102 protein-coding genes, 1 tRNA gene and 2 pseudogenes (1 of these 105 cut by a window edge) are annotated in these 113,167 nt (G+C 62.3%); 36 read left to right on the forward strand and 69 right to left on the reverse strand.

Annotated features, from left to right (window positions below):
- Window positions 1-190: 190 nt before the first annotated feature.
- From ACQ4WR_RS24280 to ACQ4WR_RS24310, 7 genes are all read right to left on the reverse strand, one after another.
- Window positions 191-1,678, reverse strand: coding sequence for an aldehyde dehydrogenase (locus ACQ4WR_RS24280; RefSeq protein ID WP_436490424.1), 1,488 nt, complete (start codon window positions 1,676-1,678; stop codon window positions 191-193).
- 35 nt (window positions 1,679-1,713) lie between these two features.
- Complete coding sequence (locus ACQ4WR_RS24285; RefSeq protein ID WP_436490426.1) at window positions 1,714-2,559, reverse strand: ABC transporter permease; 846 nt, start codon at window positions 2,557-2,559, stop codon at window positions 1,714-1,716.
- Window positions 2,556-3,497 (reverse strand): ABC transporter permease subunit, encoded by a 942-nt coding sequence (locus ACQ4WR_RS24290; protein ID WP_436490428.1) that lies wholly within the window; start codon window positions 3,495-3,497, stop codon window positions 2,556-2,558. The genes ACQ4WR_RS24285 and ACQ4WR_RS24290 overlap by 4 nt, the downstream gene beginning before the upstream one ends.
- Window positions 3,498-3,504: 7 nt before the next feature.
- Window positions 3,505-4,653 (reverse strand): ABC transporter ATP-binding protein, encoded by a 1,149-nt coding sequence (locus ACQ4WR_RS24295; protein WP_436490430.1) that lies wholly within the window; start codon window positions 4,651-4,653, stop codon window positions 3,505-3,507.
- A gap of 195 nt (window positions 4,654-4,848) precedes the next feature.
- Window positions 4,849-6,309 carry an aspartate aminotransferase family protein gene (locus tag ACQ4WR_RS24300; protein ID WP_436490431.1) on the reverse strand — a complete coding sequence of 487 codons (1,461 nt, stop codon included), beginning with the start codon at window positions 6,307-6,309 and terminating at the stop codon, window positions 4,849-4,851.
- A 12-nt stretch (window positions 6,310-6,321) separates the two neighbouring features.
- The gene (locus tag ACQ4WR_RS24305; RefSeq protein ID WP_035822563.1) at window positions 6,322-7,692 is read right to left on the reverse strand and encodes a glutamine synthetase family protein; all 1,371 of its coding nucleotides are present in this window, start codon (window positions 7,690-7,692) and stop codon (window positions 6,322-6,324) included.
- 67 nt (window positions 7,693-7,759) lie between these two features.
- Window positions 7,760-8,527, reverse strand: coding sequence for a gamma-glutamyl-gamma-aminobutyrate hydrolase family protein (locus tag ACQ4WR_RS24310; protein WP_436490433.1), 768 nt, complete (start codon window positions 8,525-8,527; stop codon window positions 7,760-7,762).
- Between the two features lie 284 nt (window positions 8,528-8,811).
- On the opposite strand from ACQ4WR_RS24310, the gene ACQ4WR_RS24315 reads away from it, so the two are divergent.
- The gene (locus ACQ4WR_RS24315) at window positions 8,812-9,957 is read left to right on the forward strand and encodes an MFS transporter (RefSeq protein ID WP_436490434.1); all 1,146 of its coding nucleotides are present in this window, start codon (window positions 8,812-8,814) and stop codon (window positions 9,955-9,957) included.
- A 156-nt stretch (window positions 9,958-10,113) separates the two neighbouring features.
- Here ACQ4WR_RS24315 and ACQ4WR_RS24320 read toward each other — a convergent pair whose 3' ends face one another.
- The 5 genes from ACQ4WR_RS24320 to ACQ4WR_RS24340 form a co-directional block, all read right to left on the reverse strand.
- Window positions 10,114-11,007: a hypothetical protein gene (locus tag ACQ4WR_RS24320; protein WP_436490436.1), complete on the reverse strand. Its 894-nt coding sequence runs from the start codon at window positions 11,005-11,007 to the stop codon at window positions 10,114-10,116.
- Window positions 11,004-11,570, reverse strand: coding sequence for a sigma-70 family RNA polymerase sigma factor (locus tag ACQ4WR_RS24325; protein ID WP_436490438.1), 567 nt, complete (start codon window positions 11,568-11,570; stop codon window positions 11,004-11,006). Before ACQ4WR_RS24325 ends, ACQ4WR_RS24320 begins: the two co-directional genes overlap by 4 nt.
- 61 nt (window positions 11,571-11,631) lie before the next feature.
- On the reverse strand, window positions 11,632-13,545 hold the full coding sequence (locus ACQ4WR_RS24330; RefSeq protein WP_436490440.1) for a beta-propeller domain-containing protein: 1,914 nt from the start codon (window positions 13,543-13,545) through the stop codon (window positions 11,632-11,634).
- A gap of 95 nt (window positions 13,546-13,640) precedes the next feature.
- On the reverse strand, window positions 13,641-14,264 hold the full coding sequence (locus ACQ4WR_RS24335) for a trimeric intracellular cation channel family protein (RefSeq protein ID WP_099376350.1): 624 nt from the start codon (window positions 14,262-14,264) through the stop codon (window positions 13,641-13,643).
- Window positions 14,265-14,268: 4 nt separating this feature from the next.
- Complete coding sequence (locus ACQ4WR_RS24340) at window positions 14,269-16,722, reverse strand: penicillin-binding protein 1A (protein ID WP_436490442.1); 2,454 nt, start codon at window positions 16,720-16,722, stop codon at window positions 14,269-14,271.
- A 144-nt stretch (window positions 16,723-16,866) separates the two neighbouring features.
- Between ACQ4WR_RS24340 and ACQ4WR_RS24345 the strand changes: the two genes are divergently transcribed.
- The gene (locus ACQ4WR_RS24345; protein WP_436490444.1) at window positions 16,867-17,754 is read left to right on the forward strand and encodes an HTH-type transcriptional regulator ArgP; all 888 of its coding nucleotides are present in this window, start codon (window positions 16,867-16,869) and stop codon (window positions 17,752-17,754) included.
- A gap of 12 nt (window positions 17,755-17,766) precedes the next feature.
- Here the strand turns inward: ACQ4WR_RS24345 and ACQ4WR_RS24350 are convergent, their stop codons facing one another.
- Genes ACQ4WR_RS24350 through ACQ4WR_RS24365 form a run of 4 tightly spaced genes read right to left on the reverse strand, consistent with a single transcriptional unit; the run spans window position 17,767 to window position 21,429 of the window.
- Window positions 17,767-18,639: an ABC transporter permease gene (locus tag ACQ4WR_RS24350; RefSeq protein WP_436490446.1), complete on the reverse strand. Its 873-nt coding sequence runs from the start codon at window positions 18,637-18,639 to the stop codon at window positions 17,767-17,769.
- Window positions 18,636-19,481 (reverse strand): ABC transporter ATP-binding protein, encoded by an 846-nt coding sequence (locus tag ACQ4WR_RS24355; protein WP_436490447.1) that lies wholly within the window; start codon window positions 19,479-19,481, stop codon window positions 18,636-18,638. Before ACQ4WR_RS24355 ends, ACQ4WR_RS24350 begins: the two co-directional genes overlap by 4 nt.
- 1 nt (window position 19,482) lies before the next feature.
- A complete protein-coding gene (locus tag ACQ4WR_RS24360) occupies window positions 19,483-20,511 on the reverse strand; it encodes an ABC transporter substrate-binding protein (RefSeq protein WP_436490449.1) in 1,029 nt (342 codons plus the stop codon).
- Window positions 20,512-20,544: 33 nt separating this feature from the next.
- Complete coding sequence (locus tag ACQ4WR_RS24365) at window positions 20,545-21,429, reverse strand: TauD/TfdA dioxygenase family protein (protein ID WP_102292383.1); 885 nt, start codon at window positions 21,427-21,429, stop codon at window positions 20,545-20,547.
- A 211-nt stretch (window positions 21,430-21,640) separates the two neighbouring features.
- Here ACQ4WR_RS24365 and ACQ4WR_RS24370 point away from each other — a divergent pair, with 211 nt between their 5' ends.
- Window positions 21,641-22,126 (forward strand): tetratricopeptide repeat protein, encoded by a 486-nt coding sequence (locus tag ACQ4WR_RS24370; RefSeq protein ID WP_436490451.1) that lies wholly within the window; start codon window positions 21,641-21,643, stop codon window positions 22,124-22,126.
- Window positions 22,127-22,144: 18 nt separating this feature from the next.
- On the opposite strand, the gene can is transcribed toward ACQ4WR_RS24370, so the two are convergent.
- The 7 genes from can to ACQ4WR_RS24405 form a co-directional block, all read right to left on the reverse strand.
- On the reverse strand, window positions 22,145-22,816 hold the full coding sequence (gene can / locus ACQ4WR_RS24375) for a carbonate dehydratase (RefSeq protein WP_102292385.1): 672 nt from the start codon (window positions 22,814-22,816) through the stop codon (window positions 22,145-22,147).
- Window positions 22,817-22,949: 133 nt separating this feature from the next.
- Complete coding sequence (dnaJ, locus tag ACQ4WR_RS24380; RefSeq protein ID WP_102292386.1) at window positions 22,950-24,083, reverse strand: molecular chaperone DnaJ; 1,134 nt, start codon at window positions 24,081-24,083, stop codon at window positions 22,950-22,952.
- Between the two features lie 160 nt (window positions 24,084-24,243).
- Window positions 24,244-26,187, reverse strand: a complete 1,944-nt coding sequence (gene dnaK, locus ACQ4WR_RS24385; RefSeq protein ID WP_102292387.1) for a molecular chaperone DnaK — start codon at window positions 26,185-26,187, stop codon at window positions 24,244-24,246.
- Window positions 26,188-26,278: 91 nt separating this feature from the next.
- Entirely contained in the window at window positions 26,279-26,815 is a 537-nt protein-coding gene (gene grpE / locus ACQ4WR_RS24390; RefSeq protein WP_102292388.1) for a nucleotide exchange factor GrpE, read from the reverse strand.
- Between the two features lie 355 nt (window positions 26,816-27,170).
- Window positions 27,171-28,280 (reverse strand): ferrochelatase, encoded by a 1,110-nt coding sequence (gene hemH / locus ACQ4WR_RS24395; RefSeq protein ID WP_436490454.1) that lies wholly within the window; start codon window positions 28,278-28,280, stop codon window positions 27,171-27,173.
- Between the two features lie 149 nt (window positions 28,281-28,429).
- Entirely contained in the window at window positions 28,430-30,097 is a 1,668-nt protein-coding gene (gene recN, locus ACQ4WR_RS24400; protein ID WP_436490456.1) for a DNA repair protein RecN, read from the reverse strand.
- Between the two features lie 45 nt (window positions 30,098-30,142).
- Window positions 30,143-31,096: an NAD kinase gene (locus tag ACQ4WR_RS24405; protein ID WP_436490458.1), complete on the reverse strand. Its 954-nt coding sequence runs from the start codon at window positions 31,094-31,096 to the stop codon at window positions 30,143-30,145.
- 264 nt (window positions 31,097-31,360) lie between these two features.
- Here ACQ4WR_RS24405 and ACQ4WR_RS24410 point away from each other — a divergent pair, with 264 nt between their 5' ends.
- The 4 genes from ACQ4WR_RS24410 to gloA all read left to right on the forward strand — a co-directional run bounded on the left by ACQ4WR_RS24410 (window position 31,361) and on the right by gloA (window position 34,016).
- Window positions 31,361-31,627, forward strand: coding sequence for a hypothetical protein (locus ACQ4WR_RS24410; RefSeq protein ID WP_102292391.1), 267 nt, complete (start codon window positions 31,361-31,363; stop codon window positions 31,625-31,627).
- Between the two features lie 39 nt (window positions 31,628-31,666).
- Window positions 31,667-32,983 (forward strand): PQQ-dependent sugar dehydrogenase, encoded by a 1,317-nt coding sequence (locus ACQ4WR_RS24415; protein ID WP_436490460.1) that lies wholly within the window; start codon window positions 31,667-31,669, stop codon window positions 32,981-32,983.
- Between the two features lie 89 nt (window positions 32,984-33,072).
- On the forward strand, window positions 33,073-33,495 hold the full coding sequence (locus ACQ4WR_RS24420) for an OsmC family protein (RefSeq protein ID WP_102292393.1): 423 nt from the start codon (window positions 33,073-33,075) through the stop codon (window positions 33,493-33,495).
- Window positions 33,496-33,608: 113 nt separating this feature from the next.
- Window positions 33,609-34,016, forward strand: a complete 408-nt coding sequence (gloA, locus tag ACQ4WR_RS24425; RefSeq protein ID WP_070311709.1) for a lactoylglutathione lyase — start codon at window positions 33,609-33,611, stop codon at window positions 34,014-34,016.
- Window positions 34,017-34,020: 4 nt separating this feature from the next.
- Here the strand turns inward: gloA and ACQ4WR_RS24430 are convergent, their stop codons facing one another.
- Entirely contained in the window at window positions 34,021-34,926 is a 906-nt protein-coding gene (locus tag ACQ4WR_RS24430) for a LysR substrate-binding domain-containing protein (protein ID WP_436490463.1), read from the reverse strand.
- Window positions 34,927-35,019: 93 nt separating this feature from the next.
- On the opposite strand from ACQ4WR_RS24430, the gene ACQ4WR_RS24435 reads away from it, so the two are divergent.
- The gene (locus ACQ4WR_RS24435) at window positions 35,020-35,487 is read left to right on the forward strand and encodes a DMT family transporter (RefSeq protein ID WP_436490464.1); all 468 of its coding nucleotides are present in this window, start codon (window positions 35,020-35,022) and stop codon (window positions 35,485-35,487) included.
- 209 nt (window positions 35,488-35,696) lie between these two features.
- Here the strand turns inward: ACQ4WR_RS24435 and ACQ4WR_RS24440 are convergent, their stop codons facing one another.
- The 4 genes from ACQ4WR_RS24440 to ACQ4WR_RS24455 form a co-directional block, all read right to left on the reverse strand.
- A complete protein-coding gene (locus tag ACQ4WR_RS24440) occupies window positions 35,697-37,025 on the reverse strand; it encodes a TolC family outer membrane protein (protein WP_102292395.1) in 1,329 nt (442 codons plus the stop codon).
- 146 nt (window positions 37,026-37,171) lie between these two features.
- On the reverse strand, window positions 37,172-37,495 hold the full coding sequence (locus tag ACQ4WR_RS24445) for a rhodanese-like domain-containing protein (protein ID WP_102292396.1): 324 nt from the start codon (window positions 37,493-37,495) through the stop codon (window positions 37,172-37,174).
- A 15-nt stretch (window positions 37,496-37,510) separates the two neighbouring features.
- Complete coding sequence (locus ACQ4WR_RS24450) at window positions 37,511-38,161, reverse strand: protein-L-isoaspartate O-methyltransferase family protein (protein WP_076565841.1); 651 nt, start codon at window positions 38,159-38,161, stop codon at window positions 37,511-37,513.
- A 169-nt stretch (window positions 38,162-38,330) separates the two neighbouring features.
- Window positions 38,331-38,981 (reverse strand): TetR/AcrR family transcriptional regulator, encoded by a 651-nt coding sequence (locus ACQ4WR_RS24455; protein ID WP_102292397.1) that lies wholly within the window; start codon window positions 38,979-38,981, stop codon window positions 38,331-38,333.
- 320 nt (window positions 38,982-39,301) lie between these two features.
- Here ACQ4WR_RS24455 and ACQ4WR_RS24460 point away from each other — a divergent pair, with 320 nt between their 5' ends.
- Window positions 39,302-40,174 carry a head GIN domain-containing protein gene (locus ACQ4WR_RS24460; protein ID WP_180979241.1) on the forward strand — a complete coding sequence of 291 codons (873 nt, stop codon included), beginning with the start codon at window positions 39,302-39,304 and terminating at the stop codon, window positions 40,172-40,174.
- A gap of 69 nt (window positions 40,175-40,243) precedes the next feature.
- Window positions 40,244-40,522, forward strand: a complete 279-nt coding sequence (locus ACQ4WR_RS24465; RefSeq protein ID WP_436490468.1) for a YkgJ family cysteine cluster protein — start codon at window positions 40,244-40,246, stop codon at window positions 40,520-40,522.
- 21 nt (window positions 40,523-40,543) lie between these two features.
- Here the strand turns inward: ACQ4WR_RS24465 and ACQ4WR_RS24470 are convergent, their stop codons facing one another.
- Complete coding sequence (locus ACQ4WR_RS24470) at window positions 40,544-41,527, reverse strand: DUF5655 domain-containing protein (protein ID WP_436490470.1); 984 nt, start codon at window positions 41,525-41,527, stop codon at window positions 40,544-40,546.
- Window positions 41,528-41,768: 241 nt separating this feature from the next.
- On the opposite strand from ACQ4WR_RS24470, the gene ACQ4WR_RS24475 reads away from it, so the two are divergent.
- The 7 genes from ACQ4WR_RS24475 (at window position 41,769) to ACQ4WR_RS24505 (ending at window position 49,633) form a co-directional block, all read left to right on the forward strand.
- Window positions 41,769-42,539 (forward strand): DeoR/GlpR family DNA-binding transcription regulator, encoded by a 771-nt coding sequence (locus ACQ4WR_RS24475; protein ID WP_102292413.1) that lies wholly within the window; start codon window positions 41,769-41,771, stop codon window positions 42,537-42,539.
- A gap of 34 nt (window positions 42,540-42,573) precedes the next feature.
- Window positions 42,574-43,722, forward strand: coding sequence for an MFS transporter (locus ACQ4WR_RS24480; RefSeq protein WP_436490472.1), 1,149 nt, complete (start codon window positions 42,574-42,576; stop codon window positions 43,720-43,722).
- Window positions 43,723-43,877: 155 nt separating this feature from the next.
- Complete coding sequence (locus ACQ4WR_RS24485; RefSeq protein WP_436490474.1) at window positions 43,878-44,723, forward strand: undecaprenyl-diphosphate phosphatase; 846 nt, start codon at window positions 43,878-43,880, stop codon at window positions 44,721-44,723.
- Window positions 44,724-44,729: 6 nt separating this feature from the next.
- Complete coding sequence (gene recQ, locus ACQ4WR_RS24490) at window positions 44,730-46,553, forward strand: DNA helicase RecQ (protein WP_102292416.1); 1,824 nt, start codon at window positions 44,730-44,732, stop codon at window positions 46,551-46,553.
- Complete coding sequence (locus ACQ4WR_RS24495) at window positions 46,553-47,035, forward strand: hypothetical protein (protein WP_102292417.1); 483 nt, start codon at window positions 46,553-46,555, stop codon at window positions 47,033-47,035. The genes recQ and ACQ4WR_RS24495 overlap by 1 nt, the downstream gene beginning before the upstream one ends.
- Window positions 47,036-47,079: 44 nt before the next feature.
- Window positions 47,080-48,057 carry a LysR family transcriptional regulator gene (locus tag ACQ4WR_RS24500; protein ID WP_102292418.1) on the forward strand — a complete coding sequence of 326 codons (978 nt, stop codon included), beginning with the start codon at window positions 47,080-47,082 and terminating at the stop codon, window positions 48,055-48,057.
- 289 nt (window positions 48,058-48,346) lie between these two features.
- Window positions 48,347-49,633, forward strand: a complete 1,287-nt coding sequence (locus ACQ4WR_RS24505; RefSeq protein ID WP_034785857.1) for a Glu/Leu/Phe/Val family dehydrogenase — start codon at window positions 48,347-48,349, stop codon at window positions 49,631-49,633.
- A 177-nt stretch (window positions 49,634-49,810) separates the two neighbouring features.
- Here the strand turns inward: ACQ4WR_RS24505 and galE are convergent, their stop codons facing one another.
- The 3 genes from galE to ACQ4WR_RS24520 form a co-directional block, all read right to left on the reverse strand.
- On the reverse strand, window positions 49,811-50,830 hold the full coding sequence (galE, locus tag ACQ4WR_RS24510) for a UDP-glucose 4-epimerase GalE (protein WP_102292419.1): 1,020 nt from the start codon (window positions 50,828-50,830) through the stop codon (window positions 49,811-49,813).
- A 179-nt stretch (window positions 50,831-51,009) separates the two neighbouring features.
- The gene (gene trmB / locus ACQ4WR_RS24515) at window positions 51,010-51,690 is read right to left on the reverse strand and encodes a tRNA (guanosine(46)-N7)-methyltransferase TrmB (RefSeq protein WP_436490643.1); all 681 of its coding nucleotides are present in this window, start codon (window positions 51,688-51,690) and stop codon (window positions 51,010-51,012) included.
- A gap of 368 nt (window positions 51,691-52,058) precedes the next feature.
- Window positions 52,059-52,202, reverse strand: coding sequence for a hypothetical protein (locus ACQ4WR_RS24520; RefSeq protein ID WP_436490477.1), 144 nt, complete (start codon window positions 52,200-52,202; stop codon window positions 52,059-52,061).
- A 1,389-nt stretch (window positions 52,203-53,591) separates the two neighbouring features.
- Between ACQ4WR_RS24520 and ACQ4WR_RS24525 the strand changes: the two genes are divergently transcribed.
- Window positions 53,592-54,752 (forward strand): Fic family protein, encoded by a 1,161-nt coding sequence (locus tag ACQ4WR_RS24525; RefSeq protein ID WP_436490479.1) that lies wholly within the window; start codon window positions 53,592-53,594, stop codon window positions 54,750-54,752.
- A gap of 154 nt (window positions 54,753-54,906) precedes the next feature.
- Here the strand turns inward: ACQ4WR_RS24525 and ACQ4WR_RS24530 are convergent.
- A pseudogene (locus tag ACQ4WR_RS24530) lies at window positions 54,907-55,590 on the reverse strand (phage portal protein); the annotation flags it as partial.
- On the opposite strand from ACQ4WR_RS24530, the gene ACQ4WR_RS24535 reads away from it, so the two are divergent.
- The 4 genes and pseudogenes from ACQ4WR_RS24535 (at window position 55,567) to ACQ4WR_RS24550 (ending at window position 58,164) form a co-directional block, all read left to right on the forward strand.
- Window positions 55,567-55,953 (forward strand): phage tail protein, encoded by a 387-nt coding sequence (locus ACQ4WR_RS24535; RefSeq protein ID WP_436490481.1) that lies wholly within the window; start codon window positions 55,567-55,569, stop codon window positions 55,951-55,953. The pseudogene ACQ4WR_RS24530 and the gene ACQ4WR_RS24535 overlap by 24 nt on opposite strands.
- 159 nt (window positions 55,954-56,112) lie before the next feature.
- Window positions 56,113-56,382: pseudogene (locus ACQ4WR_RS24540) on the forward strand (phage virion morphogenesis protein); the annotation flags it as partial.
- A gap of 116 nt (window positions 56,383-56,498) precedes the next feature.
- On the forward strand, window positions 56,499-57,311 hold the full coding sequence (locus ACQ4WR_RS24545) for a hypothetical protein (protein WP_436490483.1): 813 nt from the start codon (window positions 56,499-56,501) through the stop codon (window positions 57,309-57,311).
- Between the two features lie 136 nt (window positions 57,312-57,447).
- On the forward strand, window positions 57,448-58,164 hold the full coding sequence (locus ACQ4WR_RS24550) for a hypothetical protein (protein WP_436490485.1): 717 nt from the start codon (window positions 57,448-57,450) through the stop codon (window positions 58,162-58,164).
- 144 nt (window positions 58,165-58,308) lie between these two features.
- Here the strand turns inward: ACQ4WR_RS24550 and ACQ4WR_RS24555 are convergent, their stop codons facing one another.
- The 14 genes from ACQ4WR_RS24555 to leuS all read right to left on the reverse strand — a co-directional run bounded on the left by ACQ4WR_RS24555 (window position 58,309) and on the right by leuS (window position 76,245).
- On the reverse strand, window positions 58,309-58,956 hold the full coding sequence (locus ACQ4WR_RS24555) for a hypothetical protein (protein WP_436490486.1): 648 nt from the start codon (window positions 58,954-58,956) through the stop codon (window positions 58,309-58,311).
- A 443-nt stretch (window positions 58,957-59,399) separates the two neighbouring features.
- Window positions 59,400-59,473 (reverse strand) — tRNA-Gly (locus tag ACQ4WR_RS24560).
- Window positions 59,474-59,532: 59 nt separating this feature from the next.
- Window positions 59,533-60,237, reverse strand: a complete 705-nt coding sequence (locus tag ACQ4WR_RS24565; RefSeq protein WP_436490488.1) for a DUF4197 domain-containing protein — start codon at window positions 60,235-60,237, stop codon at window positions 59,533-59,535.
- A gap of 184 nt (window positions 60,238-60,421) precedes the next feature.
- Window positions 60,422-61,996 carry an SEL1-like repeat protein gene (locus ACQ4WR_RS24570; protein WP_436490490.1) on the reverse strand — a complete coding sequence of 525 codons (1,575 nt, stop codon included), beginning with the start codon at window positions 61,994-61,996 and terminating at the stop codon, window positions 60,422-60,424.
- A gap of 2 nt (window positions 61,997-61,998) precedes the next feature.
- The gene (locus ACQ4WR_RS24575; protein WP_436490492.1) at window positions 61,999-64,203 is read right to left on the reverse strand and encodes an EAL domain-containing response regulator; all 2,205 of its coding nucleotides are present in this window, start codon (window positions 64,201-64,203) and stop codon (window positions 61,999-62,001) included.
- Window positions 64,204-64,208: 5 nt separating this feature from the next.
- Window positions 64,209-66,380 carry an HDOD domain-containing protein gene (locus tag ACQ4WR_RS24580; RefSeq protein WP_436490494.1) on the reverse strand — a complete coding sequence of 724 codons (2,172 nt, stop codon included), beginning with the start codon at window positions 66,378-66,380 and terminating at the stop codon, window positions 64,209-64,211.
- 203 nt (window positions 66,381-66,583) lie between these two features.
- The gene (locus ACQ4WR_RS24585; RefSeq protein WP_436490496.1) at window positions 66,584-67,864 is read right to left on the reverse strand and encodes a multidrug effflux MFS transporter; all 1,281 of its coding nucleotides are present in this window, start codon (window positions 67,862-67,864) and stop codon (window positions 66,584-66,586) included.
- A gap of 74 nt (window positions 67,865-67,938) precedes the next feature.
- A complete protein-coding gene (locus ACQ4WR_RS24590) occupies window positions 67,939-69,144 on the reverse strand; it encodes a THUMP domain-containing class I SAM-dependent RNA methyltransferase (protein ID WP_374755238.1) in 1,206 nt (401 codons plus the stop codon).
- Between the two features lie 396 nt (window positions 69,145-69,540).
- A complete protein-coding gene (locus tag ACQ4WR_RS24595; RefSeq protein WP_102294130.1) occupies window positions 69,541-70,158 on the reverse strand; it encodes a 2-hydroxychromene-2-carboxylate isomerase in 618 nt (205 codons plus the stop codon).
- A 9-nt stretch (window positions 70,159-70,167) separates the two neighbouring features.
- Window positions 70,168-70,605, reverse strand: a complete 438-nt coding sequence (locus tag ACQ4WR_RS24600) for a CopD family protein (RefSeq protein ID WP_102294129.1) — start codon at window positions 70,603-70,605, stop codon at window positions 70,168-70,170.
- Between the two features lie 67 nt (window positions 70,606-70,672).
- Window positions 70,673-71,944, reverse strand: a complete 1,272-nt coding sequence (locus tag ACQ4WR_RS24605) for a glutamate-5-semialdehyde dehydrogenase (RefSeq protein WP_436490500.1) — start codon at window positions 71,942-71,944, stop codon at window positions 70,673-70,675.
- A gap of 17 nt (window positions 71,945-71,961) precedes the next feature.
- Complete coding sequence (gene holA / locus ACQ4WR_RS24610; RefSeq protein WP_102294127.1) at window positions 71,962-72,978, reverse strand: DNA polymerase III subunit delta; 1,017 nt, start codon at window positions 72,976-72,978, stop codon at window positions 71,962-71,964.
- 10 nt (window positions 72,979-72,988) lie between these two features.
- Complete coding sequence (locus ACQ4WR_RS24615; protein WP_102294126.1) at window positions 72,989-73,603, reverse strand: LPS-assembly lipoprotein LptE; 615 nt, start codon at window positions 73,601-73,603, stop codon at window positions 72,989-72,991.
- Between the two features lie 2 nt (window positions 73,604-73,605).
- A complete protein-coding gene (gene leuS, locus ACQ4WR_RS24620) occupies window positions 73,606-76,245 on the reverse strand; it encodes a leucine--tRNA ligase (RefSeq protein ID WP_436490502.1) in 2,640 nt (879 codons plus the stop codon).
- 173 nt (window positions 76,246-76,418) lie between these two features.
- Between leuS and ACQ4WR_RS24625 the strand changes: the two genes are divergently transcribed.
- Both ACQ4WR_RS24625 and ACQ4WR_RS24630 read left to right on the forward strand, forming a co-directional pair.
- Window positions 76,419-77,183 (forward strand): AraC family transcriptional regulator, encoded by a 765-nt coding sequence (locus ACQ4WR_RS24625; protein ID WP_436490504.1) that lies wholly within the window; start codon window positions 76,419-76,421, stop codon window positions 77,181-77,183.
- Window positions 77,184-77,263: 80 nt separating this feature from the next.
- Window positions 77,264-77,629 carry a VOC family protein gene (locus tag ACQ4WR_RS24630; protein WP_436490506.1) on the forward strand — a complete coding sequence of 122 codons (366 nt, stop codon included), beginning with the start codon at window positions 77,264-77,266 and terminating at the stop codon, window positions 77,627-77,629.
- On the opposite strand, the gene ACQ4WR_RS24635 is transcribed toward ACQ4WR_RS24630, so the two are convergent.
- Window positions 77,626-78,522 (reverse strand): LysR substrate-binding domain-containing protein, encoded by an 897-nt coding sequence (locus ACQ4WR_RS24635; RefSeq protein WP_180979371.1) that lies wholly within the window; start codon window positions 78,520-78,522, stop codon window positions 77,626-77,628. The two genes, ACQ4WR_RS24630 and ACQ4WR_RS24635, sit on opposite strands and share 4 nt — an antisense overlap.
- Before the next feature lie 161 nt (window positions 78,523-78,683).
- Between ACQ4WR_RS24635 and ACQ4WR_RS24640 the strand changes: the two genes are divergently transcribed.
- Together ACQ4WR_RS24640 and ACQ4WR_RS24645 are read left to right on the forward strand one after the other, a co-directional pair.
- Window positions 78,684-79,862, forward strand: coding sequence for an acyl-CoA dehydrogenase (locus ACQ4WR_RS24640; protein WP_035822683.1), 1,179 nt, complete (start codon window positions 78,684-78,686; stop codon window positions 79,860-79,862).
- Complete coding sequence (locus ACQ4WR_RS24645) at window positions 79,862-81,109, forward strand: CaiB/BaiF CoA transferase family protein (protein ID WP_436490509.1); 1,248 nt, start codon at window positions 79,862-79,864, stop codon at window positions 81,107-81,109. Before ACQ4WR_RS24640 ends, ACQ4WR_RS24645 begins: the two co-directional genes overlap by 1 nt.
- Window positions 81,110-81,209: 100 nt before the next feature.
- Here the strand turns inward: ACQ4WR_RS24645 and ACQ4WR_RS24650 are convergent, their stop codons facing one another.
- Genes ACQ4WR_RS24650 through ACQ4WR_RS24660 form a run of 3 tightly spaced genes read right to left on the reverse strand, consistent with a single transcriptional unit; the run spans window position 81,210 to window position 83,021 of the window.
- Window positions 81,210-81,536 carry a barstar family protein gene (locus ACQ4WR_RS24650; protein WP_436490511.1) on the reverse strand — a complete coding sequence of 109 codons (327 nt, stop codon included), beginning with the start codon at window positions 81,534-81,536 and terminating at the stop codon, window positions 81,210-81,212.
- 8 nt (window positions 81,537-81,544) lie between these two features.
- Window positions 81,545-82,354, reverse strand: coding sequence for a 4-hydroxy-tetrahydrodipicolinate reductase (gene dapB, locus ACQ4WR_RS24655; protein ID WP_436490513.1), 810 nt, complete (start codon window positions 82,352-82,354; stop codon window positions 81,545-81,547).
- Window positions 82,355-82,373: 19 nt separating this feature from the next.
- Window positions 82,374-83,021: an outer membrane protein assembly factor BamE gene (locus tag ACQ4WR_RS24660; RefSeq protein ID WP_436490645.1), complete on the reverse strand. Its 648-nt coding sequence runs from the start codon at window positions 83,019-83,021 to the stop codon at window positions 82,374-82,376.
- 195 nt (window positions 83,022-83,216) lie between these two features.
- Between ACQ4WR_RS24660 and fur the strand changes: the two genes are divergently transcribed.
- The gene (gene fur, locus ACQ4WR_RS24665; RefSeq protein ID WP_071075246.1) at window positions 83,217-83,648 is read left to right on the forward strand and encodes a ferric iron uptake transcriptional regulator; all 432 of its coding nucleotides are present in this window, start codon (window positions 83,217-83,219) and stop codon (window positions 83,646-83,648) included.
- 71 nt (window positions 83,649-83,719) lie between these two features.
- Here fur and hrcA read toward each other — a convergent pair whose 3' ends face one another.
- Window positions 83,720-84,736, reverse strand: coding sequence for a heat-inducible transcriptional repressor HrcA (hrcA, locus tag ACQ4WR_RS24670; protein ID WP_102294118.1), 1,017 nt, complete (start codon window positions 84,734-84,736; stop codon window positions 83,720-83,722).
- A 103-nt stretch (window positions 84,737-84,839) separates the two neighbouring features.
- Window positions 84,840-85,565: an HAD family hydrolase gene (locus ACQ4WR_RS24675; protein WP_180979370.1), complete on the reverse strand. Its 726-nt coding sequence runs from the start codon at window positions 85,563-85,565 to the stop codon at window positions 84,840-84,842.
- Between the two features lie 247 nt (window positions 85,566-85,812).
- Between ACQ4WR_RS24675 and ACQ4WR_RS24680 the strand changes: the two genes are divergently transcribed.
- On the forward strand, window positions 85,813-86,418 hold the full coding sequence (locus ACQ4WR_RS24680; protein WP_102294116.1) for a hypothetical protein: 606 nt from the start codon (window positions 85,813-85,815) through the stop codon (window positions 86,416-86,418).
- Between the two features lie 38 nt (window positions 86,419-86,456).
- Window positions 86,457-87,047: a hypothetical protein gene (locus tag ACQ4WR_RS24685; protein ID WP_436490516.1), complete on the forward strand. Its 591-nt coding sequence runs from the start codon at window positions 86,457-86,459 to the stop codon at window positions 87,045-87,047.
- Between the two features lie 190 nt (window positions 87,048-87,237).
- Here ACQ4WR_RS24685 and mmsB read toward each other — a convergent pair whose 3' ends face one another.
- Genes mmsB through ACQ4WR_RS24710 form a run of 5 tightly spaced genes read right to left on the reverse strand, consistent with a single transcriptional unit; the run spans window position 87,238 to window position 92,872 of the window.
- Complete coding sequence (gene mmsB, locus ACQ4WR_RS24690; protein ID WP_436490518.1) at window positions 87,238-88,221, reverse strand: 3-hydroxyisobutyrate dehydrogenase; 984 nt, start codon at window positions 88,219-88,221, stop codon at window positions 87,238-87,240.
- Window positions 88,222-88,261: 40 nt separating this feature from the next.
- Window positions 88,262-89,419 carry an enoyl-CoA hydratase/isomerase family protein gene (locus ACQ4WR_RS24695; protein ID WP_436490520.1) on the reverse strand — a complete coding sequence of 386 codons (1,158 nt, stop codon included), beginning with the start codon at window positions 89,417-89,419 and terminating at the stop codon, window positions 88,262-88,264.
- Entirely contained in the window at window positions 89,412-90,197 is a 786-nt protein-coding gene (locus ACQ4WR_RS24700; protein ID WP_436490522.1) for an enoyl-CoA hydratase, read from the reverse strand. Before ACQ4WR_RS24700 ends, ACQ4WR_RS24695 begins: the two co-directional genes overlap by 8 nt.
- Entirely contained in the window at window positions 90,194-91,354 is a 1,161-nt protein-coding gene (locus ACQ4WR_RS24705; protein ID WP_102294111.1) for an acyl-CoA dehydrogenase family protein, read from the reverse strand. Before ACQ4WR_RS24705 ends, ACQ4WR_RS24700 begins: the two co-directional genes overlap by 4 nt.
- 9 nt (window positions 91,355-91,363) lie before the next feature.
- On the reverse strand, window positions 91,364-92,872 hold the full coding sequence (locus ACQ4WR_RS24710; RefSeq protein ID WP_436490524.1) for a CoA-acylating methylmalonate-semialdehyde dehydrogenase: 1,509 nt from the start codon (window positions 92,870-92,872) through the stop codon (window positions 91,364-91,366).
- A gap of 157 nt (window positions 92,873-93,029) precedes the next feature.
- Here ACQ4WR_RS24710 and ACQ4WR_RS24715 point away from each other — a divergent pair, with 157 nt between their 5' ends.
- A complete protein-coding gene (locus ACQ4WR_RS24715) occupies window positions 93,030-94,415 on the forward strand; it encodes a short-chain fatty acyl-CoA regulator family protein (protein ID WP_102294109.1) in 1,386 nt (461 codons plus the stop codon).
- Here ACQ4WR_RS24715 and ACQ4WR_RS24720 read toward each other — a convergent pair.
- The 7 genes from ACQ4WR_RS24720 to ACQ4WR_RS24750 are packed head-to-tail and all read right to left on the reverse strand — an operon-like array spanning window position 94,412 to window position 101,338.
- Window positions 94,412-95,473 (reverse strand): adenosine deaminase family protein, encoded by a 1,062-nt coding sequence (locus ACQ4WR_RS24720; protein WP_436490526.1) that lies wholly within the window; start codon window positions 95,471-95,473, stop codon window positions 94,412-94,414. The two genes, ACQ4WR_RS24715 and ACQ4WR_RS24720, sit on opposite strands and share 4 nt — an antisense overlap.
- Before the next feature lie 25 nt (window positions 95,474-95,498).
- Window positions 95,499-96,443 (reverse strand): nucleoside hydrolase, encoded by a 945-nt coding sequence (locus ACQ4WR_RS24725; protein ID WP_436490528.1) that lies wholly within the window; start codon window positions 96,441-96,443, stop codon window positions 95,499-95,501.
- A gap of 29 nt (window positions 96,444-96,472) precedes the next feature.
- Entirely contained in the window at window positions 96,473-97,504 is a 1,032-nt protein-coding gene (locus ACQ4WR_RS24730) for an ABC transporter ATP-binding protein (protein WP_102294107.1), read from the reverse strand.
- Between the two features lie 13 nt (window positions 97,505-97,517).
- Window positions 97,518-98,297 (reverse strand): ABC transporter permease, encoded by a 780-nt coding sequence (locus tag ACQ4WR_RS24735; protein WP_102294106.1) that lies wholly within the window; start codon window positions 98,295-98,297, stop codon window positions 97,518-97,520.
- Complete coding sequence (locus tag ACQ4WR_RS24740) at window positions 98,294-99,133, reverse strand: ABC transporter permease (protein ID WP_102294105.1); 840 nt, start codon at window positions 99,131-99,133, stop codon at window positions 98,294-98,296. The genes ACQ4WR_RS24735 and ACQ4WR_RS24740 overlap by 4 nt, the downstream gene beginning before the upstream one ends.
- 21 nt (window positions 99,134-99,154) lie before the next feature.
- Window positions 99,155-100,177: an ABC transporter substrate-binding protein gene (locus ACQ4WR_RS24745; protein ID WP_436490531.1), complete on the reverse strand. Its 1,023-nt coding sequence runs from the start codon at window positions 100,175-100,177 to the stop codon at window positions 99,155-99,157.
- Between the two features lie 57 nt (window positions 100,178-100,234).
- A complete protein-coding gene (locus ACQ4WR_RS24750) occupies window positions 100,235-101,338 on the reverse strand; it encodes a porin (protein ID WP_102294156.1) in 1,104 nt (367 codons plus the stop codon).
- Window positions 101,339-101,577: 239 nt separating this feature from the next.
- Between ACQ4WR_RS24750 and ACQ4WR_RS24755 the strand changes: the two genes are divergently transcribed.
- A complete protein-coding gene (locus tag ACQ4WR_RS24755) occupies window positions 101,578-102,495 on the forward strand; it encodes a LysR family transcriptional regulator (protein ID WP_102294103.1) in 918 nt (305 codons plus the stop codon).
- A 92-nt stretch (window positions 102,496-102,587) separates the two neighbouring features.
- Here the strand turns inward: ACQ4WR_RS24755 and rsmA are convergent, their stop codons facing one another.
- The 4 genes from rsmA to ACQ4WR_RS24775 form a co-directional block, all read right to left on the reverse strand.
- Window positions 102,588-103,367, reverse strand: a complete 780-nt coding sequence (rsmA, locus tag ACQ4WR_RS24760) for a 16S rRNA (adenine(1518)-N(6)/adenine(1519)-N(6))-dimethyltransferase RsmA (protein ID WP_102294102.1) — start codon at window positions 103,365-103,367, stop codon at window positions 102,588-102,590.
- Window positions 103,368-103,467: 100 nt separating this feature from the next.
- Window positions 103,468-104,523, reverse strand: a complete 1,056-nt coding sequence (gene pdxA, locus ACQ4WR_RS24765) for a 4-hydroxythreonine-4-phosphate dehydrogenase PdxA (RefSeq protein ID WP_436490534.1) — start codon at window positions 104,521-104,523, stop codon at window positions 103,468-103,470.
- A 16-nt stretch (window positions 104,524-104,539) separates the two neighbouring features.
- Window positions 104,540-105,961, reverse strand: coding sequence for a peptidylprolyl isomerase (locus tag ACQ4WR_RS24770; RefSeq protein WP_258002915.1), 1,422 nt, complete (start codon window positions 105,959-105,961; stop codon window positions 104,540-104,542).
- 103 nt (window positions 105,962-106,064) lie between these two features.
- Window positions 106,065-108,302 carry an LPS-assembly protein LptD gene (locus ACQ4WR_RS24775; protein WP_436490537.1) on the reverse strand — a complete coding sequence of 746 codons (2,238 nt, stop codon included), beginning with the start codon at window positions 108,300-108,302 and terminating at the stop codon, window positions 106,065-106,067.
- Between the two features lie 99 nt (window positions 108,303-108,401).
- Here ACQ4WR_RS24775 and ACQ4WR_RS24780 point away from each other — a divergent pair, with 99 nt between their 5' ends.
- From ACQ4WR_RS24780 to ACQ4WR_RS24800, 5 genes are all read left to right on the forward strand, one after another.
- On the forward strand, window positions 108,402-109,469 hold the full coding sequence (locus ACQ4WR_RS24780; protein ID WP_102294098.1) for an aminoglycoside phosphotransferase family protein: 1,068 nt from the start codon (window positions 108,402-108,404) through the stop codon (window positions 109,467-109,469).
- Between the two features lie 197 nt (window positions 109,470-109,666).
- The gene (gene murU / locus ACQ4WR_RS24785; RefSeq protein WP_436490539.1) at window positions 109,667-110,386 is read left to right on the forward strand and encodes an N-acetylmuramate alpha-1-phosphate uridylyltransferase MurU; all 720 of its coding nucleotides are present in this window, start codon (window positions 109,667-109,669) and stop codon (window positions 110,384-110,386) included.
- Window positions 110,386-111,708, forward strand: a complete 1,323-nt coding sequence (locus ACQ4WR_RS24790; RefSeq protein WP_436490647.1) for an aminopeptidase P N-terminal domain-containing protein — start codon at window positions 110,386-110,388, stop codon at window positions 111,706-111,708. Before murU ends, ACQ4WR_RS24790 begins: the two co-directional genes overlap by 1 nt.
- A 9-nt stretch (window positions 111,709-111,717) precedes the next feature.
- On the forward strand, window positions 111,718-112,860 hold the full coding sequence (locus ACQ4WR_RS24795; RefSeq protein ID WP_436490541.1) for a UbiH/UbiF/VisC/COQ6 family ubiquinone biosynthesis hydroxylase: 1,143 nt from the start codon (window positions 111,718-111,720) through the stop codon (window positions 112,858-112,860).
- 115 nt (window positions 112,861-112,975) lie between these two features.
- Window positions 112,976-113,167, forward strand: the start of a protein-coding gene (locus tag ACQ4WR_RS24800; RefSeq protein WP_436490543.1) for a GGDEF domain-containing protein. The gene runs 750 nt beyond the window's last position; only the first 192 of its 942 coding nucleotides appear in the window; its start codon is at window positions 112,976-112,978; its stop codon lies beyond the right edge, outside the window.

Genomic DNA, 113,167 nt, shown 5'->3' on the forward strand with positions numbered 1-113,167 from the left:
GGCATTCTTATGGATGTTCATTCGGTTGGTTTCCTTGAGAACTGGGGGTTTGGCGATTTCCAGTGTCTCAAATCCAATCCGAATGAACCACAACAACCTATTGAAACATCACAGCTAAGCCGACCTACGGCGGCAAAATATGGGGTCAGACCCGGCGGGTCTGACCCCGGTTTCACGCCAACAATTCCCCCTACCCCACCTGTATCCAGGTCGTCTTCAATTCCGTGTACTTGTCCAGCGCGTGCAATGACTTGTCGCGCCCGTTGCCCGACTGCTTGTAGCCGCCGAACGGCACGGTGATGTCGTCGCCATCGTACTGGTTGACGTGCACGGTACCGGCACGCAGGGCACGCGAGGTCTGGATGGCCTTGCTGATGTCCGATGTCCATACGGCCGCCTGCAAGCCGTAGGGCGTGGCGTTGGCCTGCCGGATCGCCTCGGCGAGATCCGTAAAGCCCAGCACGGACAGCACAGGGCCGAAGATCTCTTCGCGCGCGATCGTCATGCCGGCATCCACGCCGAAGATGGTCGGCTGCACATAGTAGCCGCCCGTCTCCAGGCGCACGGCCTCGCCGCCGCCCAGCAGCTGCGCGCCTTCGTTCTTGCCGGCCGCGATATAGCCCATCACCGTCTGCATCTGCGTGGCGTCGACAATCGCCCCCATGACAGTGGCTTCGTCGAGCGGGTCGCCGGGCTGGAAGCGCGGCAGCATGGCCTGCGCCTTGGCGATAAATTCTTCCCTGATCGATTCTTCCACGAACAAGCGCGAAGGCGCGTTGCAGCTTTCACCCTGGTTGAAGAAGATGGAACCGACAGCGGCCGCCACGGCCTTGTCCAGGTCAGGGCAATCGGCGCAGACGATGTTGGCGGACTTGCCGCCCAGCTCAGTCCACGCCCGTTTCAGGTTCGACTGGCCCGCCATCTGCACGATCAGTTTCCCCGTGCGCGTGGAACCCGTAAAACCGATGCAATCGATATCCATGTGCAGCGCCAGCGCGGCGCCCGCCTCGCTGCCATAACCGGGCAGCACATTGAACACGCCGGGAGGCACGCCCGCCTGCAGCGCGATGTCGGCCAGGCGCAGCGCCGTCAGCGGCGATTTTTCGGACGGTTTCAGGATCACGCTGTTGCCGGCCGCGAGGGCGGGCGCGATCTTCCAGGCGGCCATGATCATCGGGTAGTTCCATGGCACGATGGCGGCGACGACGCCCACCGGTTCGCGCGTGATCAAGGCCAGGCTGTTGGCGGGAGTGGGAGCGATTTCATCGTAGACCTTGTCGATCGCCTCGCCATACCAGCGCAGGCAGTTGGCCGTGGCGCCCACGTCCACGCTCTGGCTGTATTTGATCGGTTTTCCCATGTCCAGGGTTTCCAGCAGGGCCAGCTCGGGGCCGTTCTGCTGCACCAGGTCGGCGAACTTGATCAAGATGCGCTTGCGCTGCGCCGGCGACTTGCCGGCCCAGCGGCGATCGTCAAAGGCGGCGCGGGCGGCCAGCACGGCCGCCTCCACGTCGGCGCCGTCGCAGCGCGCCACCTGCCCCAGCAAGCGCCCATCGATGGGCGAGTGATTATCGAAGGTCTGGCCGGATACGGCCCCAGTGCGCTCGCCATTGATGACAGCGCGGCCATCGATCGTGAGCGCTGCGGCGCGCGCATGCCAGCTGGTGTTTTCCGTCATGGTCGTCTCCTGCAAGGTGAAAACGCCAGCTTACTCTAGTCTTCCAAATACGCCGCGGACAGTTGCTTGCGCCGTCTGCGGTCGGCGCGCGCCAGCATCACGGCATACGCGATCACGGCGATGGTCACGACAAGGATGGTCAGCGCGGCGATGGCGTTGACGCGCGGGTCAAGCCCCAGGCGCGCGCGCGAGAAGATCACCAGCGGCATCGTCGTCGAACCGGGACCGGACAGGAAAGCGGACAACACCACGTCGTCCAGCGACAGGGTAAACGTCAGCAGCCAGGCCGAGGCCAAGGCCTGCGTGATGTTCGGCAGGGTCACGAGGAAGAACACCTGGTGCGCGCGGCAGCCCAGGTCCATGGCCGCTTCGGCCACGGACTTGCTCATTTCCTGCAGGCGCGACTGCACCACCACGGCCGCATACGCCATGCCCAGCAGGGTGTGGCCGAGCCAGATGGTCAGCACGCCCCGCTCGGGGAAACCGAAGACCTTTTGCATGGACACCAGCATCAGCAGCAGCGACAGGCCGATGATCACTTCCGGCATCACCAAAGGTGCGCTGACCATGGCGGAAAACACGGTGCGGCCACGGAAGCGCTGGTAGCTGGTGAGGGCAAAAGCGGCAAAGGTGCCGAGGATGACGGAGGATGTCGCCGACATGAAGGCGATCTTCAGCGACAGGCCGAAGCCCGAAATGATCTCCGTATCGCTCATCAACTCGCTGTACCAGCGCAGCGAAAAGCCGCTCCACACCATGTCCTGGCGCGAACTGTTGAACGAGAAGACGATCAGCACGATGATGGGCAGGTAGAGGAACAGATAGCCAAGTGAAAGCCAACCGCGGCCGAACCAGCGCTGCAGGAAAGTACGTCCGTTCATGTGCGCTCCCCCGCTTCCTGGTCCGTCTTGTATTTGTTAAAAATGGCCATCGGCACGAGGATCAGCAAGACCACCAGCACCGTCACCGACGACGCCATGGCCCAGTCGTTATTGGTGAAATATTCATCCCACAGCACGCGGCCGATCATCAGGGTTTCCGGGCCGCCCAGCAGCTCGGGGATCACGTATTCGCCCACGGACGGAATGAACACCAGCATGGCGCCGGCAATGATGCCCGACTTCGACAGGGGCACGGTGATGCGCCAGAACGCCTGCAGCGGCGTGGCGCCCAGGTCGGCCGCCGCTTCCAGATAGCGCATGTCCATTTTCACCAGGTTGGCGTACAGGGGCAGAATCATGAAGGGCAGATAGGCGTACACCATGCCGACCACCAGCGAGAACGAGGTGTTCATCATGTGCAGCGGTTCTTGAATGACACCGAGCGCGATCAGCAGGTCGTTGAGCAGGCCGTGGTTGGCAAGGATGCCCTTCCACGCATACACGCGCAGCAGGAAGGAGGTCCAGAACGGCAGCATCACCAGCATCATCAGCACGGGACGGATGGACGGCCTGGCGCGCGCCATGAAGTAGGCGAACGGGTAGCCGATGAAGAGGCAAATGGCCGTGGTGATGGCCGCGTATTTCAATGAACTGAGGTAGGTGAGCAGATACAGTTCATCGGCGGCGATGAACAGGTAGTTGGCGATTTTCACCTTCAGCACGACGATGCCGTCGACATACGACAGCAGGCCGCCGAACGGGCTGCCCGCCGTATCCATGTCGGACAGGCTGATACGCAGCACGATCAGGAAGGGCACCAGGAAAGCGGCCGCCAGGAACAGCGACGGCACGGCGATGACGGCGTTGCGGCCCGCGTTTTTCCCCGTTATCCAGCGCAGGGTCACAAGACCGCGCAACATGTGCAGAATAGACGTCATGATGGCCTCAGCTGGTCAGCACGACGATGTCGGCGCCGTCCCACCATACCCACACGCGCTGTTCGCGCTCGAGGCGCGCGGCGTCGTGGCGGGCTGCGTTGGTGCGCGAGACTTTCACCAGCGTGCCGCTGTCGAGGCGCACGTGGTAGCTGGTTTCATTGCCAAAGTACGCCATGGCGACGATCACGCCCTGGGCGCAGTTGTAGCCGTGTTCCTTTGGTGACGCGCGCTCTTCCAGGGAAGGTGGCGCGATCTGGATGCCGATTTTTTCGGGGCGCACGGCCACCGAGACATCCATGCCCAGGTTGCCCGTGATGCCATGCGAGACATAGTGCTCGCCATCGGGCGTGGCGATCACCACGTGATCGGGTTCGTCCTGCGTGATGTGGCCGTCGAACAGGTTCACGCTGCCGATGAAGTCGGCGACGAAGCGGCAGTTCGGCGTTTCATAGATTTCGCCGGGCGCGCCCACCTGCAGGATGCGTCCTTCGCTCATGACGGCGATGCGCGTGGCCATGCTCATGGCCTCGTCCTGGTCGTGCGTGACCATCACGCAGGTGACGCCCACCTGCTCGATGATGTTCACCAGTTCCATCTGCGTGCGCTCGCGCAGTTTTTTGTCCAGGGCGCCCAGCGGCTCGTCGAGCAGCAGCAATTGCGGCCGCTTGGCCAGGCTGCGCGCCAGCGCCACGCGCTGCTGCTGGCCGCCCGACAACTGGTGCGGCTTGCGCTTCGCATACTGCCCCAGCTGCACCAGCGCCAGCATCTGCTCGACCCGCGCCGCCACTTCCGCTTTCGGCAAGCCATCGCGGCGCAGCCCGAAGGCGATGTTGTCCCACACGGACAAATGGGGAAACAGCGCGTACGACTGGAACATCATGTTGATGGGACGCTGGTGCGGCGGCACATCGACGATGCTGTTGCCCGCCAGGGCGATCCTGCCCGAGGTCGGCGTCTCGAAGCCGGCCAGCATGCGCAGCAGGGTCGACTTGCCGCAACCTGAACTACCCAGCAAGGCGAAGATCTCGCCCTTGTTGATCGTCACGGAAATATCGTTGACGGCGCGCACGCCATCGAATTCCTTGACCAGTTGATCAATCAGCAAAAAAGGCGCTGGGGCGTCGCTGGCCGACGCGGCTGGTGTTGCTATCGTCATGTGGATGCTTTGGGTAAGAGGGTGTCAAAATGAAAAACTGGCCGCTAATGGAGCGGCCAAGATGGAAGTTTAGCGGAACTGCCGCGATTGCGGTCCAAAAAATGCATAGATGCTGCTTATTTGGGCAAAAACCCAACGGCAAAGGCCGGGGTCAGACCCGGCGGGTCTGACCCCGGTATTTAAGCCAGCTCAGAATTAAACCCAGCCCTTCGCTTTCACCTCCGCATACGTCTTGTCCAGGCACAGCCGTATCAAGCCCACCATCTCATCGATCTGCGCGCGCGTCATCACCAGCGGCGGGGCGACGATCATGCGTTCGCCCACGGCGCGCATGATGACGCCATTGTCGAACATGTGGCCGCGGCAGATCATGCCCACGCCCTGGCTTTCGTCGAACAATTCGTTGTCGTGCACGGTGGCGCCCTTCTTGCGCACCAGGTTCAGGCCCGCCACCAGGCCGCAGCTGTCCGCATAGCCCACCAGCGGGTGCTCGCCCAGGCTGGCGAAGCATTGCTGCAGGTACGGCCCTGTGTCGTCCGCCACCTTGGCCACCAGCTGCTCTTCCTCGATGATGCGGATATTTTCCAGCGCCGCCGCGCAAGCGACGGGGTGGCCCGAATAGGTAAAGCCATGCGTGAATTCACCGCCCTGCTCGATCAAGACCTTGGCCACCCTGTCGCCCACCAGCACGCCGCCCAGCGGCACATAGCCCGAGGTGACGCCCTTGGCAAACGTGATCAGGTCGGGCTTGATGCCGAACAGCTCGGAGCCGAACCAGCGGCCCAGGCGGCCGAAACCGCAGATGACTTCATCGGCGATCAGCAAGATGCCGTACTTGTCGCAGATGCGCTGGATCTCCGGCCAGTAGGTCGACGGCGGGATGATGACGCCGCCCGCGCCCTGCACCGGCTCGCCGATGAAGGCGGCCACCTTGTCGGCGCCGATTTCCAGGATTTTGTCTTCCAGCCAGCCGGCCGCCTTCAAGCCGAAGGCTTCCGGTCTCAAGCCGTGGCCCGACTCCAGATAATTGGGCTGGCCGATATGCACGATGCCCGGTATCGGCATGCCGCCCTGCGCATGCATGCCATCCATGCCGCCCAAGGATGCTCCCGCCACCGTGCTGCCGTGATACGCGTTGTGGCGGCTGATGACGGTGTGGCGTTCCTTGTAGCCGAGGATGTCCCAGTAGCGGCGCACCATGCGCAGATTCGTGTCGTTGCCTTCGGAGCCGGAACTGGTGAAGAACACGTGCTGGAACTGCGGCGGCGATATTTGCGCCAGCTTGGCCGCCAGCTGCGCGGCCGGCACGTTGGTCGTGCCAAAGAAGCTGTTATAGAAAGGCAGCGTCTCCATCTGCCGGTACACGGCTTGCGAGATCGACGTGCGGCCATAGCCCACGTTGACGCACCACAGGCCCGACATGCCGTCGACGATTTTCTTGCCCTGGCTATCCCACAGATAGACGCCGTCGCCGCGCACCATCACGCGCGCGCCCTTGCTGGCCAGATCCTGGAAATCGGTGAATGGATGCAGGTAGTGGGCCGAGTCCATCTGCTGGATGGCGTTTGTATCGTACACCTGCGGCGCCGCGTTTTTCTGCGCCACGGAGGAGACCAAAGCGGCGCTTGGCGCCAGCGGATTGTTGGATGTGCTCATGCAGTTCCTTTCTTAGACATGCAACAGTAAATGTTCGCGCTCCCAGGGACTGATCACCGTCATGAACTCCTGGTGCTCCAGGTCCTTGATGGCCGCATACACGTCGATGAAGCGCTCGCCCAGCACCGTGCGCAGCTTGTCTTCCGCGCGCAGCAGCTGCAGGGCCTCGGGCAAGCCTTGCGGCAGCTCGAATTTCATGTCGTAGGCGCTGCCCACCATCATCGGTGTCGCTTCCAGCTGCTCCGTCATGCCCAGGTAGCCGCAGGCCAGGGTGACGGCCAGGGCCAGGTAGGGATTCGCGTCGGCGCCGATGATGCGGTTTTCCACGCGCCGGTCCTGCACCCCCGATTCCGGCACGCGGAAACCCACCGTGCGGTTGTCCAGGCCCCACTGGATGTTGATGGGCGCGGCCGTGTGGCGCACGATGCGGCGGTAGGAATTCACATACGGCGCGACGATGGCCATGGCCGATGGCATGTAGCGCTGCAATCCCGCGATGTAGTGCTTGAAAATGGGCGCGGCCGAACCGTCCTCGTTGCTGAAAATATTCAAGCCCGTCTTCGCGTCGACGACGCTCTGGTGCACGTGCATGGCCGAACCGGGTTCTCCCGCCATCGGCTTGGCCATGAAGGTGGCGTACATGTCGTGTTTCAGGGCCGCTTCGCGCAGGGTGCGCTTGAAGAAAAACACCTTGTCGGCCAAGCCCAGCGGGTCGCCGTGCAGGAAGTTGATTTCCATCTGCCCCGCGCCGATCTCGTGGATCAGGGTATCGACGTCAAGGTTCATCAGTTCGCAGTAATCGTAGATATCCTCGAACAACGGGTCGAACTCGTTGACGGCATCGATGCTGTACACCTGGCGGCTCGTCTCGGCCCGGCCGCTGCGCCCGATTGGCGGCTTCAGGGGCAGGTCCGGGTCCGTGTTTTTCGCCGTCAGGTAGAACTCCAGCTCCGGCGCCACCACCGGTTTCCAGCCCTTGTCCGCATACAGTTTCAGCACGCGCCGCAGCACGGAGCGGGGAGCGAAATCGACCAGCGCGCCATCGGCGAAATAGCAGTCATGGATGACTTGCGCGGTGGGGTCCGTGGCCCATGGCACCATCGTGATGGTGGTGGGATCGGCCTTTAAAATCATGTCGCGGTCGGTGCTGGAAATGGCGCGGTCATAGCCGCCATCGTCGACCGGGTAGTTGCCCGTCACCGTCATGCCCAGTACGGCTTCCGGGATGCGCATGCCGCGCTCCTGGGTGAATTTCCCGCGCGGCAGAATCTTCCCCCGTGCCACGCCCGTCAAGTCGGGGACCAGGCATTCGATTTCCGTGACGCGCTTTTCATTGAGCCACAAATCCATGTCCGTATAAGTGAAATTTTCGCGTATTGCCATGTTTCCCTCTCGTTGGTCTTGCGCTTTTCCTGATTAAGCACCGCGTGATACTGGTGCGGTGCGCCTGTCATTCTTTCTTTCTATGCTGCTGTTCCTGGTAATCGCGGCACGCCTGGCCGAAGGCGCCAAACAGGCGCATGGACTGCGCATTGTCTTCCACCTGCCACTCGGGGTGCCACTGCACGGCCAGGGTAAAACCGGCGGCGCTGGCCACGCTATACGCTTCCACCAGGCCGTCGTCGGCCAGCGCTTCCACCAGCAAGCCATCGGCCAGACGGGCGACGCCCTGGCCATGCAGGGAATTGACCATCATCTCGCTCTCGCCGCCCAGCAGGCGTGACAGCAAGCCATCGGGCATCAACTTGATGCGGTGCGCGGGCGCGTATTGGCGCTCCAGGGAATCGAGGACGTTTTCACGGTGGTCCATCATGCCCGGGACGGCGTGCACGGCCTGGTGCAGGCTGCCGCCCAGGGCCACGTTGACTTCCTGGAAGCCGCGGCAGATGGCCAGCAAGGGCAGCTGGCGCGCCAGCGCGGCGCGGATCAGGGGCAAGGTGGTGGCGTCGCGCGCGGGGTCTTGCGGCAGCTCGGGATGCAGGATGTCTTCGCCGTACAGGCGCGCATCGACGTTCGAGGCGGAACCGGTCAGCATGACGCCATCGGCGATGTGCAGCGCAGCTTCCAGGTCCGCCTCCGCCCCAAAAGCGGGCAGCAACAGCGGCATGCAGCCGGCGCCGTACAGCACGGCGTGCAGGTATTTGTCCTGCGCCATATGCCAGGCGTGATTGCCAAGCTGGCGCTGGCAGGCGGGGACGAGAACGATGGGACGGCGCATAGAGTACTACCTCGCTGGCGTGACGATCCAATGACAGCGCCATGACAGCGCTGCCGCTCGCTTCACTGTACAGCAGAGCCGCAGATGGCGGCCACACGCATGGGCATGGCCAGCGGTGGCGCACATCGCCTACACTACGGCTTTGCAATATTGCTCTTGATAAAATCATCATATGCCCGTCCGGCGCCAAACACCAGCGCCGCAGGCAAAGTTGACCACGTTCCCATGCATCCACACCGTATTCCAGCCTTCCTGAACCCCTTTTCCGTCCCGAGGGGGCGGCCATGAAGCACATGCCCTGGCGCGATTTCTTTGCCCTCGTAGTCAGCATCGGCGTGGTGGGACTGGGACTGGGCGCCACCATGCCGCTCACCGCACTGACCCTGCACCAGCGCGGCGTGGGCACGGACATCATCGGCATGATCACGGCCGTCAGCGCCCTGGGCATCCTGGCCGCCTCGCCATTTGTCTCGGGCTGGGTCGGCCGTTTCGGCGCGCGCGCGACCATGCTGGGCGCCGTCTGGGCGGCGTCGCTGGCGACGATCGCCATGCAGTTCACCGACCATCTGCTGGCGTGGAGCGTGCTGCGCTTCCTGTTCGGCGGCGCCATGGGCGTGCTGTTTACCATCGGCGAGGCGTGGGTGAACCGGCTGGCGCCGGACAATTCACGCGGCAGGGTGGTGGCCATGTACACCACCAGTTTTACCTTCTTCCAGCTGATCGGCCCCGCCCTCGTGGCCCTCTTCAACGACAAGATTTCCTGGAGCTTCGCCGCCTGCGGCCTGCTGTTCTTGCTGGCCGTGCCGGGGCTGATGCTGATCTCGAACAGCGGCCCGGCACGCGAACCGGAAGAACATGGCGTGAAGTGGACCCTGATCCTGCCGCGCATGCCGATGATCGTGCTGGGCGCCGCCTTCTTCGCCCTGTTCGATACCCTGGCATTGAGCTTGCTGCCCCTGTATGCGATGGAGCATGGCATCGGCACGGACCTGGCCCTGCTGTCGGCCACCGTGGTGCTGGTGGGTGACACGGGCCTGCAATTCGTGCTGGGCTGGATGGCCGACCGCTTCGGCCGCGCCAGGGTGCACGCGGGCTGCGGCGTGGCCGTCTGCCTGCTGCTGCCGCTGCTGCCGTTCGCCGTCGGCACGCCGTGGCTGTGGTGGACCTTGCTGTTGCTGCTGGGCGCGGCGGCGGGCGGCATCTACATGCTGGCGCTGGTGGCCTGCGGCGAACGTTTTACGGGACTGTCGCTGACCAGCGCCAGCGCCATCGTCAATGCCACCTGGGGCATCACCAGCGGCGGCGGTCCCCTGCTGACGGGCGTCCTGATGCAGTCGGTAGGCGTAAACGCCCTGCCGGCCGTGATGTGGGTGTGCGCCGCCATTTTCGTCGGCAGCGCCGTGTGGGAGCGCAGGAAGGGCATCGTCTAGCCTTCGCTACCGTGTAGGCTTTTCCGGGCGCCGCTGCCATTCTTCGATTCCGGGGTCAGCCCCTGCAGGGGTCATGCCCCCAAATAGGGGACATGACGATCACGAAGTAACTGACCCCAGCTCTTTGCCTGCGGGTTCAGGTAGCGCATCAACTCGCTACTGCTTCTGCTTTTCCAGCCGCTGCCGCAATTCCTCGGCCGCCGGATAATCGGGATACGCCTGCCTGAACGCGGCCCATTCCTGCTGCGCCAGCGCGCCCTCGCCCGCCTTGAGCAGCGCGTCGATTTTCACCAGCCATACGGAAGCGTCGAGCCTTGCAGGCGGCGGCAGCGGCGCGGCGCGTGCCGCCACGGGAGCGGACATGGCTGGCGCACGCTGCACCGGCGCCTGGCGCTGCATGCTGGCTTCGGCCTGCATGGCGGCCTGCTGCTCCATCTGCTCGCGCATCGCCGTGGCAGGCGCCGGTGGCGGTGCTGGCGGTGCCGGAGGCGCAGCAGGTGCCACTGGCGCTGTCTGCGGCGTGGGAAACGCGACTGGCGCCGGCGGTGCGGATCGCTGTGCCGGCGCTGGCTCGGCCTGCGCCGCTGGCCTGGGCACCATCTTGGCCAGCGCGCGCGGTGGCGGTGCCGACGGCAAAGGCGCGGGCTGCGGCACCGCCTCAGCGACCTGCGGCGGCACAGAGCTACGGGCAGAAGCAGCAGGCGCAGGCATCACCTCCGGCGTGGCCGGTTCCCCGATCACGGGAAACTGCGCCGGCTTCGAGCCGAACCAGTCCACGCCGATCAGGTTCACCGTCAGCAGCACGGCGGCGGCCAGCCCGAGCGGAACGCGCCAGCGCTGCAGGTAGTCGGGCGACTTTTTCGCGGACAGCGTGCGCAGCACGCCATCGGCGCTGTCGTTGGCCGCTGCCGGCGGCCGCAAGGCTTTTTCCGCGCCGGCCAGGATGGCCACATCGAGCGCGCTGGACGGCGCCGGCTGCGGCAGGCTGGCCAGCAGCGCGGTCAATTCCTCGTCAATCGGTTCATCGTTATCTTGATCGTGCGTGTTCATGCCTGTCCTCCCGCGCCGGCCGCGCCATCGAGCTGGGCGCGCAATTTCTGCATGGCGTAGCGCAGCCGGCTCTTGACGGTTTCCGCTTCCGCCCCCGTCACTACGGCAATGTCGTGGAGGCTCATGCCGCTGAACTGCTGCAGCACCAGCGCTTCCTTTTGCTCCACCGGCAGCGCGGCGATGGCCGCATGCAGCCGCGCGTGCTGCTGTTTCTGTTCCAGCGACTGCTGCGGCGAGGCGCCGTCGTCCGCCAGTTCATCTTCCACCGCGTGCTCCTGCCCTTCCCGCTGGCGCAGCAGATCGATCAGGCGGTTGCGCGCGATCTGGTACAGATAGGTGCGAAACGCCGCTTGCGGCTGGTAGCCGGCGCGCGCCGCATGCAGGCTGGCCCACGCATCCTGCACGATCTCGTCCACCCAGGCGCGGCGCGGTGCGCGCCAGGCCACGAAGCGATACAGGCCCTGGCTGTGGCGCCGGTACAATTCGCGAAACGACGGCAGGTCGCCGGCGCTGTAGCGCAGCATCAGGTCTTCATCCGTCGCGGTGAGTAAAGTGTCGGGCATGCGATCCAGTGTAGCCGAACTACGCGGCAGCGACAAATGCCGCGTAGCGCGGATCACGCCGTCAGCGTGCAGTGGGCGCATAGCTGATGCGGCGCACTTCGCGGATCTGCCCATCCTTCAGCGCCCCTTCCACCACTTCATAGCCGAGCAAGGCGAAGACCCGGCCCTGCAGGAACAGCGGGCGCGCATTGCCGTACCAGTCCACGCAGGAAGCGCGGCAGCCATCGTCCGGCGCCGGCCCGGGCCGCGCGGCCAGCGCGCCCAGCTCCGTCAAGGTCAAGCCGCTGTTGCGCAGATACAGGACGGAGGCGGCCGGCCGGCTCAAGCCGGGACGCTCGTCCGCGCCCAGGATGGGCAGGCCGATCATGCCCTCGCTGGCCGTTTGCGGCTTGTAGAAGAAACCGTGGCTGCGCGACTCGCCCTGCGCCGCGTCGGCGCGGATGTAGCGCGTGGCGATCGCCGCCTGCGCCCCCAGGCGGATGCTGCTGAAATGCAGGTCCTTGCCCTGCGTGCCGATCACCACGGCGTCATTGCCCAGTGCCTCGATGCGTTCCACGCCATGCGGCAGGGCCAGGGACTGCACGCTGTCCGCATCTGCCCAGCGCACGGCATACAGCGGCTGGCGCGGCCAGGCCTGGTCGGCCTTGCGGCGTCCGGCATGGCCAGAGTTCCCGTACAACAGATACGCTCCCACGAACCGGTTCTGCAGGCCGTAGCCGCCGCCACCGGGCAGTGCCCGGTAGCTGCTGGCAGGCGCGCTGTCGCGGCCATCGGAGAACGATGCCAGCGGCACGCGCAGCAGTGCCATGTCGCCGCGTCCCCGCGCGCCATCCCACATGGCGTCGCCCTGGCCTTCGGCGCGCAGCAGGACGTTCAGGTGGCCGTCGTTGCTTTCCAGGAACGAGAACTGGTCGACGGGCGCGCCCGCCACTTTCAGGGCGCTGGGCGCACTGCCATCGAGCGGGATGCGGAACACGCCCGAGTCGCTGCCCCGGCGCGTGGTCCACACGTAGACGGACTGGCCCGACACATGGAAGACGCGCCCGCGCGGTCCCATCACGGCCGTCGCTTCACAGCGCATGTCGCGCTGCGCCAGGTCGCACACCGTGACCGTGTGCAGGGTCAGGCCGGCGCCGGCTTCGGCTTCTTCATCGGTGCGGTAGATGCGCGTGGCCGGGGCGATGCGCTTGAAGTCGGACGGCACGGCGTCAGGGCGCCAGCGGCGCAGGGCGGGAAAGCCGCCGAACGGGTCCTTGCTGCGCAAGTCCAGCGACAGGGGGGAATAGAACACCAGCTTGCTGCCGATCAGGCGGCTGGCGTAATTGCGCGAGGAGTAGTAATCGTTCGAGCGCAAATGGTAGGTGGCACGGTAGGCCAGCTTGCCGTCCGCGCTGATGTCGAACAGGCCGATTTCCGTGCCGCCGCGGCTGTAGCTGTAGCCGATCACCACCAAGGTGTCGCCATCGACCAGCATTTCGTCATACCAGCTGCCGGACGGGTCGCTGCCCGGCGCGTACGCATCGAGCGAGGACACCGGCTGCAGGGCATTGCCGCCCACCTGCACGGTGAACAGCTTGCCGCGCCGCAGCATCACCAGGTGCTTGCCATGCAGCTTGACGATGCCGCCTTCGTCCACGCCTGCCGTCTGCACATTGGTGACGGATTCCGCAGCTTCTGCCGATGGCGCCGGCGCGGCCTTGGCCGCCATCGGCGCGGGAGGTGGAGCCGGCGGAGCGGATGGCGATATGGGTGCCGTCGCCGCGTACTGCGCCGCATACTGCGAGGTGGCGCGCTGCAGTTTCTGCTGCTCCCTGAGCAGGGCCGCCTGGCGCGCCTGCAGCTGCTGCAGGTAGCTGCTCAAGGCTTGCTCGCTGGCGAAGGCCGTCAGGGTTTTCCCTGGCGCCGTCCCGGCGGCGTGGCAGCCTGCCGACAGCAGCAGGGACAGTATCAAGGTGATCTTGCGGGCGCTGGACATCGCTTCTTCTCCGGTTGGCTGGGGTGTCAACCATGAAACGCGGCAGCGCAGCAGAAGGGGTTAAACGCGCAAAAAAAATTTACGCGGCGTTCAGCTTACTCAAAGCCGCGTATGCGGTCGCCATTGAAATTCGGCAGGCGCCACTCGAAGTGCAAAGCCAGGAAACGGAACAGGAAGCCGGCGCCGATCGACGCCAGCTGCGCCACCGAGCTGTCGACCTTGAAGTACAGCAGGCCCACGTACAGGCTGCCCGTAAACAGCGCCACGGTGGCATACACTTCGCGCTGCAGGACCAGCGGAATCTGGTTGCACAGGATATCGCGCAGCAGGCCGCCGAAGACGCCCGTGATCATCCCCGCCAGCACGACGATGGCCGGATGCATCTTGGCCGACATGGCGATGTCGCAGCCGATCACGCAGAACGCCACCAGCCCCAGTCCATCGACCAGCAGGAAGACGGCGCGCAGATGGTGCAGATAGCGCGCGACAAAGGCCGTGACGACGGCCGCGCCGATGGTAAACAGCAGGTATTCCGGATGCGCGATCCAGCCCAGCGGGTAGTGCCCCAGCAGCACGTCGCGCACGGTGCCGCCGCCGAGAGCCGTGACGGTGCCGATCATGCAGATGCCAAATAAGTCCATGCCGCGCCGCATGCCCATGATGGCGCCGGACATCGCTTCGGCGACGATCGCCACCAGGTAAATCGTATATAACAGCATGGTCTTACTCTTCCGAAAATGATTTGAGAATTTGTTCGCGTTCGCGCGCTTCGCTCAGTGCCCGCGCCTCGTGGCCTGCGCCGCTGCTGCCGCGTTCTTCGCCGTTGGCCAGGCGCGTGTCGGCGCCCAGGCTGCCAGGGCCGCCACTACCGCAGCTGACGCTGCTGTGGATGAAGGCATGGCTGTCCTGCAGGCAGTCGCCGGCCAGGTATTCGGCATACACGTAATCGCCGTCGAGCAGGGCCAGGCCTTGCGGCTCGGCCAGCACCTGTTCGCGGCGGCCCTGCACGGCCACCTGCATGTAGTTGCGCCAGACGGGCAGCGCCAACGTTCCCCCGGTGGCGTTGCCCAGGCTTTTCGGCTGGTCGTAGCCAAGCCAGACGACGGACACCAGGCCAGAGGAATAGCCGGCGAACCAGGCGTCATAGGCGTTGTTCGAGGTACCCGTCTTGCCGGCCGCGTCGCCCCGTCCCAGCGCCAGCGCGCCGCGTCCCGTGCCGCTCTTGACGACGTCGCGCAGCATGCTGTCCATGACATAGGCGTTGCGCGCGGAGATCACCTGCGTGCCTGGTGCCGGCGCGCCCTTGGCGCGTGGCGCCGCATCGCTGAACAGCACTTCTCCGCTGCGGCTGCGCACTTCCTTGATCAGCTTGGGCGGCATCTGCATGCCGCCGTTGGCGAACACGGAATACGATTGCGCCAGCTGCAGCGGCGTGACGGCACCCGCGCCCAAGGCCAGCGGCAGGGACACGGGATTGCGCGCGCTCTCGAAACCGAAGCGCGTGGCGTGGTGCTGCACGTAGCCAGGGCCGGCCGCCTGCATCAGGCTGACGGCCACCAGGTTTTTCGAGCGTACCAGGCCGCGCCGCACGCTGATGAAGCCTTCGTAGTTGTTGCCGTAATTGCGCGGACGCCAGGACCGCGCGCCCGTTTCCTGCGGCAGCAGCAAGCGCTGCGTATCGTCGACGGCCGTGCCGGGGAAGTAGCCTTTTTCCAGCGCCGCCGAATACACGAAAGGCTTGAAGCTGGAACCGGGCTGGCGGTAGGCCTGCATGGCGTGGTTGTAGTGGTTGCGGTAAAAATCAAAGCCGCCCGCCATGGCGACAATTTCGCCGCTATGCGCATCGACGGAAATCAGCGCGCCTTCCATCTCGGGCAGCTGGCTCACCAGCCAGCGCTTCTTGGCCGCGTCATGCACCACGCGGATCACGCTGCCCTCCACGATGGCGCGCTTGCCATCCCACGCCAGCTTGCCGCCCAGGCGCGCTTCCGAGGCCGTCAGCACGATCTCGTCGCCGTTGCGCAGCTGCGCCGTCACCTGGCGCTTGCCGGCAGTGTCGACCTTGCGCACCAGCGCGGCACGCAGTTCGCCGCTGTCCGGGTAGCCGGCCAGCTGGCGCCTGACGCTGTCTTCGGAAGCGGCCAGGCGCGCTTCCGGCCCCCGGTAGCCACGCCGCGCCTGCGCATTCAAGAGTCCGTCGCGCAGCGACTTGTCGGCCGCGCGCTGCGGCGCCATGCGGATGGTGGTCGTCACGTCCAGGCCCATGCTGTAGGCGCCTTCAGGATAGCTTTGCAGGATCAGCTGGCGCGCTTCCTCGACCGCATAGGCGGCCGCGTGCACGGAGCTGTTGCGGTCCTTGTTCAGGGCCAGCTTTTCCGCCACGGCGGCCGTGTATTCGGCCGGCGTGATGTAGCCCAGTTCGCGCATGCGCTGCAGGATGTAGTGCTGGCGCACGGCGGCGCGCTGCGGATTGGCGACGGGGTTGTAGGCCGACGGCGCTTTCGGCAAGCCGGCCAGCATGGCCGCTTCGGCGATGCTCACTTCCGCCAGCGGCTTGTCAAAATAAATGTTCGAGGCGGCGGAAAAACCATAGGAGCGCTCGCCCAGGTAAATCTGGTTCATGTACAGCTCCAGCAGCTTGTCCTTGCCGTAGTGCTGTTCCAGCTTGTAGGCCAGCAGCATCTCCGTCAGCTTGCGCTGCACGGTCTTGTCGCGCGACAGGAAGAAGTCGCGCGCCACCTGCATGGTGATGGTGCTGGCGCCCTGCGCATGGTGGCCCGTGACGATATTGGCCAAAGTGGCCCGCGTGAGGCCATAGAAATCCACGGCGCCGTGTTCGTAGAAGCGCGCATCCTCGATGGCCAGCAAGGCCTGGCGCATGCGCAGCGGGATGTCTTTCAGGGGCAGGAATTCGCGGCGCTCTTCGCCGTATTCGGCCAGCAGCTCGCCTTCGCTGGAAAGAATGCGCAGCGGCAGCGCGGGCTTGTACTGCGCCAGGTGCTCGACAGCCGGCAAGTCCTGCCACGCCTGGCGCAGCCAGTAGCCGCCCGCCATGGCGCCGGCCAGGCCCAGGCCCAGGGTCAGTCCCAGGCCGAATTTCAGATTGCGCGCCAGCCTGGATTGGGGCTTGCGCGTGGTGGTAGTGCTGCTGTCTTGCGCCGTGTCTTGCGTTTCCATATGGTCATTCCTTTGCTGCCAGGAGGCGGCGCGCGGGCGCGCGGCACTCCATCAAAGAGGCATTGTGCACTGCAACACACCTATCCTTATGAAAAGTAAGTATTATTTAGTATTGATAAATTTTTCTTATGTTAGGCGCGCACCATGAACCTGAATCCCAAGCACACGGAAGCCTTCCGCGCCGTCGTCGAAACGGGCAGCTTCGAGCAGGCGGCGCTGCAGCTGCACCTGACCTCGCCCGCCATTTCCCAGCGCGTGCGGGCGCTGGAAAGCCAGCTGGGCAACGCACTGATCGTGCGCAGCCGCCCCGCGCGCGCCACGCGCATGGGCCAGCGCCTGATGCAGTACTTGAAGCGGGCCAAGCTGCTGGAAGCGGACCTGGAGGCGGAACTGGCGGTGCAGCAGGATGCCCCGCTGACCCTGGTGCTGGCGCTGAACGCCGATTCGATGGGCACCTGGTTCTTCCCTGCCCTGTCGGAAGTGCTGATACGCGAGCGCGTGCTGCTGGACCTGACCGTGGAAGACCAGGACCACACGTATACCTTGCTGGAAACGGGCATGGCGATCGGCTGCATCAGCACCGAGCCAAAACCCATGCGCGGCTGCACGGCCGAGCCGCTGGGCGTGATGCGCTACTGGCTGGTGGCCACGCCCGCGTTTCGCCAGCAATGGTTCGCGCACGGCCTGACACGCAAGGCGGCGCGCACGGCGCCCGTCGTCGCCTACACGCGCAAGGACACCTTGCAGTCATCGTTCCTGCAAGAGGCAATGGGCTTGCCCGAAGGCGCCTACCCCTGCCATTACGTGCCGGGCGCCACTTCGCACTTCAACGCCATCCGCTATGGCCTCGGCTACGGCATGGTGCCCGAACTGTTATTGAAAGCGAACACGGATGGCGAGCTGGTGGAAATGCTCACGCCCAAGACGCCGGCCGACGTGGCCCTGTACTGGCACACGTGGAAGGTGCAGTCGCCGCGCCTGGAGCAGCTGTCGCGGCAAATCATCGCGGCGGCGCGCAGCATGCTGAAATAGTTATCGCGAGAACTAGCGCTGCATGCCCCAGCGCTTGAGCGTTACCCGCTCCAGGCTGCGAAAGCCGATGTTTTCCACCAGCAGACCAATCACGATAACGGCAGCCAGGCCCGCGAAGACCTTGTCCGTGTACAGCTCGTTGCGGTTCTGGAAGATGTACCAGCCCAGGCCGCCCTGGCCCGAAGTGGTACCGAACACCAGCTCGGCGGCGATCAGGGTGCGCCAGGCAAACGCCCAGCCGATCTTCAAGCCCGAGACGATGGAAGGCAAGGCACCGGGCACGAGAATATGCAGCACCAGGCGCAAACCGTTCAGCCCGTAATTGCGGCCCGCCATGCGCAGGGTTTCCGGCACGCTCTGGAAGCCCGCATAGGTGTTCAGGGCCAGCGGCCACATCACGGAATGCACGATGACGAAGATCAGGCTGGCGCGTCCCAGGCCAAACCACAGCAAGGCCAGCGGCAACAGGGCGATGGCGGGCAAGGGGTTCAACATGGCCGTCAGGGTTTCCAGCAAGTCGCGCCCGAGCCGGCTGGAGACGGCCAGCAAGGTCAGCACGAAGGCGGCCAGCACGCCCACCGCATAGCCCTGCAGCAACACCACCAGGGACGCCGCCGTGCGCGTGAGCAATTCACCGCTGGCGATGCCCTCGATAAACGCCTGCGCCGTCTGCAGAAAGCCGGGCAGCAACAGATCGTTGTGCGTCCAGCGCGCCGCAGCTTCCCACAGCAGGGCCAGGCCAAGCAAAATCACCACCTTGCGCCACAGCGCATGCTGGCTTACACGCTGCCAGCGCGACAATGGCCGCTCGACGGCGACGCCGGCCGGCGGCGGTGACGCATAGACGAATTCCTGGCGGATCGGCGGTTCCAGCAGCACGTTCATACGACCTCCCGCTGCGGCGTGTCCGCTTGCGTGGCGCCAACGGTTTCCTCGTCGAACAGCAGGCCATGGATGCGGCTGCTGGCGGCCTGGAATTCCGCGCTGCCGGCGCTGTGCAAGCCGAATTGATGGCTGTTCAATTCGGCGCGCACCCGGCCCGGATGGGGCGACAGCAGCAGGATGCGGTTGCCCACCACCAGGGCTTCCTCGATCGAATGGGTGACGAACACCAAGGTAAAACGCAGCTCGTCCCACAGGCGGCTCAGCTCTTCCTGCATCTTGCGCCGTGTCAGCGCATCGAGGGCGGCGAACGGCTCGTCCATCAGCAGCACTTCCGGCTGCATGGCCAGGGCGCGGGCGATGGCCACTCTCTGCTTCATGCCGCCCGACAAGGTATGCGGATGGGCATCCTCGAAGCCGGACAGGCCCACCTTGGCGATCCAGTGCTGCGCGCGCTCGCGGGCCGCCGGCTTGTCCAGCCGCTTGCTGGCCAGCAAGGGAAACATGACGTTTTCCAGCACGGTTTTCCACGGCGGCAACTGGTCGAATTCCTGGAAGACGACGACCCTGTCAGGCCCTGGCTTGCTAATGGGGACACCCTGCATGGCAATGCTGCCCGCGCGCGGCGCGATGAAGCCGGCCACGGCTTTCAACAGTGAGGACTTGCCGCAGCCGGACGGCCCCAGCAGCACGAAGCGGTCGCTGCGGAACACGTCGAAGCTGACGTCATGCGTGGCGCGCACGGTGCGCTGCTCGGTGCGGTATTCCAGGCTGACATGCTTGACGCTGAGCAATGGCTGTAGTGCAACGGCAGGACGTACCAGGTGAAAAGCAGGTGCGTTCATGTCAGCCTCCTTGCATGATGGCAGGGTCGTCAAAGAAATAGTCGCGCCAGCTGTCCGGCAGGTTGCGGATGGCGCTCACGCGGTGCAGGAATTGCGCCAGGCCATAGGTGTTTTGCGGCGCGATCTTGAATTGCACTTGCGGGTTGGCAAAAATTTTCAGCAGCAGATTGCGATCCACCTTGCTCTTGTTGACCTTGATATAGATGTCGGCCGCACCCTGCGGATTGCCGCTTGCATATTGCGCCGCTTCCGCCAGCGCGGCGATGAAGGCGCGGTAGGTTTTCGGATTGTCCTTGCGGTATTTTTCCGTCGCGTACAGCAGGGTCGACGAGCTTGGGCCGCCCTGCACCGTGTAGGAATCGAGCACGATGTGCGCGTTCGGGTTTTGCGCCAGTTCCTGTTCCTGGAATGGCGAGTTGCCGAAATGGCCGCTGAGCTCCGTACCGCCGGCGATGATGGCGGCCGCCGCATCCGGGTGCGGCAAGGTCTGCGTGATTTTATCCAGGCGCGCGTATTCCTTGTCGCCCCACTGTTTCGCCACGGCCATTTGCAATATCCGCGCCTGGACGGAAACGGAAACGGCCGGCAAGGCGATGCGATCCTTGTCCGTGAAGTCCGCCAGGGTTTTCACCTTGGGATTGTTGCTGATCAAATAGTAGGGAAAGTTGCCCAGCGACGCCACGCCGCGCACGTTCTGCCGGCCTTTCGTGCGGTCCCAGATGGTCAGCAGCGGCCCCAGGCCCGCGCCGGCGATGTCGATGTTGCCCGACAGCAGCGCATCGTTGATGGCGGGGCCGCCGGACAGGGTGATCCACTCGACCTTCACGTCCACGCCCTGCTGCTTGCCATGCTTCTCGATCAGCTTCTGTTCCTGCGCAATATTGAGCAACAGAAAAGTGATGCCATGCTGGCCTGCGATGCGGATCTGTCCTTCGGCCTGGGCCATCCCTGGCGCCATGCCTGCGGCACACAGCATGGCGATGGCGGAAAGAAAACGGCGCGGGCGGGCAAGCGACAGGATCGGCAACATGGATACTCCTTGGGTAGGACTTACGGTCAAAAATCAGTACGGCGCATCGCCTTCGATGGTGGTGCGGTAGAGTTTGCGGCGCTGCTCGGGCGGGCACCCCGTCGCCAGATGCATCAGGGAACGGTTGTCCCAGAACACCAGGTCGTGCGGCTGCCAGCGGTGCACATACAGGTGCTCCGGGCGCACGCTATGGGCAAACAGTTCGTCGAGCAGGGCGCGGCTTTCATCGTCGGGCAGGCCGACGATGCGCGTCGTAAAATGTTCGCTGACGAACAGGGCGCGGCGTCCCGTTTCCGGATGCACGCGCACCACCGGGTGGGTGACGGGTGTGACTTCATCGATCTGCGCCTGCGTCAGGGCGGGCCGCCACGGGTTGCGGCGGCGCAATTCCTCGTACTGGCTCAGGTAGCTGTGTTCGGCACGCGCGCCCCGCACGGCATGGCGCAGCGCGGCAGGCAGGCTTTCCCACGCCAGGTGCATGTTCGCAAACACGGTGTCGCCGCCCTCGTCCGGCAACTCTTGCGCATGCAGCATGGAGCCGAGGCTGGGCACTTCCTTGTACGACAGATCCGAATGCCAGAAATGGCCGGCGTCGCCGAGGCCGATGGGCTGGCCATCCTCGACGATATTCGAGATGACCAGCACTTCCGGCTGCGTGGGCAGCTGGAACTGGCGCAGCACGTGGATTTGCAGGGGGCCGAAGCGGCGGCTGAAATCGACCTGCTGCCGCGGCGTGATGCGCTGGTCGCGGAACACCAGCACGTGATGGTCGAGGTGGGCATGGTGCAGGCGCTGGAAATCGCCGGGCGACAGCGGCTGCGCCAGGTCCAGCCCCAGCACCTGCGCGCCCAGCGGCGCATCAAAGGTTTCGATCTGGAACGGACTGGTGGAAAGCTGGGGTTTCAGGACGGCCGACATGGTGGCTTCATCAGTGAATGAGGGAAGTCCACTGTATGCCCGCTTGTCCCCCTTGCAAACGAAGCATTTACTATATGGATATGCGCGGCGCGTTGCGCCGTGCTGCAACAGCGGCTGTCACGCAATGGCACAGCGGCGCCGGCTTTGCCCGGGAAAAGAGCTGGCACGCAACTTGCTTATCTACCAATTTCACTCTTTCCTCAGGATAGCCATGCCCCGCTACGCACTGCTGCTCGCCTTGCTGTTTACCGCCTCCGTCCAGGCCCAGGATAGCCAGGGCGAAAGCGATCTCAGCTACAAAGCCTATGTGCACAGCGACAAGCGCATCAAATGTTTGTACGGTTATGCGGCCGACAAGACGGGCGACCATGCGGCAGCGGTTGCCATTTTTGAAGATTGCATCCGGCGCTGGAACGATGTGTATTCGATGATTTGGCTGGCCCAGCTGTATGAAACGGGCATCGGCGTGCCGAAGGATGAGGCGCAGGCGACGGCGCTGATGCGGCGCGGCGCACATGCGCATGATGATGCCGCGTATGCGCGGCTGGCACGCTACCACTATGGCGTGGCGCTGGCCGAAGGCCGGGGCACGCCACGGGATATCCCGCAGGCAAAAACCTGGCTGCGCCAGGCGGCGCAGGAGGGCGTGCGGGAGGCGGCCGATTACCTGTGCCGCCTGGAAAGCGCCACGCCATAGGCGCGGCGCCAGCGTTGCTTACGCGATGGCTTCGTAGCGGGCCAGGCGGGTCGCCATGCGCGGCGCCAGTTCGTGGCCGGCCGTGACGGTCACTTCCAGGTCATTCAGCAAGCCATCCTTCAGGCCGTAGACCCAGCCATGGACGCTGAGTTCCTGGCCCCGTTCCCACGCATCTTGCACGATGGTGGTCTGGCAGACGTTCAACACTTGTTCCACTACGTTCAGTTCGCACAGGCGGTCGCCGCGCTGGCGGCTGGTCAGCACGTCGCCCAGGTAGCGCTCATGCTTCTGGCCCACGTCCTGGACGTGGCGCAGCCAGTTGTCGACCAGGCCGATGCGCGTGCCCGTCATGGCAGCATGCACACCCTTGCAGCCGTAATGGCCGACAATGATGACATGTTTGACTTTCAGCACGTCCACGGCAAATTGCAGGACGGACAGGCAATTGAGGTCGGAATGCACGACCACATTGGCAATATTACGGTGCACAAACACGTCGCCAGGCGCCATGCCCAGCAGTTCGTTCGCTGGCACGCGGCTGTCGGAACAGCCGATCCACAGGTATTCGGGCGACGTTTGCGCTTCCAGGTTCTTGAAGAAGTTCGGGTCCTTCGCCACCATCGAGTCGGCCCAGCGGCGGTTACGCTGCAGCAGTTCCGCCAGGGCCAGGCCATTTTTCTGTTCGGTCATATCGCTCCCATTGTGTGCATACGACTGAAGGCGGCAGATCGCGGCCATAGGCCGGCGATACGCGCACATTGCTCAGTCGTGGTGAAAAAAACGCCGGGATGTGTGAGCATCCCGGCGCTGGTGTTACGTGTGCTTACTCAAAGAAGTCCTTGACCTTGTCTTTCCAGGTCTTGCTTTGCGGGCTGTGCTTGGCACCGCCTTCGGTCGTCGATTTCTCGAACTCGCGCAGCAGGTCTTTCTGCTTCTCCGTCAGCTTGACCGGTGTTTCGATCGCCACGTGGCAGAACAGGTCGCCGGCGTAACCGGAGCGCACGCCCTTGATGCCCTTGCCTTTCAGGCGGAAGGTTTTACCCGACTGGGTGCCTTCCGGGATCGTGAACGACACTTTGCCGTTCAGGGTCGGCACTTCGATTTCGCCGCCCAATGCCGCCTTGGTGAACGAGATCGGCATTTCGCAATGCAGGTCGTCGCCTTCGCGCTGGAACACGGCGTGCGGCTTGATGTGGATTTCCACATACAGGTCGCCCGACGGACCGCCATTCGTGCCCGGTTCGCCGTTGCCGGACGAACGGATACGCATGCCGTTGTCGATGCCGACTGGAATCTTGACTTCCAGCGTCTTGTTGCGCTTGATACGGCCCGCACCGCCGCATGGCGTGCACGGGTCGGTGATGACCTTGCCGCTGCCATGGCATTTCGGGCAGGTTTGCTGGATGCTGAAGAAACCTTGCTGCATGCGCACCTGGCCGTGGCCACCGCACGTACCGCAGGTGGTTGGCGACGTGCCTGGCTTGGCACCGCTGCCGTGGCAGGTATCGCACTTGTCCCAGCTCGGCACGCGGATGGTCGTGTCGAAGCCGTGCGCAGCTTGCTCCAGTGTAATTTCCAGGTTGTAGCGCAAGTCGGCGCCACGGTACACCTGTGGACCGGCATTGCGGCTACGTCCACCGCCACCGCCAAAGATGTCGCCGAAGATATCGCCGAAGCTGTCGGCAAAGCCGCCAGCACCGCCGCCGAAGCCGCCACCGCCGCCCATGTTCGGGTCCACGCCGGCGTGACCATAACGGTCATACGCTTCGCGCTTTTCCGGATTGGTCAGCATCTCGTAGGCTTCCTTGACTTCCTTAAACTTTTCTTCCGATTCCTTGCTATCCGGATTGCGGTCCGGATGGTATTTCATCGCCAGTTTACGGTAAGACTTTTTAATCTCTTCTTCCGAAGCATTTTTTGCGACACCGAGTGTCTCGTAAAAATCACGCTTTGCCATGTTGTCGGCACCTTGCAGTCTATCTACTGATGTAAAAATTACACGAAAAAGCCGAGTCGAGTGCTGCACTGGGCAACGACTCGGCTCGGCCGGTCTTCGCGGCTAATTCCGCGATGTAGCGTTCAGCCCGGCTGCCCCCAGTGACGGGAGCGCAAGACAATTACTTGCTGTCTTTGACTTCTTTGAAGTCAGCGTCGACAACGTCGTCTTGCTTGGCGCCTGCGTCCGATGCGCCAGCAGCTTGCTGTGCACCTTCCGCGCCGCCGGCAGCTTGCTGCGCTTGCATGTCGGCGTACATTTTTTCGCCCAGTTTCTGCGATGCGGTCGACAGTGCTTCCACCTTGGCGTCGATCTCAGCCTTGTCGCCGGCCTTGATGCTTGCTTCCAGGTCGGTGATTGCCGCTTCGATCTTCTCTTTCTCGCCCGCTTCCAGCTTGTCGCCGTATTCGGTCAAGGATTTCCGGGTCGAGTGTACCAGAGCATCGGCCTGGTTGCGCGACTCGGCCAATTCTTTGACCTTTTTGTCTTCTTCCGCGTTCAGCTCGGCATCCTTGACCATCTTCTGGATTTCAGCCTCGGTCAAGCCGGAATTGGCCTTGATCGTGATCTTGTTTTCCTTGCCGGTGGCCTTGTCTTTCGCGCCGACATGCAAGATGCCGTTGGCGTCGATGTCGAAGGTCACTTCGATCTGCGGCGTACCGCGTGCTGCTGGCGGGATGCCTTCCAGATTGAATTCGCCCAGACCCTTGTTGCCGGCGGCGATTTCGCGCTCACCCTGGAAGACCTTGATGGTCACCGCAGGCTGATTGTCGTCGGCCGTCGAGAACACCTGGCTGAACTTGGTCGGAATCGTCGTGTTTTTGTGAATCATCTTCGTCATCACGCCGCCCAGGGTTTCAATACCCAGGGACAGAGGGGTGACGTCCAGCAACAGCAAGTCCTTGCGTTCGCCTGACAGGACCGAACCTTGAATTGCTGCGCCCACGGCGACGGCTTCGTCCGGATTCACGTCTTTGCGTGGATCCTTGCCGAAGAATTCCTTCACTTTTTCCTGCACCTTCGGCATACGCGTCATACCGCCGACCAGGATGATGTCATCGATGTCCGACACTTTCACGCCAGCATCCTTGATAGCGGTGCGGCATGGTTCCATCGTTGCCGTGATCAGCTCTTCCACCAGCGATTCCAGCTTGGCGCGGGTCATCTTCAGGTTCAAGTGGACCGGTGCGCCATTGGCCATGGCGATGTACGGCTCGTTGATCTCGGTCTGTTGCGACGACGACAGCTCGATCTTCGCGCGCTCGGCCGAAGCCTTGATGCGCTGCAGAGCGATCGGATCTTTTTTCAGATCGATGCCGTTGATCTTCTTGAACTCGTCGATGATGTAATCGATGACGCGCTGGTCGAAGTCTTCGCCGCCCAGGAAGGTGTCGCCGTTGGTCGACAGCACTTCAAATTGTTTTTCGCCATCCACATCGGCGATTTCGATGATCGACACGTCGAACGTACCGCCACCCAAGTCATACACGGCGATTTTACGGTCGCCTTTTTCAGCCTTGTCCAGGCCGAACGCCAGCGCTGCCGCGGTTGGCTCGTTGATGATGCGCTTGACGTCCAGGCCAGCGATACGGCCGGCATCCTTGGTCGCTTGACGCTGCGAATCGTTGAAGTACGCAGGCACGGTGATGACGGCTTCGGTGACTTCTTCACCGAGGTAGTCTTCTGCCGTTTTCTTCATCTTGCGCAGCACTTCAGCCGAAATTTGTGGCGGCGCCAGTTTTTTGTCGCGTACGCCGATCCATGCATCGCCGTTGTCGGCTTTCATGATTTGGTACGGCATCAGCGCGATGTCTTTTTGTACTTCTTTTTCGTCGAACTTGCGACCGATCAAACGCTTCACTGCGTACAGCGTGTTTTTCGGATTGGTCACTGCCTGGCGTTTCGCCGGTGCGCCGACGAGAATTTCGCCATCTTCTTGATAAGCAATAATCGATGGCGTCGTGCGTGCGCCTTCAGCGTTTTCGATTACCTTTGGTTGACCGTTTTCCATGATGGAAACGCAGGAATTCGTGGTTCCCAGATCGATACCGATAATTCTACCCATGATTTTTTTCCTTTTATTTGCTAGATTTCAGATGGTTCTTATATGTGGCAAAGCGACATGGTTTCAAGGCTTGCTTGATGCCGCCCTCTGATTATTTTGCTTGCGCGGTAGTCACAATGGCTGGACGCAACAGGCGGTCCGCAATCATATAGCCCTTTTGCAAGACTGATACGATGGTGTTGGCTTCCTGCTCCGCTGGCACCACGGCGACGGCCTGGTGTTTCATCGGATCGAGTTTTTCGCCCTGCACTGGCAGCACTTCCACCAGGCGGTTGCGCTCGAAGGCGGCGTTCAGCTGCTTCAGGGTCATCTCGACGCCTTCTTTCAGCGACTCGATGGTCGGTGCTTCCACCGTCAACGCCGTTTCCAGGCTGTCTTTGACCGGCACCATGGCTTCGGCAAAGCTTTCCACTGCGAATTTATGCGCTTTAGCTACATCTTCCTGCGCACGGCGGCGGATATTTTCTCCATCGGCCTTGGCGCGCATGAAGGCATCGTGCATTTCTGCCAGGCGCGCTTCGGTACTCGCCAACTGTTCTTCCAAAGTAGGCTCTGCGGGAGTCGATGGAGCAGCCGCCGCGGCGTCCGCTTGCGGATTAGGTACAGCTTGATTTTCCTGATCTTGCATCTAGAAAGCTCCTACAATCAATGGCTTAAATAAGTTAGTCTATACATCTTTACAACACTAACCGGCAGATGGGGCTATATCCTACTGTTTCAAGGGGTATCGGTGCGCGTGCCAAGGTTTACGTCAGCCAATGTTACAGCTTATTACAAATCACTTCCCATTTCGGGCAGCGTGCCGTGCGCTTCCTATGACCGATGACTTACTGATACAGCCGGCATCCCCAGCGAAGCCGGCATTCTAACAGCCCCGCAGACGCCATTGCCACTGATGGTGTTGCTATTTGGAAATCCACGTGGCAGCGCCAGAAATGACAAAGCCGCGCAAGCGCGGCTTTCCATGGCAAAAAGAACAGCGTCTAATTCGCCGCGCCCAAGGCCAGGGCAGCTGTTCGGGCTTGCTCGCCCGCCTGCTTGTCCGCCTCGCGCTGCGCCGCCGTCTTCATCGTTGGCCAGCCGATCATATGCTGTTCGGCAATTTCCGCCAGGCCCGCGATCCACTTTGGTGTTTCATTCAGGCAAGCGATGTAATGGAAATGCTGGCCACCGGCCGTTTCGAAATCATGCTTGGCTTCCATGGCGATCTCTTCCAGGGTTTCCAGGCAATCGCTGGTAAAGCCCGGGCACAGCAGGTCGACCCGCTTGACGCCCTGCTGTGCCAGCGCCACCAAAGTAGGCGCCGTGTATGGCTGCAGCCACTCGGCCTTGCCAAAGCGCGACTGGAAGGTCACCACATATTGATCTTTGGACAGTTTTAATTTTTCTGCCAGCAGGCGCGCCGTTTTCAGGCACTGGCAGTGATACGGGTCGCCCAGCAGCAAGGTGCGCTTGGGCACGCCGTGAAAACTCATCACCAGCTTGTCCGGCCGGCCATGCGCATCCCAATGGTTCAGCACGGAGTCGCGCAGGGCATCGATATATGTGTCGTGCTCGTGGTATTGCTTGATGAAACGCAGTTCCGGCACATTGCGCACCGTGGCGTAATGGGCAAACACGGCGTCGTAGATGGAGCCCGTCGTCGTGCCCGAATATTGCGGATAGGCCGGCAGGATGGCGATGCGCTCGCAGCCTTCGCTTTTCAATTGCGCCAGCACCTCGGGCAGCGACGGCGAACCGTAGCGCATGGCCATGGCCACCGTCACGCCATCATGGCCCCGTTCGGCCAGCGCGCCGGCCAGCAATTTGGCCTGCTTTTGCGTGTGCACCTTCAGGGGCGAGCCCTCGCGCGTCCAGATGGACGCGTATTTCTTGGCCGACTGGCCCGACCTGAATGGCAGGATGATCAGGTTCAAAATGAACCACCAGACAAGGCGGGGAATTTCCACCACGCGCGGATCCGACAAAAACTGTTTCAGGTAGCGCCGCACGGCCGACGAGGTCGGCGCATCGGGCGTGCCCAGGTTGACCAGCACCACGGCGCTGCGGTCGATGCTGCCATGCGTGTACGGAGGTTCTGTTTGAAATGACATGAAGACTCTTTGAAGGCGTTGGATGGAGTAGCCAGTTATTATAGTTGCATTGAGTTAATAGCGAAGTGCTGGGGTCAGACCCTCAATGCCGCTAACGTCAAGCTCAGCGCTAACGCATCCGGGGGTCTGACCCCGGATTTAAGCCGCGTTCAAATCGCCAGCAATTCGCGCGCATGCTTGCGCGTGGTGGCCGTGATTTCCAGGCCGCCCAGCATGCGCGCCACTTCTTCCACGCGGGCCTTGGCGTCGAGCATGTCGATGCGCGAGGCCGTCTTGCCGTTGTCCAAGGTGCTTTTTGCCACCTGGAAATGCTGATTGGCCTGGCTAGCCACTTGCGGCAAGTGGGTCACGCACAGCACCTGGCGTCCCTGCCCCAGGCGCTTGAGCAGCCGCCCCACCACTTCGGCCACGGCACCGCCGATGCCGCTGTCGACCTCGTCGAAGATCAGGGTCGGCGTGGTGGTGGCGTGCGAGGTGATGACGGAAATGGCCAGCGCGATGCGCGCCAGTTCGCCGCCGGAGGCGACTTTCGCCAGCGAACGGGGCGCCGTGCCCGCGTGGCCGGCGACGAGAAACTCGACTTGCTCGAGGCCGTGCGCGGCCGGTTCGCAGGGATTGAGGGCGATTTCAAAACTGCCGCCCGTCATGCTCAGTTCCTGCATGGCGCGCGTGACGGCGTGGCCCAGTTCCAGCGCGGCGGCACGCCGCGTTGCCGACAGCCGTTCAGCCACGGCGCGGTACTCCGCCTCGACCTTCGCTTCCTGGCGCAGCAAGCCTTCGATGTCGGAAGCGTCGGCCAGGTGCTGCAGTTTTTCCGACAGCCTGGCGTGTTCTTCAGGGAGCTCTTCCGGCGTGACGCGGAATTTGCGGGCCGTGCTGTGCATGGCTTCCATGCGCGCATCGAGCTGGTGCAAACGCTCCGGGTCCAGCTCGACGCGATCCAGGTAATTATTCAGCGCATACACGGATTCCTGCAGCTGGATGCGCGACGATTCGATCAGATCGACAATCGGCTGTAATTCCGCATCGACGGAGACCAGCTTGCCCAGCTTCTGGTTCAGGCCCGACAGCTGAGAAACGATGGGGTGGTCTTCCGATTCGGAAATGAGCGACAGGGCTTCCTGCGCCCCTTCCAGCAGGCTGGCCGCGTGCGAAAGGCGGCTGTGCTCGTTCGTGATCTCCGTCCATTCACCGGGCTTGGCGGCCAGCTTTTCCAGCTCGCCCACCTGCCATTCCAGGCGCTCGCGCTCGTACAGCACGTTGGCGGCATTCGTCTCGAATTCCTCGCGCTGGCGCACGAGGGCGCGCCAGCGCTTGTACAGCGCCGCCACCTGCCGTGCATCCTGCTCGGCGCCCGCTTCGCGCGCCGTCGCCTGGCCATCGAGCAAGGCGCGCTGCGCCTCGCTTTTCAGCAAGGACTGGTGCGCGTGCTGGCCGTGGATATCGACCAGCATGTCGCCCAGTTCACGCAGCTGCGCGGCCGTGGCGGGAATGCCGTTGATATATGCTTTCGAGCGGCCCGCATTGTCGATCACGCGGCGCAGCAGGGCGCCGCCATCGTCATTGGCGAATTCATGGGCTACCAGCCAGGCCTGCGCCACTTCGCTGACGGAAAAATCGGCCGTGATGTCGGCCTTGGCCGCGCCTTCGCGCACCACGCTGGCGTCGCCGCGCCCGCCCAGGGCCAGGGTCAGCGCATCGATGAGGATGGACTTGCCAGCGCCCGTCTCGCCCGTCAGCACGCTGAAGCCAGCGGAAAATTCCAGTTCAATGGTATCGACAATGACAAAATCGCGGATGGACAGTGTATGGAGCATGGCTTCTGTGGTTAGGCGGCGCGCCGCGGGTTAAGGTGAAAAAAGTTAGCTGAGCTTGCCCTCGCCCGACGGGTACTCGTTCCAGTGCAGTTTTTCACGCAGGGTGTTGTAGTAGCTCCACCCTTCCGGATGCAGGAAGGTAATCGTGTGCGGCGAACGGCGAATCAGGATGCGGTCTTGCTGGATCAGGCTGGCAAACGTCTGCATGTCGAAATTGACGCTGATATCGCGTCCGCGCACGATTTCCACCACGATCTGGCTGGAGTCGGGCAGGACGATGGGCCGGTTCGACAGCGCGTGCGGGGCGATCGGCACGAGCACGATGCCGCCCAGGGTCGGATGCAGCAGCGGGCCGCCAGCCGACAGCGAGTAGGCGGTCGAGCCGGTGGGCGTGGAAATGATCAGGCCATCCGAACGCTGGTTGTACATGAAGTGCCCGTCGACTTCGACGCGCAGTTCCGCCATGCCGGCGCCGCCGCCGCGCGAGACGACGACGTCATTGACGGCCATGCCCACGTGGATCGACTTGCCGTCGCGCAGCACGCTGCCTTCGAGCAAGGTACGGCGCTCGGCCTTGAAGCGGCCGCCAAGAATTTGCGCCAGCACGGGCAGCATACGCTCCAGCGGAATGTCCGTCATGAAGCCCAAGCGGCCTTGATTGATGCCGATCAAGGGGACGTCGAATGGCGCCAGCTGGCGCGCAATGCCCAGCATGGTGCCGTCGCCGCCCATGACGATGGCGCAATCGGCCGCGGCGCCGATCTCGGCGGGCGACATGGCTTGCACGCCGGGAAAGTCCAGATGCGCGGCCGTCTCCGCCTCGAACACGACGGTATGGCCCAGCACCTGCAGGAAATCCACAATGCTTTTGACGGGTTCGGCAATGCCGTCCGTATTCTGGCGCACGACCAGGGCGATGGTCTTGGCGCCCAGGTTGAACGGTTGTCCCGGGGCTGGCAAGGTGGCTGCCGGCGCTGCGGCGTGTTTTTCGGCGGACATAAGAATCTCGGTAGTGAATTCGGTGGCAAGTCGCCCCAGGCTGTCACATCGCACGCCGGCATCGCATGATACTGTATATATGCACAGTATAGTGCGGCTGCCGTGTGCCCGCAAGGGGCGTTTATCAGTGTTGCCGCAGTGTAGCGCAGAAAAAGAATCGTCCATGCGTGCGCCAGCGCTCCGTGCGCCATCAAATCCCCTTGCATGCGTGCGCGGACGGCAGGAGACTGGCGGCACGTGATTCTTTTTCCGTCAGGAGGCCATATGGTTACCCAGCACAGCGAACGCAAGATCAATACCGATGCAAAGGTCAGCAATGACGGCGTGGACCGCCTGCCGCACGAGCGCGACGAGTCGCCCGATGCGCAAAACGTGCGTCCGCGCAAGGTCATGCAGCAGGCCGCAAGCGACCTGGAGCAAGGCTTGGTGGATACGGACAGGCGCGCCCAGCCCGGCGTGGAAAAGGTCAAGCCGGCCGCCCCGCAACAGGCCCGTCCCGACGCCCATCTGGAACCAAAGAAGGCGCGCTGAGTCCAACTGACACGCACCGCTGCTTTTCAGGAGTACGCCATGCATCGTTACGTCTGTTCGTTCCTGCTGGCCGCTGCCTGCGGCGCACCCATCGCCCAAGCTCAGCCCCAGGCGCCGGCCATGCCCGCCGGCTACGGCCCGCAGCCCGGGCTGCCCGCGCCGGAAAAGCAACTCCTGCCCACTGTCAACGTCGCCCCCGTGCAGCGCTGGACGGCGGCCCAGCGTCCTGCCGTCGCGGCCGGCCTGGCCATCCACGCGTATGCGCGCGACCTCGACCATCCACGCTGGCTGTATGTCTTGCCGAATGGCGACGTGCTGGTGGCGGAAACCAACGCCCCGCCGAAACCGGAAGACAGCAAGGGTATCAAGGGCGCCATCATGCAGATGCAGATGAAAAAGGCCGGCGCCGTCACGCCCAGTGCCAACCGCATCACCCTGCTGCGCGGCATCGATGGCAACGGCGTGGCGCAAACGCGCAGCGTCTTCCTGCAAGGCTTGCATTCGCCGTTCGGCATGGCCCTCGTCGGCAACGATCTGTACGTCGCCAATGCCGATGCGCTGCTGCGCTTCCCCTACGCGACAGGACAGACATCGATCACGGCCCAGGGCACCAAGGTGATGGACTTGCCGGGCGGCCCCATCAACCACCACTGGACCAAGAACGTCATCGCCAGCCCGGACGGCAAGTTTTTGTATGTCTCCGTCGGTTCCAACAGCAACGTGGGCGAGAACGGCATGTCGGCCGAAGATGGCCGCGCCGCCATCTGGCGCTACGAACGCGCGACCGGCAAGGCGCGCGTGTACGCGACGGGGCTGCGCAATCCGAACGGCATGGGCTGGGAGCCCACAAGCAACACGCTGTGGACGGCCGTCAATGAACGCGACGAACTGGGCAACGACCTCGTGCCGGACTACCTGACCTCGGTCAAGGATGGGGCTTTCTATGGCTGGCCCTACAGTTATTTTGGCCAGCACGTCGATGCGCGCGTCAAACCGCCCCGTCCGGAACTGGTTGCGACCGCCATCGCTCCCGACTATGCGCTGGGCGCCCACACGGCATCGCTGGGCCTGGCATTCAATACCGGCACACTGCTGCCGGAACGTTATCGGGACGGCGTCTTCATCGGCCAGCATGGTTCCTGGAACCGCCAGCCTTTCAGCGGCTATCAAGTCATCTTCGTACCATTCACCAATGGCAAGCCGAGCGGTCCGCCGCTGGATGTGGTCAATGGCTTCCTGGATAAAAATGGCAAGGCGCAAGGGCGCCCCGTCGGCGTGGCCATCGACAAGGCGGGCGCGCTGCTGGTGGCCGACGATGTGGGCAATGTCGTCTGGCGCGTGGCGCCGGCCCGCTGAACACCCATCCCTCACAGTGTGGCGCAACGAACGGAAGCGCGAAGGTGGGACGTGCATGATGGACGCTCGAACCACGCAAGGAGTACATCATGAAAAAAACAGCATCGGCCGTCTGGAGTGGCGGCCTGAAAGACGGCAAAGGTTTCATTTCGACCCAAAGCGGCGCGCTCGATAACGTGGCCTATGGCTTCAACACGCGCTTCGAAGACGGTCCCGGCAGCAATCCGGAAGAACTGATCGGCGCGGCCCACGCGGCCTGCTTTACCATGGCCCTGTCCGGCCAGCTGGGCGAGGCCGGCATGCGCGCCACGGCCCTGAAAACCACGGCCGATGTCACCCTGGAAAAAATCGATGACAGCTACGCCATCACGGCCGTGCACCTGACGCTGGTGGCGACCATTCCCGGCGCCACCGACCAGGCATTCCAGGATGCGGCGCTGCGCGCCAAGCTCGGTTGCCCCGTGTCCAAATTGCTGGCCACGGAAATCACCCTGGACGCCCACCTGGAATAAATCCGCAAGTCCGTCCGCAGCTGCCTGCATGCGGGGTGGCGGGGCGGTCTCGGCAAGAAAGCCGTAAAACGCATAAAATCCTGCCATTCCCCTATCACCATCAAGGATTTACGATGCGTATTTTGCACACCATGTTACGGGTCGGCGACCTGCAACGCTCCATCGATTTTTACACGAATGTCCTGGGCATGAAGCTGCTGCGCACCAGCGACAACCCGGAATACCAGTACACCCTGGCCTTCGTCGGCTATGGCTCGAATCCCGACCATGCGGAACTGGAACTGACGTATAACTACGGCACCACCAGCTACGAGCTGGGCACGGCGTATGGCCACATCGCCATCTCGGCCGATGATATCGTCGCCGCTTGCGATGCGGCACGGGCCAATGGCGGCAACGTGACGCGCGAACCGGGTCCCGTCAAAGGCGGCAACACGGTCATCGCCTTCATCACCGATCCGGACGGCTACAAGATCGAATTGATCGAGCGCAAGTTCGACGGCCAGGGCGGCGGCCTGTAATTCCTCAGCCTGGCTCGACGGCCTGTGCAATGGCCGTGCGCAGCCAGGCGATGCCTGCGTCACCGTCCGTGCGGCGGTGGCGTATCGTTTCAAAACGGAACGGCGCGATGGCAAACGGTGGAGAATATAGCGCCAGCCCTTGCGCCAGATTCCCCTGCACGGCGCGGCGCGCCACCGTCAAGATCAAATCCGTTCCCATCAAAATTTCCGATGCCACCGTCCAGTGCGGCAAGCGCACGGCGATGCGGCGCGCCTGACCCAGCTGCGCCAGGGCCGCATCGACTTCCGCCGCCATGCCGGCCTCATTCGAAGCCACCAGCACGTGCGGGCGCGCCAGATAAGTGTCGAGACGCAAGGATGCACCGGGCGCCAGGCTGGCCGGATCCAGCGCGCAGACGAACGTTTCCTCAAACAGGGTTTCCCGATGCAGCTGCTCGGGCAGTTGCGGGAACACCCCCAGCGCCAGGTCGAGTTCGCCATCCTGCACGCCAGCCATCACGGCCGGGCGGCTGGCATAGCTGATCGCCAGGTCGATGCCGGGCGCTTCCACGCGCAAACGGCGCAGCAAGGCGGGCAGCACCAGTGCCGCGCCATAGTCGGACATCGCCAGGCGAAACACGCGCTGCGCCGTGGCCGCTTCAAACACAGCACCGCCGAGCACGCAACGCACGCTTTGCAAGGCTTCGGCCAAGGGCCGCGCCAGCGCCAAGGCGCGTGCCGTCGGCTGGAAACCGCCCTTGCCGCGCAGCAGCAGCGGGTCGCCGAGCAACTGGCGCAGGCGCGCCAGCGCATGGCTGACGGCAGGCTGGCTCATGTGCAGGCGTTCGGCCGCGCGCGACAGATGGCGTTCGCTCAGCAAGGCCTCCAGGATCACCAGCAGGTTCAGGTCGACAGCCCGTAGATTATTCATTTCATGCATAGTCAGATGACAAATTACGAATTGGATTTAATCATCACAGCATAATACGATGACGCCATCAACTCAACAATCATGGAGTCAAGCATGCATGGATCAATTACCCTGTTTGCCCCGCTGGCCATGCTGGCCGGCGCCGTCGTGCCCTTCCAGGCGGGCGCGAATGCCGCGCTGGGCCGTAACCTGGGCCACCCGTTATGGGCCACCCTCGCTTCGCTGGCCGTCAGCGCCGTGCTCGCTGCGCTGCTGATGCTGGTGTGGCGCGTGCCGGCGCCCGATATCAATCTTGCCATGCGTGGAGCAGGCTGGTCGTGGCTGGGTGGCACGGCCGGCGTGTTTTATATTACGGCCGCCCTGATGCTGGCGCCGCGCATGGGTTCAGGCCCCTTCATGGCGGCCGTCATCGGCGGGCAAATGCTGGCCGCGCTGGCCATCGACCGCTTTGGCTGGCTGGGCTTTGCCGTCAAGCACATCAGCCCGCTGCATTGGGCGGGCGCGGGCCTGGTGGTGGCCGGCGTGATCGTGACGCAAGTAGCCAACAGCCGCGCCGCTTGAGTACGCCTGACAAAACCTGCGGCGCGTCGGCATTTGCGGCCGGCGATGCTCACTGTGCCTGCGCACGGCCGCGCTTCTCGAGCTTGCGGGGGCACCGAGCCTTCCTTGCGCTCGCTGCGGTTTTGTCAGACGTTGGCGAGTCCTGATTCACGAAAAAAAACCAGCGCCGTTGCCGGGGCTGGTTTTGTTCTGCTGTGGCGTCAAAAAGATTACTTGTCCAGCAAGGCGTTGACGGGTACCAGGTCCGTTTCCTTCAGGGTACCGGCCGCCGCCTTCAGGCGCAGGCCATTCATGATGGTGTCGTAGCGGGCTTTCGACAGATCTTTTTGCGTAGTAAACAATTGTTTCTGCGCATTCAAGACGTCGATGTTGATACGCACGCCCACTTGATAGCCGAGCTGGTTCGATTCCAGCGCCGACTTGCTCGACACTTCCGCCGCTTCCAGCGCCTTCACTTGCGCCAGGCCGCTGTTGACGCCCAGGAAGGCCTGGCGCGCGCCTTGCGATGCCGTGCGGCGCGCCGTTTCCAGGTCGTTGCGGGCCTTGTTTTCCAGCGCGATCGATTCGCGCACCTTGCTGGTGACGGCGAAACCGCTGAAGATCGGGATGCTCCACTGCACGCCGATGGCGTTGTTGTTATTGCCGGCGCCATTGCCGCCGCCGGACGTGTAGGTGTGGCCGGTGTTGGCGATCAGGTCCAGGGTCGGATAGTGGCCGGCACGGTTGCGGCCGATGTCGCGCTTGGCCGATTCCACGTTGAACTGGGCCGTGACGACGCCGTAGTTCTGCTCTTCCGCCGAGGACACCCAAGGCTCGACAACTGCCGGTTCCGGCGCGCTGATGACCACGCCCGTGCGCATCGGCGCCAGCGAGGCCGGCGCTTCGCCGATGATGGTTTGCAGCGCGCTGCGTTTGTTGGCCAGGTCATTGATGGCGGCAAACTCCTGCGCCACCACCAGATCGTAGGCCGCCTGCGCTTCATGCGTATCGGTAATGGTCTGCGTGCCGACTTCAAAATTGCGCTTGGCCGATGCCAGCTGCTCCGTCGTGGCGACCTTTTGCGCCTGCGTCGCGCCGAGATTATCCTGCGCGCTCAGCACGTCAAAATACGCCTGCGCCACGCGCGTGATCAGGTCTTGCTGGACTTGCGCAAATTGGGCTTCAGCAATCGCTTGCGCCAGCTTGCTTTGCTGATAGGTTTCCCAGCGGTCCCAGCGGAACAAAGGCTGCGCCAGGGTCAGGTTGTAGCTGTTCGTGCGCACATTGACGGATGGCGAGGTGATCTTGTTGCCGCCATTGTTCTGGGCAATCTGTTCCTGATTGCCACGCGTATTGCTGCCCGATGCGGAGATTTGTGGCAGCAAGCCTGCCAGCCCTTGCGGAACCCGCTCCATCCCGGCCGACAGGGCCGCGCGCGCGCTGGCATACTGCGCGTCATTGGCCAGCGCCTGCTGGTACACCTGGATGAGATCGGCCGCCTGCGTGTTAAGCGAGAAAAAAGCGCTGGTCATCAGCACGGCGATAAGGGGTTTCCGCATTGCATTTCTCCGTTGGAGTCGTCAAAAGTTGATGGAATCAAAAATCGGTTACAGCCTGCCTGGCGGCCACTCCGGCAAGAGCGGGGTACAGGCCTCCGCAGGCATGCCGGATGGCATGCCTGGGAGTGCATCTACTGCAAAATAACTTAGTATTTAGGCATGGCGTTGTCGACTTGCAGCGCCCAGGCGTGAACGCCGCCCGTCAAATTACTGATCTTGCCAAAACCGTTGCGTTCCAGGAAGGCGGCCACTTGCATGCTGCGGGCGCCGTGATGGCAGATGCAGACGATCTCGGCGTCTTCATCGAGGTCATCGATGCGCGCAGGAATCGAATTCATCTGCATCAGGGTGGCGCCATCGAGATGGCACAGCTCAAACTCCCACTGCTCGCGCACGTCCAGCAGGAACGGACGCGGGCGGGAGGTGTCAGCCAGCCAGGCGGCCAGCTGCGGTGCGCTCAAATGCTCCATCGAATCTCCGCCGCCTCAGAACTGGAAGTGCGACGGTGCCACGGCTTGCAGCGGCGTGACATTGGTTTCAAACAGCTTGCGCGTGTCGTAGGCCTTGTCCGAGCTGCGCGTGATCAGGTGTGCCGACATGATCGGTGCTTCGCCGATGATGGCCAGGATACGGCCGCCCACTTTGACTTGCTGCAACAGGGCTTCCGGCAGGACCGACAGGGCGCCGGACACGACGATCACGTCGTAGGGCGCGCCCTTGCTCCAGCCTTGGGCGCCGTCGCCCAGTTCCACGGTGACATTCGTCACGCCGTTGGCGGCCAGGTTCTGCTCGGCCAGGGTTTTCAGTTGCGGCACGATTTCCACGCTCGTCACGTGGCGCGCCTTGTGCGCCAGCAAGGCTGCCATGTAGCCGCTGCCGGTGCCGATCTCCAGCACATTCTCATGCTTTTTGACGGCAACATCTTGCAAAATACGCGCTTCCAGCTTCGGCGTGAACATGCATTCGCCGCCGCCCAGTGGAATTTCGGTATCGACGAAGGCCAGGTTTTTATAGGCGGCAGGCACGAAATCTTCACGCTTGACCACGTTCAACAACTCCAGCACGTCGAGATCCAGTACGTCCCATGGACGGATTTGCTGTTCGATCATATTGAAGCGGGCTTGTTCGATATTCATCTTTGGACTCGGTAAGTGAAGTAATAATCCGCCATTTTATCGTTGAACTGGCTGAAAGCACATGTTAACCATAAAGGCGGGGAATGGAGGAAATTTGCGACGATCTGCAGATTTGAGGGGGCGAACCTTGGAAAAGGGGCAACTGAACGGTAGAGACAGGCTCCGTATGTCAGCTTTTCCCGGGCGCCTCCGCCTGCAGGCTGCGCAAGCTCATGTCGATAAAAGCATCCATGTAGGCGGCGGGATCGATGTTCTTGACCTCGCAGGGCAGGAAGGAATGGGTCCACATCATGAGCATGGTGACGGGCGCGCTCAGGATGGTGCTGACCAGCACGGGGTCGACCTGGCGGAACTCGCCGCGGCGCATGCCCCGTTCCAGCAAGGTGGTGATCAGCGCATTGCCGCGCGCGACCACCTCTTCGTTGTAAAACTGCGCCAATTCAGGGAAATTGTTCGCTTCAGCCAGCATCAGTTTGGTCAAGCCGGCCAGCTTGGTGGCGCCAAACTCTTCCCACCATTGCATCATCATGCTGCGCAACAATTCGGCGCTGCTGCTGTCCGAGGCGGCCATGCTGTCTTCCGCCTCGCCAATGGAATGCACGATATTGTCGCGCACCACGGCCTTGAACAGCTCCTGTTTATTCTCAAAGTACAGGTACAAGGTTCCCTTCGACACGCCGGCCCGCTTGGCCACATCTTCCAGGCGCGTCGACGCAAAGCCACGTTCGACGAACAGATCGAGGGCGGCGGCGAGCAATTCCTGTGGGCGGGCATCCTTGCGCCGCTCCCAGCGAGGCTTGGTGTCAATCGGGGCTTGCATGTGTCAATCCAGGTAACTTACTTTTGAGTCATTAATAGTAGACGTGTCTACAGGCCAGGTCAAGCGCTGGCCACTGGCCGGCGCCACAGCGCCATTGTAGCGCGGCGCCGGGGCAACAAGTGCTTCTGCCTGCAAGGCCTGCACGCCCGGCCGCATGGGACAGGCAGCCATGGGCGCAGCTCATTCCCTCTTTTGCGCAGTTCGTCGCATTTCCAACCAGCAAAGCCATGCGTTTTGCTATCTTGCTATCGACAGCACGGCAGCCGCGGCGCGGCAGCCGGCTTTTTCTTTCCCTGTTCAAACATCTTAAAGGAAACACCATGCGTACCTTGCTGGCCCTGTGCTGTGCCGTTGCCCTTGGCGGCTGCGCCATCGTCATCAACCCCAACGATGGCGAGGTGCGCTACTCCGGTGAGTCGGGCAGCAATGTCGTGCAGGGCAACCAGCAGGTGAGCCGCGACGTGCGCCAGGTCGGCAGCCTGAGCGCGCTCGACATCGACAACATGAAACGCCTCGATATCAAGATCGACGTGCGCGTCGGTCCTGCGCCATCGCTGGTGGTCGAAGCGGACAGCAATCTGCAGCCGCTGATCCATAGCGAAGTCAACGGCAATACTTTGCGCCTGTGGAGCGATACGAGCATTCGCAGCAGCAACGGCATCCACATTATTTACACGACGCCGCAACTGAACAAGATCACGGTCTCCGGCGCCGGCCGCCTGGTGGTCAGCGGCCTCGATGGCGGCGACTTCAGCCTGGTGCAGCGCGGTTCGATGAAGAGCGAACTGTCCGGCAAGGTGGCGCGCTTCGACGTGGCCAACCATGGTTCGGGCAGCATCAACGCGGCGGCCCTCGCCAGCGGCAATACGGACGCCGTGCAAAACGGCTCGGGCCGCGTGCAACTGGGCAATGTGGGCGGCGAACGCGTCAACGTGGCCATCAACGGTTCCGGCAACATCAGCGCCAGCGGCAAGGTGCAGCGCCTGGACGCCAACGTGAATGGCTCGGGCGACATCAACCTGGCGGCCCTGAACAGCGCGGTCGCCTATCTGTCGAGCAACGGTTCCGGCGACATCGACGTGACCGTGCAGAACGAAGTCAACGCCCGCTCCAGCGGTTCGGGCCGCATCACCGTGCATGGCGACCCCGCCCGCCGCACCCTCTCGGGTTCGCGCGTCAGCGTGGTGCGCTAAGCGCGTCCTGGCGACGCATGGGAGCCGGCTTGCTATACTGTCGGCTCCTCACCCGCTTATCTGATTTCCATGTCCCCATCCGCCACCCTGGCATGCCGTCCGTCCTGTGGCGCCTGCTGCACCGCGCCTTCCATCACCAGCCCGATTCCCGGCATGCCTGATGGAAAACCGGCAGGCGTGCGCTGCATCCAGCTGGCCGACGACAACCGCTGCCTGATCTTTGGCCAGCCGCAGCGCCCCGCCTTTTGCGGCGGCTTGCAGCCGTCAGCGGACATGTGCGGCGCCAGCCGCGAACATGCGCTGCACTGGCTGGCCGAACTGGAACGGGCTACGGCGCCGAACACCTGATCATTGCGCAGTCCACTATCGCTACGTTGTCACGATACGTTCACCGGTATACGCGGCAAAAATAAACGGCTTCGCCGCATCCAGTTCCGCGATCGAGCCAATACTAAGCTCCAGGTTGCCCGTGCCCCAATGCCCGATAGCGGTCACGTCGCGTGCTTTTGGCAGGACTTGCAAGGCCGGGGCTGGATCCAGATGCAAATACAGCACGAGGCAATTCTTCTTGTGGATCACCACTGTCGCAAAGTTCTTCAGCCGCTTGAAGGCCAGGTACAGACGCAGCTCTTTACGTTCAACGTCATCGCCCAGCGACATCGTGTAATCCTCCAGCGAGTCCAACAACTGACGCGTAGACGCCGACAACCCCGCCAGTACATCCACATATGCCTTGTCTGGCCCCGTCGGCTTGCTTGTACTGATGGCCAAAGGAGCCTCAGCTATTGTTTCCAGGCGGACGAATGCCGGTCTTTGCGGCTTGGAGGAAATTTTCTTCGTGGATTGATCCATGCTGGCACTTGCAGACTCAAGTAGCAGCAGATCCTCGCCAAACCGGCGGTAGCGTAGCAGTTCGATCGTCTGGCCAATTTGCTGTACGGCATGGCTATCGAACTTGGTAAAGTCAGCCGCAATACATATAACCCGCGGCGCGCTCCAGTCGATGGCCTCCGACGCCAGCTTGCCTAGCTTATCGAGTACGAGAAATTTAAACTCGGCTTGATGGTCCATCAGCCAATCGAGGTAATACAAACCCTGATTGATAACATTTTCACCAACCGACCGCTTGTACTCAAGAATGACTGGACAATTGTTTTCATCCAGTCCAAGCGAATCGATACGGCCCCCATGTGTCTTGCCTGTCGAATACTCGCTCGCCAGGAAGCGGATACTCAGCAATGTCTCAAGATTTGCCTCAATCAAGGTTTGCAAGGGTTTTTCCAGATCCGAGGCGCTACCTTGGAGTTCCTGGGCATGGCCATTGGTCAGTTTGAAAAGTTTAATGTCGCTCATCAGCGTGTTTCCTTTATTCCTCGGATAGCAGACACCGAGGCACATCAAGATATCGGCGATGAGCATAAACGTAAATTTATCTTTTTTGCAAACTCATTTGACATAGATGTGCTGCATGTCGCGACACGCCCCATCGGGTTCTGACCTGCGGCGCCGTCTGCTGCGCGCATCAGATAAGCATTGACCGTTTCTGCACGTTTGCGTATATTCCTGCACATTCCTGCACGTTTATAAGTTCAACATGTCCGCAACCCTGCTCCTCAAACAACGCCAGGCCCTGATCCAGCAACAACTGCACGCCGACGGCAGGGTCCTGGCCCTGAACCTGGCGCGCCAGCTCGATGTCTCTGAAGATACGATACGCCGCGACCTGCGCGAAATGGCCGCGGCCGGCCTGTGCCAGCGCGTGTATGGCGGCGCCCTGCCGCTGGCGCCCGACGGCGGCACCCTGGCGCAGCGCAAGCAGGAGGCGCCCGAACGCAAGGCCCGCCTGGCGCAGGCCGCCGTCTCCCTCGTGCGCGCCGGGCAGGTGCTGTTCCTCGACGCCGGTTCGACCAACCTGGCTATCGCCAGCGCCTTGCCAGAGTTGGCGCTCACTGTCATCACCAACGCGCCATCGATCGCCATGGCCTTGATGGAACGCCCGGAAATCGAGCTGATCATGGCTGGCGGCAGGGTCGACCGGCGTGCCGGCGCCAGCCTGGGGCCGCAGGCGCTGCGCACGGTCGAGCGCATGCATCCCGACCTGTGCTTCCTGGGCGCTTGCGGCGCCGATGCGGACGCGGGCGTGACAGCCTTCAATTACGACGAAGCCGAGTTCAAGCGCAGCATCGCTGGCGCCAGCAAGGCCGTCGTCGTGGCCATTACCAGCGACAAGCTGGGCACGGCCGCCCCCTTCGGCGTGCTGGCCACAGGCTTGCTGCAGCACCTGGTGCTGGAAGCGGATGCCGACACAGTCCACGCCGCCGCCTTTGAACGGCTGGGCGTGCAGGTACTGCGCGCCCGTGCCTGATTTTATCCACCCCGACTCTTTGAAAAGCTTCCCCATGCATCTCACCGGCACCTTGCAACAACGCGCCACGCGCCTGGTCTTCTTTGCCGCCGGCCTCGGCATGGCCGCCTGGGCGCCACTCGTTCCTTACGCCAAGTCGCGCCTGGGCCTCGATGAAGCCACCCTGGGCATTTTGCTGCTGTGCCTGGGCGCCGGTTCGCTGTGCGCCATGCCGTTTACGGGCATGCTTGCGGCCCGTTTCGGCTGCCGCAAGGTCATCATCAGCGCCGGCCTGCTCTTGACCGCCATCCTGCCCGGCCTGGCGCTGGCGGCCACCCCGCTGCAGCTGGGACTGGTGCTGCTGGTGTTCGGCGCGGCCATGGGCACGTTTGACGTGGCCATCAATATCCAGGCCGTGATCATTGAAAAGGCGAATGGCGGCGCCATGATGTCGGGCTTCCATGCGCTGTTCAGCGTGGGCGGCTTCGCCGGCGCGGCCTGCATGGCCCTGCTGCTGTGGCTGGGTCTCCCCCCCGCCTGGTCCTGCGTGGTGGTGATGCTGCTGCTGTGCGGCGTGCTGGGCGCGGCGCAAGGCCATCTGCTGCCGACCGCCTCGGCATCCGGCGAAAAGACCCCGCTGTTCGTCATGCCGCACGGCGCCGTGATCCTCATCGGCCTGTTGTGCTTTATCGTCTTCCTGGCCGAAGGCGCCATCCTCGACTGGAGCGCGCTGTTCCTCACCACCACGCGCGGCCTCGACGAAACCAAGGGCGGCCTCGGCTACGCCGCCTTCGCCATCGCCATGACGGTGGGCCGCTTCACGGGCGACAAGGTGGTCAGCCGTTTTGGCGGCAAGCGGGTGCTTACTTTCGGCGGCCTGTGCGCAGCCAGCGGTTTCTTCCTTGCCGTGCTGGCGCCGCAGGCGGGCCTGGCCATGCTGGGTTTCGTGCTGATCGGCCTGGGCGCGGCGAATATCGTGCCCATCCTGTTCACGGCGGCGGGCAACCAGAACGCCATGCCGGCCAGCCTGGCCGTGGCCGCCATCACCACCATCGGCTACGCGGGCATCCTGGCCGGCCCTGCCGTGATCGGCTTCGTCGCCCACGCCACCAGCCTGAACATCGCCTTCGCCATGCTGGGCTGCGCCCTGCTGCTGGTGGCCGCCAGCGCACGCCTGGCGGCGCCGGCAAAACAGGCGTCCTGACCCTTCCCTTGCCTGGCGGACGGTGGCAAAAAACCGCCGCCCGCCAGCGCCCAAATCCGATTCGCAAGCCGCTCTCGTGGTAAGCTTCGACCCCGCACGCATTGCGCGCGCCACGCGGTCCCCCCATCCTGTCATTGTTGCCCATTTATACATCTATGGATCTCATTCTTGCGTTAAAAGCCATCATCATGGGGCTGGTCGAAGGTTTTACCGAATTCTTGCCGATTTCGTCGACGGGACACCTGATCCTGGCTGGCAGCCTGCTCGACTTCACCAAGGATGTCTCGAAAGAAGTCATGGGGGTATTTGAAATCGCCATCCAGGCGGGTGCCATCCTGGCCGTGTGCTGGGAATACCGTGCACGCATCGCCTCGGTACTGGGCAGCCTGACCACCAAGTGCAGCTCGCGCATGTTCGTGCTGAACCTGGCAATCGCCTTTATCCCCTTGGCCGTGCTGGGTTTGAAATTAGGCAAAAATATCAAGGCAATGCTGTTCAACCCTGTCGCGGTCGCGACCGCCTTCATTATTGGCGGCATCATCATCCTGCTGGTGGAACGCCGCGCGCGCAACAATCCGGTCGCGGTACGCATACATACGGTCGAAGATATGAGTCCGCTTGATGCTCTTAAGGTCGGCTGCGCCCAGGCGTTCGCGCTGATTCCCGGCACCAGCCGTTCCGGCTCGACCATCATCGGCGGCATGCTGCTGGGACTGTCGCGCAAGGCCGCCACCGAATTTTCGTTCTTCCTGGCCATCCCGACACTGCTGGCGGCCACCGTCTACTCGCTATACAAGGCGCGCGACATCCTGTCGGTCGCCCACGTGCCGCTGTTCGGCCTGGGCACCGTGGCCGCCTTCATTTCCGCCTTCCTGTGCGTGCGCTGGCTGCTGCGCTATATCAGCACGCACGACTTTACGTTTTTTGCCTGGTACCGCATTGTGTTTGGCTTGCTGGTATTGGCCAGCGCCCACTACGGCTGGGTTGTTTGGGCAGAATAAGGCACTATGAATCAAGATCTTAACCAGCGCGCGCTCGACCTGCTGCAAACCGTTTTCGGCTACCCGGCCTTCCGTGGCCAGCAAGCCGACATCGTCGACCACGTCAGCCATGGCGGCGACGCGCTGGTGCTGATGCCCACCGGCGGCGGCAAGTCGCTGTGCTACCAGATTCCAGCCCTGCTGCGCGACGGCGTCGGCGTCGTCATCTCGCCGCTGATCGCCCTGATGCAGGACCAGGTGGATGCGCTGGCCGAAGTCGGCGTGCGCGCCGCCTTCCTGAACTCCACGCAGACCTACGAAGAAGCCAGCCGCATCGAGCGCCTGGTGCGCACGGGCGAGATCGACGTCGTCTATGTGGCGCCCGAGCGCCTGATGACCCAGCGCTGCCTGGACCTGTTCCAGGCGTCGAAGATCGCCCTGTTCGCCATCGACGAGGCGCACTGCGTGGCCCAGTGGGGCCATGACTTCCGTCCCGAATACATCAAGCTGTCGGTGCTGCACGAGCAGTTCCCGGACGTGCCGCGCATCGCCCTGACGGCCACCGCCGACCCGCAGACGCGCGCCGAAATCGCCCTGCGTTTGCAGCTCGATGATGCGCGCCAGTTCGTCTCTTCCTTCGACCGCCCGAACATCCGCTACCAGATCGTGGAAAAGGCGAATGGCCGCAAGCAGCTGCTCGACTTCATCAACACGGAACACGCGGGCGACTGCGGCATCGTGTATTGCCTGTCGCGTAAAAAAGTCGAAGAGACGGCGGAGTTTTTGAACCAGAGCGGCATCCGCGCCCTGCCGTATCACGCCGGCATGGAGTACGCCAAGCGCAGCGCCAACCAGGCGCGCTTCCTGCGTGAAGAAAACATCGTCATGGTTGCCACCATCGCCTTCGGCATGGGCATCGACAAGCCCGACGTGCGCTTCGTGGCGCACCTGGATCTGCCGAAAAGCATCGAGGGCTATTACCAGGAAACGGGGCGCGCGGGACGCGACGGCATGGCCGCCAACGCCTGGATGGCGTACGGCTTGCAGGACGTGGTGCTGCAGCGGCGCATGATCGACGAATCGGAAGCGGACGACACCTTCAAGCGCGTGCTGGGCGTCAAACTCGACGCCATGCTGGGCCTGTGCGAAACGCTCAGCTGCCGCCGCATGCGATTGCTCGAATACTTCGGCGAACCGGCTTCGCCATGCGGCAATTGCGACACGTGTTTAGTGCCGCCCGTCTCCTTCGACGGCACCGTACCCGTGCAAAAGCTGCTGTCGGCCATCTACCGCGTCGACCAGCGCTTCGCCGGCGGCCACGTGATCGACGTGCTGCGCGGCGTGGAATCGGAACGCATCAAGACCTGGCACCACGATTCCCTGTCGGTGTTCGGCATCGGCTCGGATCTGGGCGAAGCGGAATGGAAATCGATTTTGCGCCAGGCCATCGCGCTGGGCCTCGTCTCGGTCGACCATGAGCAATACAGCTCGCTGAAACTGACGGACGCCTCGCGCCCCGTGCTCAAGGGCGGCCAGAAAGTGCAGCTGCGCCAGTACCAGAAACCGGTGAAAACCAGCAAACGCAGCACCAGCGTGGCAAAGGGTTATGTCGAGACGGACCTGTCCACCAGCGAACAGGCGATCTTCGACAAGCTGCGCTGGTGGCGCGTGGAGACGGCACGCACGCACAACGTCCCCGCCTACGTGATTTTCGTCGATGCCACCCTGCGCGAAATCGCCAAGGCAAAGCCCACGTCGCTCGAGCAGATGCGCGGCGTGAGCGGCGTGGGCGAGAAAAAACTGGCCTCGTACGGCGACGAAATCGTCGCCATGATTCTGGAGATGATTTGATGGAAGCACTCTCGCCGGACCTGATTTACCAGGCCGTGAAAATCCTCGGCGCCCAGCCCGACGCCGAAGACGCGGTGGAAGCGCAAGTACGTGCCCTGGTGCAGGACGACCTCACCGTGCGCCGCCTGGCCGACGTGGTGCCGGAAGCCTTCGGCCTGGTGCTGGCGTCGCACCTTCCCGGCGCCGAAACCATGACATTGCCCGACACTTTCTGCGCGCAGGACGAGGACGGCGAATGGGTGGAGTTCCCCCTGCGCCGCGAACCGATCTTTGTCGTCGCCGCCGATATCGCCCAGCACACCTTCCACAACGGCCCGCGCGCGCTGATACAAAACCTGGCCGACCGCAGCTCCCTGCTGGCGGCCATCAACAAGGCCCTGAATGCGGGCGGCTCGCTCGATGGCACGACCCTGGGGCCGCCGTCCTTCTTTGGCCTGCCCGCCGCCCTGTACCAGCCGGCGGCATCGGCCGATACGCCCTGAGCACTGCACCTTGCCTTTGCCCTTGATAAGAGAACGCTGCCGCGATGGAAACCAAATGGCTGGAAGACTTCATTTCACTCGCTGAGACGCATAACTTCAGCCGTTCCGCGGCCCTGCGCCACGTTACCCAGCCAGCCTTCTCGCGGCGCATCCAGTCGCTGGAAAACTGGCTCGGCATCGACCTGGTCGACCGCACTTCCTACCCCACGCGACTGACGCCGGCCGGCGCCGTGTTCTACGAGCAGGCGCTGGAAATGCTGGGACAGATCAACGGCGTGCGCGCCCTGTTGCGCGGCAAGCGGGCCGCCACGCAAACCAGCGTCGATTTCGCCGTGCCGCATACCCTGTCGCTGACTTTCATGCCGAAATGGCTGACGGCACTGGAAGAAGGTTTTGCGCCCATCAACAGCCGTTTGATGGCGCTGAACGTGCACGACGCCGTGCTGCAGCTGGTCGATGGCGGCTGCGATCTGCTGCTGTGCTACCACCATCCGCGCCAGCCGGTGCAGCTGGACCCTGGCCGCTACGACATGCTGGTGATGGGCCGCGAAACCCTGCGCGCATATGCGCGCTGCGGCCAGGACAAGGTGCCGGACTTTGTCCTGCCGGGCAGCGCCAAGGACCCGCTGCCCTTCCTTTCCTACACCAGCAATGCCTACCTGGGACGCATGGTGGAACTGCTGGTGGCCGATGCCAAGGTGCCCCTCTTCCTCGATACCTGCTATGAAACGGACATGGCCGAAGGCTTGAAAATGATGGCGCTGGAAGGCCGCGGCATCGCCTTCCTGCCCGAATCGGCCGTCATGCGCGACGTCAAGTACAAGCACCTGGCGCGTGCCGACGGCGGCGCGCCAGGCTGGGAAATCGAACTGGAAATCCGCCTGTACCGCGAACGCCCATCGAGCCTGCGCCCTGGCAAGCAGATCGTCGAAAGCCTGTGGCAATACCTGGTGCAGTCGCAGGACGGCAAGGCGCGCAGCGGCAAGCGCCGCAAACGCGCCGCCGTGGCCGCGACATCCTGACTGGCAATCCTGGCAACACAACTATGCAATAAATGCATAACCGGATGCGCACAAAGCATTGGCCGGGGCATGAGGCTATCGCCTACGATGCGGTTCCGCTGCGCGCAATGCAATTGACTGCGCCACCACAGCATTTTTGAATGCCAGGAAAAATCGTCGCGAGCGGCAGTGATTTGTGGCCGAGAAGCGCAGCTGTACGAAGGTACAGCGAGCATCGCCGGCCGCAAAACACGACGCGCAGCAGATTTTTCGGCATTACCCCACCGTTTTGTCCAGGAGCTTATCAAGCATGACCAGCAAGCACGCACTTCCTTCCTACCTGAATCCTGAAGACCTTGGCCCATGGGGCGTCTACCTCGAGCAGATCGACCGCGTTACGCCGTACCTGGGCAACCTGTCGCGCTGGGTGGAAACGCTGAAGCGTCCAAAGCGCATCCTGACGGTCGACGTGCCTATCGAGCGCGATGACGGCACCATTGCCCACTACGAAGGCTACCGCGTGCAGCACAACCTGTCGCGCGGTCCGGGCAAGGGCGGCGTGCGCTTCCACCAGGACGTGACCCTGTCGGAAGTGATGGCGCTGTCGGCCTGGATGACGGTCAAGAATGCAGCGGTCAACGTGCCATACGGTGGCGCCAAAGGCGGTATCCGTGTCGATCCGAAGACCCTGTCGCGCAATGAACTGCAACGCCTGACCCGCCGCTACACGAGCGAGATCAGCATGATCATCGGACCAAACAAGGATATCCCGGCGCCGGACGTCAACACGAATGAGCAAGTCATGGCGTGGATGATGGACAGCTACGCCATGATCGGCGGCAACATGTCGACCGGCGTGGTGACGGGCAAGCCAATTTCGCTGGGCGGCAGCCTGGGTCGTCGCGATGCGACGGGCCGCGGCGTGTTCGTCGTCGGTTGCGATGCGGCCGCCAAGGTCGGCATGTCGCTCGAAGGCGCGAAAGTCATCGTGCAAGGTTTCGGCAACGTGGGCGGCGTCGCTGCACGCATGTTCGCTGAAGCCGGCTCGAAAGTGGTGGCGGTACAAGATCACAAGACCACCGTGGTGCATGCCGGCGGCTTGAACATCCCGCAACTGCTGGCACACGTGGCCGAAGTAGGCAGCGTCGAAGGCTTCCCGGGCGCCGAGGCATTCGTGCCGCGCGAAGATTTCTGGGGCATCGATTGCGACATCCTGATCCCGGCCGCGCTGGAACAGCAAATCACGGCGGAACGCGCACAAGTCATCCGCGCCAAGATCATCCTGGAAGGCGCCAACGGCCCGACCCTGCCTGCGGCGGACGACATCCTGACCGACCGTGGCGTCTTGATCGTGCCGGACGTGCTGGCCAACGCCGGCGGCGTGACCGTCAGCTACTTCGAGTGGGCACAGAACTTCTCGAGCTTCTTCTGGACCGAAGAAGAAATCAACAGCCGCCTGACCCGCATCATGCGCGAAGCGTTTGACGCGGTATGGCAAGTGTCGCAAGAAAAGAAAGTGTCGATGCGTACTGCCACCTTCATCCTCGCATGCACACGCGTGCTGCAAGCTCGCGAAGTACGCGGTCTGTATCCATAATGGCTGCCTGAGAAAATGCCTGGGGCGTTGTTGCTTCGCCTCGCCGTACTAGCGTACTGACTTCGGCTTTGCGCCTAGCCCCAGACATTTTTCAGGCGCCATTGGTTTGACGGCGCTTTAAAAAAATCCCGCCACACTGACGTGTGAGCGGGATTTTTTATGGGTGCGCGCTTTGCGTCACGCAGCGTAGCCTTGCGGGTTCTGGTGCTGCCAGCGCCAGTGGTCGCGGCACATGTCGTCGATGTTTTTCTGCGCTTGCCAGCCCAGCAGTTCCTTCGCCTTGTCGGCCGAGGCGTAGCAGCTGGCGATGTCGCCGGGGCGGCGCGGCACGATCTCATACGGCACCTTGCGGCCGCTGGCGGCCTCGAAGGCGCGCACGGTATCGAGCACGCTGTAGCCGTGGCCCGTGCCCAGGTTGACGGTGAAGCCGCCCTCGGTGGAGAACAGGCGATGCAGCGCGGCCACATGGCCCAGGGCCAGGTCGACCACGTGGATGTAGTCGCGCACGCCCGTGCCATCCGGCGTGGGGTAGTCGTTGCCAAAGACTGCCAGGCGTTCGCGCCGGCCGACGGCCACCTGCGCGATGAAAGGCATCAGATTGTTCGGAATGCCGGTCGGATCTTCGCCGATCAAGCCGCTGGCATGCGCGCCGACGGGATTGAAATAGCGCAGCACGCCCACCTGCCACTGCGCATCGGCGTGCACCAGATCGGCCAGTATCTGCTCGACCATCAGCTTCGAGCGGCCGTACGGGTTGGTCACGGACAGGCGCGACGTTTCCACGATGGGCAAGGCTTCCGGATCGCCGTACACGGTCGCAGACGAGCTGAACACAAAGCGCTTCACATTCGCCGCCGCCAGCACTTCCAGCAGCGCGACCGTGCCCGTCACATTGTTGTCCATGTATCTCAATGGCTGGGCCACGGACTCGCCCACCGACTTCAAGCCCGCGAAATGGATCACGGCATCGATGGCGTGCTCGCGCAGGATCGCGGCCATGGCCGCGCGGTCGCGCACATCGGCCGCATAAAACGGCACGCTCGTGCCGGCAATGCGCTCCACGCGCGCCATCGCTTCGCGCGCGCTGTTGCACAGATTGTCGACTGCGACCACGTCAAAGCCGGCGGCCAGCAGTTCCACGCAGGTATGCGAGCCGATGAAACCGGACGCCCCTGTCACGAGTATCTTTTTGGTCATAATGTCAATCAATGCAAAAAAGATAAGACTACCTGAATTCGCCCTGCCTGCCAAGCCGGCACGCCAGACGAATCGCCATTTGGCATAAAAAAAGCCTGCGGCGGGTGGCGGCAGGCTGATGCTGTTGCAATGCGCGGGCCGGCAAGTCGCCGGTGCGCTGTGCATTTATTTCTCGACGCCTATTTCTTGATGAACACCAGGTCCCATACGCCATGGCCCAGCTTCAAGCCACGGTTTTCAAACTTGGTCAGCGGACGGTAGGCCGGCTGCGGCGCATAGCCTTCGGCGCTGTTTTGCAGCTGCGGCTCGGCGCCCAGCACTTCGAGCATTTGCACCGCGTAATCTTCCCAATCCGTGGCGCAATGCAGATAGCCGCCCGGCGCCAGGCGGTCCGTCAATTGCTTGACGAATGGCGACTGAATCAGCCGGCGCTTGTTATGGCGCGCCTTGTGCCATGGGTCGGGGAAAAACACGTGGATGCCGGCCAGCGAGTTGGCGGGAATCATGTGCGTGAGCACTTCCACGGCATCGTGCTGCAGCAAACGCAGATTCGTCAGCGACTCTTCGCCAATCAGCTTCAACAGGCTGCCGACACCCGGCGTATGCACCTCGACGCCGATGAAATCCTTCTCCGGCATGGCCTTGGCGATATGCGCGGTGGTCGCGCCCATGCCAAAACCGATTTCCAGGATGACAGGCGCCTTGCGGCCGAACACCTGCTCGAAGTCCGTGGACTCCTTAGCGAAAGGCAACAGGAACTGCGGCCCCAGAGTCTCCAGCGCGCGCGCCTGCGCCACGGACAAGCGCCCCGCGCGGGTCACAAAACTGCGGATGCGGTGTTCGGTCGGATCGTACATCATCGGCCGCGCCGGGCCGTTTGCTGGGGTATCTGAAGACATGGGAATGAAGAATTAAGTAGCCGCGCCGCACAAGGCCAGGCGCCTGGGAAAATGGAGCGGGTGAAGGGAATCGAACCCTCGTCGTAAGCTTGAGAAGCTCGACAAGGAACTCAACAGCCATGCGGGCTTGCGGCCCGTTTCTGCTCCGCAAAGGTGACATTATAGCAGCCGTACACGCAGCCACCTATGCCGACAAAATATGGATTGTGGAGTGACACTCCTAAGCAGAAAACGAGTAGCAACACGATCAATCTGGGTGAAATTTTTGCAAGATGCAAAAAAAGCCACGTCGAAACGTGGCTTTTACCAACCCAAAGCAACTAAAATCTCTACTTCGATTTAGTTGGTTTTCCTACAGGTACGGTCATCACTACTGTGGTTTTTGGATGAGTCTTTGCATACTCGGGCGTCACAATGCGGCCGGTGACTGCACTGATAGGCATTTGTTTAGTTTGTGAAGGTTTGGTTGCCATGAGATGACTCCTGATATTCAATTTAACAATGCAACATGCATCAACTAATGATAAATAATAGATGATAAATGTCGTTTTTTTGCTTAGAATGGAGTCATGGTCGCTTAACAAGCGCCATGACTCGCAACAACCTACGATCTCCTGATCATATGGGTTTTTGCCATATCCGATCCCTGCCTTTCTAGCTCCATTGCTAGTTATGTTCCGCCTGTCAGCGGCTGGGTTCAAACTCGAAGTAGCCTAGCGTTGCAAGCGCAGGCTACTTCACCTCTACATCGCAAAATCTACTAACAAGTCTCCCTACATATAGTAGCTTTGCCACCGAACTGATCTAATTGTAGTGATGGTAGAAAAGCGATGCAATACTTCTTTCATAAAACCGTGTAATTTTTTGACATTTTAATGTGCATAAATTGTTGACTTTTCAGACAACGCACAAGCTGCACAATACGAGCCAAGTAAGTACTAACTCCCATTAACTGCATTGCAATACCTCAATCTCAATAAAGCTATGCAATTGATTGCAATTTAAACGAAAATTTCAAACAAGTTGCATTATTAGTATTTTTGTTTCTTAATTTGAAACAGTGGACAACAATATCCCCACCTGACCGAAAATTTACCTGCCATCAGGAGCTTCGGGCGGTTCGCAGCGCCGCTGGCCAGCACTGAGTAAGCATGGGCTGTGTGGCTGCGGTACAGCCCTGCCAGCGTATGAAAGCGGCCCTTCCCACTTCGTACACCACCTGCACGAAAAACCGCTCAAAGTGCGTCAAAATGCGTCAAATCGCATGCCGCCTCTTCGCCCCGCCGCGCCAGTCCTTATGCGCCTTCGGCCATGGCGCAAATTTGAATCAAAAGAGCCCTATATAGCGGGCAGGTGTGGAGGGGGGACAACTGCGCGCGCCGGGCCGAAAAGGGCTTTTTCTTACCTCAGAGGCAACATCATTCGCTGGGGCGTGAAAAAGCCGCCTCGTGGGCGGCTTGTGCGGTGGCTGGTGCGCTCTGGCACGGCTGGACGCGGCCCTGCCCTGCCAGCTATTGCAGCGTGGCGGTCATCCTGTGCGGCCGGTGCGTGCCTTGGCCGTCTGCTCCTTGTCGTAGTCGTCGCAACAGTCCACGCCACAGAACAGCAGCGCGGGTGTCAGTGCCTGTCGCAGTAATGGCAGCAGCCATGCGCCACCATGTTCGTGATATCTTTCGGCGAATCTTCCAGATGCTAACCGGTGGATTTTGCAGATACTTTACGGTGACTTTCCAGATATCTCATTGATCTTTTTCAGTTAACAAATCACGACAACTTGTACAACCGATTGATTGTACAAGGATTTTTTGAGAAAATTTGAGATAATTATTGACACTACTGTCAATAACTTTGAGATCTCCCCTATGAATAGTCCTAAGTTCGAACACTTCGAGCTCAAGTTATGCAACCCGACATTTGACTCACCACTAGTTGATGTCGTGAACGAACTTGAACATCTCCGACGCCTACAATTGGGAGGTAGCACGCCTGCTGGGGTATTCTTCCAGCTCAAGCACATCTTCCACATGCTGGAAAGTCTGGGGTCAGCTCGCATTGAAGGCAATCACACCACGCTGGCGGATCTTGTCGACGCAGCAGTGCAGGGCGACGACGGAGCTAGTGACGGCGACCAGATGAAAGAAATCACCAACATCGAAGAAGCCATGAGGTATGTTGACGATGCCATGGAGCCTGGAGCGCCTCTTACCGAAACGTTTATACGTGATCTGCACAACATTGCTGTCAGCGCCCTAGAGCGGGAGGGGGACAAGACACCGGGCGCGTATCGCGAAGGACCTGTAAAGATAGCAATGTCGGCACACCTTCCACCGGAGGCACTTGCCGTGCCGCAGTACATGAAAGAGCTAACCGACTTTGTAAATACCGCCTCAGCTCCAAAGTACGACCTGATGAAAGTAGCCCTTACCCATCACCGGTTCGGCTGGATTCATCCGTTCTCAAACGGAAACGGACGCGTCGTTCGGCTCCTAACATACGCCCTACTCATCAAATACGGGTTCAACGTAAAAGACGGACGAGTGCTAAATCCCACGGCAGTCTTCTGTAACAACCGAGAGCGCTACTATCAGATGCTTGGTACTGCAGATAGTGGAACTGCGCAGGGAATTGAAAGCTGGTGCACGTACGTGCTGGAGGGAATTTTACTTGAACTGCAAAAAGTGGATCGGCTGACACAATACGATTACATCGAGCAAAAAATCCTTATGCCTGCACTCAACATTTCGCGAGCCAGACAACTGATTACGATCGATGAGTATCACGTACTTCTTGAGGTTGTTCGACTGAAAAGTGCAAAGTCGGCAGACCTAAAAAAAGTAATGCCGAAGTTAACAGACAATCAGCGCACATATCAGATAAAGCGCCTGGTCGAACTGAAAATGCTTCAACCAATTTACCCGGGCGCAAGACAGTACTCGATCTGCTTCACCAACAATTATCTATTGCGCGGCGTCATAAAGGCCCTAACTGACGAAGGATTTGTGCCAAGTTCCATGGAAAAATGAGCGAATGGCATTTTGCTAGCGCCGCCATCAGTGGGATCGGTTAAAGCAGCGACCATGTGCCAGCCACCGCAACCAGGCCCGGCCGGCGCCGCACGGCGGCCAGACCGCGCGACTTCGGCAAAGATGATCTTGTCAGTGTTGTCGACGTGGTCGCTCATGCCGCGCCCTCCCCGCCCATGGCCAGGTCATACGGGGCAAAGCGCACCACTTCCACGCCGGCCCACTCATTGATCGCCATGAACTGCGCCTGCAGCGGCACCAGCTCATTGCGGGCGAAGACGCGCGCGGCTGGTTCGACGGCGCCGAAGCCGCCGGCATTGTTCGGCAGGATGCCCATCAGTTGCGGCGGCACGCGGTGCGCGGCCAGCTGGTCGTCGCGGGTCACGCTCTTGATGTTGAAAAACTCGTCCTTGGCGGCCACGTCCGACACGGGCAGGATCTGGATGCCGTCCTTCTTCCCGTTCGGCGCGTACATGAACAGATTGCGGAAGTTGCCCGGTCCCTTGCAGTCGCGCATGGCCTGGCGCAGGTTGTCCACGTCCTGCGTGTTGGCCGCAGCGTCCGTCATGTAGAAAACAAAGCCGGCGTGCGAGCCATTCTTGTAATACTTGCGGCGGAACAGGGTGGCCGCCTCGTTGAGCCAGGCCGATTGCAGCGCGCTCAGGTACTGCGGCACGCCGTACAACTCCTGATTCACGTCTGGCTCCATCAGGTGGAACACGCGGCCCTTGTCGAACTGGTGCACGGCCTGGTAGCCGTTCACGAAAAAGTAGGTATCGAGGTCAACGCCGCGCCGCATGTACTTGGCCAGGGCGTGCTGGTACGCCAGCGCCTTGCCGGCGGCGCGCGTGCCCTACTTCCCGGACAACGCCATCTTGATTACGCGGGCGACGCCGACGCCATCATGGTGGCCCTGATCGCCTGGCTCAAAGTCCATCAGCTCGACCTGATGGCCAACGAGGAAACGCGCAAGCACGGCATCTCCTTCGAAGTCGATTTTAATAACCATGAAACGGTCGATATTTCCATCAGGCTGGACCTGACCGAGCGCGTGGCCGTCAAGACCGGCGAGGCGGGCCGCCTGGACATCAAGCACCTGGCCGAGATACAGCACATGCCGGCCTACGCGGACGAATTCTGGAAGTTGTATGACGGCGAGACCCTGCTGGCCGAATGGCGCACGCCAGAGGCCACGCCATGAGCGACGACCTGCACGCGCTGGAAGCTTGGGCCGGCGCCTTGCTGGCCAAGCTGCAGCGGCCCAGCGCCGCGCCATCAATCACAAGGTGGCCATCGACCTGCGCCGCAACCAGGCGCAGCCTATCCGGCGCGCAAGCGGCGCAAGGAATTCAAGGGGAAAAATGGACGGATCAAGCGGCAGAAGGCGGCGATGTTTGCCAAGATTCGTACCGCGAAACATCTGAAAGTGAAGGCGACCGGCGACCAGATCGAGGTCGGGTTCTTCGGCTGGGCAGCACGCGTGGCGCATGTGCATCAGTTTGGCCGGCAAGACCGCTTGTCGAAAAAAGGGCCACTGTACAAGTACCCGGAGCGGCCGCTACTCGGCTTGAGTGAGCCGGATCGGACGTTGATACGCGAATCGTTGCTGCGTCACATGGATAAAAATTGAGATGCTTCAATGCAAACTTCAACTGACAATAGTTATCAAATGAGTTAGAGTTGTGTATTGCTGGTTATTTCGGCCTATCAACCAATATTCAGAATAAAAATCACAATTATTTAAATATGAAATTTTCCCAAGAAACCACCAGATTTCGAGAATGTGCATTATGGGCTGGCATAATTCTTTCTGCAGTCATTTTCATTCTTGTGGCTTTAGCAGTTTTTGATATATGTGAGATGCGTGGAAAGGTAAAAGATATTCAAACATTCTTGGGTGGCTTGGCAGTTCTCGCGGCAAGTCTGTATTCTTTCTATGCAAGTTCAGCAGCGGCTGCAGAAAATTTTCGAAAGAACTCTCAGGATGAAGAAACACTAAACAGAAACATAAGAGTAAATATGATTCTTATTGCTGAAACTCTAAGACAGCAAAGCCATGCCGGACTTACAGACTTAAATAATCATACAAATGGGTATACATTGCCGCAGATTCATTTTCAACATTTCGCTGGACTTGTCGTTACTGTTCCTGAGCAAGCGGCCCGCATATGGGAAAACATCGGAATAATTCCGCAAAATACTCAAGTGCAATATCTAAACTTAATAAATTTTTCAAATATGGCCGAACAAGTTCGCACAGGCGGAATGGCATTATGTAAATTTCTACGCGATGAAAACGCTATCCTCCTTGCAAAAGTAGAGAAAATCTTAGAAAAACAAGCCATCGAGGACCATATTCTTGACACCGCAAACAATTTAAATATCGAATGCAATAAAATTGAGTGGAATAGAATTGCTGGGCTTTTGGCAAATGTCAATAGCTCATCAATTGCACTCCTAAAGAAAATGGAAGAATCTAATCAATGGCAACCAGACGTACCACCTTACCCCCCAAACTTTAAACCACACGAGTATACAAAGCCTGAAATTAAAAGCTGACAAAGATTCTCGAATATAAATAAAATATGAAATTAAGATACCTATCCTCAACGATATAAAATCACAATAGTCATTAAGCCACTTATCAACCCGCCCCCGCGTGCATCCGCACGCGGACTTCGGCAACATGCACTGCATGAACGCCGACCTGTCCGACCTCCTCCGCTTGCTGCAAAACCTGATCCGCCTGGGCACCATTGCCGAGGTCAAAGGGGCCAAGGCCCGCGTGCGGCTCGGGCCGACACTCACCACCGAATGGCTGAAATGGGCCACACGGCGCGCAGGCAGCACGCGCACCGCCGAGCGTGCGGCGGCTGGCGTTACCAAAATGCTGTGGATGGCAGTGTCCGACACGCACGCCCTGCAGATCATGGAAAACGAATGCGCCTCGTATGGCATCGAGCTGCCCGAGTTCGACACGATGACCGACACCATCGCCCGCCTGGTGGATGCTCGCTGGTGGCGCCGCCAGCTACGCAAGCGCGTCAAGCGCGCCTTTGAAGCGGGCAATACAGGAGAGCTGGCCAAGCTGATGGAACGCATCCGAACGCGCAAGGCAACGCACAACGTGGTGACAAGTGCGTTGCTGACCAATATGCATGGCAAGCGTCTGACCACACCAGCACTGCGCAGCCAGTTTGACGCTGCAAAAAAGCAAGCAGCATCACATGTGCCTGAGTTGGCGCAGGAAATCATGGAATTTTGGTTCTACAACCTGCGCGCGAAGGCGGCCGATGACACGTCGGATGACCGCAGCGACCAGGCCGCAAGCGATCTATTAGGGCATGACAGCGTGAAAACCACTCAACGGCATTATCTACGGCGAGGGAAGATTGTGGCCCCTACGAAGTAGCATTAAAAAGGCAATTTTTTGTGAGATAACGGCCCCAAGCAGAGGCCGTTACCTCACCATAGCGGACCTAAAAAGGGGAGGAGTAGAGCAATTTGACGCCGGGCGCCTTTATTCCACGACTTAGAAACGCGTAGGAAGGCTCTGTCATCCACTGGCATTTGATTCTTCGGATGCCGACTCCATTTTCTTGCCCCACGTCCACCAAGCCAGTGCACCATATTTGCCCTTACTAATTTTGGGTGGCAATCTGTCTTTTTGCGGACCGCGTAATACGGTTTGCGATGCGCTGTCCACCTCAACCTCAGCGCGTTTGTAGAGCTTGTCGGTGACTCGCCACTTAATGGTGCTTCTTTTAAACCAGTAGAGAGAAAACAAATGGATAATTAAAGCGCTACCGAAGCATGCATAAACGGTCATGGCAACGACCAGAAAAGCTAAGATGTGCAAGTACCACTCTGCGTAGGCGACTGCTAACCAGCTTGCCCAAATACATCCAACTGCAAGGACCAGGACTCGCGGACAATACTTGTAGTTCAACGCCAGGGCAACTTCAAATCCATCAAGGTCTCCACCTGTCGCCAACTTCAATTCGGTTATGAGTTTGCCAAGGCCCCAAACATGGCCATCTATGTGAGCCATGAAGGCGACGCCTTTTTCTTCATTAAGTCCATAAAATGCCACGCAAGGTCCAAGGAAACCAGTACGGGCGACACTTTTTTCGCAAACCGCCTTTACCACGGCGTAACGCCGCTGTCTCACCATCAAAACCCGTTGGTCATCGTTGCTGTTCATATCGTTCAAAATTATCTTTCTAGTATCAAATTGTAGGAACCAGCTGAGCTGGATTAATTAGTACATCTGATATAGCTACGCCGATTAAGTTGCATTTTAAGCAATAAGTTAACTGTCTGCAGTCATAGACACCCTGTATGCGCCTACAGAGGTCGAAGAAATCGATTTATGCGTATGCACGACTTTTGAAAACGTTCGTCGGCGGGGGCTGAGTAGTTGGCAAGAGACAACCGTGCCCAACAAGGATAAGAATTTACTTACTGGAAATAATCACACATTGTCACGCAGAACCGATAGTTCCAATCTTGCCCAGGACGTTTTCATAGGCATTAAGCCGTCTACAAGAAGCTGTTAGATCAAAGCGACGTAATGCGTTAATCTTATTTTGTGGAGCGATTTAGCGTTGTGGAGCGGCGAAAACAGGTTTTTCGCCGTTTTTTGACTGGAGCGGGTGAAGGGAATCGAACCCTCGTCGTAAGCTTGGGAAGCTTCTGCTCTACCATTGAGCTACACCCGCGAAGCCTGCATTTTACGCCGAATGGAACGCGGCGGGCAAATCTTCGCGGTGGCGGGGGCTTACTTCAGGCTGCCGAATACCTTGCCGATGATCTTGCTGCCGTAGGCCAGCGGATTGCTTCGGATGGCTTTTTCTTCTTCGCCGATCATCAGGTACAGGCCGTCGAGGGCGCGGTCCGTGACGTAGCCTTCCACCGTCGATTGCTGCTGCGGCACCAGGCCCGTCTTGCCGATCTGGCTCATGGTACTGTTGTACTTGCTGGCCAGGCCGGAACGGTCCGTGACGGATTTGACGATGGGCAGGAACTTGACGGCCAGCGGGGCCGAGGTCTTCTGGCGGAAGAAATCCGTGACCGAGGTGTCGCCGCCGGAGAGGATGTTTTTCGCATCCGTCACGCTCATCGACTTCACCGCATCGAGCAGCAAGGGCTTGGCCATCGGCACGGCCGACTCGGCCGCGCGGTTCATCGCCACCACCAGGTCGTCCAGCTGCTGGCCCCGTCCCGTCATTTTCAACAGGGGCTTGGCCTGCTCCAGGATGCCGGGCAGCTTGATCTTCACCTTGTCATTGTTCAGGAAACCATTTTCGATGCCCAGCCTGGCGACGGCGGCCGCCGATCCGGCTTCCAACGCTGCCTTCAGGCCATTGCTGGCATCCTGGTTGCTGAGGGCTGCGAGCGGGTTGGCGGCGCCCGCCATGGACGAGCACAGCGCCAGCGCGCACAACAGGGCGGTGGGGCGGGCGGGGAAAGAGGTTAGGCGCATAGTCATCCTTTGTTTGAAAGCCGGGGTTCTTGAACCCTCAGCATAGCAAAATCGCAGCGATGCCAGCATTTTTTGTCGCAGCAGGAACAGCAGCGCATGCCGGCGCGAGGTGACGTAGCGTGGAAAAACTGCCGCAGCCACGCCTGCGCGCGACACTGGCGATGCAGTGGCAGGGAAAAGCGGGTCAGGCGGCCAGCGCTTCCAGCCGCTGGCGCACCAGGATCAGGTCCGACTCGCGCATGCGCGCCGCCGTCTGGCGCAGGGATTTTTCCGCGCCGGCCACGCCGGCCGCCTGCGCCATCGATAGCCAGATATACGCCTGCTGCAAATCGAGCGGGCCGCCCTGGCCGCTGGCGGCCATCAGGCCCAGATTGAACTGCGCCCGCGCATGGCCCTGGCGCGCGGCCAGCGCATACCAGTCCCAGGCGGCGGCGTAATCCTGCGGCACGTCCTGGCCATTGTCGTGGCGCAGGCCCAGCGCGAACTGCGCCAGGCTGTGGCCCTGCGCGGCGGCGCGGCAATAGCAGGCGCAGGCCAGCTGGCTGTCGGGCGCGGGACCGTCGTCGCGGTCATGCAAGACGCCCTGCATGTATTGCGCCGGCGCGTAATCCTGCTCGGCGGCGCGGCGGTACCACTCCAGCGCCAGCGCCAGGTCCTGCGGCACGCCCTGGCCGTTTTCATGGCGCAGGCCCAGGTCGAACTGCGCCCGCACGTGGCCCTGCTCGGCCGCCTGGCGGTACCAGTGGACGGCTTGCTGCGCGTCTTCCGGCAGGCCCTGGCCATGTTCATACAGCAGGGCCAGCTGGTACTGGGCGGCGGGGAAACCCTGCTCGGCCGCCTGGCGGTAAAACGCCTGCGCCTGCGTGTAATCGTGCGCGCCATGTTCATGGTGCAGGCCCAGGTTGTGCTGGGCCGCCGCATGGCCCAGGCCCGCCGCCTTGACGTACCAGTCCAGGGCCGCCTGCTTGTCGCACGGCACGCCCTGGCCATTGTCATAGATCAGGCCCAGGTTGAACTGCGAACTGGCGTGGCCCTGCTCGGCCGCGCGCCGGTACCAGGCGATCGCCTGCCCGCTGTCCTGCGGCAGCACGTCGCCATTTTCATAGCGCAGCGCCAGGTTGAATTGGGCCGGCGCGTAACCCTGCTCGGCCGCCTTGCGCAGCCAGGCGGTGGCCTGCTGGCGGTCCTGGCGCACGCCCTGGCCATTGTCGTAGCGCAGGCCCAGGTTGAACTGCGCGCGCGCGTAGCCCTGCTCGGCCGCCTTGCGGTACCAGGCGATGGCTTGCACGAAATCCTGCGGCACGCCCTTGCCGTTGTCATACATCATGCCCAGGTTATTCTGCGCGCCCGCGTCGCCCTGCTCGGCCGCGCGGCTGAACCACAGCATGGCCTGGCCGCTGTCCTGCGCCAGGCCTTGCCCCTTGGCGTACAGCCAGCCCAGGTTGTACTGGGCCGCCGCATAACCCTGCTCGGCCGCCTTCTGGTACCAGTGCGCGGCTTGGGTGAAATCCTGCGGCACGCCCTGCCCCTTCTGGCACATCACGCCCAGGTTGTATTGCGCGTGTTCGAGTCCCTGCGCGGCGGCCAGGCCATACCAGTGCAGCGCCAGCGCATAGCTTTGCCCGATGCCCTGGCCATTGAAATGCATGAAGCCCAGGCTGTGCTGGGCATTCGCATTGCCTTTCTCGGCCAGGCCCTTCAGGCGCAGATAATCAGCCGTGTAATGAGCAGCCGTGTAGCGGGGATCGGCAACGGACACGGTCAAGCCTCGATGGCCAGCGGCAGCGGCATGCCGGATGCGCCATCGGCGATCAGGCGGTTCTGCTCCTGCAGCACGCCGATAAAGCTGCCCAGCGAGATGGGACGGTGGTACAGATAGCCCTGCATCGTGGTGCAGCCCTTGTCCTGCAGGTAGCGCGCCTGCCCTTCCGTTTCCACGCCTTCGGCGATCAGGTGCAGGCCCAGCCCGCGCGCGATCGAGATGATGGCCAGGATGACGGGATAGTGTCCGTGTTCGTCATGGATTTCTTTTACAAACGACTGGTCGATCTTGATCGTGTGGATGGGGAAGCGGTGCAGGTACGACAGCGAGGAATAGCCGGTGCCGAAATCGTCGATGGCCACCGACACGCCCAGCTGGCACAGCTTGTTCAACTGCTCGATCGCGTACTGCGGGTTGCGGATGCAGATGTTTTCCGTGATCTCCACTTCGATCTTTTCCGGCGCGATGCCATAGCGCGTCAGGGCGCCGCGCATCTTCTCGAAAAAGTCGCCCCGGTCCAGGTATTGCGGCGACAAATTGAGCGACAGGCGCACGGCTTCGCCGCCGGCCGCGTTCCACTGCACCAGGTCGCGGCACAGGGCACCCAGCATCCAGTCCGAGATCGGCAGCATCAGGCCGTTTTCCTCGGCGAAGGGCAGGAATTCGCCGGCCGTCAGCAAGCCACGCTGCGGGTGGTTCCAGCGCATCAGGCCTTCGGCGCCGACGATGCGGCCCGTCGTCACATCCACCTGCGGCTGGTAATACATCTCCAGCTGGTTCAGTTCCAGCGCCTTGCGCAGGCTCTGTTCAAGCGCGATCTTCTGGTGCGACACGTCGAGCATCGACTCGTGATAAAAACTGTGGCCATTCTTGCCCAGTCCCTTGACCTGGTACATGGCGATATCGGCATGGCGCAGCAGTTCATCGATGGTCTCGCCGTCGCCCGGATAGATGGCGATGCCGATGGAGGCGGAAATATGCACCTGGTTGCCATCGAGGTCGAACGGCTGGTGCAGGCATTCAAGGAACTTGTCGGCGATCAGACGCGCATCCTGGCGGTCGCGCAGTTCCGGCAGCACGATGGTAAATTCATCGCCGCCCTGGCGCGCCAGGGTGTCGCCGCGGCGCAGGCAGTCCTTCAGGCGCAGCGCCACCTGCTGCAGCAGCTCGTCGCCCTTGACGTGGCCGAGCGTGTCGTTGACCAGCTTGAAGCGGTCCAGGTCGATGAACATCACGGCCAGTTCCGTCAGCTTGCGGCGCGCCTGGATCACGGCCAGGCCCAGGCGGTCCTTGAACAGCATGCGGTTCGGCAGGTCCGTCAGGATGTCGTGGTAGGCCTGATACGAGATGACTTCCTCGGCGCGCTTGCGGTCGGTGATGTCGCGCGCCACGCCGTAGGTGCCGAAATACTCCTGCTTCCTGGCCTCGTGATCGAGGCTGTGCATGCCGATCGAATTGAGCGGAACCGTCATCAGCGTATTGCTGAAGGTGCGGTCGCTGCCGCTGCCGCTATGGCACTTCAGGCGCAGTTCCACATTGCGCGAGGCGCGCTCGTCGATGCGGCGCTCATTGAAGGCGTAGCGCGCCCGTTCCTGGTCTTCATCGTGCACGAGGATCGAGTAATGGCTGCCGATCAGCTCTTCGCGGCTAAAGCCCAGCAACTGGTGCACGCGGTCGTTGATGAAGGTGATGCGCCCTTCGTGGTTCAGGGTATAGATGATGTCGGGCGAGCTGTCGACCAGGTAGCGGTACATCTTCTCCGAGTTTTCCAGCTGCAGCGCGATGCGCTCGTTCTCCAGCGCCAGCTTGCGCTTTTGCAGCGCGTTCTCCACCGTCTTGAGCAGCTCCTCGCGGCTGTACGGCTTGCGCAGGTAGTCGTAGGCGCCGCGTTTCAGGGCGCCGATGGCGGCCTCGATGCCGACATCGCCGCTCATGACGATGACGTCGCCCTCGATGCCGCGCCGGTTGATGTGGTCCATGATTTCATGGCCGCTCATGTCGGGCAGGCGCAGGTCGAGCAGGATCAGGTCGAAGCGCAGTTTCGACAGCTGCGCCAGCGCCTCGCTGCCGCAGGTAGCCGTGTGCAGCTGGTAGCCGCGGTCCTTCAGCAGTTCGTGCAGGGAGGCGAGCAGCCGTGGTTCATCGTCGACCAGCAGGATGCGCGGGCTATTTTCCAGGTCAAAAGGAATGGCGGAGGAATTCATGGACGTTACGAAGACAGGGCGGTATTACCGAGCGCGGGCACGGCGGCGGAACTGGCGGCGCCAGACTGCGGCGCGGGGACGGGCAGCAGGATCTCGAACGCGGTGCCGGCCTTGCTGCTGCGGCAGCCGATCACGCCATGCAGGCGCGTGACCAGGTCATGCACGATGGACAGGCCCAGGCCATGATGCGCGCCCGCCTTGCTGCTGCGTACGGGCGAGAACAGATTAGCCAGCACCTCGGGCGCCAGACCGGCGCCATTGTCGCTGACGCACAGTTCCAGGTACAGGCGCCGGTCGCGGTTCACATGGCCACAGTTCGTCACTTCGATGCGGCCGCCCTCGGGCAAGGCTTCGACGGCATTTTTCAGCAGGTTGAGCAAGATTTGCTTGAGCATGTCGGCATCGGCTTCCACCTCGCTGGGCGCATCCTGCATGCGCACGACCACCTCGATCTTCGATGGCAGGAAGTCGGTGGCGCGGAACAGGCGCAGCACATCGTCGGCCACGCGCGCGCAATCGGTGACGCCGCTGGCGGCCACCGGCTGCAGGTCGGCCAGGCCGTTGATCAACTGGCCAACCCGGTCGATCTCCTCGTTCAGGATAGCCATCTCGCCCACCACAGGTTCCTGCTTTTCCAGCTTGTGATCGAGCACGCTAAGATAGTTCTTGATGATGGACAGCGGATTGTTCACTTCATGCACCACGCGGCGCGACGCTTCGCGGTACTCCTCGGCCACGTGGTCGAGCTGGCGCCGCGCCAGGCCGCGCGCGTTAATCGCCGTTTCCAGCGCACCGGCGGCCTGGTTGCCGAACGCGCGCAGGAATCCTTCGCGCTTCTGGCAGGCGGGAATCTGCCACGCCGCCACGCCGCCGATCAGCACGCCCAGGCTGCGCTGGCCGGCCACCAGGGGCAGGCAGACCAGGCTGTCGGTGCCGAGGATGCGGAACAGCTGCTCCTCGACGATGCCCAGCGCCGGCATATCGCGTTTCAAGAAGGCCGGCTTGCACTCCAGCGCGGACGCGGCCAGCGGCCCGCCCTTGGCCAGCGGCACGGCAAAGCCGGCCAGGCGCTGCTGCTGTTCGCCCGCCGCCACGCCCACCAGCGCGTGTCCGGTGGGGTTTTGCAGCAGGATGACGGTGGTCTCGAAATCGAACAGGATGCGCGCCGAGCGCGTGATGGCTTCAAGCAGGCTGGTCTCGCCCTGCTGGCGGGCGAAGGTCTGCCCCACTTCGGACACGAGGACCATATTGCGCACGTCTTCCGACAGGCGCTGCTGCACCGGATCGACAGGCGGCGGCGCCGACGCGGGCGGCGTGGCGATATCGTCGGCGCCGGCCAGGTCGATGCCCAGATGCTGCGCGGCCTGCTCCACCTGGCGTGCGACGCTGCCGACCAGGGTGTCCAGTACCTCTTCGTCGAGCGCGCACAGGCGCGCCGCCTGCGTGATCGACTCGGCCTGGTCGGCATCGCCGCCGTGGCAGCACAGCAGATGCGCCAGGCGCACGATGCGGATCAAGGGGTGGCTCGCTTCCAGGCGCGCCAGCGGTTCATGGTGATACAGCACGCTGTCGGCCAGGAAGGAATCGAGCTGCCAGCGTTCGATCAGCCAGGCGCCCGCTTCGGCATGCGTGATCTGCAAGGTGCGCTGCTCCACCGCGCACAGGGCGGCGTCATCGCGCGCCGTGAAGTTGAAGGCATATTCTTTCGGCGCCGTGGCCAGCAGGGCCAGGCGCCCGACATTGTGCAGCAGCCCCGCCAGATAGGCTTCCTCGGCATGCGGGTAGGCCATGGCCTTGGCCAGCGCGCGCGCCATGACGGCGGCCGACAGCGAACTTTTCCAGAAGGCGCGCAGGTCGGTGCTGCCGGAATGGGGAAAGCTGTTAAAGGTCTGGAATACGGATTCGCTGATGACCAGGGTCTTGATCATGTCCGTGCCCAGCGACACGAGCGACTGCTCCAGGCTGACGACCTTGCCGTGGCGGTGATACGCCGAGCTGTTGGCCACGCCGAGGATTTTGCTGGTCATGCCGGCATCCTTGGCGATCAGGGCGGCCAGCTCCGGCATGCCGGCATCGTCGGCTTGCAGGTGGGCGATCAGCTTGATGAGGATCTGCGGCATGGCCGGCAGACGGGCAATCAGCAGGCGATTGCGAATATCTTGATCAGATTGATGCATCGTATCAGGCATTGCCGGTTCGAAAAGGAAGCGCGCTCAGCAGCGAAGCGCGGCCACGTTCAGAGGAATCCTCCACTCCTGTAACCAAAAAATAAACTGCCTGAGAGGATGCCGGGAAAGAAGTCATCTTATCATAAGCGCCGGATATTACTTGCAATATAGAAAATTAAGTTGAAATAAATCCAGCGTTCTGCAGTGGAAACTTATGCCTTCAGGGAACCTAGCAAACGGTGGCGGAAGCGCCGGGAAATCAGCCACAGGGCCAGCGCCAGCGCTGTAAATGCCAGCTGGCCCGACGCCAGCCACAGCACGGAGCCGGACAGCAGCGGCGAGATCACGCCGGCGACCACGGCGCCCAGCAAGGTGCTGGCAAACGACTGGCAGGAAGCGACCGTGCCGCGGATGTGCGGGAACAGGTCCAGCGCCAGCAGGGTCGCGCCCGGCCCCACCAGCGACATGCCGAAGGTATAGAAGAACAGCGGCAGCACCGACCATGGCAACGATGGCGGCAGGAACAGGTGATACACGACATTGACGCTGGCGGCGCACAGCAGGAAGGTAAAGCCGATGCCGATCTGGCGCGCGAACGTGACCTTGCCGGCGATGCGGTTGGCCGCCAGGGCCCCCATGAAAATCCCGCTCACGCAAGGGATGAACAGCCAGGCGAACTGCGACGGCCCCAGGTTCAGCTGCTTGGGCAGCATTTCCGGCGCGGCCGTGATGAACAGGAACAGGCCCGCGAAATTGAGCGCGACGATACCGGCCTTGATGTGGAACAGGGGCGAGCGCAGGATCTGGCCGTAGCTCGACGCCAGGAAGCGGGGGTTGAACGGCTGGCGCTTTTCCACCGGCAGGGTCTCGGGCAGGCGCCAGTAGCAGAACGCCAGCAGCACCACCGTGTAGAAAGCCAGGAACAGGAAGATCGAGCGCCAGTCGAACCAGATGACGATCCAGCCGCCAAGAATCGGCGCCACGGCCGGGGCGATGGAAAATATCATCGTCACCAGCGACAGCAGGCGCGCCGCCGCCGCATCCGCGTACAGGTCGCGGATGATGGCGCGGCTGATCACCACGCCGGCGCCGGCCGAGACGCCCTGCATGATGCGGAAGAACCACAGGTAGTGCACGGTGTGCGCCGAGGCGCAGCCCAGCGAGCCGATGGCAAACATCAGCAGGGAAACGAGGATGACGTTGCGCCGGCCGAAGGTATCCGAGATGGCGCCATGCCACAGTACCATGCCGGCGAAAGCCAGCATGTAGAACGTCAGCGACTGCTGCACTTCCAGCGGCGAGGCCTGCAGCGAACCCTGGATGGCGCCAAACGCGGGCAGGTAGGTGTCGATCGACAAGGGCCCCAGCATCGACAGGCCGGCCAGCATCATCGCCAGCGCACCGCGACTGAGCGGTGCCATGTGGCTTGGCGGCGGAGGCGGAACGGGAGTGACCGGGTCGGGCGGCACGTCGGCCGGAGGGGTGGGAAACATGGCGGATCCAAAGTGGCGCGCGGACCGGCATTGGTCCGCGCGCGGGGTTACTGCGGGTATCTTGCGGTGAACGCTTACTGCTGTGGTTTCGGCTTTGCCTCTTCACGGCGGTTGTATCCCGCCACCATATCGAAGCGGAACAGACGGCATTCCAGCGCGCCGTTGAAGAATGGCGTCTTGCGCGCTTCCTTCAGACGCAGCAGCTTGGGCAGGCCCAGGTCGGCCGTGAAGAGAAACACGGTCCAGCCGGCGAAGCGCTGCTTCAGGGTGGTGCCCATGGCCGAGTAGAAGGAAGTCGACAATTCGTCTTCCGGAATGGTGCTGTCGCCGCGCACGCCGATACGCTCGCCGTACGGCGGGTTGGTCAGCATGATGCCCGGCACGTCGCTTGGCGGCTTGACTTCCTGCGCCTCGATCTGCTTGAGCGGCACCTCGAAGCGCACGCCGGCGCAGCGCAGGTTGTGGCGCGTCATGGCCACCATGTCGCCCGAGATATCGCTGCCGAAGATCGTCGGTTCGGCTGGCAGCGGATTGGCCTTGATGGCGTTCTTCATGGCGTTCCACGGCGCCGGATCGAAGTCGTGGAAGTTTTCAAACGCGAACTGGCGCGACGCGCCCGGCGGAATGCCCTGCAGCATCTGCGCCGCTTCGGCCAGGATGGTGCCGGAACCGCACATCGGGTCAAACAGCACCATGCCCGGCTTCCAGCCCGACACGCGCAGCAGGCCGGCGGCCAGGTTTTCGCGCAGCGGCGCGTCACCCGTCTCTTCGCGCCAGCCGCGCTTGAACAGGGCTTCGCCCGAGGTGTCGAGGTAGACGGTAAACGTGTGCGCGTCGAGGAAGCCGACGATGCGCATGTCCGGCGTCTTGGTGTTGACCGATGGACGCTCGTTGAACTGGTCGCGGAAGCGGTCGCAGATCGCATCCTTGATCTTCAAGGTCGTGAATTCCAGGCTGCGCAGCGGCGACTTGACGGCCGTGACGTCGACGCGGATCGTGTGGTGTACGCCGAACCAGTCTTCCCATGGCTGCGCCAGGGTCAGGTCATAAATGTCGTTTTCCGTCTTGTAGCCGGAATGGGCCATGCGCATCAGCACGCGCGACGCGATGCGCGAATGCAGGTTGATGCGGTAGGAATCGAGCAGGTCGCCCGAGCAGTGTACGCCGCCCGGCACCTGGTTGTGGACCTTCATGGTCGCACTATCCTGGGCGATCTCGCCCAGTTCCTCGGCCAGCGCCGCTTCCATGCCGCGCGGGCATGGGCAAAAATATGAAGCCATAATTAGGATACCTTTTATCCGTTGTAGTGAACACCCGCAGGCACCTGCTGCGCGGTACGGCGCTCGCCCGGCGATGCTCGCCGTACCTTCGTACGGCTGCGCTTCTCGGACCAGCGGCGATCCGCTCGCGACGGTGCCTGAGGGTGTCGTTACTTTTACTGCATTAAAAAAACCACTTTGCTAATACTGCTTTTAACTTGCTGCCTCGCCAGCCGACATGTGCCGCTGACTGTACTTGTCGGATTACGCGCGGCCTTGCCCCGCTAATCCGACCTATATCTTCAACACCTCGCGACAAAACCGCACCTGTCCGTAGGTCGGCTTAGCCCGCCAGGGCGTAAGCCGACATGGGCTGGCGACTGAGCTTGTCGGATTACGCGCGAGCGCTAATCCGACCTACAACTTCTCCAGCGCGCGCTCGACGAAATCGAGGCGGTCCTGGCCCCAATACCCTTCGCCATCGACGATGTACCACGGCGAACCGAAGACGGATGCGGCGGTGGCAGCTTCCGTGTTGGCGTCGTATTCCGCCTGCACGCTGGCCGTCTCCGACGTCTTCAGCAACTGGCGGCCTTCGAAGCCTGTATCGAGGGCGATCTGCACCAAGGTTTCTTCGTCGCCGATATTGCGTTCTTCAGCCCACAGGCCGCGCATGATGGCGTGCGCCAGCTTCAGCGAGGCGTCCACGCCATGCGCCAGGCGCGTGGCGATTATCAGCTTGGCTGCCGCTTCCGGCGACACGGGAAAGAACTTCGGCTGCACATTCAGGGGCACTTGCAAAAAGGCCGACCAGCGCGCCAGTTCGGCCAGGCGATACGCCTGGCGCTGCGGCGCGCGCTTGGCCAGCGGCAGGCCGCCCGAGACGCTGAAGACCTTGCCCAGGTCGAAGGGACGCACGTCGATCTGCGCGCCCGTCTTCGCGGCGATGGCCATCAGGCGCGCGTGGCCCAGGTAGGTCCACGGCGAGTGGGGCGCGAAGAAATACTGCACGACTTTATTCTGGCTGGCACTCATCTCGTTTCCTTAGAAAGGCTTGACCACGACCAGCACGACGACGACCAGCAGCATCAGCACCGGCACCTCGTTAAACCAGCGGAACCACTTGTGGCTACGCTTGTTGAGGCCTTTTTCAAACTTGCGCAGGATGGAACCGCAGGCATGGTGATAGCCCAGCAGCAGCACGACGAAGGTCAGCTTGGCGTGCATCCAGCCCGGCATCTTCACGCGGCCTTCGCCCCCCCCGTACAGCATCCACATCAGGGCCAGTCCCAGCACCATCGCCGGCAGCGCCAGCAGGGACATGAAGCGGTACAGCTTGCGCGCCATCAGCAGCAGGCGTTCCGTGGCCACCGTTTCCGTCTCCATCGCCAGGTTCACGAAGATGCGCGGCAAATAGAACAGGCCGGCGAACCACGATATGACGAAGATGATGTGGAAGGCTTTAGTCCAGAGAAAGAGCATGGGGTTCCCAGTGTCAGAGATATCGAAGAAGGAAAACGGGCAGCCTCGCTGGCCACCCGCCAAAGGATTACTTGCGCACTTCACCGTGGCCAAAGACCACGTACTTGAGCGACGTCAGGCCTTCCAGTCCCACGGGGCCGCGCGCATGCAGCTTGTCGTTCGAGATGCCGATTTCAGCGCCCAGGCCATACTCAAAACCATCGGCGAAACGCGTCGAGGCGTTCACCATCACGGAGGCCGAATCGACTTCGCGCAGGAAGCGCAGCGCGTCGGTGTAGTCTTCCGTGATGATCGATTCCGTATGCTTGGACGAATACTGGTTGATGTGGTCCATCGCTTCGTCGATGCCGTCGACGACTTTCACCGACAAAATCGCCGCCAGGTATTCGGTGGACCAGTCTTCCTCGGTGGCCGGCACCAGGTGCGGGTAGGCAGCGGCGGCCAGGATGGCATGGCTTTCCGGATCGGCGCGCAGTTCCACCTGCTTGGTCAAATACAGTTCGGCCAGCTGCGGCAGCACGGTGGCGGCGACGGCGCGCGACACCAGCAGGGTTTCCATGGTGTTGCAGGTGCCGTAGCGGTGGCACTTGGCATTGAAGCCGATGTCGATCGCCTTCTTGATGTCGGCCTTGGCATCGATGTAGACGTGGCAGATGCCGTCCAGGTGCTTGATCATCGGCACGGTGGCTTCGTTCATCAGGCGCGCGATCAGCCCCTTGCCGCCGCGCGGCACGATGACGTCGACGAATTGCGGCATGGTGATCAGGGCGCCGACGGCGGCGCGGTCGGTGGTGTCGATCACTTGCACGGCATCGGCGGGCAGGCCGGCGCCCTGCAAGCCTTCTGCCACCAGTTTGGCCAGCGCGCGGTTGCAATGGATCGCTTCCGAGCCGCCGCGCAGAATCGTCGCGTTGCCGCTCTTGATGCACAGGCCGGCCGCGTCCACCGTCACGTTCGGGCGCGCTTCATAGATGATGCCGATGACGCCCAGCGGCACGCGCATCTGGCCCACCTGGATGCCCGTCGGGCGAAATTTCATGTTCGAGATCTCGCCGATCGGATCGGCCAGCGAGACGATCTGCGTCAAGCCTTCGACCATGGTGGCAATGGCCGCATCGGACAGGGTCAGGCGGTCGAGCATGGCCGGCGCCAGGCCGGCGGCGGCTGCCGCGTCCAGGTCGCGCTGGTTGGCCGCGCGCAGCAGCTCCGCATCGCGCACGATGGCGGCGGCGATCAGGGTCAAGGCGCGGTTGCGCGTGGCGCTGTCGGCACGCGCCATGGCGCGCGAAGCGGCGCGCGCGCGCGTGCCCACGTCTTGCATATAGTCGGTGATATCCATGCTCGTATCCATAAAAGTTAACCCCTGGCGATCTTCAGGCCCAGCTGCAGCATGGCATCCCAGGCGTCGCCCGCGTAGCCCTTGGCGCGCAAGCCCTTGATCATCTTGTCCACCTGCGCCGCCTGCTGCAGCGCCGCTTCCAGCACGGGCAGCGAGATGCGCCGCAGGGCCGGTTCCATCATGCGCTCGCGCGGCCCCCAGATGCGGTACTCCTTCAGCAGCGCGCCCAGCGGGCGCCCTTGCGCCATGCCGGCCTTCAATTTTAACAGCGTGCGGATTTCCTCGGAGACGGCCCACAGGACCAGCGGCAGCGCCTCGCCCTCGCCCTTCAGGCCTTCGAGCATGCGCACCAGCCGCGCCGGGTCGCCCGCCAGCATGGCTTCGGACAATTTGAAGACATCGTAACGGGCCACGTTCAGCACCGCGTCCTGCACTTGTTCGTACGTCAGCTTGCCCGCCGCATGCAGCAAGCCCAGTTTCTGGATTTCCTGGTGCGCCGCCAGCAAATTGCCTTCCACCCGCTCGGCGATGAAGTCGATGCTGGCCCGTTCGGCGCTTTGCCCCTGCGCCGACAGGCGCTGGGCGATCCAGGCGGGCAGCTGCGCCCGCTCCACGTTGGGGATCTCGATATACACGGCCGCCTGCTGCAGGCTGGCGACCCAGGCCGCTTTTTGCGTGGCCCAGTCCAGCTTGGGCAGGGTGATCAGGGTCAGGTTGTCGGGACTGAGATTTTTCGCGTAGCTTTGCAGCGCCGCGCCGCCATCCTTGCCCGGCTTGCCGGTGGGGATGCGCAACTCGATCAGCTTTTTATCGCCGAACAGCGACAGCTCCTGGTTCGCCGCCAGCAGTTCGCCCCATTTGAAGCTACGCTCCACCGTCAGCACGTCGCGCTCGGAATAGCCTTGCGCGCGCGCGGCGCGGCGGATCTTGTCGGCCGCTTCCAGCGCCAGCAAGTGCTCGTCGCTGGTGATCACATACAGCTGCGCCAGCGGCTTGGCCACATGCCCATCGAGCGCGTCTATCCGCAATTGCATGGCGTCCCCGTTACTGCTGCGGGACGGGGACGGCCGGCGTCACGGGCGTCACGGGCTTCACAGGCGCCACCGACATGGCCGGCAGTACCGGCTTGATGGCCGCCAGGCGGCGCATGATCTGCTGCACCATATCGTTGCGCATGTCGCGGTACAGCTGCGCCGCTTCCGTTTCCTTCGCCAGCACCTGCGACTCGTTGAAAGTGATCGGACGCACCAGGCTGATGACCGTCGGCCCCAGCAGCTGATTGCCGTTTTTATCGAGGACGCGGAAATTGATGGCGTAGCCGAGCTGGTATTCGCTCACGCGGCCATTGCTGTTCAGCGACAGGATGGTCTTGGTACGGTTCCTCTCCGGATCGCTGAGCACTTCCAGGACGGCGTCCGCGCCATCCTTGGTGTCGACCACTTCCGTGCTGCCGATGGCGCGGATGTAGCGTTTCAGGTCGATCGCCAGCGGCGACGTGTCGGGCAAGCCGATGTACATCGTCGCGAACGGCAGCATGAAACTGCCGTTCGAGCCGCGCAAGTGAAAGCCGCAGGCCGACAGCAGCATGGTCAGGGAAATGGCCAGCATGGCGCGCCAGGCGCGCCCGCGAAACAGCGAAACGGAAGAGGAAGTCGTCATGATTACACCACGATGCTGATTAACTTGCCTGGCACGACGATGATCTTCTTCGGCGTGGTCTCGACATACTTCTGCACACTTTCGCATGCCAGCGCGGCCGCTTCGATGCTGGCCTTGTCCGCATCCTTGGCCACCGTGATCGAGCCGCGCAGCTTGCCGTTCACCTGGATCATCATCTCGATCTCGGACTGCTCCAGCGCTTGCGGGTCGACTTGCGGCCATGCCACGTTGAGCAGGTCGCCGTGCACGCCAGCGTAACCGAGTTCTTCCCACAAGACGTGGGTGATATGCGGCGCGACAGGGTTGAGCAGGCGCAGGAAGATGGAGAAGCCTTCGGCGATCAGCGCCTTCGACTGCGCACTGTCGTCCAGCTTGGCCGATTCCAGCGTGTTGAGCATCTTCATGCAGGCCGACACCACGGTGTTGTACTGGATGCGCTTCAAGTCGTAATCGGCCTGCTGCAGCAGCTTGTGCAATTCGCGGCGCAGGTTTTTCTGCGCGTCGCCCGTGGCAGGAGCGGCGCCGCCAGCCAGTGCGGATTGAATCGTGGCCGACTGCGCGTAGCCGAAGTTCCATACGCGGCGCAGGAAGCGGTTCGCGCCTTCGACGCCGCTGCCCGACCATTCCAGCGTCTGTTCCGGCGGCGAAGCGAACATGGTGAACAGACGGGCCGTGTCGGCGCCATATTGTTCGATCTGCGCTTGCGGGTCGATGCCGTTGTTCTTCGACTTCGACATTTTTTCCGTGCCGCCGATTTCCACCGGCTGGCCGTCGGCCACCAGGATCGCGGACTGCGGACGGCCCTTGTCATCGAGGGACAGGCGCACGTCGTCCGGGTTGAACCAGGTGGTCTTGCCCGCCGCGTCCTTGCGGAAGTAGGTTTCGTTCAGCACCATGCCCTGCGTCAGCAGGTTGACGAATGGCTCGTCGAACTTGACCAGGCCGAAGTCGCGCATGATCTTGGTCCAGAAGCGCGCGTAAAGCAAGTGCATGACGGCGTGCTCGATGCCGCCGATGTACTGGTCCATCGGCATCCAGTAATCGTTGCGCGCGTCGACCATGGCATCGTTCGAGCCTGGCGAGGTATAGCGCATGTAGTACCACGACGAATCGACGAAGGTATCCATGGTGTCCGTCTCGCGGCGCGCCGGCTTGCCGCACTGCGGGCAGTCGCACTGCAGGAAGGCTTCGTATTTGTTCAGCGGGTTGCCCGTGCCGTCCGGCACGCAGTCTTCCGGCAGCACCACCGGCAAGTCTTTTTCCGGCACCGGCACCACGCCGCAATCGGCGCAATGGATCATCGGGATCGGCGTACCCCAGTAGCGCTGGCGCGAAATGCCCCAGTCGCGCAGGCGGAACGTGGTTTTCTTTTCGCCCAGGCCCAGTTCGGCCAGGTCGGCAGCCACCGCATCGACGGCGGAGGCGAAATGCAGGCCGTCGTACTTGCCCGAAGCGATGCACACGCCATCCTTGCTGCCATACGATTCCTGCCATGCATCGGTCGAAAATTCCTGGCCTTTTACCTCGATCACTTGCTTGATCGGCAGATTGTATTTCTTGGCAAAGCCGAAATCGCGTTCGTCGTGCGCCGGCACGCCCATCACGGCGCCGTCGCCGTAGGTGATCAAGACGTAGTTGCCGACCCACACTTCCACTTGCGCGCCCGTCAGCGGATGGGTGACGAACAGGCCGGTCGGCATGCCCTTCTTCTCCATCGTGGCCATGTCCGCTTCGATCACGGAACCGAGCTTGCATTCGGCGTTGAAGGCGGCCAGCGCAGGATTCGTTTGCGCGGCGTGTATCGCCAGCGGGTGCTCGGCGGCCACGGCGCAGAAGGTCACGCCCATGACGGTGTCAGGACGGGTGGTAAACACATACAGCTTGCCGTCGCCGATCAGGGCGCCGCTGGCGTCCGCGATGGTGTGCGGGAAGGCGAAGCGCACGCCCGTCGACTTGCCGATCCAGTTGGTCTGCATGGTGCGCACGCGCTCGGGCCAGCCGGGCAGCTTGTCGTCCACGTAGGCCAGCAATTCTTCCGCGTAATCGGTGATGCGCGCGTAGTACATGGGGATTTCGCGCTTTTCGATCAGCGCGCCCGAACGCCAGCCCTTGCCATCGACCACTTGTTCGTTGGCCAGCACGGTCTGGTCGATCGGGTCCCAGTTCACGGTACCGGTCTTCTTGTAGATGATGCCTTTTTCCAGCATCTTGAGGAACATCCACTGGTTCCACTTGTAGTATTCGGGCTTGCAGGCGGTCATTTCGCGCGACCAGTCGATGGCCAGGCCCATCGATTCCATCTGCTGCTTCATGTGGGCGATGTTCGAATACGTCCATTGCGCGGGCGGCACGTTGTTGGCCATGGCCGCATTTTCCGCCGGCATGCCGAACGCATCCCAGCCCATCGGCATGAGCACGTTGTAGCCGTTCATGCGCAGGTAGCGGTACATCACATCATTGATCGTATAGTTGCGTACGTGACCCATGTGCAGCTTGCCCGATGGGTAAGGCAGCATCGAGCAAGCAAAATACTTGCCTTTGGGGAAACGTGGGTCGTGTTCGACGGCTTTATAGGCGTCGATCGCCTTCCAGTGCGATTGGGCGGCTTGTTCGACGTCGGCGGGACTATATTTATCTTGCATAATGGATGTGCGACCAGCGTGGCCCGGCCAATAGTGGATATGAACCGAGCATTATACTGGTTGTCGCCGCCCGATAGCGCGGCGCGCTGGCGGCCCGGGCCGGCATATTTTTGCAGGCGCACAATTATGCTGTGTAAGATATACGCAATCTTATTCTTTCATCCAAGCCGGCCATGATCGTCTACCAGGAAGTCGCCCCCATCCCCGCCCTGCGGCCCTGGCTGGACTGTGTCTGGACCTGCCGTGTGCGCACGGGCGCCACGCCTTTCACGCACCGGGTCTTGCCGGACAATTGCATCGATATTTTGTGCCAGGACCAGCAGGACGCCAGCTTTGCCGTCGGCATGATGACGGCGCCGATCACGGTCGTCAGCCAGGGCCTGGTGCAGACGGTGGCGGCCCGCTTCAAGCCGGGCGCGGCGGCGCATTTCTTCCAGTTGCCCCTGTGTGAGCTCAACGATGGCCGCACGGCATTAGATCAGCTGTGGGGCCGCGAACTGGCCGCGCGCCTGGGCGACGCGCTGTGGAGCGATCCCCTGCCCGATGCGCAGCGCGTGGCGATCCTGCAAGATTATCTGCTGCGGCGCCTGTGCGCCGGACCGCCGCTGCGCGCACCCGGCGTGGCCCAGCACGCCATCGCGGCCATCGAAGGCGCGCACGGCCAGGTGCGCGTGGAAGGCCTGGCCCGGCGCCTGGGCGTGTCGCGCCAGACCTTGGCGCTGCAATTTCGCCAGCAGGTCGGCATCAGCCCCAAGCTGTTCGCCCGCATCTGCCGCTTCCGCGCCGCCAGCCAGGGCTTGCAAGGCTGGCCGGGACAGCCGGACTGGGCGCAAGTGGCCTTGCAATATGGCTATTTCGACCAGTCTCACCTGATCCACGACTTCCAGGATTTCGCCCACAGCCCGCCCGATGCCTGGCTGGCGGGCAAACAAGGTTGACACCATCTTCCATTTTTACAATCGCGCGGCGCGCAGCGCTGGCATGATGACGGCATTCTTCACATAATCAGGAGCACAACATGATCAAGGGTTTGCGTACCGTCACCTATCCCGTCCCCGACCTCGGCCAGGCCAAGGCCTGGTACAGCCAGGTATTCAATACGGCGCCGTATTTCGACCAGCCGTTTTATGTCGGTTTTAATATCGGCGGCTTCGAGCTGGGCTTGCTGCCAGACGGCCAGCCCGGCACGCAGGGCAGCGTGACATACTGGGGCGTGGAAGGCATCGAGCAGGAAGTCGAACGCATCGTCGCGCTGGGCGCCACCGTGCACCACCCGATCACGGACGTGGGCGAAGGCATCCGCACGGTGGAGTTGCTCGACCCCTACGGCAACCAGATCGGCCTGATCGACAATCCCCATTTCGACGCGGGCAAGGTGCTTTAGGCTGCCGCGCCTTGCAGCCACTGCCGGAACTGCTGCAAGGCCGTCTTTTCATGCGCCGCCTCGGGCGTGATCAGGTAATACGCCCGCTGGCCACGCAGTGGGCGCTCGCACACGATGCGTAATTCGCCGCGCGCCAGTTCCGCTTCCACCAGCATGCGCGGCAGCAAGACCGCACCTTGCCCCTGCACGGCCGCCATGGCCAGCATGGAAAACAGTTCATAGCGGGCGCCATAGCGCGCTGACTCGCCCTCGACCTGCATGGCGTCGAACCACTGGCGCCAGGCACCGGGCCGCGTGCTCTGCTGCAGCAAGGTCAATTCCAGTAAATCCTGCGGCTGCCAGTCGGTGCGCGCCGCCAGCACGCGGGGGCTGGCGACGGGCACGATCTCCTCATGCATGAGCAAAGTGGCGCGCGTGCCGGGCCAGCGCGCCAGCTGCTCGGGCGTGCCCGCATACAGGGCGCCGTCGTATTCCGTATCGGCAAACATGAATGGTTTGGTATAGGCGTCGATATGCACGACGATGTCCGGTTGTTCGCTGGCAAAACTGGCCAGGCGCGGCATCAGCCAGCGCGTGGCAAACGTGGGCACGGAGGCCAGCTGCAAGGTGCCGCCGCCGCCCTGGCGCGCCATGGTGTCGAGCGTGTCGCGCTCCAGGCCATCGAGGCGGGCGGCGATCTGGCGCGCATACGCGGCGCCTGCCGTGGTCAGCAGCACGCCGTGGCGCGTGCGCTGGAACAATTGCACGCCGAGAAAACTTTCCAGTGATGAAATCTGCCGCGAGACGGCGCTTTGCGTCAGCGCCAGTTCGCGCGCCGCATGCGTGTAGCTCTGGTGGCGGGCAGCGGCCTCGAAGCAGTTCAATGCCTGCAGCATGGGGATCTTGCGTGTCATCGGTACACCGGCGAAGGGAGAAAGCTGCCAGTATGCCGCAAGATATGCACAGTACGCATATCTGGTTGCGAATAAATCGTTTGCGCAAGGCTAGGCAAAAACCTACCATGAGCCATATTCAATCTTGCGCCGATCACCGGCGCTCACCTGCGAGGCCTGTGATGAGCAAAACCGTATTCGACTGGAATTCCCCCCTGCTGCTGGAAGAACAACTGACGGGCGACGAACGCGCCGTGCTGGAAGCGGCGCGCGACTATTGCCAGGGCAGCCTGGTGCCGCGCGTGCTCGAATCGTTCCGCCATGGCCGCACGGACGCCGCCATCTTCCGCGAAATGGGCGAGCTAGGCTTGCTGGGCACGACGATACCTGAAGAATACGGCGGCGCCGGCCTGAACTACGTCTGCTACGGCCTGGCAGCACGCGAAGTCGAGCGCGTCGATTCGGGCTACCGCTCGATGATGAGCGTGCAATCATCGTTGGTGATGGTGCCGATCAACGCCTTCGGCAACGAAGAAACCAAGCAGAAATACCTGCCGAAACTGGCGACGGGCGAATTCATCGGCTGCTTCGGCCTGACGGAACCGAACCACGGCTCCGACCCTGGCAGCATGGTCACGCGCGCCCGCAAGGTGCCGGGCGGCTACAGCCTGTCCGGCGCCAAGATGTGGATCACCAACAGCCCCATCGCCGACGTGTTTGTCGTCTGGGCCAAGGACGATGAAGGCGCGATCCGCGGCTTCGTGCTGGAAAAAGGCTGGAAAGGCCTGTCGGCGCCGGAAATCCACGGCAAGGTCGGCTTGCGCACCAGCATCACCGGTGAAATCGTCATGGATGAAGTATTTTGCCCGGAAGAAAACGCCTTCCCCGACGTGCGCGGCCTGAAAGGCCCGTTCACCTGCCTGAACAGCGCCCGCTACGGCATCGCCTGGGGCGCGCTGGGCGCGGCAGAAGACTGCTACCTGAAGGCGCGCCAGTACACGATGGATCGCCAGCAATTCGGCCGCCCATTGGCAGCGAACCAGCTGGTGCAAAAGAAACTGGCCGACATGCTGACGGAAATCACCATGGGCTTGCAAGGCTGCTTGCGCCTGGGCCGCATGAAAGATGAAGGCTCGCCCGCCGTGGAAATCACCTCGATCATGAAACGCAACAGCTGCGGCAAGGCGCTCGACATCGCCCGCGTGGCGCGCGACATGATGGGTGGCAACGGTATTTCCGACGAGTTCGGCGTTATCCGCCACCTGGTCAACCTGGAAGTGGTCAATACCTATGAAGGCACGCACGACGTGCACGCGCTGATCATCGGCCGCGCCATCACCGGCATCGCCGCCTTCAACTAATGGACGCCTTGGCTTCCACCTTGCGGCCCGCGCCGCTGACCGGCTTGCGCGTGCTCGATCTGTCGCGCGTGCTGGCCGGCCCGTGGGCCGGGCAAATGCTGGCCGACCTGGGCGCCGACGTGGTCAAGGTTGAACAGCCGGGCCGCGGCGACGACACGCGTTCGTGGGGTCCGCCGTATCTGAAGGACGAGGACGGCCGCGACACGGCAGAAGCGGCCTACTTCCAGTGCGCCAACCGCAACAAGCGCTCCCTGTGCATCGACCTGGCCGCGCCGGAAGGCCAGGCGCTGGTGCGCCGGCTGGCGGCCGAATCGGACGTGCTGCTGGAAAATTTCAAATTGGGTGGCTTGAAGCAATACGGCCTCGACGCGGCCAGCTTGCTGGAGCTGAACCCGCGCCTCGTGTACTGCTCGATTACGGGCTTCGGCCAGGACGGGCCGTACGCGGCGCGCGCCGGCTATGACTTCCTGATCCAGGGCATGGGCGGCCTGATGAGCATCACGGGCGTGCCCGATGGCCAGCCGGGCGCCGGGCCGCAAAAAGTGGGCGTGGCGCAGACGGACATCCTGACGGGCCTGTACGCCACCATCGCCGTGCAGGCGGCGCTGGCCGAACGGGAACGCTCGGGCCTGGGCCAGCATATCGACCTGGCACTGCTCGACGTGCAGGTGGCGGCGCTGGGCAACCAGGCGGCCAATTACCTGTGCGGCGGCAAAGTGCCGCAACGCATGGGCAATGCGCACCCGAACATCGTGCCCTACCAGGACTTCCCGACGGCCGATGGCGACATGATTTTGGCGATCGGCAATGACGGGCAGTTTTCCCGCTTCTGCGCCGTCGCCGGGTACCCGGAATGGGCACAGGATGAACGTTTCGCCACCAATCCGCAGCGCGTGGCGCACCGGGCAATATTAATCCCCTTGATGCGCCAGACCACGGTCATGCGCACGACGGCCGAGTGGATCAGCGCCTTCGAGGCGCAAGCCGTGCCGTGCGGCCCCGTCAACCGCATCGACCAGGTGTTTGCCGATCCGCAAGTGGTGGCGCGTGGCTTGAAAGTGGACATGCCGCATCCGACGGCGGGCACGGTGGCGCTGGTGGCCAATCCCGTGCGTCTGTCGGCCTCGCCAGTGCAATACCGCTTGCCGCCACCGTTGCTGGGGCAGCATACGGACGAGGTGTTGCAGCAGTGGCTGGGATTGGAGAGCGGGGAGATTGACGGCTTGCGTGAGCGCAAGGTGGTGTAAAGATTGATAGGAAAAACGTAGGTCGGATTAGCGCTTGCGCGTAATCCGACTTGCACAGCCAACAATGTGTCGGATTACGCGGCGCTGCCGCTAATCCGACCTACTTCAGCAGCAGCTTCAACGCCGGCTTTTCGCCATAATCCTCATAGCGCTCATTGATGCCGGCAATGCAGAAGGTCATTTCTTCCAGCACATCCGGCACCTGCGCCTTCATGCTTTCCGCATCCTGCACCACGATCTCCAGCACTTCGTTCGGCTTCAGGCGGAACTGCGTCATGTTTTCATCATCGCGCAGGTAGCTGAGGCAATCGACCCAGGCATCCATGCTGTTGCCGTAAAACGCGGGAAAACCGAAGGCTTGCACGCATTGCGCGTGAAAACTGGCGTCGTCGGTGATGTCTTTTCCATTCAGGATGGCAGTGGGCATGGTCTTCCTCAGTTCTTCAGCGACAGCACATCCTGCATGTCGAACAGGCCGGCAGGCTTGTCGGCCAGGAAACGCGCGGCGCGCAGGGCGCCGTGGGCGTAGGTGACGCGGCTGCTGGACTTGTGGCTGATCTCGATGCGCTCGCCGATGCCGGCAAACAGCACCGTATGGTCGCCCACGATATCGCCGCCACGGATGGTCGCAAAGCCGATGGTCGACGGATCGCGTTCGCCCGTCACGCCTTCGCGGCCATACACGGCGCATTCCTTCAGGTCGCGGCCCAGGGCGCCAGCCACCACTTCGCCCATTTGCAGGGCCGTGCCCGATGGGGCATCAACCTTGTGGCGGTGGTGCGCTTCGATGATTTCAATGTCGTAGCCTTCGGACAGGCTTTTCGCGGCCAGTTCCAGCAGTTTCATGGTGACATTCACGCCCACGCTCATGTTCGGCGCGAACATGATGGCGGTCTTTTCGGCGGCGGCGGCAATCGCGGCCTTGCCCGCGTCATCGAAACCGGTGGTGCCGATGATCATCTTGATGCCGTGCTCGGCGCAGTACGCCAGGTGCTGCAAGGTGCCTTCGGGACGCGTGAAGTCGATCAGGTAATCGGCGCCGGCCAGGCCGGTGGCCAGGTCGGACTCGATCAGCACGCCGGCAGGCTTGCCGAGGAAAGCGGCGGCATCCTGGCCGACGGACGGCGCACCGGCGCGGTCGAGGGCGCCGGCCAGCACGGCGTCGGGGGCATTGCTGACGGCTTCGATCAGAATATGGCCCATGCGGCCGCTGGCGCCAGCGATGGCAATTTTCAGTTCAGTCATTTTATTCTCTTGCAACAACTTATTTGGTGGGTTCGACAGCAGGTGCAGGCTCGGCGGCAGGTGCAGGCTCGGCGGCAGGCGCCGGGGCTGGTGCCGGCTCAGGCTTGCTCACCGGAACGGCAGGCGTGGCTTCGGCCGGCACCGGCACGGCGCTAGGCGCCACGGGCGATGGCACGACGGCGGCGGGCGCCTCGGCCTTGGCAACTTTCGCGAACGGCGACGGACCGGCGATGCGGTCGATGTATTCTTTCTCGGTTGGCAAGTTGCCGCCTTCGAAGCGCTCCACTTTGCCTTCTTTGTCGAAGTACACGACGACGCGGCTGCTGGTGGTTTCGCCGTTGCCGCGGGCCAGGCGGAATGGATAATCCCAGCGGTCGGCATGGAAGATATCGGTCAGCAGCGCGGTGCCGAGGATGAAACGGACCTGGTCGCGCGTCATGCCGACTTTCAACTGGGCCAGCATCTCTTCGGAGATAAAGTTGCCTTGTTGAATGTCAGGGCGATACGGCGAGAAAAACCACATGAATTTCTGCAGCGGCGTCACCGTGGTGGTCTGCGCACCTTTTTCTGGCACGACTTCCGTGCCCTCTTTCTGGGTGATGGCCGGCTTTTCGCCGAGGATGCCACGGCTGGCACAGCCGGAGAAAGCCAGCGCGACACAGACCATGCCTGCCACGACTGGGGCTCGAAATGAAAGACGCTGCCAGAGAGATGGCAATACAGCCGGTGTTACGCGCATAAATGACCTCAATTTGATGAACAAAACGCCAGGAGTGACCGGCCCGCCAAAAAATGCATATTTTGGCACTCCCCGCTAAAACGCTATATGATAAAGCACCTGACCCACATACGAGCAACAAACATGAGTAACAATCCTAGTGATCTCAAGGCAAGCGGCCTGAAAGCCACCCTGCCACGGCTGAAGATACTCGATATCTTCCAGAGTAGCCCGGTACGCCACCTGACAGCGGAAGACGTGTACAAAATTCTGCTGGCCGACAATATGGATGTCGGTTTGGCAACTGTCTACCGTGTCCTGACGCAATTCGAACAAGCCGGCTTGCTTAACCGCAACCATTTTGAAACCGGCAAGGCGATTTTCGAACTCAATGAAGGTTCCCACCATGACCATCTGGTGTGCCTCGATTGTGGCCGGGTCGAAGAGTTCTTCGACGAAGACATCGAAATCCGCCAGCAAAAAGTAGCGGAAGAGCGCGGCTTCAAGATCGCCGAACACGCGCTGGCCATTTATGGCAACTGCATCAAGACGGCTTGCCCGCACAAAACCGCCTGATGCATGCCGGCCGTTTCCACCAGGGAACGGCTGGCATGGTCTTCAAAACCATCCATCCGCCGCTGCAGCGCCTAGTGCTGGCTGAGCGCGTTGGACAATAGTTTTGCCGTGATATCGACAATCGGAATGACGCGCTCGTAGGCCATGCGCGTCGGTCCGATCACTCCCAGGGTGCCCACGATCTTGCCGTTGACTTCATACGGCGCCGTCACCACGCTCATTTCATCCATCGGCACCAGGTTCGATTCGCCGCCGATGAAAATCTGCACGCCCGTCGCCTTGCTCGACACGTCGAGCAGCTGCATCAGTCCCGTCTTTTGCTCGAACATGTCGAACATCTGGCGCAGCGAACTCATGTTTGATGACAAATCGCTCACGCTAAGCAGGTTGCGTTCGCCTGAAATCACCATGTCGTCGCTGTGGTCGGCCATCGCTTCGCTGCCCGCTTCCACGGCCGCCTGCATCAGGCTGCCCATGTCGTCGCGCAACTGGCGCAGCTCGCCCTGCAGGCGCACGCGCACGGCGTCGAACGACAGGCCGCCATAATTCTGGTTGATGTAGTTGGCCGATTGCACCAGTTGCGCGGGCGTGTAGTCCGCTTCCGTCAGCAATAAACGGTTCTGCACGTCGCCGCCAGGGGCGACGATGACCAGCAGGATGCGCTTTTCCGACAGGCGCAGAAATTCAATTTGCTGGAACACGGATTCGCGGCGCGGGCTGAGCACGACGCCGGCAAATTGCGACAGCGATGACAGCATCTGCGCCGCATTGGCGATGGTGCGCTGCGGCTGCGGCGTCTGCAGGCGCATGCGCGACTCCACCATATGCTCGTCCAGATGCTTGACGGTGAGCAAGGTGTCGACAAAGATGCGGTAGCCGCGCGGCGTGGGGATGCGTCCTGCCGAGGTATGCGGGCTGGCCACGTAGCCGAGTTCTTCCAGGTCGGCCATGATGTTGCGGATCGTGGCCGGCGACAGGTCGAGGCCGGAAATTTTCGACAGGGCGCGCGAACCAACCGGCAGGCCGTCGGCGATATAGCGCTCGACCAGGGCTTTCAGCAGGGTTTGGGCACGGGTATCGAGTTGCATGGTGTGTAGAGTTAAGCCAGTATTCTGTTAAGCAAGCGGCAACGAAAGTGGCCAAGCGTGCGTCAACTGCTTCTATTATGCACGTTCGACCGGCCCACGGCGATCAATCTTCCAGTTGCTGCCGCAGCCAGAGCAGCAATTCATCAAAGTTGGCGCAGATGGCGTCGGGCTGCACGCCGGCCGCCAGGTGGGCATCGCTGCCCTTGCGGTTCATCCAGACGGCGCGCATGCCGGCCCCTTGCGCTCCCGTCACGTCAAAATACAAATCATCGCCCACATACACGGCCTCGCTCGGCGCCACGTCCAGCGCGGCGCATGCGGCCAGGAAGATGCTGGCATCGGGCTTGGCGACGCCGAAATCGCTGGCGGCGATGGAGACTTTAAAATGCTGCGCCAGGCCGATGATGTCAAGATCCGCATTGCCATTCGAGATGGAACCGACCAGCATGCGCTGGCCCATCCAGGCCAGGCCGGGCAACACGTCGTCAAAGGGCTGCACGCGGTTGCGCGCGGCCAGGAACTGGGCAATGGCCTGGTCCACCAGCGCCGTGTCCTCGCCCGCCGCCTCGAAGGCGGACAGCAGGCCGGCGCGGCGCAATTCGATCAGGTTGCCATGGTAATGCGGCTGCGCATTGAGCATGGCCAGGCGATGCTGGCGCAACACCTCGATGGAAAACTGCTGCGCCACCTTGGGCGCGTGCGTGGCCAGCCAGTCGTGCAGCAAGGTTTCGGCGGCGGCGATCACGGGCGCGATGGGCCACAGAGTATCGTCGAGGTCGAACAGGATGGCCTTGGGCGGCACGGCGGTATTGACAGGAGCAAGAGACATGGCTGATTCACAAAAGAGTGCCACGGCAAGGCGCGCGGCGGAAGGCTATTGTCGCACTGATCATCGCCGCCGACATGGCGGCTCGCTAGCAAAATGGTGCCAGGCCAGCGCTTCTCAAGGAAAATTTGTTACACGGAGATACAAGGCAAGATCAATCGGCATGCCAGATAGACTAAAATAGGCGCCATTCCAATGCGGCGCCAGCGTCCGTGTTGCGCTACCCTACCTAATTCGTTTTGGAGAATGTATGAAAAATTTGTACCTGCGCTCGATGCTGGCGGTGGCTTGCGCCGCCACACTGGCAGCCTGCGGCGGCAGCGGCGGCAATCTGTACCTGGGCGGCCAGGTGAGCGGCTTGTTCAAGGATGGCCTGATCCTTCAGAATGGCGACGAGAGCTTGCCGGTCGCATCGGGCGCGTCCAGCTTCTATTTCACCAAGCTGGTCAACACCGATGACCGCTACAACATCACCATCAAGGAACAGCCAAAAGGCGCCGTGTGCGAGATTAACAATGGCAGCGGCAAGGCATCGAGCTACTCCGTCACGACGGCCTATGTCACTTGCAAAACCAACACCTACCCGCTGAGCGGCGCCATCACGGGCCTGACCGGGGAAGGCTTGACCCTGGTGATCGGCAGCAACAGCGCCAGCCCGCTGAAAGGCAGCACCAGCTACACCTTCCCGGCGATCGCTGACGGTGCGCCCTACAATATTTCCATCTTGACCACTCCTGCGGGCCTGACTTGCCGGTTCGCCGGTTCGGCCAGCGCCGATGGCCACGATATCGTGGGCACCATGGGTTCCGCCGCCACGACCGGCGCCACACTGAACTGCACGCCGCAGCAGCAGTAAGCCTTGCTATCCGTCACTACCCCATTTTGGAGAAATACATGAAGTTATCCTGCCTGCGCCCTCTCGGCGCGCTGCTGCTGACCCTGGGACTGGCTGCCTGCGGCGGCAAGGCCTCGTATGATGTCAGCGGTACCATCGTTGGCTTGAACAATAATGGCCTGGTTCTGGCCAATGGCGGCGACACCGTATCGCCTGCCGCCGGTGCCACCAGCTTCACGTTTGCCAAGCGTATCGACTATGGCACCGACTACAACATCACCTTCCAGAAACAGCCGGCCCACATGACATGCACCATCAACGGCGGCTCCGGCTCGGCCGGCCACTACGTGAGCATCGACGCCATCGTGACGTGTGGCCAGAACGCCTATACCCTGGCCGGCACGATTACCGGCCTGACGGCGGACAACCTGGTACTGATTAACGGCAACACGCAAACGCCGATCACCAAGGATAGCAAGACGTTCACCCTGAACGGCACGGTTGCCGATGGCACCAGTTATGGCATCAGCGTGCTCACCCAGCCAACCGGCCTGACTTGCAACGTGGTGCCAGGCACGGGTACCGGCACCATGGGCGAAGCCAACGTCACGACCGTGCAAGTCGTCTGCAATCCAGCCACCAAAAGCTAAGCCAAGCATGGCGCCGGCAGCCGCAGCGCGGCTGCCGGGAAGAGATATCATAAAAATCTATAATTGATATTTCAAAGATAAATTGGAGTTATATGTGGCGATGCAGCATAATGCATCTGTCTCCTCCAACTCTTCCAAGAATTGGATTTAGCCCGCTTTTACCAGCGGGCTTTTTTTTACCCAAAATTTCTCAGGCGGCAGGTTTCTGCAATCCCGGCTGCAGCATCTGCACGATGCTGGAGAAATCCTGCTGCGCATAACCGGCTTGCGCATGCATCTGGTACATCTGGCGCACCAGGCCACCCAAGGGCGTGGGCGCATTTGCCGACAGCGCCGATTGTTGCGCCAGGCCCAGGTCTTTCAGCATCAGCGCCGTGCCGAAGCCGCCGTTGTAGTTGCGCGCAGCAGGCGTGCCGTCCATGACGCCGGGCCACGGGTTGTACACTTCCAGGGTCCAGTTGCGGCCCGAGCTCTTGGCCATGATGTCGGACAACACTTTCGGATCAAGGCCATGCGCCACGCCCAGGTTCAGTGCTTCGGCCGTGCCTGCCATCAAGATTCCCAGCAGCATGTTGTTGCAAATCTTCGCCACCTGGCCCGCCCCCGCCTCACCTGCATGGAAAATATTCTTGCCCATTTTTTCCAGCAATGGCCGCGCCTGCTGCAAGGCCGCTTCGCTCCCACCGACGATGAACGTCAGCGTACCGGCCGCGGCGCCCGCCGTGCCACCCGAAACGGGCGCATCGATCATGGCAAAGCCCCGCTCGCCAGCCGCTTGCGCCACTTGCCGCGCCACATCAGCGGCGATGGTGCTGCAATCGATGAACAGGGCGCCCGGCTTGGCCGAGTCGAGCACGCCGCCGGCCGCCAGGTACAGTTCCTGCACATGCTTGTTGGCAGGAAGCATGGTGATGACGGCGTCGGCCGTCTGCACGGCCGCGCTGGCCGATGCAGCCGCCGTGGCGCCCGCTTCAACTAGCGATGCCACGGCAGCTGGCGCCAGGTCGAAGACGGACACGTGGAAGCCGGCGGCCACCAGGTTGCGGGCCATCGGCGCGCCCATGTTGCCCAGGCCGATAAAAGCGATGTGTTGCATGTATGTCTCCTGTAGCGCTAAAAAAGCCCATGGCGTTGTTGCCTTGCCTCGTCGTACTAGTCGTACTGCCTTCGGCAAGGCGCCTAGCCCTGAGCATTTTTATGCACTACTTAAATGTTTAAATGGGTAAATCGGCCAATGGATGCTGTGTCCACGGCGCCGTGAAGTATTCATTCAGATACGCGCCGCTGACGTCGGCCAGGCTGGCCGGCTGCCACTGCGGCGCGTTGTCCTTGTCGATCAGCAAGGCGCGCACGCCTTCGCTGAAGTCCGCATGGGCACAGCACTGCACGGCCACGATGAGTTCCAGCTGGAACACCTGCGCCAGGCTCATGTGCCGCGTGCGCTCGCGCATGGCCCACACCAAAGCGGCCGAAGTAGGCGCACCTTTGGCCAGCGAGTGAGCCGCCTTTTGCAGCCACACCGAATCGCCGTCATACGCGGCAATGGCAGCCACCACTTCCGGCAAGGTGGGCGCTTGCGTCAGCACGGCGATGGCGTCGAAGTTGGCGCGCACCTCCGAGGCGGGCAAGGACGTGGCTGGCGCCGAGAAGCCGCGCAGCAAGCGATCCAGCTGCTCGCTGTTTGCCTGCGCACTGGCCTGCCATTGCGCCAGCGCCAGCGCGTCGAGCACCATGGCGCGCTCCTCCTGGCGCAGGAAATAGTCACCGAGACCCGTGTACAAGGCGTCGGCCGCGTTCATCGGCGCCCCCGTCAAGCCCAGGAACAGGCCGCTGCGGCCCGGCATGCGGCCCAGGAACCAGCTGCCGCCCACGTCGGGGAACAGGCCGATGGTAATTTCCGGCATGGCGATGCGCGTGCTTTCCGTCACCACGCGGTGGCTGGCGCCCGCCATCAGGCCCAGGCCGCCGCCCATGACAATGCCGCCGCCCCACACCAGCAGCGGTTTCGCATACGTATGGATGCGGTGGTCGAGCCGGTACTCTTCGGCAAAGAAAGCCAGCGCCTGCGGATTCGGCACCACGCCCGCTTGTTCGGCCACGGCCGTGCGCAGGCTGCGCACGTCGCCGCCCGCGCAAAAGGCCTTGTCGGTCGACGATTGCAGCACCACGCAGGCGACGGCGGCGTCATCGGCCCAGCGCACGAGGGCGCCATCGATGGCGCGTATCATCTCCAGGTTCAGCGCATGCAGGGATTTGGGCGCATCGAGCGTGATGACGCCCAGCTTCATGCCGCCGGGACAGTCGCGCTCTTCGATCTTCACCGTATCAATCAGGGTGCTTTCAGCCAAGATTTCAGCCAAGATTTCAGCCATTCTTCCACTCCGCCGGACGTTTTTCCAGGAACGCTTGCACGCCTTCTTTCTGGTCCTGCGTGTCGAACAGACCGAGGAACAGGGTGCGCTCGTCGGGCAGGGAATTGACGAGCGGATGGCTGCGCGCCCCCTGGATCAGGGTCTTGCACGCCGTCACGCTGCTGGGACTCTGGCGCGCCACCTTGGCGGCCAGGGCCAGCGCCGTGGCCGCTCCCTTGCCGGTCGGCACGACTTCCTCGACGAGGCCAATGGCCAGGGCCTTGGCCGCATCGACCCGCTCGCCGCACAAAATCATGCGCTTGGCCCAGCCTTCACCCACCAGCCACGGCAAGTGCTGCGTGCCGCCCGCGCACGGCAGCAAGCCGACGGACGCTTCCGGCAAGGCCATCTGCGCATGTTCCTCGGCGATGCGGATATCGCACGCCAGCGCGCATTCGAGCCCGCCGCCCATGGCATAGCCATTGATGGCGGCAATGCTGACGCCGCGAAACGCGGACAGCGCCTCGAACGCTTCGCCAAAGGCGGCCGCCATATTGAAGGCCATGTCCTTGTCGCCATCGGCGAACACTTTCAGGTCGGCGCCGGCCGAGAAGAACTTGGCGCCGCCGCCCGTGATCACCAGCGCGTACACGTCGGCGTCAGCTTTCAGGTCGGCCACCAGTTCCTTCAGGGCGCGCAGGCTGGCCAGGGTCCAGGTATGGGCGGGCGGATTATCGAGAGTCACCAGGGCCGTGTGGCCGCGGCGTTCCAGCAGCAAATTTGTATACACTTTAGTCATCGCAAGGTCTCCGTGGCGCCGTCTTTCAGAATCGCTCGCGCGACGATCAGGCGCATGATTTCATTCGTCCCTTCCAGGATTTGATGTACCCGCGTGTCGCGCACGTGGCGCTCGAGCGGATACTCGCGGATGTAGCCGTAGCCGCCATGCAGCTGCAGCGCATCGTTGGCGACATTAAAACCCACATCCGTGGCAAACCGTTTTGCCATGGCGCAGTAGGCCGTGGCGTCCGGGCTTTCCTGGTCGAGTTTCCAGGCCGCCAGGCGCACCATCTGGCGCGCCGCCACCAGTTCCGTCAGCATGTCCGCCAGCTTGAATTGCAAGGCCTGGAATTGCGCCAGCTCGCGGCCGAACTGCGTGCGCTCCTTCATGTACGTCTGCGCCCGCGTGAGGGCCGCCTGCGCCGTGCCCACCGAGCACACGGCGATATTGATGCGTCCGCCGTCTATGCCCTTCATGGCAATGGCAAAGCCTTCGCCTTCCGCGCCCAGCAGGTTGGCAGCCGGCACTTTCACTTGGTCAAAGCTGATGATGCGCGTGGGCTGGCTGTTCCAGCCCATCTTTTCTTCCTTCTTGCCATACACGATGCCAGGCAGGTTGGCCGGCACGGCAAAGGCAGAAATGCCGGCCGCGCCCTCGCCGCCGGTCCTCGCCATGACGATCAGCATGTCCGTCTGGCCCGCGCCGGAAATGAAAGCCTTGGTGCCGTCGAGAACGTAAAAGTCGCCATCCCTGACGGCTTTCGTGCGCAAGGAAGCCGCGTCGGAACCCGATTGCGGCTCCGTCAGGCAATAGCTGGCCAGCTTCTGGCCGGCCGCCAGGGCTGGCACCCATTCGTCGCATAGGGCTTCCTGGCCCCAGCGCGACAGCATCCAGGTGGCCATGTTGTGGATGGTGATGTAGGCCGTGGTCGAGGTGCAGCCGCCGGCCAGCTCCTCGAAGACGACGGCCGCGTCCTGGCGCGACAGGCCCAGGCCGCCCCAGCGCTGCGGCGTGTACAGGCCGCAAAAGCCCATCTCGCCCGCCTTGGCGATGGTTTCTACCGGGAAGATCGATTCCGCATCCCAATGCGCCGCCTGCGGCGCCAGTTCGCCTTCGGCAAACGCGCGCGCCGCCTGCTGGAACTCGCGCTGCTCGTCGCTCAGTTCAAAGTCCATGCCAGCTCCTTATTTGAGGCTGATGGTGGTGTTGACCTTGCCCACCGAAGCCGCGTCCGTGAACCAGCGCTGGGTAATCGTCTGTGTCTGCGTGTAGAACAGCACGACCTGCTTGCCGAACGGGCCCAGGTCGCCCAGCTTGGAACCGCGCGAACCCGTAAAGCTGAACAGCGGGACAGGCACGGGAATGGGCACGTTGATGCCGACCTGGCCCACGTCGATTTCTTCCTGGAAGTAGCGCGCGGCCGCGCCGCTTTGCGTAAACAGCGCCGTGCCATTGCCGTTCGGATTCGCGTTCACCAAGGCAATCGCTTCATCCAAAGTGTCGACTTCGACGACGATCAGCACGGGGCCAAAGATTTCCTGGTCGTACACGACCATGCCGGGCTTCACGCCAGACAGAATCGTCGGCCCGACGAAGTTGCCGTTCGGATAGCCATCGACCTTGACGTCGCGGCCATCGAGGGTCAGCACGGCGCCCTGTTCGATACCTTTGGCGACCAGGCTGAATACGCGTTCCTTGGCCGCACACGAAATCACGGGTCCCAGGTCAGGATTGTCCTTGCCCGCGCCCACCGTCAGGGTTTGCGCCTTGGCCGCCAGCTCCGGCAGCCAGTCGCGCGCCTCGCCCACCAGCACGGCGACCGAGGCGGCCATGCAGCGCTGGCCGGCGGCACCGAAGCCCGCGCCCAGCAACTGGTTCAGGGTTTGTTCTTTATTGGCATCCGGCAGCACCACGGCGTGGTTCTTGGCGCCCATCATGCATTGCGCGCGCTTGCCGTTCAAGCTGGCGCGCTGGTACACATGCGTGCCCACCTTGCTCGAACCGACGAACGAGATGGCCTTGATGTCCGGATGGTCGCACAGGGCGTTGACCACGTCCTCGCCGCCGTGGATCACGTTCAGCACGCCGGCAGGAATACCCGCCTGCAAGGCCAGGCGCACGAGTTTTTCCGTCACCAGCGGATCCTGCTCCGATGGCTTCAAGACGAAGGTGTTGCCGCAGGCAATCGCCATCGGGAACATCCACAGGGGGATCATGGCGGGGAAGTTGAACGGGGTGATGCCGGCGCACACACCCAGCGGCTGCATCACGCTGTAGGTATCGACGCCGCCGGCCACGTTTTGCGCATATTCACCCATCTGCAGGGTGCCGATATTGGCCGCGTGCTCCACCACTTCCAGGCCACGGAAGACGTCGCCTTCCGCGTCAAGCAGGGTCTTGCCCTGTTCCATGGTGAGCGTCGCGGCCAGGTCGGCCATGTTTTCGCGGATCAGCTGCTGGAGTTTGAGGAAAATGCGGGCGCGCGCGCCGATCGGCGTCTTGCGCCAGGTTTTGAACGCGCGCTGGGCCGAGGCAATGGCCGCGTTGACTTCGTCCGGCGTGGCGAACGGTACGCGGGCCAATACTTCCTGCGTGGCGGGGTTGACGACATCGCGCCAGACGGTGGTACGGGATTCAACCCATTCACCGTTGATCAAGAGGGGAACGGTCGGAATTGCAGTTTGCGTGGTCACTCGGTGTCTCCTAGTGTGGGTATAAGTCTGTTTGCATTATTCGCACAATCGCCGCCGCGAACAAGGCGTGAAAATGCGAGATAATGCAAAGCTGAATCTGTTAATCTGCAAATATTGTAAATTTGCAGATTCCACAAACCAGGCAAGGAGAAGCGCGATGGCGAAGGTTTTCATGGGCGTGCGCCTGCAGCGCCTGCGCGAGGAACGGCGCATGACGCAGGTGGCGCTGGCCAAATCCCTGGGTATATCGCCCAGCTACCTGAACCAGATGGAACGCAACCAGCGCCCGCTGACGGTGCCGATCCTCTTGCGCATCGGCACGGTACTGGGCGTCGACCCGCAGATCTTTTCCGAGCACGACAGTGCCAGCCTGGTGGCCGACGTGCGCGATGTATTCGGCGAATTGCCCGATGCGCCGCCCACCTCGATGGCGGAATTGAAAATGCTGGTGGAAAACATGCCGGAACTGGCGCGCTCGATCCTGCTGCTGCAGCGGCGCTACCGGGTGATGGCGGAACGCGCCGATACCCTGGCTGCCCGCCTCGACGACGGCAGCCGCGGCGCCAGTTCGGCGGCACCGTCCACAGACGAGGAAGTACGCGAATACCTGAACCGGCGGCAAAACTACATCGATGAACTGGACCGGGCGGCGGAACTGGTGGCGGGCGAGTTCGATCCCGCCCTGCGCACGCTCGACGCGCTGCAAGGACGGCTGCTGGAACGCCACGGCATTGAGGTGCGGCTGTCCGATGGCGACGCGGGCATGGTGCGCAAGCACCGCTACGACGCCCAGCAACAGATTTTGTGGCTGCCCGACACCCTGACGGGCGGCCAGCGCGCCTTCCAGATGGCGGCACAAATCAGCCTGCTCGAACACAGCGACCTGATCGACGCCCTGGTGCTGGCGGCGGGACTCTCCGGCGCGGCCGCGCAAACGGGCGCGCGCCTGGCGTTTTCCAATTATTTTGCCGGCGCTTTGCTGATGCCCTACCAGCGCTTTTTGCAGGCGGCGGAAACGCGCGCCTACGATATCGAGCGCCTGGCGCACCAGTTCGGCGTGGGTTTTGAAGCCGTATGCCACCGCCTGAGCACCATGCAGCGCCCCGAGGCGGCGGGGCTGCCCTTCTTTTTCGTGCGCGTCGACCGCGCGGGCAATGTGTCGAAGCGCCAGTCGGCCACGGACTTTCACTTTTCCAGGGTGGGCGGCACCTGTCCGCTGTGGATCGTCTACGATGCCTTCAGCCACCCGGGCCAGGTGCTCACGCAAGTGGCCAGCATGCCGGACGGCTGCACCTATCTGTGGATCGCGCGCCAGGTCAGCACGGCGTCACCGGGTTTCAGGGCACCGGGGAAAACCTTTGCCGTGGCGCTGGGCTGCGACATCTCGCAGGCGCACCGGCTGATCTATTCGAAGGGACTCGACTTGCACGACCCCACCAGTGCCACGCCGATCGGCACGGGCTGCAAGGTATGCGAGCGCCAAAGCTGCCCGCAGCGGGCGTTTCCATCCTTGCTGCTGGCCGTGCCTCCCGTATCTGCTTAAGACTCGTCGACCACGCGCGCGCGCAGCGCGTCGAACTCGCGCGAAAATTGCGCGCGCCAGTCGCGCCGCACGCTGTCGTCGATCCAGGCCGCGTCCAGGCCATTCAACATGAAGCCGCGCATGTCGTCCAGGCCGAAACCGAACTCGCGCATCATCATCCAGGCGCCCGTCGGCGTCACGTGGTGCAGGGTCGGATCGTCCGTGTTCGGATGCAGTTTCAGACCCAGCTTGGCCATGGCGCGGATCGGGTGGTCCAGGGCCCAGCGCTCGGGCGCCAGGGTGCGCAGATAATAGGAATTGGTTGGCACCACGGTAAACACCAGGCCGCGTTCCACGCAGCGCTGCGCCAGGGCCGGATTGTCGACGATGGTGTAGCCGTGGTCGACCCGGTCCACCTGCAGCTGCTCGATGGCCGTTTCCACGTTCATCCACGGCATGCCGAATTCACCCGCATGCGCCGTGCATTTGAAGCCGGCGGCGCGCGCGGCGCGGTAGGCGTCGATGAACAGCTCGGGCGGACGGTCATTTTCGCGGTAATCGATGCCGATGCCGATGACTTCCGGCGCACGGTAGGCCTTCATCCATTCCACCATCTGCACGGCTTCGGCAGGGCTGGCTTCGCGGTCGATGCTGGGAATCAAACGGCCGATCACGCCGAAGTCGCGCTGCGCGTCGCGGATGGCGGCGACGATGGCGTCTTGCGCCGACTCGTAGCGGATGCCCGACACGCGCACCGTGCCGGTCGGGTTCCAGAAGAACTCCGCATAGCGCACGCCATGGCCATGCGCGTCTTCCAGGTATTCATACGCCAGGCAATACAGGTCCGTGGGCGAAACGATCAGGTGCGCATCGAGCGCGCGCAGCACGCGCAGCACGCCGACGGGCTTGTCGCCGCGCGTGTAGAAAGAGTCGATTTCCTCGGGGGTGACGACATTGCCCGTCTTCGCGGCCAGCGCGCGGAAAGTTGCCTGGCGCACCGTGCCGAACAAATGGCAATGCAGCTCCACTTTCGGCATGGCGCGTAAAAACTGTTCGATGCTCAGGGGGGAATTAGACATGAAGCTCGTTTCGTAATGGAGTGGATCAGGCGAGGATGCCGGCGAGGCGCTGCATCAGCAGTGCGATGGCGGCCGGGCCATCGGCCAGCATCGCCACCTGCGTGTTGATGGGCGCGCGGCGCGGCACGCGAAACTCGCACACCGTCATGCCGCGCGTCAGTTCGCCCGTCAATTCGATGGCCACGTGGGCGCTCTGGAACTGGAACAGCTGCGGCGCTTCCAGGTACAACGCCACCACGGGGTCGTACATGGGCATGGGCACGGAACCGTCCGCGCTGCGGATGCGCACATACGCTTCCAGGTAGCCGGCCAGACGCTGCGCGCGCGGCGTGCCGATGGCGCGCAGCTGCTGCACTTCGGCGTTCGTCACCAGGAGCTGGCGGCACAGGTTCAGGCCGAACATGCGCAGCGGGATGCCGGCCTGGAAAACTTGCGCGGCCGCTTCCGGATCGGCATAGATATTGAATTCCGCCGCCGCCGTGTGATTGCCCTGGTCGGTCGAGCCGCCCATCAAAATAATCTCGACGATTTTTTCGGCGATGTCCGGTGCACGGCTCAAGGCCGTGGCCAGGTTGGTCATCGGCGCAATGGCCATGATGGTGATCTGGCCAGGGTGGGCGCGCACGGCATCGATCAGCGCGTCGACCGCGTGACCAGAAGCATCAACGGCGGCACCCGACGGCAGGATTTCTCCCGTCGTCGGCATGCCGCTGTCGCCGAGGATGCGCTGCGCCGTTTCGATGACGCCGGCCAGCGGCTTTTCGCAGCCGCGGTAGATCGGCACCGTCAAGCCATCATGGGCCTTGATGCGCAAGGCGTTGTCATAGGTGATGTCGACGGGCGCATTGCCCGCCACCACGCTCACGCCCAGCCATTCGATGCCGGGGTTGCTGCCCAACAGCAGCATCGTCAGCCAGTCGTCGAAACCGGGATCGGTATCGAGCCAGATCTTTTTCAAACGCTTGTCCATGATGGTTCCAGTAGAAGTTAGGCAGCCAATTACGCAGCCAAGCACAGGGCGCTGTCGGCCGGCAGCACGAACGAGACAGCCGTGCCTTCGCGCCAGGCGGCGCCACCGGCCGCACAGATGCCCTTGACCTGGCCCAGCGGCGTTTGCAGCAGGTATTCGACGGTGTCGCCGAGGAAGCCGCGCGCCAGCACGGTGCCTGGATACTGGCCCGCCGCGTCGTCGGCCGCGCAGACGCGCACCTTGTCCGGACGCCAGCCCAGCACCGTGGTGCCGCTGCTCACCGGCGCCGTGTACGGCAGGCTGGCGCCCGCATGGTGCAAGCCGCCGTCGCGGTAGTCAAACAGGTTTTCAAAGCCCATGAAGTTGGCAACAAAGCGCGTCGACGGCGTATTGAAGACGGCTTCCGGCGCGGCCAGTTGCTCGATGCGCCCGCCATTCATGACGACGATGCGGTCGGACAGGGCCAGCGCTTCTTCCTGGTCGTGCGTGACGTACAGCATGGTGATGCCCAGCTCGCGCTGGATGCGGCGCAGCTCGGCGCGCATCTGCACGCGCAGCTTGGCGTCCAGGTTCGACAGCGGTTCATCGAGCAGCAGCAGGGCCGGTTCGACGACGATGGCGCGCGCCAGCGCCACGCGCTGCTGCTGGCCACCGGACATCTGCGCCGGCAAACGGGTTTCAAACCCCGTCAGTCCCACGGCGGCGATCACCGCTTCCACCTTGGTTTTCAGCAGGGCCGGCGCGACCTTGCGCAGGCGCAGCCCAAACGCGATGTTGTCGTAGACGTTCAGGTGCGGGAACAGCGCATACGACTGAAACACCATGCCGATATTGCGTTTATTCGGCGCCAGCTTGCCGATTTCGCGGCCGTCGAGCACGATGCGGCCCGACTGCAGCGGCATCAGGCCGGCAATGGCGCGCATGGTGGTGGTCTTGCCGCAGCCGCTGGGGCCCAGCAGGGAAATCAGCTCGCCCTGCTCGACGTGCAGGTCCAGGTCTTTGACGGACGTTGTGTTCTTGGCGTAGCCGAGGTTCAGCTTGTGCAGTTCCAGATAACTCATGGTGTGTTGCCTCTTACATGTATTTAGAAATGCCCAGCACCTTCTCGGTCACCATCACGAACGCCATGGTGAACAGGACCAGCAAGGTCGACAGGGCAGCGATCGACGGATCAAAACTGTTTTCCATATGGCCCAGCATCTCGATCGGCAAGGTGCTGATGCCGGGACCCGTCAGGAACAGCGAGACGGGCACCTGGTTGAACGAGGTGACGAAGGCCAGGAAGAAGGCGGCGATCACGGCATTGCGGATATTCGGCAGCACGATCATGAAGAAGGCGCGCAGGCGCGACGCGCCCAGGGTGATGGCGGCATCCTCGATATCCACGCGTAAATTCACCAGGCTGGCGTACACCACGCGCACCGAATACGGAATCAAGAGCGCGATATGGCCGATCAGCAGGCCCGCGTAGACGGGCGCGTTAATCGTCAGCACCAGGTGGTGCAGCAAACCCAGGCCAACCAGGATGGCGGGAATGATCAGCGGCGACGTCAGTACCTGGCGGATGGCACCGATGCCTGGCGGCGGCATGCGCGAAAACGCATACGCGACGGGAATGCCCAGGGCCAGGGCGATGACGGTGGCGATCAGGCCGATTTCAAGGCTGGTCTGGAAGGCGCGACGGAACTCGGGCGCCGACCACACTTCGATGATCCAGCGCAGCGAATACGACTCGGGCGGGAAGGCCAGGGTTTCGCCGCCGGAAAAGCCCGCCAGCACGACAATGGCGAAAGGCCCCAGCAGGAACAAAAACACCAGCCACAGGACGGCGCGCGAGAACAAGCTTTCTTTCATACGGAGCTCCGGCTCGAGGAAATACGTTTAAGGCCGGCATTCACCAGCAGGGTCATGCAAACGAGGATGACGGCGATGACATTCGCCGCACCGAAATCGCTCTCCACGCTGACCTTCTGGTACAGCAGGGTTTCCAGCATCAGCACCTTGGTGCCGCCCAGCAGGGCCGGCGTCACGTAAGCCGTCACGCAGCCCGTAAACACCAAGGTGCCGCCAACGACCAGGCCTTCCTGCGTCAGCGGCAGGGTGACCTTGCAGAATACTTGCCATGGATTCGCGCCCAAAGTCGCCGCGGCCGGTTCCACGTCGCGCGGCAGGTTTTCCAGCGCGCCCGCCAGCGACATCAGCATCAAAGGCAGCAGCAGTTGCAGCAGGCCGACAAAGACGGCAAATTCGCTGAACAGCAAACGCAGCGGTTCTTCCGTGAAGCCCATGTTGACCAGCGCCGCGTTGACGGCGCCGTTACGGCCCAGCAGCACGATCCAGGCGTAGGTACGCGCGATCGGCGAAACCATCAGCGGCAGGATCATCATGCCGACCACCAGGCCGCGCCACTTCGGCGACACGCGCGCCACGGCCTGCGCGGCCGGGTAGCCGAGGATGACGGAGGCCAGGGTCACCAGCGCGGCGATGCGCAGGGTGCGCCAGAAGATGGTGCGGTTGAATTCCTGCGAGAAGAATTCAATGAAGCGGTCAAAGCCCCACTGCATGCCGTCGCCGACGCGGAAGGCGTCGACCAGCAAGGCCAGCACGGGCAACAGGAAGCAGACGACGATAAAGATCAGCGCGGGCAGGACCAGCAGCAGGCCCAGGCGCTTTTTTGGATCAGCAAACATGGTGTTTTCTCCTCGTCACCACTATTTGCTCATGGCCTTGTTCCACTGCGTCATCCAGTTGCTGCGCTGCTTGAGGATGGTTTCCGGCTTGACGAATTTCAGCGAGCTGATTTGATCGGCGCCATAGGTGTTGAATTGCGCAGCTGCCACGGACAGGCGCACTTCCTTGTTGACGGGCGAATCGACCAGGTTGGTGGCCAGCTGCGTCTGCACTTCCTTCGACAGCCAGAAATCCATCAGCTGGTAGGCCAGGTCGGCGTTCTTCGAGCCGGCGACGATGCCCATCACGTTCATGCCGGCCGCCTGGCCTTCGGCCGGGATGCTCCATTTCAGGGGCAGGCCCGTCTTGAGCATTTGCGACCAGGTAAAGCGTGCCACGGGCGCGGCCCAGATTTCATCCTGGGCAAACAGGGCCGCCAGCTGCGCGCTGTTTTTCGAGAAAGTGACGACGTTGCCCTTCATGCCGACGATCTTCGCAAAACCGGTGGCGTAGTCATCCGTCTTGCCGCCCCAGGCCGCATCGGCCATGCGCAGCATCAGCGGGCCCTGCGTGGTGCTGACGTCAGGGAAGGCGACGCGGCCTTTCAGTTCAGGGCGCCACAGGTCCTTCCACGACGTCAGCGGGGCAATCTTGTCGCTGCGGTACACCAGGCCCACGGAATACAGGGTGTAGCCAACGGCGTAGTTGCCGCCGACGGGGTTTTTCGCCACGTCGTACAGCTCCTTGTAATTACTCAGCTTGGCGTAATCCATGGGCTGGATGACGCCTTTCTGCGCCGCTTCCAGCATGCCGGAATCGGACAGCAACACCAGGTCGATCACCGGATTCTTGCTGTGTACCACCAGCTTGGCGATGCGGTCCGCGTTATTGCCCGTTTCCACCTTGATATCGCAACCGCATTTGGCCTTGAACGGCTCGTACACATACTTCATGAACAAGGGCTGGGCAATCGGATAAGCCGAGATAACCAGCGTGCGTTTTTCCGCGTGGGCGGCGCTAGCCAGCAAGCCTAGGCTCAACGCCAACATGAGGTGCTTTTTCAAGATGCTTCCTTTCAGGGGGCGGCGCTGGGGGACAGCGCCTGTAAAGATGTATCAGTATCAGAAATAATGTCGCATGCCAACGATCAGGACGCTCTGCGTCTTGCCGCCCGAGGCGCCGAAGCCGAACACGCGGGCAAACGTCGCATCTCCCGCCGCCTTCTGGTAGCTCCAGGTGATGGCGACATCGGTGCGCTTGGACAGGAAGTAATCGGCCTGGAAGTTGACCTGATGCCATTTCGGCGTCTTGTTGACCACATCATATTTACCGGTGGTAAAGAAATACGATGCGCCCAGGTTCAGCGCTTCCGTCAGCTTGTGGTTCATGTTCAGATCCACGTTTTGCAGGGTCAGATTGCTTTGATCCATGTAGTGGTAGCGCACGTTGGTGTACAGCGCGCCGAACTTGGTCCTGCCCACATTATAAAAGCCTCCCGTGCCGGCGATGGCCTGGTCATTCACGCCGGCGCCGCTGACGGCGCTCTTGTTGAAGATCAGCAAAGAACTGCCATAGTCATTGCCGATGGCGCCATTCGGCGCGTCCGGGGCATTCGGGTGATCCATCTTGGTATACGCGACGGCCCAGCTGAAGGCATCGACTTTGTAGCCGGCGCCCATGCTGTAGACACGGTTGCGGTTGGAATCTTCCGGATTTTCGCTGAAACCATACAAGCCCGTGAACGACAGGTTGCTGATGTTCGGGCTGACGTACTTGACGGCGTTTTGCACGCGCAAATTGTTGTAGCCATTGTCGTTGTCGCCGATGTGCACGCCGTTACTGGCGATGACGACCGGGCCCAGCAGATCCTTGACGGCTTCATACTGGCGGCCCAGGGTCAAGGTGCCCTTGTCGTTGCTGGACAGGCCCACGTAGGACTGGCGGCCAAACAGGCGGCCGCTTTGCGCCGCCGTGCCCGTCATGACATTGAAGCCGTTTTCCAGCACGAAGATCGCCTTGGTGCCGTTGCCCAGGTCTTCCTGGCCGCGGAAACCGATGCGCGGATTCTGGTTCGTGCCGCTCAACGCATGCGTGCGGCTGCCCTTGCCTTCATCCGAGACATAGCCGATGCCGGCCGACAGCAAGCCATACACCTGCACGCTGCTTTGCGCCTGCGCCACGCCGTGCGCCGCCAGCAAGCCCCCTACCACCATAGTTCCAGTCATCCATTTGTTCATCGCCGCCGCCCTAAAAAAGAATAAACCCTGAGTTTTTTGGAATTATTTTTGATCGCTTGTGTCGCTTGCATGCTGGCTGCCGCGTGTGCCGGCGCCGCCCGGCAAGCACTTCCCTGAAAATTGTTGCCTTCAAGACAAGTAAAGACCAGTCCAGAATATGGTAAATTGCGGGATAAGAAAATTTGTTTATTTTTATAAATCCATTACTTTTTCTAATAAGCAAACCCATGCATGAGTTGAGCAAGAAAATTTCCTTACGACATTTACAAGCGTTTTCCACCCTAGCCCGGGTAAACAGCTTCAGCAAGGCTGCACAAGAATTGTGCGTGACCCAGCCGGCGCTCAGCGCCTCGATCAAGCTGCTGGAAAATCAATTGGGAAAAAAGTTGTTTAACCGCACAACCCACCAGCTGGAGCTGACGCGCGAAGGCAAACTGGCGCTCGACTACGCGACGCATTTGCTCAATACGGCGAGCAATACCTTTGCCGATATCCAGCGCGCAATCGGCAGCGGACGCCACCGCATCCGCATCGGCGCCATCCCGTCGGCCATGGCCATGACGGCGGCCGTGGTGGCCCGCTACAGCGAACAGCATGGCGATGAAGTGGAAATCGTCCTGTCCGACATGCCCAACGATGGCTTGCTGCACGCCCTGCATTCGGGCCAGCTGGATTTTTGCGTGGGCATTGACGTGCCCGGTTCCGTGTCGCTGGAAAGCGTCGGCCTGTTCGAGGACGAACTGGTACTGGTGACGGCGGGACGCCATGCGCTGGCGCCGCTGAAGCAAGTGCGCTGGGAACAGCTGGCGGGACAGGAAATCGTCGTGTTTACCAAGGGCAGCATCTGGGAATTCGCCTCCAGCGCGCTGCGCCAGCATGGCTTGAGTCCGTCGAGCCTGTACCAGATGATCCACAGCGAATCGCTGTACGGCGTGGTGCGCGCCGGCATCGCCGTGGGCATCATGCCCAGCCTGTACACGACTTTCCTCAACGACGAGGACCTGCACGTGGCGCCCCTGCGCCTGCCCACTTGCAAGCGCAAGATCGCCTTGATGCGGCGCAATGAAATCAGCCGCAACCACCACGTGGACGATTGCTTTTCAGCGCTGCGGCAGGATTTGCAGCAGGTCGACCAGTGGTTTTGAGTTAAGCCAGCACTGCCGGGGTCAGCCCCCCGCTCACGTCGGCGTCTGCTCAGACGCCGGTGGTGAAGAGGGTCTGACCCCAGCCTTTGCGATTACTGCGGTGCCTTCAGCAAGTTCGCCAGCGCCACGTATTGCTCCAGCCCCACCGTTTCCGGACGCAACGTCGGGTCGATGCCGGCCGCCTTGATTTGCTCTTCCGTAAACATCCCGGCCAGGCAATTGCGGATCACCTTGCGGCGTTGCGAGAAGGCCTTCATGACCACCGCTTCCAGGGTGGCCTGGTCGCAGGCCAGGCGCTCGTGGACCGGGATCATGCGCACGATGGCCGACTCCACTTTCGGCGGCGGATCGAAGGCCGTCGGCGGCACGATGAACAGCAGCGACATGTCATAGCGCCACTGCAGCATCACGGACAAGCGGCCGTAGGCCTTGCTGCCCGGTTCGGCCACCATACGCTCGACGACTTCCTTTTGCAGCATGAAATGCTGGTCCTGCACCAGTGGCGCGAAGTCCGCCAGGTGGAACAGCAGCGGGCTGGAAATGTTGTACGGCAAGTTACCCACGATGCGCAGCTTCTGGCCGGCCGGCACGGGGATTTGCGCGAAATCGAATTTCAGCGCGTCGCCCGAGTGGATCGTCAGCTTGGCGGGATTAAACGTTTTTTCCAGGCGCACGATCAGGTCGCGGTCCAGTTCCACCACGTGCATCTGTTTCAGATGGCGCAGCAGCTGCTCCGTCATGGCGCCCAGGCCGGGGCCGATCTCGACCATGGCATCGTCCGGCTGCGGCCCGATCGCGGCCGTGATGTCGTCGAGGACGAAGCGGTCATGCAGGAAGTTCTGGCCAAAGCGTTTGCGGGCAACGTGTTTCATAATGTGTTTTCTATTAATGCGGTAAAGCCGGCACAGGCCGGCGGAATCGGTTGGGCAGGCAGCGTCGGGTTACGCCGTACCGGCCAACCCGACCTGCGCCCTATGCTCTGGTCGGGGTGCTGGCGCGCAGCATGTCGAGCGCCGTTTGCAGGGCGTGCCGCATGCTGTGGTCGTCAGCCAGTCCCAGCCCTTGCGCGGCCAGGTCCAGCGCCGTGCCGTGGTCGACCGAGGTGCGTATCAGCGGCAAGCCCAGGGTGATATTGATGCCGCGCCCGAAGGTCGCGTATTTCAGCACGGGCAGGCCCTGGTCGTGGTACATGGCCAGCACGCAGTCGGCGTCCGCCAGGTATTTGTGCTGGAACAGGGTATCGGCCGGATACGGCCCGCGCGCATCGATGCCACGCGCTTGCGCCGCGGCAATCGCGGGCGCGATGACATCGATTTCCTCGCGTCCCAGATAGCCGCCCTCGCCCGCATGCGGGTTCAGGCCGGCGACCAGGATGCGCGGCGCGGCGATGCCGAATTTGCACTGCAGGTCCGCCTGGAGGATGTCCAGCGTCGTCGCCAGGCTGGCTGGTGTGATGGCGGCGGACACGTCCTTCAATGGCAGATGCGTGGTGGCCAGCGCCACGCGCAGGGTCGGTTCGCCATGGCCGGGTTCGCCGGCCAGCATCATGACCACTTGCGGTGTGCCGGTTTTTTCCGCCAGGTATTCCGTGTGGCCGGAAAACGCCACGCCGGCGTCATTGATCGTGCTCTTTTGCAAGGGCGCCGTGACCATGGCGCCGAACCAGCCCGCCTTGATGCCTTCCACGGCCGCGTCCAGGGTATCGAGCACGGCGCGCCCGTTATCCTTGTCGAGTACGCCAGGGATGACATTGTTCTCGGTGGGGATGTCGATCACGGCCAGGCGGCCGGGGCCGAATTGCGGCAAGCCGCTGTTGCGCACGGCTTGCAGCGACAATGCGGCCAGGCGGATCTCCGGATCGATCAGGCTGGCCGTCAGCGCGAGGAAGGCGGCGTCGCCCAGCAGGATGCAATTGACCTCATGGCGCATGGCCCAGGCGGCGCGGATGGAAATTTCCGGGCCGACACCCGCCGGCTCGCCACAGGTGATGGCGATGGCGGGACGGTGTGGTGCAGTCTGGGTACTCATGCGCAAACGGTCACAATCACTGGTCTTCCGGACGGAATTCGACGTAGGCGCGGTCGCGCACTTCGCGCGCCCAGTTTTCCGTCGCTTCTTCCAGCTTGCGCTCGCGCAAGGCATTGCGCGCGGCACTGCGCTGCTTCTCTTTCGAGACGTCATCGCTCTTGCGTTCCAGCACTTCGATCAAGTGGAAACCAAAACTCGATTCGATCGGCTGGCTCACTTCGCCCGGTTTCAGCGCATTCATCGCCGCTTCGAATTCCGGCACGGTATCGCCAGGATACAGCCAGCCCAGGTCGCCGCCCTTGGCAGCCGAGCCGTCGTTCGAGAACAAGCGGGCCAGGTCTTCAAACTTGGCCGCCTTGTTGTCGAGACGCTCCTTCAATTCGGCCAGCTTGCGCTTGGCTTCGGCGGCCGACAGGGTCGGGGTCACTTTCAGCAGGATGTGGCGCGCATGCGTCTGCTGCACGGCGGCCACGGCTTGCGCCTCGGCGGCGCTGCGGCGGTCCACCAGTTTCAGGATATGGAAGCCCGTGTTGCTCTTGATGATGGGCGTGATCTGGCCCGGTTTCAGTTTCAGCAACTGTTCCGTGAACAGGGGCGGCAGGCGGTCGCTATTGCGCCAGCCGATATCGCCGCCGCTCAGCGCATCGCTGGCGTCGGAATACGTGGCGGCCATCTTGGCGAAATCGGCGCCCGTGCGCAGCTGGCGGCTGACTTCTTCGGCACGCGCGCGGCGCGCGGCGATCTGTTCCGGGCTGGAATTTTCCGGGATGCGCACGAGAATCTGCGCCAGGTTCAGCTCGACCTGTTCGCTGGCCGCCGCTTTTTCCGCTTCCAGGAAGTTGTCGACCTCGGAGTCCGAGATCTGGATCTTGGCGTCGACTTCATGCTCGCGCAGGCGCTGCATGATGATTTCATCGCGGATTTCTTCGCGGAAGGTTGCAAATGGCGTGCCTTCTTTTTCCATCTGGTTGCGCAAGTCCTGCACCGTCATCTTTTGCTGTTCAGCAATACGGCCAATCGCACGGTCGAGGGTCTGGTCATCGACGCGCACGCCCATTTCCTTGGCCAGCTGCATCTGTGCGCGCTCAACAATCATGCGCTCCAGCAATTGACGGCGCAAGTCGGCAGGATCGGGCAAGGGCACGTTCTGCGCCTTCATGCGCTGCTCCACGCTCTTGATGCGCGCCGCCACTTCATTGCGCGTGATCACATCGTCATTGACGACGACGGCGATGGAATCGATGGTCTGGCCACTGCTCGATGCTGGCGGCGTGAAACCTTTCACTGGCGCAGCTGCAGGTTTCGCCGCAGCGGCCGCAGGTGCGGCAGCGGTGGGCGCGGCGGCAGGCGCTGGCGCAGCCTGTTGCGCCCAGACACTACTGGTCGTGGCGCCGGAAATGGCGCACAACAGAACCGTTGCAATTTTGAGTTGGTGCATACTGGCATTACGCATAATGTGTAGAGCGCTCATGAGTTCAAGTGAATAAAAAAACCGGTTGGTGCCAGCGCCGGGGAGTCCGGCGGCGGCAACGGTGCCCATCTTAACGGAGTGGCTGGCTCAGTGCCTGATAACCAGGGATGGTTTTGGTAAAGGTATCCAGGCCATTCGCCCCCAGGCCCAGGCCGCTCGACAAGCCCGTCAACTCCAGCTGGAAGAAGATTGGCGTCGAGGCATCCTTGGTCGAGGTCACGAAACGCTGCGCGCCCATGCGGAACACCCAGCAGTCGCCCTTGTATTCCAGGCCGATCAGGCCATCAAGCAAGCGCCGGTCCAGCAGGGAATAACTGATGCGGCCCACGCCATACAGGCGGTTCGTCAGCGGCCACTGGGTCGACACTTCCGCATTGCGCATGCTGCCACGCTGGAAGCGATTACTGAAATTCAATACTTTCTTCGGACCGGGCTGATATTGCAAGGTGTAGTTGTAGCTCATCAGCTGGCTGTCGCTGGGATTGTACTGCACCAGGCTGTCGACGGTCCAAGTCTCCGACACGCGGCCCGTTGCCGCCAGCAGGATGTCCGAACGCGACTGGTTGACCGGCGTGGTCGAATTGAGCTGCACGCGCTGGTCGGCAAAATAGAAGCGCTGGCCGAAGGTCAGGCGCAAGCGCTCGGCGCCATCCGGTTGCAGGAAGCGCGAAACGACGGCCGCCGTCACCTGGTTGGCATCACCGATGCGGTCGCTGCCGACGAAGCGATTCTCCGTGAAAATCTGCGTCAGGTTGAAGGTGCCGTTATCCGTATCGAATTTCGGGAACTGCGACTGGTCGCGGTAAGGCGTGTAGACATAGAACAGGCGCGGCTCCAGCGTTTGCGTGCCACCCTTGCTACCAAACAGATTCGTGTCGCGCTCGAACACCAGGCCGCTGTCGAGAGAGAACGTCGGCACGGCGCGTGTCAGCGAGGTCTGCGGGAACTGCGCCTTGGTCGTGGCGTCGGTGTCGAGCTGGTAGGCGCTGGCGTTCAGCATCAGCTTGGGCGTGATGAAATAGCCCGGACGCACGATGGGGAAGCTCACTTGCGGCACGACCACCAGGCGCGAGCCTTGTACATCGGTCGGGTGCGAGAAACGCGTCGCTTCCGCGTCGAAGGTCCAGTCGAAACCGCCCCAAACATCATATTTTCCAGCGTGGAAGTTAACCGCTGGCAAACGGTCGTACGGGCGTGGCACCACCACGCTGGGATCGGGATCCTGCAGCACCTGGTAGTTTTGCACACGCGCCGTCAGGGTCCAGTCTTCGGTACGGTAATCAGTACGCAATTCGCGCAGCAACTGGCGCTCGGTGGCGCTGGCCACGTTCTTCGAGAAATCGTTTGGATAATTATTATCCGATGCGTCGCGCACATCCCAGCTGTAAGTCCAGTCCTTGGCCAATGCCTGTTCATGCTTGGACTTGATCATGTAGCGGTCGGTCTTGGTCTGCTTGTCGTTTGGCAGATACTCGATCGATGTCTCGCCCTGGTACAGGCCGGCGTCCGTCTCGCCCAGGTAGCGTCCGATCGCGCCGAGCTGGATACCGCGGCGCTGTATGTATTTAGGCAACAGGGTCAGGTCGCGGTTCGGCGCGATATTCACGTAATACGGTACTGTCAGCTCGAAGCCATTCTTCGAGGCAAAGCCCGGCGTCGGCGCCAGCCAGCCCGAGCGGCGCGCGCCTGACAGCGAAAACGAAATGCCGGGCGTGCCCAGGATGGGCACATCCTTGAAATAGATGATGGTCTTGCTGCCCGTGCCCACGTCGCGGCCCGTATCGAGGTTCAAGGTGCTCGATTTCAGGTACCAGTCCGGGTTCGGCCCTTCGCAGGTACTGTAGGTACCCTCGATAACATTGGCCTCGTCTGGATTGATGAAGTCGACACGCTCGGCCTTGCCTTGCCCGCCGCCCACTTCAAAACGGTAGGTGGGATTGAGCAGGAAACCCTTGCCCGTCTCCATGTTCAGCTTCAACACGTCGCCCGTGTAGTAATTGCCAAAACGCCACATCTTGATATGGCCTTCGGACTCAAACTGATCCTCAACTTGTTTGTAACAAGCTGTATCGGAAGTCATTTTTGTGGTTTTTCCGCGCTCAATCACGACATTTTTGTCGAGATTGATCTCCCTTTCCGGTCGGCCGTTCATGCTTTCCGCCGTCATGACAGTAGGTGCGTCCGGATCTTCCACATGAACCGGGCGCGGGGCTTTTTGGGCGTGAACAGGCACCGTCGTGGCGGCGACGAGCGCGCTGATGGCGAAAGCCCAGCGCTGCGAAGGGGGGGAGGCCGAAAACCAGCTCATGAATTGGAAGGGGCAAGCACCATTGACAGGCGATTTTTTGATTTGAATCCCTTATTATATGGGAATCTGCACCATCAACCCGATTCCACAGGCCGCTTAATGTCATTCTCTTCCAATTCCTCCACCGCGACGGCCTCGGCCGACGCTCGCCTGACCCTGTTGAAAGCCTGGTTGACCTCGCTGAACCTCGTCGTGCCCGATTCCGCCCGTCCCGCTTCCAGCGACGCCAGCTTCCGCCGCTACTACCGGCTCGACGTGCTGCCCGGCACTGCAACATTGCCAGGAAAGACACTGATCGCCATGGACGCGCCGCCGGAGCGCGAAAACGTGCCCGCCTTCGTCAAGGTCGCCGGCTTGCTGAAAGGCGCCGGCGTGTCCGTGCCCGAAATCATTGCGCAAGACCTGGACAACGGCTTCCTGCTGCTGTCCGACCTGGGCACGACCACCTACCTGGACGCCCTGAACCACGACAACGCCAGCGTGCTGTACGCCGAAGCGCTGGAATCGTTGATGAAAATCCAGCTGGCCAGCCAGCCGGACGTCTTGCCCGAATTCGACCGCGCCTTCATCCTGCGCGAAATGCATCTGTTCCCGGAATGGTTCATCGGCAAGCACCTGGGCGCCACCTTGACGGATGTGCAACAAACCCAGCTGGACAAGGTCTTTGAAGCCATCACGGCGAACATCTTGTCGCAGCAACAAGTATTCATGCACCGCGACTACCACTCGCGCAACTTGATGCACATCAACGATGGGTCCATCCCGAATCCCGGCATCCTCGACTTCCAGGACGCCGTCTTCGGCCCCGTCACCTACGACATCGCCTCGCTGCTGCGCGACGCGTATATCCAGTGGGATGAAGAACTGGTGCTCGACTGGGTGATCCGCTACTGGCAGCGCGCCAAGCAGCTGGGCTTGCCGGTCAATCCCGACATCGACGCCTTCTACCGCGATTTCGAATTCACGGCCCTGCAGCGCCACCTGAAAATCCTCGGCCTGTTCGCGCGCCTGAATTACCGCGACGGCAAGGATCTGTACATGGGCGACCTGCCAACCGTGCTCGACTACGTGCGCAAGACGGCCAACCGCTATACCGAACTCAAGCCGCTGGTGCGTTTGCTCGATGCCTTGGAGAATAAAACGCCGCAAGTCGGCTACACCTTCTGAGGACACCGGCCAAATCCTGCTGCGCGTCGCGCTTTGCGGCCGGCGATGCTCACCGTACTAGAGTACGGTTGCGCTTCTCGGCCACAAATCATCGCCGCTCGCTACGGTTTTGTCCGGTGTCGTGACTGCAGAATTAACTTATTGCGCGGCTCGCGCCAGGCAACCTTTACCGAACGACACAGAAAACGAGTTCCACCATGAAAGCCATGATCTTTGCCGCAGGCCGCGGTGAACGGATGCGTCCGCTTACCGACACCTGTCCCAAACCGCTGCTGAAAGTGCGCGGCCGCCCGCTGATCGTCTGGCATGTACTGAATCTGGTGCGCGCTGGCATCACGGACATCGTCATCAACCATTCGCACCTGGGCCACCTGATCGAGGAAACCCTGGGCGACGGCAGCGCGTATGGCGCGCGCATCGCGTATTCGCCCGAGACCACGCCGCTGGAAACGGCCGGCGGCATCGCCCAGGCGCGCCACCTGCTGGGCGATGAACCCTTTCTCGCCATTTCCGGCGACATCTATTGCCCGTATTTCGATTTCACGCAAGTGCTTGACGTGCTGGCCGACAAGGATGTGCTGGGCACGCCCTACCCGGCCGACCAGCGCGACATCGCCTGGACCTACCTGGTGCCCAACCCCGACTTCCACCCCAACGGTGATTTCGGCCTGACCTTGTTTGCGATTAATAATACGGACGAGACCAAGTGGACCTTCGCCAACATCGGCGTGTACCGTCCCGAGATGTTCGACGGCATCGCGCCGGGCAGCCACGCCAGGCTGGGTGATTTGCTGCGCCAGTACGCGGACCAGGGCCGCGTGGGGGGCGAAGTCTATCCGGGCGAATGGACCAATGTCGGCACGCCACAGCAGCTCGACGCACTCAACGGCGTGGCGGCGAAGGTACCTGCGGCATGATGGCCAACTACGCGGCGCGGCGCGCGGCGCTGCTGGCGCAGATGCTGCCCGGCAGCGTGGCCATCCTCGCCACGGCGCCGGAAGTGCCGCGCAACAGCGATTGCGACTACCCGTACCGCCACGACAGTTATTTTTATTACCTCAGCGGTTTTACGGAACCCGACAGCGCCGTGGCCCTGGTGGCCGCCAGCGCCACGGCGCCCGCGCGCGCCATCCTGTTTTGCCGCGCCAAGAACACGGAACGTGAAATCTGGGACGGCTTTCGCCACGGCCCCGAGGCGGCGCGCGCCACCTTCGGCTTCGACGCGGCCTTTCCCATCGAGGAACTCGATGCGGAAATGACGCGCACCCTGGCCGACGCGCCGGCCATCTACTATGCGCTGGGCGGCAGCCTCGATGCGCAAGTCAAAGTCTGGCTGCACAATGTGCGCCAGAAGGCGCGCAGCGGCGTCACGGCGCCGGCTATCGCGCATGACATCAACGGCATGCTCGACGCCATGCGCCTGCTGAAAGACACGCAGGAACAGCAGCTGATGCGCCGCGCCGCCGCCATCTCCAGCGCGGCGCACGTGCGCGCCATGCGCGCCACGCGGCCCGGCATGCATGAATACGCGCTGGAAGCGGAACTGCTGTACGAATTTCGCCGCAGCGGCGCGCAATTCCCGGCGTATTCCTCCATCGTGGCAGGCGGCGACAACGCCTGCATCCTGCACTACAGCGCCAACAACGCCGTCCTGCAAGAGGGCGACCTGGTGCTCATCGACGCCGGCTGCGAACTCGATGGCTACGCGTCCGACATCACGCGCACCTGGCCCGTCAACGGCCGCTTCAGCGGCCCGCAGCGGGCACTGTATGAACTGGTGCTGGCGGCGCAGCAGGCATCGCTGGACATGGTGCGCCCCGGCCTGCCGCACAGCGCCATCCATGAAGCGGCCGTGCAGGTGCTGGCGCAGGGCATGCTGGATCTGCAATTGCTGGACCGGCAAAAAAGCGGCAGCGTGCAGGACGTCATCGCCGACAAGAGTTATCTGCCCTTCTACATGCACGGCACCAGCCACTGGCTGGGCATGGACGTGCACGACGTGGGCGCCTACCGCGACACGAGCGCGCCCGGCAAGCCATGGCGACCGCTGGAAGCGGGCATGGTGCTGACGGTGGAGCCGGGCATCTACGTGCGCCCCGGCGCCGGCGTGCCGGAACAGTTCTGGCATACGGGCATCCGCATCGAGGACGATGTGCTGGTCACGCCGCAAGGCCATGAAGTGTTCAGCACGGCGCCAAAAAGCGTGGCTGAAATCGAACAACTGATGTCACAGGATTAACCCAGCAGCATGCACACACCGCCCACTTTCGATCTCGCCATCTGTGGCGCCGGCCCCGTCGGCATGGCGCTGGCCGCCCTGCTGGTGCAGCGCGGCGCGCGTGCCGCCGGCATCGCCCTGCTCGACGCCAAATCCATCGAGCAAGCCAGGCGCGATCCGCGCACCATCGCCCTGTCGCACGGCAGCCGCCAGATCCTCGAGGAAGCGGGCGCCTGGCCCGTCGAAGCGACGCCTATCCATGCAATCCACGTCTCGCGCCGCGGCCAGTTGGGCCGCAGCCTGCTGCACCGCGAGGAACACGGCGTCGAGGCGCTCGGCTATGTGGCCCGCTATGGCGCCGTGGTCAGCGTGCTGGCCGACGTCTGCGAACGCCTGGGCGTGGCCAGCCTGCGCCCGGCCCTGGTCACGGGCAGCGTGGAGGATGCCGATGGCGTGTCCGTGCAGATCGACCAGGCGGGCGCCGCGTCGAGCCTGCGCGCCAGATTGCTGGTGCAGGCTGAAGGCGGCCTGTTCGGCCAGCAGCAGGAACGCGCCGTCAGCCGCGACTATGGCCAAAGCGCCATCATTGCCCACGTGCGTACCAGCGCCCCCATTGCGCACCGCGCCTTTGAACGCTTCACCGACGAAGGGCCGCTGGCACTGCTGCCGCAGGACGACGGCTACGCGCTGGTCTGGTGCGTGCCGCCGACGCGCGCGGAACAGCTGCTGGCACTCGACGACGCGGCCTTCCTGGACCGCCTGGGCAGCGCCTTCGGCAGCCGCCTGGGACGCTTTACCCAGACGACGCCGCGCCTGGCGTATCCGCTGGGCCTGAACGCCCAGGCGGGCGGCACGGCCCGCACGGTCGCCATCGGCAATGCGGCGCAAACCCTGCACCCGGTGGCGGGCCAAGGCTTGAACCTGGGCTTGCGCGACGCCGCCGTGCTGGCCCGCGTGCTGGCGCAGGACAGCAGCCCGGCCGGCCTGGAACGCTATGTGGCCCTGCGCCAGGCCGACCGCGGACTGACCGTGCGCGTGACCGACACGATGGCGCGCATCTTCACGGGCAGCGCACCCACGCAAGGTTTGCTGGGCCTGTCGCTGGGCCTGCTGGACGTCGTCAGCCCCGCGCGCAAGACGCTGGCCGGACTGATGATGTACGGCCGCCGCTAAGTATTAACAATAAGGAAAGAGCTGGGGCAAAAAAGAAACACGGAACCTCTCCGGCATGGAGTAAACGGCCCGCGGATGCGACAATGTCTGTCACCTGGATTTTGGCGACCGTTCCATGACAGATGCATTGCCCGCAGCACCGGCTGCCGCTCTTCCCGAAGTCCTCTTTTCCCGCCTGCTGGAAGACGCCCTCGACGCCGTCATCATCATCGACGAGCAGTGCCGCATCCGCTACATCAATGGCGCCATGCAGGCACTGTCGGGCTACGCCAGCGGTGAACTGCTGGGCCAGACTCTGAACGGCCTG

This window comes from Janthinobacterium amylolyticum (assembly GCF_051380655.1).
GTDB lineage: Bacteria > Pseudomonadota > Gammaproteobacteria > Burkholderiales > Burkholderiaceae_D > Janthinobacterium.

Bases quoted from the DNA above. Each gene is read 5' to 3' on its own strand.
- ACQ4WR_RS24550 (WP_436490485.1), top strand. From the start codon at position 57,448: ATGAACGCCGACCTGTCCGACCTCCTCCGCTTGCTGCAAAACCTGATC.
- ACQ4WR_RS24750 (WP_102294156.1), bottom strand. From the start codon at position 101,338: ATGACTGGAACTATGGTGGTAGGGGGCTTGCTGGCGGCGCACGGCGTG.
- ACQ4WR_RS24500 (WP_102292418.1), top strand. From the start codon at position 47,080: ATGGAAACCAAATGGCTGGAAGACTTCATTTCACTCGCTGAGACGCAT.
- ACQ4WR_RS24705 (WP_102294111.1), bottom strand. From the start codon at position 91,354: ATGGACTTTGAACTGAGCGACGAGCAGCGCGAGTTCCAGCAGGCGGCG.
- hemH (WP_436490454.1), bottom strand. From the start codon at position 28,280: ATGTCATTTCAAACAGAACCTCCGTACACGCATGGCAGCATCGACCGC.
- ACQ4WR_RS24410 (WP_102292391.1), top strand. From the start codon at position 31,361: ATGGTTACCCAGCACAGCGAACGCAAGATCAATACCGATGCAAAGGTC.
- ACQ4WR_RS24590 (WP_374755238.1), bottom strand. From the start codon at position 69,144: ATGGCTTCATATTTTTGCCCATGCCCGCGCGGCATGGAAGCGGCGCTG.
- ACQ4WR_RS24290 (WP_436490428.1), bottom strand. From the start codon at position 3,497: ATGACGTCTATTCTGCACATGTTGCGCGGTCTTGTGACCCTGCGCTGG.
- ACQ4WR_RS24485 (WP_436490474.1), top strand. From the start codon at position 43,878: ATGGATCTCATTCTTGCGTTAAAAGCCATCATCATGGGGCTGGTCGAA.
- ACQ4WR_RS24340 (WP_436490442.1), bottom strand. From the start codon at position 16,722: ATGGAAACGCAAGACACGGCGCAAGACAGCAGCACTACCACCACGCGC.
- ACQ4WR_RS24520 (WP_436490477.1), bottom strand. From the start codon at position 52,202: ATGGCAACCAAACCTTCACAAACTAAACAAATGCCTATCAGTGCAGTC.
- recN (WP_436490456.1), bottom strand. From the start codon at position 30,097: ATGCTCCATACACTGTCCATCCGCGATTTTGTCATTGTCGATACCATT.
- ACQ4WR_RS24300 (WP_436490431.1), bottom strand. From the start codon at position 6,309: ATGAGCACATCCAACAATCCGCTGGCGCCAAGCGCCGCTTTGGTCTCC.
- ACQ4WR_RS24720 (WP_436490526.1), bottom strand. From the start codon at position 95,473: ATGTCTAATTCCCCCCTGAGCATCGAACAGTTTTTACGCGCCATGCCG.
- ACQ4WR_RS24475 (WP_102292413.1), top strand. From the start codon at position 41,769: ATGTCCGCAACCCTGCTCCTCAAACAACGCCAGGCCCTGATCCAGCAA.
- ACQ4WR_RS24295 (WP_436490430.1), bottom strand. From the start codon at position 4,653: ATGACGATAGCAACACCAGCCGCGTCGGCCAGCGACGCCCCAGCGCCT.
- ACQ4WR_RS24405 (WP_436490458.1), bottom strand. From the start codon at position 31,096: ATGTCCGCCGAAAAACACGCCGCAGCGCCGGCAGCCACCTTGCCAGCC.
- ACQ4WR_RS24430 (WP_436490463.1), bottom strand. From the start codon at position 34,926: ATGAATAATCTACGGGCTGTCGACCTGAACCTGCTGGTGATCCTGGAG.
- ACQ4WR_RS24625 (WP_436490504.1), top strand. From the start codon at position 76,419: ATGATCGTCTACCAGGAAGTCGCCCCCATCCCCGCCCTGCGGCCCTGG.
- ACQ4WR_RS24415 (WP_436490460.1), top strand. From the start codon at position 31,667: ATGCATCGTTACGTCTGTTCGTTCCTGCTGGCCGCTGCCTGCGGCGCA.
- ACQ4WR_RS24320 (WP_436490436.1), bottom strand. From the start codon at position 11,007: ATGAACACGCACGATCAAGATAACGATGAACCGATTGACGAGGAATTG.
- ACQ4WR_RS24660 (WP_436490645.1), bottom strand. From the start codon at position 83,021: ATGGTCTGTGTCGCGCTGGCTTTCTCCGGCTGTGCCAGCCGTGGCATC.
- ACQ4WR_RS24685 (WP_436490516.1), top strand. From the start codon at position 86,457: ATGAAGTTATCCTGCCTGCGCCCTCTCGGCGCGCTGCTGCTGACCCTG.
- dapB (WP_436490513.1), bottom strand. From the start codon at position 82,354: ATGACTGAACTGAAAATTGCCATCGCTGGCGCCAGCGGCCGCATGGGC.
- ACQ4WR_RS24435 (WP_436490464.1), top strand. From the start codon at position 35,020: ATGCATGGATCAATTACCCTGTTTGCCCCGCTGGCCATGCTGGCCGGC.
- ACQ4WR_RS24600 (WP_102294129.1), bottom strand. From the start codon at position 70,605: ATGCTCTTTCTCTGGACTAAAGCCTTCCACATCATCTTCGTCATATCG.
- ACQ4WR_RS24360 (WP_436490449.1), bottom strand. From the start codon at position 20,511: ATGTTGCCGATCCTGTCGCTTGCCCGCCCGCGCCGTTTTCTTTCCGCC.
- ACQ4WR_RS24555 (WP_436490486.1), bottom strand. From the start codon at position 58,956: ATGAACAGCAACGATGACCAACGGGTTTTGATGGTGAGACAGCGGCGT.
- recQ (WP_102292416.1), top strand. From the start codon at position 44,730: ATGAATCAAGATCTTAACCAGCGCGCGCTCGACCTGCTGCAAACCGTT.
- ACQ4WR_RS24575 (WP_436490492.1), bottom strand. From the start codon at position 64,203: ATGAATTCCTCCGCCATTCCTTTTGACCTGGAAAATAGCCCGCGCATC.
- ACQ4WR_RS24595 (WP_102294130.1), bottom strand. From the start codon at position 70,158: ATGAGTGCCAGCCAGAATAAAGTCGTGCAGTATTTCTTCGCGCCCCAC.
- ACQ4WR_RS24495 (WP_102292417.1), top strand. From the start codon at position 46,553: ATGGAAGCACTCTCGCCGGACCTGATTTACCAGGCCGTGAAAATCCTC.
- leuS (WP_436490502.1), bottom strand. From the start codon at position 76,245: ATGCAAGATAAATATAGTCCCGCCGACGTCGAACAAGCCGCCCAATCG.
- can (WP_102292385.1), bottom strand. From the start codon at position 22,816: ATGACCGAACAGAAAAATGGCCTGGCCCTGGCGGAACTGCTGCAGCGT.
- ACQ4WR_RS24615 (WP_102294126.1), bottom strand. From the start codon at position 73,603: ATGACGACTTCCTCTTCCGTTTCGCTGTTTCGCGGGCGCGCCTGGCGC.
- ACQ4WR_RS24695 (WP_436490520.1), bottom strand. From the start codon at position 89,419: ATGGCTGAAATCTTGGCTGAAATCTTGGCTGAAAGCACCCTGATTGAT.
- ACQ4WR_RS24450 (WP_076565841.1), bottom strand. From the start codon at position 38,161: ATGAATATCGAACAAGCCCGCTTCAATATGATCGAACAGCAAATCCGT.
- ACQ4WR_RS24325 (WP_436490438.1), bottom strand. From the start codon at position 11,570: ATGCCCGACACTTTACTCACCGCGACGGATGAAGACCTGATGCTGCGC.
- ACQ4WR_RS24315 (WP_436490434.1), top strand. From the start codon at position 8,812: ATGAAGCACATGCCCTGGCGCGATTTCTTTGCCCTCGTAGTCAGCATC.
- murU (WP_436490539.1), top strand. From the start codon at position 109,667: ATGAAAGCCATGATCTTTGCCGCAGGCCGCGGTGAACGGATGCGTCCG.
- pdxA (WP_436490534.1), bottom strand. From the start codon at position 104,523: ATGAGTACCCAGACTGCACCACACCGTCCCGCCATCGCCATCACCTGT.
- ACQ4WR_RS24585 (WP_436490496.1), bottom strand. From the start codon at position 67,864: ATGTTTCCCACCCCTCCGGCCGACGTGCCGCCCGACCCGGTCACTCCC.
- ACQ4WR_RS24460 (WP_180979241.1), top strand. From the start codon at position 39,302: ATGCGTACCTTGCTGGCCCTGTGCTGTGCCGTTGCCCTTGGCGGCTGC.
- ACQ4WR_RS24545 (WP_436490483.1), top strand. From the start codon at position 56,499: ATGAAATTTTCCCAAGAAACCACCAGATTTCGAGAATGTGCATTATGG.
- rsmA (WP_102294102.1), bottom strand. From the start codon at position 103,367: ATGAAACACGTTGCCCGCAAACGCTTTGGCCAGAACTTCCTGCATGAC.
- ACQ4WR_RS24470 (WP_436490470.1), bottom strand. From the start codon at position 41,527: ATGAGCGACATTAAACTTTTCAAACTGACCAATGGCCATGCCCAGGAA.
- ACQ4WR_RS24580 (WP_436490494.1), bottom strand. From the start codon at position 66,380: ATGCATCAATCTGATCAAGATATTCGCAATCGCCTGCTGATTGCCCGT.
- ACQ4WR_RS24335 (WP_099376350.1), bottom strand. From the start codon at position 14,264: ATGCTGTTATATACGATTTACCTGGTGGCGATCGTCGCCGAAGCGATG.
- ACQ4WR_RS24700 (WP_436490522.1), bottom strand. From the start codon at position 90,197: ATGACTAAAGTGTATACAAATTTGCTGCTGGAACGCCGCGGCCACACG.
- ACQ4WR_RS24605 (WP_436490500.1), bottom strand. From the start codon at position 71,944: ATGGATATCACCGACTATATGCAAGACGTGGGCACGCGCGCGCGCGCC.
- ACQ4WR_RS24285 (WP_436490426.1), bottom strand. From the start codon at position 2,559: ATGAACGGACGTACTTTCCTGCAGCGCTGGTTCGGCCGCGGTTGGCTT.
- ACQ4WR_RS24420 (WP_102292393.1), top strand. From the start codon at position 33,073: ATGAAAAAAACAGCATCGGCCGTCTGGAGTGGCGGCCTGAAAGACGGC.
- ACQ4WR_RS24370 (WP_436490451.1), top strand. From the start codon at position 21,641: ATGCCCCGCTACGCACTGCTGCTCGCCTTGCTGTTTACCGCCTCCGTC.
- gloA (WP_070311709.1), top strand. From the start codon at position 33,609: ATGCGTATTTTGCACACCATGTTACGGGTCGGCGACCTGCAACGCTCC.
- holA (WP_102294127.1), bottom strand. From the start codon at position 72,978: ATGCAATTGCGGATAGACGCGCTCGATGGGCATGTGGCCAAGCCGCTG.
- ACQ4WR_RS24645 (WP_436490509.1), top strand. From the start codon at position 79,862: ATGGACGCCTTGGCTTCCACCTTGCGGCCCGCGCCGCTGACCGGCTTG.
- ACQ4WR_RS24440 (WP_102292395.1), bottom strand. From the start codon at position 37,025: ATGCGGAAACCCCTTATCGCCGTGCTGATGACCAGCGCTTTTTTCTCG.
- trmB (WP_436490643.1), bottom strand. From the start codon at position 51,690: ATGATGTACGATCCGACCGAACACCGCATCCGCAGTTTTGTGACCCGC.
- ACQ4WR_RS24305 (WP_035822563.1), bottom strand. From the start codon at position 7,692: ATGGCAATACGCGAAAATTTCACTTATACGGACATGGATTTGTGGCTC.
- fur (WP_071075246.1), top strand. From the start codon at position 83,217: ATGAGTAACAATCCTAGTGATCTCAAGGCAAGCGGCCTGAAAGCCACC.
- ACQ4WR_RS24680 (WP_102294116.1), top strand. From the start codon at position 85,813: ATGAAAAATTTGTACCTGCGCTCGATGCTGGCGGTGGCTTGCGCCGCC.
- ACQ4WR_RS24445 (WP_102292396.1), bottom strand. From the start codon at position 37,495: ATGGAGCATTTGAGCGCACCGCAGCTGGCCGCCTGGCTGGCTGACACC.
- ACQ4WR_RS24795 (WP_436490541.1), top strand. From the start codon at position 111,718: ATGCACACACCGCCCACTTTCGATCTCGCCATCTGTGGCGCCGGCCCC.
- ACQ4WR_RS24355 (WP_436490447.1), bottom strand. From the start codon at position 19,481: ATGAACGCACCTGCTTTTCACCTGGTACGTCCTGCCGTTGCACTACAG.
- ACQ4WR_RS24780 (WP_102294098.1), top strand. From the start codon at position 108,402: ATGTCATTCTCTTCCAATTCCTCCACCGCGACGGCCTCGGCCGACGCT.
- ACQ4WR_RS24350 (WP_436490446.1), bottom strand. From the start codon at position 18,639: ATGAACGTGCTGCTGGAACCGCCGATCCGCCAGGAATTCGTCTATGCG.
- ACQ4WR_RS24465 (WP_436490468.1), top strand. From the start codon at position 40,244: ATGTCCCCATCCGCCACCCTGGCATGCCGTCCGTCCTGTGGCGCCTGC.
- ACQ4WR_RS24735 (WP_102294106.1), bottom strand. From the start codon at position 98,297: ATGAAAGAAAGCTTGTTCTCGCGCGCCGTCCTGTGGCTGGTGTTTTTG.
- ACQ4WR_RS24525 (WP_436490479.1), top strand. From the start codon at position 53,592: ATGAATAGTCCTAAGTTCGAACACTTCGAGCTCAAGTTATGCAACCCG.
- ACQ4WR_RS24630 (WP_436490506.1), top strand. From the start codon at position 77,264: ATGATCAAGGGTTTGCGTACCGTCACCTATCCCGTCCCCGACCTCGGC.
- ACQ4WR_RS24505 (WP_034785857.1), top strand. From the start codon at position 48,347: ATGACCAGCAAGCACGCACTTCCTTCCTACCTGAATCCTGAAGACCTT.
- ACQ4WR_RS24725 (WP_436490528.1), bottom strand. From the start codon at position 96,443: ATGGACAAGCGTTTGAAAAAGATCTGGCTCGATACCGATCCCGGTTTC.
- ACQ4WR_RS24310 (WP_436490433.1), bottom strand. From the start codon at position 8,527: ATGCGCCGTCCCATCGTTCTCGTCCCCGCCTGCCAGCGCCAGCTTGGC.
- ACQ4WR_RS24635 (WP_180979371.1), bottom strand. From the start codon at position 78,522: ATGACACGCAAGATCCCCATGCTGCAGGCATTGAACTGCTTCGAGGCC.
- ACQ4WR_RS24330 (WP_436490440.1), bottom strand. From the start codon at position 13,545: ATGTCCAGCGCCCGCAAGATCACCTTGATACTGTCCCTGCTGCTGTCG.
- ACQ4WR_RS24640 (WP_035822683.1), top strand. From the start codon at position 78,684: ATGAGCAAAACCGTATTCGACTGGAATTCCCCCCTGCTGCTGGAAGAA.
- ACQ4WR_RS24455 (WP_102292397.1), bottom strand. From the start codon at position 38,981: ATGCAAGCCCCGATTGACACCAAGCCTCGCTGGGAGCGGCGCAAGGAT.
- galE (WP_102292419.1), bottom strand. From the start codon at position 50,830: ATGACCAAAAAGATACTCGTGACAGGGGCGTCCGGTTTCATCGGCTCG.
- ACQ4WR_RS24790 (WP_436490647.1), top strand. From the start codon at position 110,386: ATGGCCAACTACGCGGCGCGGCGCGCGGCGCTGCTGGCGCAGATGCTG.
- ACQ4WR_RS24650 (WP_436490511.1), bottom strand. From the start codon at position 81,536: ATGCCCACTGCCATCCTGAATGGAAAAGACATCACCGACGACGCCAGT.
- ACQ4WR_RS24365 (WP_102292383.1), bottom strand. From the start codon at position 21,429: ATGTCGGCCGTCCTGAAACCCCAGCTTTCCACCAGTCCGTTCCAGATC.
- ACQ4WR_RS24740 (WP_102294105.1), bottom strand. From the start codon at position 99,133: ATGTTTGCTGATCCAAAAAAGCGCCTGGGCCTGCTGCTGGTCCTGCCC.
- dnaK (WP_102292387.1), bottom strand. From the start codon at position 26,187: ATGGGTAGAATTATCGGTATCGATCTGGGAACCACGAATTCCTGCGTT.
- ACQ4WR_RS24755 (WP_102294103.1), top strand. From the start codon at position 101,578: ATGCATGAGTTGAGCAAGAAAATTTCCTTACGACATTTACAAGCGTTT.
- ACQ4WR_RS24480 (WP_436490472.1), top strand. From the start codon at position 42,574: ATGCATCTCACCGGCACCTTGCAACAACGCGCCACGCGCCTGGTCTTC.
- ACQ4WR_RS24675 (WP_180979370.1), bottom strand. From the start codon at position 85,565: ATGTCTCTTGCTCCTGTCAATACCGCCGTGCCGCCCAAGGCCATCCTG.
- grpE (WP_102292388.1), bottom strand. From the start codon at position 26,815: ATGCAAGATCAGGAAAATCAAGCTGTACCTAATCCGCAAGCGGACGCC.
- ACQ4WR_RS24730 (WP_102294107.1), bottom strand. From the start codon at position 97,504: ATGAGTTATCTGGAACTGCACAAGCTGAACCTCGGCTACGCCAAGAAC.
- ACQ4WR_RS24775 (WP_436490537.1), bottom strand. From the start codon at position 108,302: ATGAGCTGGTTTTCGGCCTCCCCCCCTTCGCAGCGCTGGGCTTTCGCC.
- ACQ4WR_RS24345 (WP_436490444.1), top strand. From the start codon at position 16,867: ATGAACCTGAATCCCAAGCACACGGAAGCCTTCCGCGCCGTCGTCGAA.
- ACQ4WR_RS24770 (WP_258002915.1), bottom strand. From the start codon at position 105,961: ATGCACCAACTCAAAATTGCAACGGTTCTGTTGTGCGCCATTTCCGGC.
- hrcA (WP_102294118.1), bottom strand. From the start codon at position 84,736: ATGCAACTCGATACCCGTGCCCAAACCCTGCTGAAAGCCCTGGTCGAG.
- ACQ4WR_RS24565 (WP_436490488.1), bottom strand. From the start codon at position 60,237: ATGCGCCTAACCTCTTTCCCCGCCCGCCCCACCGCCCTGTTGTGCGCG.
- ACQ4WR_RS24715 (WP_102294109.1), top strand. From the start codon at position 93,030: ATGGCGAAGGTTTTCATGGGCGTGCGCCTGCAGCGCCTGCGCGAGGAA.
- dnaJ (WP_102292386.1), bottom strand. From the start codon at position 24,083: ATGGCAAAGCGTGATTTTTACGAGACACTCGGTGTCGCAAAAAATGCT.
- ACQ4WR_RS24280 (WP_436490424.1), bottom strand. From the start codon at position 1,678: ATGACGGAAAACACCAGCTGGCATGCGCGCGCCGCAGCGCTCACGATC.